The sequence below is a fragment of the Staphylococcus sp. OJ82 genome (assembly GCF_000294465.1).
GTDB classification, from domain to species: domain Bacteria; phylum Bacillota; class Bacilli; order Staphylococcales; family Staphylococcaceae; genus Staphylococcus; species Staphylococcus equorum.
The window spans coordinates 1-86,521 of record NZ_ALPU01000008.1 but is presented as its reverse complement, the minus strand read 5'-3'; the positions used below and the strand labels follow the sequence as shown (position 1 = coordinate 86,521).

The following is an 86,521-nucleotide window of genomic DNA, read 5'->3' as shown; positions in this document are numbered from 1 at the left end:
TAACTAACTAACGTAACGTAAGTAACGTAAGTAAGTAACTAATAACTAATAATAATAATAATAATAACTACTACTACTATAGTAGTAGTGTGATGNGATTTTTATCATTTTATTTACTTGAAATTTAGCAAAGATTATTTTTCGTCTTTGTTATCTTCACTGCCACCAGTGAATTTATCAATTTGTTCTGAAGCTTGTTGTGCTTTTTCATTGTCAGACCCTTTTAATGTTTCAGATACAGTTTTTGCAGTTTCTTTTGCTTTGTCTAAGAAATTTTCAGCCATAGTAATTACTCCTTTTAAATTAAATTATTTTTTGAATTTATCAATAGCGTCATTCGCTTTATCTTTTGCATTTTCTACGAATTCTTTAGCTTTACCAGAAGTTTTATCTTCCTTGCCTTCATTTTCTAAATCTTTATTGTCAGTTACATTACCGACTGTTTCTTTCACATTACCTTTTGCTTGTTCGAATTTATTTTCATCTGCCATGTAAATTACCTCCTTAGCAATGTATACAAATTAAATACCACTAATCATTCTGTCTAAACATGAAAAAGAAAATAAATCCAATATTTTCATTAAAAGAAATCATTCTGAACTATAAAATTATAAATTATATTACATTTTAAATATAAAACATATAACCATCTAAGTCATCAGTTTCTTTAAAATCGGCTAGATATTGTAAAGTTGTATTATCAAGTACTTCTCTAACAGCATCTCTCATTCTAATCCAAAGTTCTTTTTGCGCAGGTGGCTCTGATTCAATACTTTCTACAAACGTAATTGGACCTTCTAATAAACGTATAATATCACCAGCTGTAATTTCTTCCGCTGGTACTCTTAATTGGTAACCGCCTTTTGCACCACGAACACTTCGAATTAATCCAGCATTCCGTAAAGGACCGACTAATTGCTCTAGATATAGATCACTTAAATTATTTTCTTCTGCTATAGATTTTAATGATACGCACCCTTGTCCTTGTTTTTTAGCTAGGGAAATCATTAATGTTAACCCATATCTTCCTTTTGTTGAAATTTTCATTATATTACCTCACTTAATTCGAATACTATATATTAACATTCTATCATTTTTTACGTTAATATAGAATTAGAAAGGTGTGACAGATTGTGACGAACGAACCACTTGCATCTAGAATGCGTCCGAATAACATAGATGAAATTATTTCTCAAAAACATTTAGTAGGTCCAAAAGGAATTATTAGAAGAATGGTTGAAACAAAAAGATTATCTTCAATGATATTTTTTGGTCCTCCTGGTATAGGTAAAACAAGTATTGCAAAAGCGATATCTGGCAGTACACAATTCAAGTTTCGACAGCTCAATGCTGTAACGAATACAAAAAAAGATATGCAGTTAATTGTGGAAGAAGCTAAAATGTCTGGACAAGTAATTCTATTATTAGATGAAATACATCGTTTAGATAAAGCCAAACAAGATTTTTTATTACCGCACTTAGAAAATGGGAAAATTGTATTAATTGGCGCGACAACATCTAATCCTTACCATGCAATTAATCCTGCTATACGTTCAAGAGCTCAAATTTTCGAATTATATCCATTAGATGACAATGATGTCAGAGTCTCATTAGAGAGAGCAATTAATGATGCTGAACGTGGGCTCGCTACTTACAATCCAATTGTTGATGATGAAGCAATGACTTACTTTACCACACAAAGTCAAGGCGATGTTAGAAGTGCACTCAATGCTTTAGAATTGGCTGTATTAAGTTCTAAAGTGACTGATGGCAATAGGCATATCATACTAGAAGATGCAAAAGATTGTTTGCAAAAAGGTGCTTTTGTAAGTGATAAAGATGGAGACATGCACTACGATGTAATGAGTGCATTTCAAAAATCAATTAGAGGTAGCGATGTTAATGCTGCATTACATTACCTTGCACGTTTAATCGAAGCTGGAGATTTACCAACAATCGTTCGACGTTTATTAGTAATTAGTTTTGAAGATGTCGGTTTGGCGTCACCAGCAGCTGGTCAACGTACATTAGCAGCAATAGAGTCAGCTGAGCGTTTAGGTTTCCCCGAGGCTAGAATTCCTTTGAGCCAAGCTGTAATAGAACTTTGTTTATCACCAAAATCTAACTCAGGTATTTCAGCTATTGATGCTGCACTATCAGATATACGTAAGGGACATGTTGGTCAGATTCCTGACCACTTAAAAGATGGTCATTATGCAGGTGCTAAAGAATTAGGTCGGGCAATCGGTTATAAATATCCGCATAGTTATGAGAGCGGATTCGTTTCACAACAATATTTACCCGATAAACTTAAAAATAGAATTTATTATGAGCCCAAAACAACCTCTAAAAGTGAACAGCAATTTAAGTCTGTTTACGACAATATTAGTCATTCACAAAAAAAGAAATAAAATATAAATCAGTATAATCCATAAAAGGTAGCTTCCAAAAACAGGAAGCTACCTTTTTAAATAGTTATTAATGAATGAACATTTTTTATTTTTTGTCTTTAATACGCGTAACGGGAATGTCTTTTAGAATATCATTAATTACAAAACCTGCACTGATTAATCCAACTACACTAGGCACAAAAGCATTTGAAGATGGTGGCATTTGCCCTTTTCTTGTTGGTGCATTAGCATCACCCACTGTATCTTTAACATCTTCTCTAATTACAATTGGACTTTCATCTGAATATACAACAGGTATCCCTTTATGAATACCTAATTTTTTTAATTTACGTCTTATAATTTTAGCCATAGGATCTGTATGCGTTTTAGAAATATCTGCAACTTCAAAACGTGTTGGATCAATTTTATTGGCAGCACCCATGCTTGAAATCACGGAAATACCTCTATCTAAACACTCTTTCATTAAGTGTACTTTATAAATGATTGTGTCACTTGCATCTACAAAATAATCGATATCATACTCACTGAACAACGCTTCATAAGTTTCTTCTGTATAAAACATATGTAATGAAGTCACTTTACAATCAGGGTTAATTAATTTAATACGTTCCTCCATCAAAGTCACTTTACTCTGACCGATTGTAGTCGTAAGCGCATGCAATTGACGATTGACGTTAGTGATATCAACATCATCTTTATCAATAAGAATGATATGACCAATATTCGTTCGTGCCAAAGCTTCAGCGGCAAATGAACCAACCCCACCTACACCAAGCACAACAACTGTCTTTTCTTTTAATAATTCCAAGCCTTCTTGACCATAGGCTAATTCATTTCTAGAAAATTGATGTCTCATCTAAATACTCCTTATTATTATTAATATGCTATAACAAAACTATTATAACATTATCATATATTTATATTTACAAAATGCATTATTTATCTTACATTATTTGAAATCGTAGCATACACATTTTAAATTTCAGCAAAAAAAATACGCAAGACCGAAGTCTTGCGTACGATAGAGTCCGTTAGTGCCGTAGTTATAAAGTGCTTGATCATTCGGCCTGCTTATAACAGGTGGGTGCCCTGTTTCTTGTTTTGCAAGTCCTCCTTTGAGGCGTGTGCGCTGCAAGAAAACCCATTGGGCTCCCGGATCAAAGAGTGTTAGGCCCAAATATGAAGCAAACTTACGAACACTTCAGATGACTATCTTATGTGAACATCATAACACATAATTTCAAATTAGCAAGAATTAAAACTTTTTGCGCTAATTAATGACGAATACGTAATGAAAGTTCTTCTAATTGATTTTCTGATACTTCACTTGGTGCATCTGTTAATAGACATGTTGCAGATGCAGTTTTAGGAAAGGCAATTGTATCACGTAAGTTTGTGCGATTCGTTAATAACATAACTAAACGGTCTAATCCTAATGCTATGCCGCCATGTGGTGGTGCACCATATTTAAAGGCATCTAGTAAGAAACCAAATTGTTCTTTTGCTTGTTCGTCTGTGAAACCTAAAACTTCGAACATTTTAGCTTGTAAATCAGCATCATGAATTCTGATAGAGCCCCCGCCTAATTCATAACCATTCAAAACAATATCATATGCATTAGCTTGAACATTCTCAGGCTCAGTGCTTAATTTTTCAATATCTTCTTGTTTCGGTGAAGTGAATGGATGATGTGCTGCAGTATAGCGTTTAACATCTTCATCATATTCAAGTAAAGGCCAATCTGTAACCCATAAGAAATTCAATTTCGTTTCATCAATCATGTTTAATTCTTTCGCAAGTTTAAGACGTAAAGCGCCTAAACTTTGTGCAACAACACTTGGTTTATCTGCTACGAATAATACTAAGTCACCTGCTTGTGCTCCAGTTAGCGATTGTAACTTTTCAACATGATCATTTTCAAAGAATTTGGCGATTGGCCCATTTAAGCCATCTTCTACAACTTTTACCCAAGCTAAGCCTTTAGCACCATAGATGTTTACAAATTCAGTTAAAACATCTATATCTTTTCTTGTATATTTGTCAGAAGCGCCTTCAGCTACAATTGCCTTAACTTGACCATCTTTATTGATGGCATCTTTGAATACTTTAAAGTCCATGACTTCACCAAGTTCTGAAACATCGATTAACTCCATGCCAAAACGTGTATCTGGTTTATCTGAACCATAACGACTCATAGCTTCGTTATATGTCATTCTTGGGAATGGACGCGGTACTTCAACGTCTTTCACATCTTTAACAACATTTTGCAACATTTCTTCGCCCATATCCATCACATCTTCTTGATCCACGAAGCTCATCTCAATATCTACTTGAGTGAATTCTGGTTGACGATCAGCACGTAAATCTTCATCACGGAAACACTTAACAATTTGGTAGTATTTATCAAAACCACTAATCATTAATAATTGTTTGAATATTTGTGGTGACTGAGGTAAAGCATAAAATTCACCGCCATGTACACGTGATGGTACTAAATAGTCACGGGCACCCTCTGGCGTAGATTTATTTAATACAGGTGTTTCTATATCATAAAAACCTTCTTGATCTAAGTATTGTCTAATAGAACGTGTTGTTTGGTGTCTCATTTTAAATGTTTGTGCTAACTCTTGACGTCGTAAATCAAGATATCTATATTTTAATCTGATATTTTCATCTACATTTTGATTTTCTTCATTTAAAGCAAATGGAGGTGTCTCAGATTTATTGATAATTTGAATATCTGAAACTTGTACTTCAACTTGACCAGTTTCAATTTTTGGGTTTACTGTTTGAGGATCACGTTGCTTAACTATTCCTTTAACTTCTACCACATACTCTGATCTAACAGTTTCTGCAATTTGTAATGCTTCTGCTGAAAAATCTGGGTTAAATACGATTTGGACATAACCTTCACGGTCACGTAAATCAACAAAAATTAAGCCACCTAAATCTCTACGGTTGTGTACCCAACCTTTTAATGTTACTTCTTGGTCTAATAACGACTCAGTTACTAAACCACAGTATGTTGTGCGTTTACTCATGATATCTCTCCTTAATTTTTGAAATAATTAACCATTTCATCTAATTTAATAGTTTCAGTTTCGCCTGATTCCATATTTTTTACATTAATCTTATTTTCTTCTAGCTCTTGCTCGCCAACCACTATTGTATATCTCGCATTTAATCTATCTGCTTGCTTCATTTGGCCTTTAACTTTACGTTGTAAATAATCTTTATCTGCCTTCACACCATTTTTACGTAAATCATTTAATAGTTTAACAGCATAACGGTCCGCTTTATCGCCCATTGTTACAATAAATAAATCAAATTCATGATTGGCATTAAGTTCAATTTGTTCTTCCTCTAGTGCAAGCAACAATCTTTCAATACTTAACGCAAATCCTATACCAGTTTGACTTGGTCCATCTAATAATTCCAATAAGCCATTATATCGTCCGCCACCACATAATGTAGTAATCGCACCATCATAATTAGGGTTATCCATCATTAACTCGAAAGCAGTATGTGTATAGTAATCTAATCCTCTAACTAAGTTCGGATCTTCTACATACGGAATACCTAAATCATCTAAATGTTGTTTTACTTCTGAATAATAAGCTTTGGATGATTCATTTAAAAATTCTGTAATACTTGGAGCTGTTTTTATTTCTTCTTTATCTTTATCGATTTTACAATCTAAAATCCTCATCGGATTTGTGTGTAAACGTGATTGACAATCACTACAAAATTGATCGATTACAGGTTCAAAATGATTCACAAGTGCATCATTATATTCTTTACGAGAATTTATATCACCAATACTATTAATAACGAGTTTTAAGTGTTTCAATCCAAATGACTGATAGATATGCATTGCCATTGCTAATACTTCTGCATCAACACCTGGATTTTCAGCGCCAATAGCTTCTACACCAAACTGAGTGAATTGGCGATATCTACCTTTTTGTTTTCGTTCATAACGAAACATTGGTCCGTTATAGTATAGTTTAATAGGTTGGTTCGCAATACCTTGCATTTTATTTTCTATATATGAACGGACAACTGCTGCTGTGCCCTCTGGACGTAATGTGATATTTCGGTCACCTTTATCTTTAAAGGTATACATTTCTTTTTGAACAACATCCGTTGAACCACCTACACCACGTGCAAATAATTCAGTACTTTCAAAAATTGGTGTACGAATTTCTTCGTAATTATACAATTCCATGAGTTGATCTAACTTTGCTTCAATATAACGCCATTTCTTTGTTTCCTCTGGTAAAATATCTTGAGTCCCTCTAGGTATATTTATCATAGAACCTCTCCTTTTAAGCAATAAAAAAACCCTTGCATGACTAATAGTCATACAAGGGACGAATTTCCGTGTTGCCACCCTAATTGGTTATAAATATTTAAATTTATAACCCACTTCATACGAATAACGTTCGTTACACGGCTTTATTTTTAAAGCACCTCTTCTTGTGTTAAATTTCTAAATTACTAAGCATAATTTTTCAGCCAGGAATTATGTCTCTTCGCATTGTTTAAATGTTACCATTTCATTTAGAATTTTCAAGAATCATAGCGGTTTTAATATAGAATTCATATTTAATAATAACGAGTTTATGACTAATATGCAACCCTTTTATTCTGAGAAGTATGCACGTAGTCCATCAACTACTGCTTTTTCTACAATTTGTCGATGTAATTGATCTCTAATCATATCTTCATCTGTAGGATTACTAATATAACCTAACTCTAATAATACTGCTGGTACATCTGTTTGTCTCAATACTTGGAAGTTTTCTTGTCGTGCACCTTTATTTGTTAATAAAGCTTTCTTTTGTAAGCTTGCACTCAACGTCTCTGCTAATGCTTTTTGATTTTTCTTAAACCAATAAACGGTACTACCGTTTGCTTTAGCTGATTTTAATGAATCGTTATGTATACTAATATAAGCATCACCTTTAATATTTCTATCGCTAAGACTGACATATTCATCTGAACTACGTGTCATATTCACTGTTGCACCTTCTTTTTCTAAAAGTGCTTTGAGTTCTTTAGCGGTTTTTAAAGTGTATACTTTCTCTTTACTATGTTTGTTTGTATTACTTGATGCCCCCTGATCACGTCCACCGTGACCAGGGTCAAGTACAATTATTTTATCTTTCAAAGGTTTAGCATTCTTGTTAGTGTCTGCTTGAATATTTAAATTCGTATGCCAACCAGCCACCCAGCCTTTTTCATTGTTACCGGATTCTACTTCAATCCACTTACCAGATTCGCCAATTTTATGGAAGTTTTGTCCCTTTTTGATTGAATTAATTTCTGGATAAACAGCGTTAGGTCCAGTTCTTAATTCTGCATCTTCAGTAATATAAATCGTACTACTGTTTTCATCATTATGATTTAAGAAAGCAATAATCATAATAACGAAAATGACAAATGCTACTGCGACAATAAATGTGGGGATATTTCTAAGATTATGTTTTTCTAACCAAGTATCGAGTTTTTTCATACTATTTTGCCATCCTGACTTTCATAAATCACTGTTACAGGTCCATCATTAGCAATATTCACTAACATATCCGTACCAAATTCGCCTGTTAACACGTTTATTCCATAAGAACGTAATGCATCGTTAAACATTTCGTAATATTCATTTGCCTGTTCGGGAGGCATAGAATAAGAGAATCCTGGTCTGTTCCCTTTTCTAACGTCTGCATACAATGTGAATTGCGATATAGATAAAATTTCACCTTCAACTTGTTGAATATTTAAGTTAAGCTTTCCATCATTATCTTCAAATAACCGTGCATTCACAATTTTTTTTGCTAATGCCAAAATATCAGCCTCGGTAGATGTTTTACCAACACCAACAAATAAGCAATATCCTTTTTTTATTTTATTTTCAATATTTTCATTAGAAACCGAAGCTTCTTTTACTCTTTGTACGACTATTTTCATGTATGTTGCACCTCTAATTCCAAACTCTTGTGACAGTATATACATCGCCGAGTTGTTTAATCTTGTCTACAACTTGGTAAACTTCATTAACATTTTTTACCATAACACTAATATTAATTACAGCATTTTTATCGATATCTGACTTACCAGATACTTTCACTAAATTACTTTTAGTTGAATTTACCGCTTGTAACACTTCATTTAGAAGCCCATTTCTATCGTAAGCAGAAACTTCTAAATCTACCTGATAACGTTGAGTAGCGTCTTTAGAACGTACCCATTCTACATGAATCAAGCGGTCTTTTTCACTTTTAATATTAGGGCAATCTGTTCTATGTACTTTAATGCCATGCCCTTTAGTGATATAACCAACAATATCATCACCTGGGATTGGATTACAACATTTTGATAATTTGATTAAGACATTTTCAATACCTTCAACATATACGCCACTATCCGTTGTAATGTCTTCTTTAATAGGTACTGATTTAGAAATTTCTTGTGCTGAATTCAATGCTTTTTGTTTATCTTGAATACGCTGTTTTTCAGTCAATTTATTCACTATTTGTAAAGCTGTTACGCCACCAAAACCAACTGCAGCAAATAAGTCATCATCGTTAGCAAAATTATATTTATTATTTACTACGTCAATGTTTTCTTCATTTAATACTGTGTCTACTCTGAAACCTTGATCTTTTATTTCCGCTTCAATCATAAATTTACCCTTTTCAATGTTTGAAGAGCGATCTTGTTTTTTAAAGAAACTGCGAATTTTACTTTTCGCACTTGATGATTTTACAATTTTCAACCAATCTCTACTTGGACCGTAAGAATGCTTGCTTGTTCTAATTTCAACAATATCTCCAGTCTGCAATACATAGTCTATAGGTTCGATCTTACCATTTACTTTTGAACCTATCATTTTATTACCTACTTCACTATGAACTGCATATGCAAAATCAATAGGAACTGCACCGTAAGGCAATTCTACAACGTCACTTTCTGGTGTAAATGCATATACTTTGTCACTTTGTAAATCAAATTTAAGTGTTTCCATAAATTCTTCAGCATCCGAAGTAGTATTGTCTGTTTCTGCAAACTCTTTAATCCAATTTAATTTTTTATTAAAGTTTTGTGCTTTCTCAGTTACTTTTTTGCCTTCTTTATATGCCCAGTGTGCTGCTACACCATGTTCAGCGATTTCATGCATTTCAGAAGTTCTGATTTGTATTTCAAGCGGATCGCCGTTTGGACCAACAACAGTTGTATGCAGTGACTGATACATATTTTGTTTTGGCATCGCAATGTAATCCTTAAATCTACCAGGCATCGGTTTCCAAAGTGTGTGTACTAAGCCCAGTACAGCGTAACAATCATTGATAGAATTTACGATAATTCTAACAGCTAATAAATCGAAAATTTGATCAAACTGCTTCTTTTGTTTAACCATTTTTCTATATATACTATATATGTGTTTAGGTCGTCCATTGATTTCTCCAACAATATTCATGCTAGACATATCTGCTTGTATACGATTTATAGCATTTTGAATGTAATCTTCTCTTTCACTACGTTTTTTCTTCATTAAATTAACAATTCTGAAATATTGAACGCTATCTATGTATCTAAGCGCTGTATCTTCCAATTCCCATTTAATGGTATTAATACCTAATCTATGAGCCAAAGGTGCATAAATTTCGAGTGTCTCTTTAGAAATTCTAATTTGTTTTTCTCTTGGCATCGGTTTTATTGTTCTCATATTATGCAAACGATCTGCCAATTTAACTAAAATCACACGTACATCTTTAGCAATTGCGATAAATAGTTTTCGATGATTCTCCGCTTGTTGTTCTTCTTTCGAACGATATTTCACTTTTTTTAATTTTGTTACACCTTCTACAATAACTGCAATTTCTTCATTGAACATACCTTGAACATCATCAAATGTATATGGTGTATCCTCGATTACGTCATGTAAAAATCCCGCAACAATTGTTGGCCCATCTAAATGCATTTCAGTTAATATGCCAGCAACTTGAATTGGATGCATTATGTATGGTAAACCATTTTTTCGAAATTGACCTTCATGTGCCTCATAAGCAATATGATAACTTTTTAACACATATTCATAATCTTCTTTTGACAAATATGATTTGGCTTTGGATAGTACTTCATCAGCACTATATGGATATTCATTGTTCACTTAAGACACCCCTATACTAAATATTAATCGTTATTAGATACCCAGTATTATATTTCGTTAGCTTTATCTAATTTTATTTAACTACGATTGTAACGTATTTTCATTTTATTAGGTCAAATTTTGTATAATAGTTATATGATACTACATGTTATTAAATAAATAAATGAGTTCATGTGCGTATTGGGAAAATAAAGTTTATTTTTAAATATTATATAGTGTGTTCAAGTGTATGTCATTAATATGAAAGACTCAAATGTTTTAAAATTTCAAAAAAAATGAAATAGCTTAAGACAAAAGGTCTTAGGTAACTCACCGACGATTCGCTCTAATGTATACATTATATATATCTTAAATAAAAAAAGAAGCTAGAACATAAGTACATGTCTGAGCTTCTTTCGTTATCTTACTATTATATTTTATTCGTCGTATGAGATTAAACTCATTACGTCGTAATCTTCTATTTTTTCAATACCGTTAAGATATTTAAGTTCAATGATAAATGCAATACCTACAACGATGCCACCTAATTGTTCAACAAGTTTAATTGCCGCTTCAATCGTTCCACCCGTAGCTAATAAGTCATCGGTAATTAACACACGTTGACCTGGTTTAAGCGCATCTTTATGCATTGTTAGCACATTTGTCCCATATTCTAAATCGTATTCGTAGCGAATTACTTCTCTTGGTAATTTGCCTTCTTTTCTAACTGGCGCAAAACCAATACCCATTGAATAAGCTACTGGGCAACCTATGATAAAGCCACGCGCTTCTGGTCCAACTATCACATCTACATCACGGTCTTTAGCATAATGGACAATTTGATCTGTAGCATAACCAAATACTTCACCGTTATCCATAATTGTTGTAATATCTTTAAAGTTAACTCCAGGCTTTGGCCAATCTTCTACTTCCGACACATACTGTTTTAAATCCATTCAAACTTCCTCCTATTTATCTACCAGTTCAGACTTAATCCATTGCTTTAAATTAGTAAAATCTTCATAAAGCAACATTTTTTCAACTTCAATTCTTTCCAAACGACCTTGATAATACTTACTCGATTCAATTGCTTTCTTAGTGGAGTCGCTATTTATCTTAATTATACCATTTTCATCTTTGATAAACTCTAAATCAAGGAAAACTTTCAAGATGAATTTAAGCATACTAGACTGTATATTTAAGTATTGGCAAAGTTGCACACCATCTTTAGCTAAATTAGTTTCTTTTTTCGTAGCTAACGCTTTAAAGCATTGTTTGAATGTTTCCATTTTGGGCATGCCTTCGAAATAAATCGAGCGTTCATGATTTAAAACAAGGTAAATTTGGGAAACCTCCACAGTTTTCAAAGTATCTCTGATTTCTTGTATCGAAGCAGGCAAATCGCGGAACACATATTTATCATAATTTTGTTGAATTTCATCACCATAAAAGTAATAATTCTCGCCTAGTTTTTCACTTTTTTTATGAATAAGATAAGCTACATCCGTTGAATTTTGCTCAAAGCCACTCACTTTACTTTTACTTCGATAATCAAGAATTTGTAAGTTATTACTTGATAAGTCTTGTATCATGAATTGAGGAGATTGAAAACCATTCCATTCATTAATCTGCAACGTACCGATACAATTAATCGGTTGCTGTTCTCCTAATTCTTTAACAAGGTGCCCGTTTTGCCAAAAGATAGCCTGTAATTGACTTTCACCCATTACGAGTTTGAGATGTTTCTGTTCTTGGCCAATTCCTTTTACTTGATTGACATTAACATCTTGTAATTCAAAGCATGGACTAGAAAAGTCTGTGCCAAAAGGGCGTAGTCTTTGAATATCTTGAATATTTTTTATTGTTATATCAGCTTCTGAAATTTTAACATCTACTTTTTTACGTGGCTCAAGTGATGTTGTTTCAGCAAGTTGAGTCATCCAATCATTTAATCCTTGTCTCAGTGTTTCAATGTGTTCTATAGGCATCGTTACACCTGCAGCCATATGATGACCACCAAATTTCGAAATTAAATCACCATGTGCATTCAAAACTTCGAACATTGAGACTTGAGCTATGCTACGAGCTGAGCCTTTTGCATGGCCTTGCGCCTCATCGACATTTAATATAAGCGTTGGTAAACTATACGTTTCTACAACTTTAGAAGCCACTATGCCTAAAACACCTTCATGCCAATTAGGTTCAGCTAATAATAAAAATTTAGCGCCTTGTTGTACTTGTGCTTCAGCAACTTGTAATGCTTCTTCAGAAATTTGTGCAACGATATCTTTACGCTCTTGATTAAAGAATTCAACTTGTTCAGCTAAAAAATCAGCTTCTTCATCTGTTTCAGCCATTAATAATTCTGCAGCAAGCGCAGCATCTTCAAGTCTACCTACTGCGTTTAAACGAGGGCCGATGATAAAACCGATTGTTTCTTCATTAATTTCATCACTGTAACCAGCTTGTTTTAAAATCGCCCTTATAGATGGTGGACAATGATCATTAAGAACTTCTAATCCTTGTTGAACTAAAGTTCGATTTTCATCCGTTAAAGATACTAAATCAGCAATTGTTCCTATAGCAACTAAGCCAAGAAAATATGCAGGTGGCTCATCCAATAAATTCTGTGCTAATTTATAAGCTACGCCTGCACCACATAAATATTTGAATGGATAATCAAATTCCGGATGCATTGGATGTACAATTGCATAAGCATTAGGCATTGTTCTACCAATTTCGTGATGGTCTGTCACAATTACATCGACACCTAAATCTTGCACCATTTGTATTTCTTCATGGCCTTGTATGCCATTATCTACAGTAATAATGAGTGAAATCTCTTCTTCATAAGCATTTTTGAACGCCATTTCATTTGGACCATAACCTTCAGAGAAACGATTCGGTATATACCAACCTACATGTGCGCCCAACTCTTTTAACGTGTTTACGAGTATAGTTGTAGACGTTACACCATCTGCATCATAATCACCATACACTAAAATCTTTTGATTTTGATCTATCGCCAAATTAATACGTTCGACAGCTTTAGTCATATCGCTCATTAATAATGGATCATGTGTGACTTGAGTGCCTTTTAACAAAGCCTCAATTGATGGTTTATCAGTTAATCCTTTACTTTCTAAGATTTTCTTTACAATAGGAGTTAGCTTTAAGTCTGATGAAACTTCCTCTGTAATCTCAGTTTCTGGTGCGTTAACATCCCAAGTATACTTGGATTTAATCATACTATTCTCCCTCATTTCCACAAGCAATTATACAAAAGATATTCGAAAATAAAAAGTACTTACATTTAAATAAGACTTTCTATTATATTTATACAGCGAATACCATGGTTTTTTAAAAAATTCACAAATACATCTTAACATGAAATGCAATATACTTTAGCTTAATAACCATCATTCATATTTAAAATTACTATATTCGTTAATACCTTTTTAAACACATAAAAAAACAGCCCGAATTTTTAATTCGAGCTGTTTCACTTTCTTTAACATATTTTAGCTATAGTTTTCACTAGATTCAAAGTACTTACATCCTGTGCAACTTATACTAAGATTTTTTCATCATTTGATTTTTTCTCTTTATAAACGACAATCTTATGATCATCTGATTTTTTAAGTTGACGTTTCTTCATAATGCCCCATAACGGTACTGCGATAAACACAGATGAGAACACACCTGAAATCAGACCGATAAGTAAGGCTAATGAGAAGTTAAAGATACTTGGTGCACCAAATGCCAGTAACGAAATAACTACGATAACTACTGTTAAAACAGTATTGATAGAACGTGTCATTGTCTGACGAATCGATCTATTAACAATATCGTCTATTTGAGATTTCTTCGTAATTACTTTTACTTTGTGTAAGTTTTCCCGGACCCTATCAAATGTAACAATCGTATCATTGATAGAGTAACCAATAATCGTTAATACTGCAGCGATAAAGGTAATATCCACCTCTAATCTGAATAAACTAAATACAGCAACAATCATAAATGCATCATGTAGTAATGCAATTACGGATGATAGCCCCATACGCCACTCAAATCTAAATGTAGTATATATAATAATACCAATAGCAGCATATACAAGTGCAAACATAGCATTTTTAGCAAGTTCCCGACCAATCACAGGTGAAACCGTATTGACCGTTGGATCATTACCAAATTCATTATCTATAGTACTCTTAATTTTAGCAACTTCATCTTTAGACAAATCATTTTTAAATTGGACGGTTGCATTTTGTCCATTTTTACCTAATGAAACCTGAGAGGGTTTGAAATCTTTATCTTCAAGTGTTTGAGTTACTTTTTCCTCTGACACTTTATTTTCAGATTCAAAATCAACTCTCGTACCACTTGTGAAGTCAATACCTAAATTTAATTTGAAAATGAAGAGAATGATGGCACCAACAATGATAATAATGGCACTTAATGATAACAATGGTTTCGCTAATTTCATAAAGTCCCAACGCTCATATGGCGTTCTCAAATTATGAATATCTTTTTCTTCATTGATATTATGAATATCTTTCTTGTTTACACCAAATAACCAATATGATTTTTTGAAGTAATTAGATGACACAAGTAGTGATAATAGCAATCTTGATAGGAACACTGCTGTTACGAAGATCATTAAGATACCAATAAGTAACATAGTTGCGAAACCTTTAACTGAACTTTCACCAAAGAAGAACAACACTGCGGCTGCGATAACAGTTGTTAACTGTGCATCGAAAATGGTTAAGAAAGAACTCTTATTCGCCTTTTTATAAGCTTGTTTGAGCGTCCGTCCAATTTTGAGCTCATCTTTAATCCGCTCATACATTATAATGTTCGCATCGACAGCCATACCGACACCTAACACTAAAGCTGCTAAACCTGGTAATGTAAGTACACCAGATATAAAGTTAAATGCTACCATTGTTAGGTATATATACGCCGTTAGTGCAATAATTGCTACTAAACCTGGTAAACGGTAGAAACCTAACATGAATAGATAAATTACTGCGATACCAATTACAGCAGCAAATACTGTTTTATCTAATGCATCTTGACCAAATTGGGCGCCAACTGAATTAGAATAAATCTCATTTAAATCTACTGGTAAGGAACCTGCATTTAATAAATCAGCAATTTGTTTTGCCTCTTTAATGCCTTCTTCACCGTTAAATCCACCTGAAATTTCAACACTATCAGAGTTAATTGGTTTATCTACTGAAGCAGCTGAAACGAATTTCGGATCTTTTTTAGTCACTTCTTTATGGTAAGAATCGCCTTTTTCGTAATCTAACCAAACAACCATGACGTTTTCATCTTTTTTCGAAATTTCTTCAGTTACTTTTTTAAATTTATCACTATCTTTTAATTGGAAAGTAACTGCTGGTTGATTCGTATTCTCTTTGAATTCTTGTTTTGCTGAACCTTGTTGAATATCTTTACCAGTCAATTTGATATTATCATCTGCATCACGAATCGTTAAATTTGCTTGTGATGATAAAACATCCCGCGCTTCAGACTGGTTTTTAACACCAGCAAGTTGAACACGAATCCTATTTTTATCTTCGACTTGAATTTTCGGCTCGGAAACACCTAAGACGTTGACACGATTTTCAAGCGTTTTCGCTGTTGATTTAACCGCTTTATCGTCAATTTTATCATCTTTTTGTAAAGGATCTACTTGATATAAGACCTCAAATCCACCTTGTAAGTCTAAACCAAGACTAACGTCTTTAACTACACTCTTATAAGTAAATGCCATAGCGCCCAACAACAGAGCTACCAACACTATGAATGCAACTATTCTACTACTCTTCTTCACTTAAACACCTCATTGTAAGCTTATGTTATAAGAATACTTGATTAAATCATTTTAATGCAATTTTATACAATCTATACGTTTTTCTAAACGACCTTATTATCTTAACATATTACAACGTGTGTAAAAACTAACTCAACTATTTTGTATTCATAACTTAATTGTAAGCGTTATTAACTTTTTAAATTGTTACAAGAATATTACTCGTTTATACGTTAAGCTATGATGATTATATACTAGGTCATTTTAAATTATAACACTATATCAGCATATTGTTTAAGAAAGTATATATGATTTCCATTAATGTTTCAGTAGAATATGTCAATAAAAAAAGAACTGATATTTTCATATCAGTTCTTTACTTTATTATGAAGGATCAACTTGTTTTATAGCAGGTTTTTCTAAAGTGATTTCAGTACCGTTGCCATTTAAAGTTAATACTACTGTAGTTTCATCTACTGCACGAACAGTACCTTTGATACCACCGATTGTAGTTACATGTTGGCCAGAACTTACTTGGCTAATCATTTCACGATGCTCTTTCGCTCTTTTTTGTTGTGGTCTGATTAAGAAAAACCACATTAATGCTAATAATAAAATTGGTAATATTAATGAAGTAAATTGCATTATTTTATTTCTCCCTTGTTAAAAGTTTTTTGGGTTGTCTACATTAAGTCCATACTGTTCAAAGAATTCTTCTTTAAAATCAAGAAGACGATCTTCACGAATAGCTTGTCGTACATTTTCCATTAATTTTAGCAAGAAATGTAAATTATGATAAGTAGTAAGACGGATACCAAAAGTTTCTTCTGCTTTAATTAAATGTCTTATGTAAGCTCTACTATAATTTTTACAAGTATAGCAGTCACAATTTTCATCAAGTGGTCCTAAATCTTCTGCATATTTGGCATTTTTAATAGTCACTCGTCCATGTGAAGTCATACAAGTACCGTTACGTGCGATACGTGTTGGTAGTACACAGTCAAACATGTCTATACCTCGAATACTACATTCAATCAATGCATCTGGTGAACCCACACCCATTAAATAACGTGGTTTATCCTTCGGCATAAATTGTTCAGTATGCGTCACCATATCGTACATTACTGGCTTAGGCTCTCCTACAGACAAGCCACCAATTGCATATCCTGGAAAATCTAAAGCAACTAATTCCTCAGCGCTTTGTTTTCTAAGATCTTTATATTCTCCGCCTTGTATAATACCAAACAAAGCTTGATCTTCAGGTCTCTTATGTGCTTTCAAACATCTCTCAGCCCATCTAGTGGTTCTTTCAATAGAATCTTTCACATATTTATATTCGGCAGGCATTGGAGGACATTCGTCAAATGCCATCATAATATCTGAACCTAGATCATTTTGAATCTCTGTAGCTTTCTCAGGACTCAAAAATAGTTTCGATCCATTTTTGTGATGACGGAACTCTACGCCTTTTTCAGTAATGTTTCTCAAATTACTTAAGCTAAATACTTGGAAACCGCCAGAATCAGTCAGTATAGGACCATTCCAGTTCATGAACTGATGTAAGCCCCCACTCTTTTTGATAATATCATTTCCTGGCTGTAACCACAAATGATAAGTATTCCCTAAAATGATTTTCGCTTCCATCTGATGTAATTCTTCTGGACTCATTGTTTTAACAGTTGCTTTTGTTCCTACTGGCATAAACATCGGTGTTTCAAATGATCCATGAGGTGTGTGTACAATACCTAAACGCGCACCTGATTGCTTACAAGTTTTAATATGCTCATACGTTACTGCTGGCATATAAAATCTCCTTTCATTCCCTAAATAATTAACATTGCATCTCCGAAACTAAAGAATCTGTATTCTGATTTTACCGCTTGTTGATATGCATTTAAAATATAATCTCTACTACTGAAAGCAGATACTAGCATTACAAGCGTTGATTTTGGTAAATGAAAGTTTGTAATTAAACCATCAATTGCCTTAAATGTATAGCCTGGGAAGATAAAGATATCTGTCCAGCCGCTTTGAGCTTTAAATGCCTCATTTGTTTGCATAATCGTTTCTAATGTCCTAGTTGAAGTTGTACCTACAGAAATTACACGATGTCCTTTAGACTTGGTTTCATTTAACAACTTCGCTGTTTCTTGGTCCATTTGATAATATTCACTGTGCATTTCATGATCGTCAATATTATCTACACTTACAGGTCTAAATGTACCTAAACCAACATGTAGTGTAATGAATGCGATGTTAATACCTTTTGCTTTTATACGATTTAATAATTCATCAGTAAAATGTAACCCTGCTGTTGGTGCTGCTGCAGAACCAGATGCTTTGGCATAAACAGTTTGATAACGATCTTGATCATCTAAGCGTTCTTTAATATAAGGAGGTAACGGCATTTCACCAAGCTCATCTAAGCGCTCTTGTAATATGCCCTCGTAATGTAGTCTCATTATACGACCACCTTGATTTAACTCCTCAATACACTCAGCAACTATTTTGCCATCACCGAACGATAATTTGTTACCAACTTTGATTCTTTTTGCAGGTTTTAATAATACTTCCCAATCATTACCAGAGATTTGTGTCAGCATTAGCATCTCTACTTTTGCACCGGTTTCTTCTTTCAAACCAAACAAACGAGCTGGCATTACTCTTGTATCGTTTAATACAAGTGTGTCACCTTTATCTAAGTAATCAATGACATCTTTAAAATGTTTATGTTCAATATCACCAGTTTGTCTGCCAAGAACTAATAATTTACTCTCATCTCTGTTTTTCAGAGGTGTTTGTGCTATCAATGCTTCAGGCAAATGATAATCAAATGCTTCAATATCCAAGCTTATTCCCTCTTTCCATTCTTGCTAAAATGTTCAAATGCATAAGGTGTCGCTTTCCGTCCTCTTGGCGTACGCTCAATGAAACCTTTTTGAATTAAAAAGGGTTCATATACATCTTCAATTGTAATGCGTTCCTCACCAATAGAAACAGCTATCGTATCCAAACCAACAGGTCCGCCTTTATACTGCTGCAATATACAATTCATCATTTTATGATCAATGTAATCTAGCCCTTCATCATCTACTTGTAATAACTTCAGAGATTGCTTTGTAGTATCTATGCTAATTGATTCATCTTCCTTCACTTGTTGAAAATCACGTACACGTTTTAACAAACGATTGGCAACCCTTGGCGTACCTCGACTACGTTTAGCTAATTCCGTTGCACTTTCTTTATCAATAGACGTTCCCAATACTTCAGCAGTACGCACAATAATTTCTTCTAATTCAGGTTCTTCGTAATACTCTAATCTGAGATGAACACCGAATCTATCACGTAACGGAGCCGTTAAGCTACCTGCTCTTGTAGTAGCACCTATTAAAGTAAATGGTGGCAAGTCTATACGAATACTTCTCGCTTCTTCTCCTTTACCAATAACGATGTCCAAAAAGAAATCTTCCATTGCAGGATATAATACTTCTTCAACAACACTACTTAACCTGTGAATTTCATCAATAAATAAAACGTCTCCTGGTTGTAAACTAGAAAGAATCGCCGCTAAATCACCTGGCCGTTCTACAGATGGCCCAGAAATCGTTCTAATATTTACTTCCATTTCATTCGCAATGATGTTAGACAAAGTCGTTTTACCTAATCCAGGGGGGCCAAATAATAGGACATGATCTAACGGCTCTTGTCTCATTTTAGCTGCTTTAATAAACACTTCTAAATTCGATTTAATCGCTGATTGTCCAATATATTGACGTAACCTTGTTGGTCGTAAAGAAAGTTCAAATGAAGATTCCTCTTCATGTACTGATTGGTCTACCATTCTATCATCCATTACATTCCCCCCTTTTTAAATATAGTAATATTTATGATATAAGTAATTGTAATCCTCTTTTAACTGCATCATCGACAGATTCAAATGATTCTTTAGTTAATGTTTTTTCGACTTTAGTCAATTCACGTTTAGAATAACCTAATGCTTCTAATGCTAGCATTGCTTCTTTAACAATTGCAGTTGCGCCATTACTATCAATTCCCATGTTTAATAGCTGACTGCTATCTACTTCGTTAATCTGAACCTTACCTTTAAGATCCAAGACAATTTGGCGTGCAGTTTTTTTACCTATTCCAGGGAATTGTGTTAAATAAGCATCATTTTCATTCTCGATGGCAATTTTGACGTCATTCGGAGAACTACTTGCTAAAATAGCTAGTGCAGATTTCGGACCTATGCCAGTTACTTTTATCAAGCTTAAAAACATATCTTTTTCTTCTTGATTTATAAAGCCATAGAGCAACTGTGCATCTTCTCTTACGATAAGTGAAGTGTGAATCACAACTTCTTGATCCATTTGTTTTTGAAAACGATAAGAATTAGGTGTTTGAATCTCATATCCTACACCTGATGCTTCAACCACTACGTGTGTAGGATTCAATACTGTTAATGTGCCTTTAATATATGCGTACAAGTTTACACTTCCTTATATAGTCATACTAATTAATTCAACTTTAGAAATATGATCAATAATTTTTAAAGCTTCCATTACATCATCAATTTCCAAATCCGTACCCTTCGCATCTAATGAAAGTGTGATTGTTGCTCTTCCATCCATTGGAATACTTTGGTGAATGGTTAATACAGATAACTGTAAACTAGATAATGTATTTAATACATGTGCCAACATGCCTACGATATCATTGACATACAATATTAATGTAAACTCTCTCGTTGATTCCATTTTTTCATCAATCGGAAATATAGTATCTCGATATTTATAAAATGCACTTCTAGATAAATCAAACTGTTTGACTGCTTCAAATATGGACAATGACGGATCATTTTTTAATACATCTTTAATTTTTAAAGTTTTTACAACTGATTCTGGTAAAACATCTTCTCTAATTAAATAAAACTTTTTATAGTCTTTTTTGTCCAAATTAAGCACTCCTATTCAACAAATTCAAATTCTCCGCCAAGTATCCTTACAATATCACCATTTTCACAACCGCGTGCTCTCAACGCCTCATCAATGCCCATAGAGCGCATTTGACGTGCGAATCTACGTACTGCCGGGTCACTATTGAAGTCAGTCATCTTGAACATTCTTTCAATTGCTTTACCACTTACAACGTATGCAGCATCATCATCTCTAGTAATTGTGAAGTTATCTTGACTTGGCGTATGTTTGTACAACACTCTGTTAACACCCAAGTCTTCCTCTTCTTCTTTACTAAAGTCAATGTCTTTCACTTCTTCTAATTTATCTGCAATTGCATATAAGAGTTCGTCTATATGATCATGCATCACTGTAGATAAAGGAATAATGTGAATACTATCATCATTCAATTCTTCTTTAAAAATCTCTAAGTTATCTTCAGCATTTGGCATATCCATCTTATTTGCTACAACGATTTGAGGTCTCTCTTCTAGACGATGTTCATAAGCACTTAATTCTTCATTAATTACTTTATAATCTTCAAATGGATCGCGACCTTCAGAGCCACTCATATCAATCATATGAACAATAACTTTTGTTCTTTCAACGTGTTTTAAAAATTGATGGCCTAATCCTACACCTTCAGACGCACCTTCAATAAGACCAGGTAAATCTGCCATTACAAAACTTCTTTGATCTTTTGTGGAAACAACACCTAAGTTAGGTTTAATTGTAGTGAAATGATATGCACCAATTTTCGGTTTGGCTTTAGATACTATTGAGAGTAAGGTAGATTTACCCACACTCGGAAAACCTACTAATCCTACATCGGCTAGCAATTTTAATTCTAGCGTAACCTCTATTTCTTCACCTGGTTCTCCATTTTCACTAAAATCAGGTGCAGGGTTTCTTGGAGAAGCGAAACGAGAGTTACCTCGGCCTCCACGACCACCCTTAGCTACAGTTGCACGTTGACCATCTTCAACTAAATCTGCAACAACTTCATCTGTTTCAACATTTTTCACAATTGTGCCTGGCGGTACTTTTAGAACTAAGTGATCTGCATTTTTACCATGCATATTACTTGTTTGACCAGCGCCACCTCTATTAGCCTTGAAATGTGTTTGATATCTAAAGTCTAATAAAGTTCTTAACCCTTCATCAACTTCAAATATAATTGACGCACCATTACCACCGTCGCCACCAGCTGGGCCACCAAATGGAATATATTTCTCTCTACGATAGGCTGTTATACCGTTACCGCCATCACCTGCTTTGAGTGATATTTTAACTTGATCGACAAACATGATTTCACCTCTTTTTCTAAAAACTTAATTTCCATATCTTTTATATTATATCATTATCTTGCCTACTAGAAAATAAAGACAAAAAAATTAACACCAGAAGTCATAACTTCTGGTGTTAATGGTGACAAAAACTACTCAGCTGCTGCGTAAACAGAAACTTGTTTTTTGTCGCGACCTTTACGTTCAAATTTAACAACGCCGTCGATTTTAGCGAATAATGTATCGTCGCCACCACGACCAACATTTTCACCAGGATAGATTTTAGTACCACGTTGGCGGAATAAAATTGATCCACCTGTAACGTATTGACCATCAGCACGTTTAGCACCTAAACGTTTTGACTCAGAGTCACGTCCGTTTCTTGTAGAACTTACCCCTTTTTTAGATGCGAAGAATTGTAAGTTTAATTTTAACATTGGGTTGCACCTCACTTATAATTTAGTCTGATATTTTCTTTATATTCTTCTTCAATTGTTTGCAATGATACTAACATTGCCTGAAGAATTAATTGCGCTTTTTCATTTGTAGCATCGACACTTCTTACGTGGAAATGTCCACCGTCATCATTGTAATCAATGTCTGGCTTTTCGCTTGTTAATCCCATGATAGCATTAACGCTTCCGAAAATAACTGCGGATGCACCAGCACAAACTATATCATGCCCGTATTCGCCATGTTCTGCATGACCATCCATAATAACATCAGTTACTTGACCAGCTTCGTTCAATGTAACATCAACAGTAATCATGATTAAGCGTTGATTTTGTCGATAGTTAATTTAGTGTAAGGTTGACGATGACCTTTTTTACGTTTTGAGTCTTTACGACGTCTGTAAGTGAATACAGTGATTTTTTTACCGCGTCCTTCTTTATTAGCAGTAGCAGTAACAGTAGCACCCTCAACTGTTGGCGCACCAACTTTAACTGAGTCTCCACCTACAAATAATACTTTGTCAAAAGTGAATGTATCACCTTCGTTTAAATTTAATTTTTCAACGAAGATTTCTTGTCCTTCTTCAACTTTTAATTGTTTTCCACCTGTTTCGATAATAGCAAACATACTTTGCACCTCCTATAATTTTAAGTCACGCCAAATGCAGGTGACATAAATGTACTTGAACCTGAATCTGAGCGGTTGTATGTAGCTATGAACTACTCAACTACTGCATTTTAGCATTAGGATTTCTTACTGTCAATCTTCAATTGCACTTTTCTTAGGAATTTCATAATAATTGGGAATAAAATTGTAAGTAAAATTAAATTTAATATAAATGTAGGTATTAATCTAAATATAATAAAATCTATAAACACAAAATTAATAAGCCCTAAAATACTATACATAATTGCTACATAAATTTCTAAGAAGACTGTACTAAGTACAATAATGATAAACAGCATTGTATGATCTCTATAAAACGTTTTGAAGAAAAAGTCCATGATGACTACAAATAAAATATAGCCAAATAGATATAGACCATAAAAACTGCCGAAATATAAATCTGTAATTAGGCCTAATACTACTGATAAAACCATCGCTACACCAAAACTTCTATACACACTTAGCATCAAAATGTACATGATTGTTAAATGTGGCACGAAAATAATATCTTTATCTCCTATTTGCATTGGTATAACAAGTCCAATTGCAGTATCAATATAAAACAATACAATACCAATAAGAAAGTAGTATAATGCGCGCATTAATTATCCCCGCTTTCATTATCTGGTATTGTTTTAGGGTCTCTTTTAGCAACATAGACGTGATTTAAGTCTGCTAAACTTGCAGCTGTCTTCACTCTTACTTCTTTAGATAAACCGTACTCATCATTTTCAACTTTAGATACTTCACCTATGTAAATACTGCTAGGAAGTTGATCTGCTAAGCCGCTCGTAACAACTTTATCTCCTTTTTTAATACTATCTTTATTATTTATATCTGTAATTACAAGTTCTTCATTCTTAGCATCATAATGATCTATTAAACCAAAAACGTTTTCTCCATCATGTTGGATGTTTACAGACAATCGATTAGCACGAGTGTTCGTTGAGATTAAATCTACTTGAGACGAGAATTGATTCACTTTAGAGATGCGGCCAACTAATCCTTCTGAAGTCATCACAGCCATATTGTTTTCTATTCCATCTTTAGAACCTTGGTTTATAACCAATGTATTCATCCATTGATCAGGATTTCTAGATAGTACTGTGCTAGAAATCGGTTCATATTTTGAAATATCTTCAATATCTAATTCTTTTTTGTAAGTTTTATTTTCTGCTTTTAGTCTTTCATTTTCAGCTTCTAATTGCTTTACCTTACTACTTTGTTCTTCTGAACTTTCTTTTGCAAAGAGATTACCGATAGATCCTGTTACAAAATGTACAGGATAGCTGACTGCTTTTTGACCAAAAGCAACAGTATCTCCTACATACTGTTCTACTGGTGATTGCGTTTGTGAACGCAAAGATACACCAATTAAGGCTATAAACACAATGATTGCACACAGTATAACAATCAATTTGTTGTTTTTAAAAAACTTTGACAACCTGAACACCTCTATTAACCAACTATTTTATATTCTTATTATCATTTTATATCACTAGTGTTACGAAATAAAGCACGAACCCTAATATTCCACAACAAAATTCTTCCTACGTTGAATCACTAGTTTAACTAGATTAAGCGAATACACTTCATGTTTTGATTAAAATTAAATAAATTAAACGATACATTGTATTATAACAATACTTACAGTCAATAGTGTATTAAAAAGTTTTGATTTTCTGAATAGTAATTAATATATTATTTTTGTTAAAAAATTAAGTTTAAATACTTTTTGAGGCAAACACATGTATTTATGCCTTATACACTTAATCTTTATATATTTGCTCATATAAGAATTACAATTGCCTTTAAGTTTAAAAGCAAAAAAAAACGCCTCTACCATAAGAGACGTAAACTTACTTTAGTTATTTTCTTTTTCATCTGGATTGTTGTCGTCAGTTGATTTTTTAGCTTTTTTCTCATCTTCTTCATATAATGTTTCTTTTTTACGCCAACGTGCAAATAAATTTTGTGCTTTAGCTTGCTCAGCCATTTTCTTATCTTTAGACTGTTCACTCATAATTGGACACCAACCTTTAACGTTTTTACTTATTTAAGGCTAACGCATTTCACCCTATAATTCAAACGCATTACTCGTAGTTAGATTGTGGTTGTAGTTCAATATGCGCTCCTAATTGATTTAAATCTTGTTCCATTTCGATTTCTGTCTTATAAACACGAAGTGAATCTGAGCCAAATTTATAGATAATAAACTCATCGCCACGTTGACCAGCCAGGTATTCATCAGTATAACCCATTCTTTCTAAACCTGAAACTGACATAAACTCTTTTTTATTAATCCAATCAAACACATTTTTCGTTTGACTTAATGGTACATTATTAAGGATGTCATTATCTTCCACTGAATAGCGTTTGCCACCTGTCAAATTTTGTTGGGGTGCTTCATTATTCATAGATGGCTTATCGTCATGTACTGGGTTCCATTCTTGGTCTTTTAAAAAAGGTGCATATTTTAATGCGAAAAGTACAATTGCTACTATCGCTATGACAGCTATAATGTTTTTAACAATACTGAAAATAAACCGCATGAACCATCCTCCTATTAAGTCACTCTAAATTATAATTTTTTACGGTCGAATTATCATCAGTCTCTAGAAGTATTTAAAACTTAACTATAGACTGATGCATATGCCATATTTTCATAGTACAATGTTTTTAAAGGGAGTGAATACAGAATGAGTATTTTATCTATAATCCTGCTTGCACTCTTAGTCATACTACTATTTAGAGTAGGTTTATCAATTTTAAGATTTATAATATCTATTGGGATTATTGTGTTATGTATATATTTAGGTTACCAAGGTATTCTTTGGTTAATGGAGAATTTTAACACTTATTTCAATTTCATAAATTAAAATTTTAGCGCTTAAGGATTAAATTATCCATTAAGCGCATTTTTTGTACTATTAGGTTTAAAAATTTTAATACTTTTACTTCAAATATGTAAAAATTACAAATTACCACTTACAAAACTTAACATATACTATAAAAACTTGTCATTTACTTACTTTCCTACACCATTACTTAACACTTGATAAACATAATAACAGCCACTTAATAATAGTGCCCATATGATTGCTACCGCTATAGCGCTCAATAAATAAATCCATATCGAAGTTGATGTATGATTAAATACAACGAATAATATAGTTGTAATTACAACGCCGATAACTGAAACAACTATGGCAATACCTGTTCTTTTCAAATTAATTGCTTGGCGCTTTTTGGTGAGTTGCATAAGATACACTACAGGTAACAATAACCCGATTAATAAGATACTTCCCAATATATAATCCTCCTTATATAACATCTTGATTATACATTACCTTGACGCATACCGGAAGATTAATGTACTCCATAAAACAAATATGTCATATGCAAAAAAGACATCCCTTCATAAGCACAGGATGTCATTAATATATAATGTTAATTTAAATGCTTAAACAAACTCTTCATATTCACGCGGATTTTGACCTTCAACACGACCGCTTTCACCTTGATCTAAAGCATCAATCTTATCTAAGTCTTCTTGTTCTAATTCAAAGTCAAGATAATTATAATTTTCTTGTTGATGTACGTCATCACTCGATTTAACAATTGGAAATACATGGTTTTGATTAACCCAGTTAATAATCACTTGAGCGGGCGTACGATTATATTTATCAGCAATAGTTTTAATCGTATCATTTGTAAGAACATCATTAATTTCACGTCCTAAAGGACTCCATGCTTCTGATAAAATACCTCTTTTATCATTTTCTGCTATTAAATCTTTATTATTGAAATACGGTTGTATCTCTATTTGATTGGTAGCTGGTGTCACTCCTGTTGCTTCAATAATTTCATCTAAATGTTCAGGCATAAAATTAGAAACACCAATTGTTTTAATTAAACCATATTTCTGTGCATCGACTAATGCTTTCCAGGCCTCAACGAATTTACCTTGTTTAGGATTCGGCCAATGTATTAAGTATTTGTCAAAATAATCTAACCCAGTACGATAAAGTGACTCTTGAATAAGATTAATCGCTTTATCATATTCATGAGCAGCGCCTGGTAATTTAGCACTTACATAAATCTGTTCTCGAGGAATTGACGAACGACGAATTGCTTCGCCTACCATACCTTCATTGTTATAATTAGTTGAAGTATCTATTAAGCTATAGCCTAAATCAATTGCATTTATTACTTGATTAACGCCTTTTCCGCCTTGAATATTCACCGTTCCTAATCCTATATGAGGTAAAGTTGATCCATCATTTAAACGAAATTCATCATACATTGTCATTCATAATCCTTCCCTTCTTCCATGTATTTAAAAATCAGCATAAACAAGTTGATTTTATATTCGTTACTTTCTATTTCTACCCGTTTTAATAATTTAATAATCTGGGAAAATATTCAGACTATCAAAACCGATGGATGTTTTAATTTATATAATCGTTATATTATTTTTTCAACGACAAAAGACAAACTAAGTAATAACTGTATTAGTTTGTCTCCTTTTGATATAAAGTTAGTTTTTAGTACTCATTACTCTCTACTTCATACTTAATATTTAATTGTTTTAATAACTTATTTATTTCCAATTCCAATAACGGTTGTTCAATGTCTCTAACTAAATTTATATATAACTTATTATCATAACTTAACATACTGCAGTTGTATGGCGTTCGTGATCGAGTGTTAAGTATACAGTCTACTCTATCTATATATTTATCCATTTCCATTGGCATTCGAATTAATCCTAAATTCGACAGAGTTAAGCATGTTGTTTTTTCGCTAAATAAAAATGAACGCTTAAGAAAATATTGCTTGATAAATAATGGCATCATTTTAATGAATATACTATTCTGTATGCTCACATTTTTCTGAATCCTTGTTCGTAAATTATCTTCCGATAATCCTGACTTAAGTTGATTATCAATAATTTTAATAATTTCATTCAAAGTATAATCTTTAACTTTAGGATTAATTTGAGGTTTCATATAGAGGACAAAATTACGTAACGTATTTTTATGGAACACATTTCTTAAATCAATAGGCAAGAAGATTTTAATATCTTTCTGACTTTGTGTTTTCATTTCCTCTTTTTGCAAATTTATTAGCCCCATAATTATCATTGAAGCTACTAAAACAGTTAAACTTATATTCATGTCTTTAGCTATTTTCTTTATATCTACTATATCAATAATATATTTTTCTGTTTTTAATTTGTTTATTGTTTTCCCTTTTAATTGGTATACTTGGTTATTCTTAAAAGTAACTTTATTTTTTTGTTTTATTTTAATATCTTTGTAGTTGTCTGCTATTTCATCTTTACTAGGATGCTCATTAGTATCTAATATATCTTCTCTATCTTTTAAATGTAGGCCTTCTTTTCGTTTAAGATATTCATAAACTAATGATTTCAAAAATACCATGCCACCTTTACCATCAGTCAATGAATGAAATAATTCAACATGTATACTTTTTTCTGAATATAATACGCGAAAACTACTTTTATATAAATCCTTTTTCGACATATACTTTAATAGTTTTGTATCTTTTTCTATAATGGGTGCTTTATAAACTGGTTCTAGATAATACCAAAAAATACCTTTGGATATTCTAGCTGCAATTGTAGGGAATCTTTCTGTAACTACATTTAAAGCCTCTTGTAATATGGCTGGGTGTATTTCTTCTTTTAAAGTAATAGATAACCTAAATATATTTAACCAGCTTTTATTATGAGAAGCCATATGAATAATTGCTGTGTTATCAAGTTTTACTTTATACTTTTTTCGATTATGCATATATTACACTCCTCTTAATAGTTTAGATTACCTATAAATATTCTGTATATATGACATGAATGCTATATTAAAAAGCAATTTCATAACAAAATTCTAATTTTCTATAATAATCATTTTCTACAAAATCAGTAGGTTTAACCTTAGTATTATTTGCTTCAAAATACTCTAGATTAGCTATTTTCAAAATGCTGTACACAAATTGAGAACAGAACATAATATTAGGTCTAATAGATGCCTTAGTTACAAGTCCTACTAAATTATAAGCACTACCGGCGTTATTTATTTCATTAATTTTTTCAATTATACGTTTCTTTTGTTCTTTCGTAGCTTTTATTTTATATACCATTATACTAGCGTCACTTTTTTTATTAAAAGACTCTAATTGTTCTTGGTTTAAACCAGGTAGAGTTAGATTTTCTCCACCATTGTAACTAATTGTTGTTTTCAGTTCTTTATCCAAACTAAGAGAAACATGATTATAATTTTTTTGAGTGAAAAGTGAAATTAATTCACTTGCAGAACTGCCTGTGCTAGATAAAACAATATACAAGTTTTCATCATTTAAACTTTTTTCACATTCTGCGAAATAACTTTCACTCAGCGCATTTCTATTTAAATATTTAATATAACTATGCCTAGGAATATCATTCGCAATTTCATGAATATTTTCTTTAGATAAAGCAGTTTTACTTTTACTAACATTCTTTTTTAAACTGTTCCTTTTATTATTTATTTCTCTAATCATATCAAAACTAATTGATGTTTTACTGATCATTGAAAATTGATGTTCAAGTGTGTATATATAATGTAAGTACCTTACAAAGAACGGTACAAATATGATAATAATACCAATGATATTTTTTACTAAAAAGGCGAGCCAAATACTACTATTATTAAAAAATGTAGAAGCTATAAAAACTTCTTGTAGAATTAAGATTAAAGTATATATTGAAATGAACATGATTTTCACTTTCCACGAGTTCTTCGATACCAATATATGTATAATAAGAATTGAAGCTGATAAAGCAAATATGACTGCAAATATTGTAGTTGATTTAGTAAATAATAAAGATATTAATAAAATAATAATTAAAAATTGAATCAGTAATAAATATACTTTTTTGACTCTCATATAAATGTTCTCCTCCATAACTTTCTTTAATATAAAGTATATTTAAAAAATCAACAATCCAAAAGGTCTTTTAATTATCAAATTAATATGTTTTTAAAATATAGGATAAGTAATTTATGTTCTACTCATGTAAATGAATTAAACTTGGAAACAGAACTAAAATATTTCATTTACTCTAAAAGTCCTCAGTCAAAATAACCTTCTTCAACCATGCTTAAATAGGTATGATCACCTATAATAATATGATCTAATAAATCAATTCCTAGCACTTGACCACATTTTTTTAATCTTTCAGTGGTTTTAATATCTTCGTTTGAGGGCGTAACGTCACCTGAAGGATGATTATGTAGTACTATAATAGCATTACTCGCACATTTAATAGCTTCACTAAATATTTCGCGTGGATGCACAATTGAACTATTTAAAGTGCCGACAAATATGGTTTTTTGCTTAATAATTACGTTTTTAGAATTCAAAAATAACGCTATAAATTTCTCTTGTGTCAAATGCTCCATTTTACCCATCATAAAATCCGCAACATCTTTAGGACTTGAAATTTGAATCTTATCATCTACGCTACCTGAATGCATGCGTTCTCCTAACTCAAATGCTGCTTTCAAAATAAGCGCTTTATACAAACCTACACCTTTGATTTTATTTAAGTCGCTGATAGATAACATTTTTAATTCTTTTAAGTTATCAACTGACTTCAACAATTCGTTTGCAATATCTATACTCGAACTCCCTTTTCGACCAGTATTAATTAGTATGGCTAATAACTCAGCATGTGATAAATGTGAGGCACCATGACTTAACAAACGTTCTCTCGGCTTCTGGTTATCTGCAAGTTCATTTATTCTCAAATAAGACCCTCTCCTAAAGTTAAATATTGATGAAATATCATCGTTAAATTAAAAGCAACAAAAATAAAAGGTATCAGTGGTATTCTTTGTTTCAAATTACGAAAAAGTATCATACTAAATAAAGCAAAAATACCTCCACATATAAACGTAAAAAACATTATTAACACAAAATCTGAATATGGCAGTAAATAAGAAAGCAATGAAAAAAGAAGAATGTCTCCGTAACCAATGCCGTGACGTATTAAAAAATATAAAAAATGTAATACCATAGTCATGATTAAAAAATGGTATACATTTCCTTGTCCAATAAAGTAGGCACACAACGAAAATATAATAAACAGATGGATTGGTAATGCAAAAGTTTTGATGTCATACATAGTAAATACAAGTAGGAATATATAAATAAGTAAAAAAGTGGTGTGATCTAGAGGAAATGATAAATAAGAAAGAACAAATGCAGGAACAATCGATAAAAATTCTCCAATTAAATATAAAGAGCTCAACTTACTTTGACAACAATTACTTCTCCCTTTCAAACATAAAAAGCTTATAATTGGTATCATTTCAATAAATTTAAGTTCTCTATGACAATAATCACAACGAGACCGTAAACCAAAGTAATTTAACTTTAATTGATTCACATAGCTCAACTGATACAAATAACTAAATAGAACTGGGCATAATAAAAGTTGTTTGATCAATAATATACCTCCTTACAAAAATTATATCATGTCCGTTTTAATTTAATAACAAAAATATCACTTAGTTAAAAATTTTAATTGTAAGTTTGATAAAATAAATTTTTAGTACATAAAAAGCGCATAACCTCTACAATTTAAATGATTAATCAATTAAATAAAATAAAGATTACGCGCTTCTGTATAATAAACATATGTACATTTAACTATGGATACAGAAAAACACAATCAGCCATTCTGTATTCATAAATTAATATGCTATTTATTGTTGTTATTTTTAAAAATAACATAATTCATTATTTTCGATACTATTTTTTCTTAACTTCTTCTACAGTTTCTTCCACTTCTTTACGTGTTATTTTTTCACGGCCATTTTTCATAGCTTTTAAAGATTTATGTGCAAGTGCTAAAGGTAAACGTGCGAACAATATAATCGTTCTCTTATGGATTGAATCGATATATGCATCTGCTTTTGCTAAGTTTTCATCTGCATAATCAAACAGGTCTGCACGACTCCAACCATCCGGTACAAAACTTACACCACGTTCACCTAAATCTTCTTTCTCATTTCGTAAAATGTTAACAGCTTGAAGTCCACGTCCATAACCAATGGCTAAATCGCGGTCTGTTTTTTCACCAGCACACAATTCCCATAGTTCTGACAGCATGACACCAACACGTCCTGCAACGTAATATGTATATTCATCTAAATCTTCTCGTGTATGAACATCCCAGTTTGCTTTCGCCCATTTTGCCATACCGAATGCCATCTCGCTTGAACAATCTAAAACAATTGGCAAAGTTCTGTCAGGACATGCGTCTATCCACTCACTTAAACGGAGTGTAACTTCAGGCATGATATCTTTCACAGGACCCAGTATCTCTAGATATTTTTCTTCATCGAAAGGTTCTTTAAATAATTCACTCACTTGCATTAAAATTGTATATTTTAAATCATTATCTACTTCTTCATGATCCTCAATCTCATCAATTGCTCGTAGTATTAAATATGCAGATGCTACTGAATGTTTTAATTCTTTTTCTAAAAAGGTAATCGGAATATAAAACGTACGACTTGTTTCTTTCAGTACACGCATTGCATCCTTTGGAAATTTCTTTTCTGTCATGTTAATCTTTCCCTCCCTTTTGTAAATACTATCATATTATTACAAATTAAAATAGGAATTGCTAAATGGATAAAAAAAGCACTAATAATTATCTGGTTTAAACGACGTATAAATTAAAATTTATACAAAATATAAAAATATTCAACTTTTAAAATTTTCCATAAAACTACTATATAAAAAAGCTAGTTACTTTTACATTAAAGTTAGAATAAATCATTAATCCTGACTCAATAATGTAAAATAATAACTAGCTTTCTTATTGAAAAAATCTTTATTAAATTAATATCAGCACAGATTCACTGTTGTTAAATAATATTTAAAAATTAACTTTCGCTTTAACATCGCTAATGAAGTATAAACTTCCAGTTATGATTAATCCATCACCTTCATATGTTTCAATAAACTTCACATAATCATCAACAAGTTCTTTTTGATCAAATCGTATTTCTTCAAAAATAGCATCTTTAGTTAATGCTCGAGGAAAATCAAAATCAGTAACATAAAATGTTGAAGCAATTGTTTTAAGTTGGTCTACCATCGTATTAATTGGTTTTCCTTTCACTGCAGAAAACAATATATCCAGACTATCAATGTGATAATAATCTTTCATTGTACTAATCAAAGCCTCAACGCTTTCAACATTATGCGCACCATCAACAATCATTAAGGGCTTTACTTTAACTTGCTCAATTCTCCCAGTCCAGCTTACTGATTCAATACCATCTATCATCTTATTGAAATCTAAATCAACAATACCTGATTCGTTTAGTTCAATAAGTGCAGTTATTGCTAAAGCTGCGTTTTCTTTTTGATGCTCGCCCAACATATTTAATAGTAAGGTTTCTAATTCATAGTCTTTATAACGATAAGTAAATTCTTCTTCTTGTGAAACGATACTAATATCACGATCAAACTCTATGCCTTCAGTATTCTGTTGCTCAACGCAGCCACGAATTACTTTAAGCGCATCTTCATTTTTCACTGCATAGATAATTGGCGTATTAGGTTTAACGATTGCGCCTTTATCTTTTGCTATATCCGTATAAGTATCTCCTAGAATTTCAATGTGGTCTAGTCCTATACTTGTGAGAATTGTTAATATCGGTTTAAAAACGTTCGTTGAATCATTTTTAATCCCTAATCCCGCTTCAACTATTACAAAATCAACGGGGTGTAATTCACCAAAGTATAAAAACATCATCGTAGTAATGATTTCAAATTCAGTGGCTGTTCCAAGCTCTGTTTCAACTTCTAATGCTTCGCTTACTGGTTTTACTTTTTGAACTAATTCAACAATATTGTCATCACTAATCGGTATTCCATTTAAACTTATACGCTCATTAAAGGTTTCAATAAATGGCGAAGTGAAAGTACCCACTTCATATCCATTATCAACAAGCGCTGATCTTAAATATGCAACTGTGGATCCTTTTCCATTTGTGCCACCTACATGAATACCATTTATATTAAATTGAGGATTGTCTAATCGTTCCAACATCCATTCCATACGCTTAACGCCTGGTTTAATGCCAAATTTAGTTCTTTCATGTATCCAATATAAGCTATCTAGGTAATTCATGTTTAGGACTCCTATGCTTTTAATTGATTAATTCGTAATTTAACACCCTCGTATTTTTCTTGATACGTTTGTTTTTTCTCACGTTCTTCATTGATTACTTTTTCAGGTGCTTTATTAACGAAGTTATCGTTTGCTAATTTTTTATTAACACGATCCAATTCTTTTTCCCATTTCCCAAGTTCGTTTTCTAGTCTCTCAATCTCTTTATCCATATCGATTAAACCTTCAAGTGGTAAGACAACTTCACCAGCTGTAGTAATAGATGTCATTGCTTTTTCAGGTATTTCAACTGCTGTATCGATTGTAAGTTCACTAGGATGACAGAATCTATCTATATAATTCGAATTATTTAATAGTGTATTTTTAATATTTTCATCTTTTGCTTTAATGAAAATAGGTATTGCTTTAGATAATGGTGTGTTTACTTCCAAGCGTGATTGTCTAACAGATTTAATTATTTCAACAAGTTGTTGCATCGTTTCTTTACTTTCATCAAAAATCAATGCATCGTTCACTTTAGGCCAAGGTGCATTAACAATTGTTTCACCTTCATGTGGCAGATTTTGCCAAATTTGTTCAGTAACAAATGGCATGAATGGGTGTAACATTCTCATAGTATTATCTAACACATAAGTTAGTACAGAACGTGTTACTTGTTTCTGAGCTTCATCATCGCTATTCATTGGTATTTTACTCATTTCAATATACCAATCACAAAAATCATCCCAAATGAAATTATAAAGCGTACGACCAACTTCACCAAACTCATACTTGTCACTTAAATCCGTAACGTTAGCAATCGTTTCATTTAAACGCGTTAAAATCCACTTATCTGCTAATGATAAATTACCTGATAAGTCTACATCTTCAACTTTAAAGTCATCGCCAATATTCATTAAACTAAATCGAGCTGCATTCCAAATTTTATTGATAAAATTCCATACAGATTCAACTTTTTCAGTAGAGTAACGTAAATCATGACCTGGTGAAGATCCAGTTGCTAAGAAATATCTCAAACTATCTGCGCCATACTCATCGATAACATCCATTGGATCAACACCGTTACCTAGAGACTTACTCATTTTACGTCCATCTTCTGCACGGACCAATCCATGTAATAATACATCATTAAAAGGACGTTTTCCAGTAAATTCTAATCCTTGGAAGATCATTCTTGCAACCCAGAAGAAAATAATATCATAGCCAGTTACTAATGCATTCGTTGGGAAGTAGCGTTGGAAGTCTTCAGCTTCAACATCTGGCCAACCTAATGTTGAAAATGGCCATAATGCACTAGAGAACCAAGTGTCTAATACATCTTCGTCTTGCGTCCAATTTTCAATATCATCTGGTGCTGCTTCACCGACATAGATTTCTCCAGTTTCATTGTGATACCATGCTGGAATTTGATGTCCCCACCATAATTGGCGTGAAATTGTCCAATCTCTAATTTCTTCCATCCAACGGTTAAATGTTTTTTCGAATCTTGCAGGTACAAAGTCGATTCTATCATCAGTTTTTTGATTATCTAATGCTTGTTCTGCTAAAGGTTTCATTTTTACAAACCACTGTGTAGATAAATAAGGTTCTACAACTGCCCCAGAACGTTCAGAATGTCCAACAGAATGTTCATGCTCTTCTATTTTAATAACTAAACCTTCAGATTCTAAATCTTTTACAAGCTGTTCACGGCAGTCAAATCTATCCAAGCCTTCGTATTTACCAGCTTTGTCATTCATCTTACCAGATTCATCCATGACAATAATACGCTCTAAGTCATGACGATTACCGATTTCAAAGTCATTTGGATCATGCGCAGGTGTCACTTTCATTGCACCACTACCGAATTCAATATCCACATAATCGTCTGCTAAGATAGGCAATTCTCTACCAAGTATTGGTAATATAACTTTTTTACCAATGACATCTTTATAACGATCATCATTAGGATTCACAACAATCGCAGTATCACCAAGCATTGTTTCAGGGCGTGTCGTAGCGATTTCTAAATATCCTTCGCCATCTGCATAAGGGTATTTAAAATGATAAAATTTACCTTGTACATCTTCATGAATAACTTCAATATCTGATAATGCAGTACGAGCGATAGGATCCCAGTTTATAATATATTCTCCGCGATAGATTAAATCTTTATTATACATATCAACGAATACTTTATTAACTGCTTTACTCAAACCATCATCTAATGTAAATCTTTCTCTGCTGTAGTCTAAACCTAATCCTAGTTTAGCCCACTGTTTTCTAATAAATGTAGCGTATTCTTCTTTCCAGTCCCACGCTTGTTCAAGGAATTTTTCACGTCCTAAATCATGACGAGATAATCCTTGTTCATTTAATTTAGCTTCTACTTTTGCTTGTGTTGCTATACCAGCATGGTCCATACCTGGTAAATACAAAGTATCATAACCTTGCATACGTTTCATGCGTGTAAGTATATCTTGTAAGGTTGTATCCCAAGCGTGCCCTAGATGTAATTTACCAGTTACATTGGGTGGCGGAATAACAATTGTGTAAGTTTCTTTGGTATTATCTTCAGATGCTTTAAAATAGCCTTTATTAAGCCATTCTTCATAGCGCCCTGACTCAACTTCGTTCGGATTATATTTTGGTTTCATTTCCATTCGTTAAAATCCTCCTTAAAATAAAAAAATCCGCCCTATAAATATTATAGGACGGATTTCCCGTGGTACCACCTAAATTCAAGAAATTAGTTCACTAATTTCAAGCACTTAAAATTATGATTAACGCTCAAACACGCTTCAACCTAATTTACATACAATCACCTTGTAGTATTTCAGCTAAAGTTCAATGTGGGCTACCTTCAATAAGTTAAACTGTACATTTTCAGCAAACATGTACTCTCTGTTAAATCTAAGCCTATTTACTCTTCCCAGTAGACAATATTTCTTTACTTAATTATAGTATAATGGATGTTAAGATAAGTCAATGGAATGGAGTGAAAATATATGAATGAATGCGCATTTGGTACAAAAGATCCAACCTATCTCGAATATCATGATGAAGTGTGGGGCCAACCACTTTATGATAGTTTGAAATTATTTAAACTGATGGCTTTAGAATCACAACATGCTGGTCTTTCCTGGTTAACAATTTTAAAGAAAAAAGCATCTTATGAAGCAGCTTTTTATGACTTTGATCCAGAGCTTATCTCTAGAATGACAACAGATGATATAGATCGCTTGATGACATTTCCTAATATCGTGCATAATAGAAAAAAGATAGAAGCCATTGTAGGACAAGCAAAAGGATATTTTGAAATAGAAAAAGACTTCGGAAGTTTCAGCGATTTTCTTTGGTCATATGTAGATCACCAGCCCATCGATTGTGGATATACAAATCCAAGTGATCGTATAACTGTAGACACACGCGCTACGGAATTATCGAAATCATTAAAGCAGTATGGTTTTAAATTTTTAGGGCCAGTGACAGTTTATTCATTTTTAGAAGCTGCCGGTTTATATAATGCACACATACAAGCATGTCCTAATAATCCAAAGCATTATCAGGGTAAAGGCTTTAGTTAGCCATATATTAATTCCTTTCAAGGAAGGTTTGTTTTTCAATTTTTTTACTATAATCCAACAAAGTTCTACGACCAAACTAAGAATATTTCTCTAGAAAATTAAAAAATGCCAACAAATCCATAAGGTTTTGTTGGCATTTTTTAATTGTAAGTTCACAGAGTAACGATTCTACATTTTTTATTTTCAAATAAATAGTAAGGTCTTTAAAATTTCAAAACCTTTATAAATCTCGTTTTTTGTGACTATTTTTAACAATCTTTTTATTTTTATACAATCTAATTATAAGTAAACTCAATAATACTGCGACGATACCTTTAACACTATCGTAAGTCAGTATGACATTGACCCACAGAAGAATAATAGCCATGATATAAATAAATTTCATAATATATGTTAGAAATACTTTATTACTTGTGACTTTTGTTTCACCATATTCGCTCAAAAAGCAGAGTCACTTTAACTTTAAAAGTTATTTGATATGCCTATATCACATTTTCTAACACGGTCTCACCCTCTCTATATCATAGTATTGTGTATAAAAGTAGTAATATATAATTGTGCTGATATTGTTCAAATGTCTAATTAAAAATATCATCTGTTTAGTTAAGTTTTTTTTCACGATGTTTCAAGAACACGTTTATCGCTGGAGCAATTAAGAATAAAATAAAGAATATTCTAAAGATATGGTAACTAGAAATCAATGCGACATCCGCACCTGTTTCTAACGCTACAATAACAATTTGACTCATGCCACCTGGAGCAGCGCCCAAGAATAATTCATTTACTGAATGAGTCGAAAATGTAGAGATGATAAGCACCATTACGAAAGCTAATAATATGAGGAATGTATTTTGAAAAGCGATTGCGACGGCAATCCGTCCTTTCATCTGATCTAATAAGAGTGCAATTTGAACGCCAATTCTAATCATATATATGACTTGTGCAGCTGCAATAATATAATTATCTAATGTAAAGTTAGCACCTGTCAACAAATTCCAACATATTAAAACAAGAACTGGTGCAAGTATCTGTTTAGTTGGAAAATTAATTTTACCCATTATGACATAAACAATGATTACAGCTAGTGTCAAAAATATGATACTAGGAATTGATAAAGCTTCAGTCAATATTGCTGTTACTTCAGATCCACCAGTCGCTAATTCTTGTGCGTCTTTAAAAAAATATGAAATGAAAGGCACAAGAATAACCACAAATATAATTCTCGAAGTTTGGGTCAAACTTACTACCATAATATCTGCTTTTTTATTTTCTTCAGCCATAATCAACATTTGACTCAATGCGCCTGGAATGACACTAAGTATTGCTGTTTCAGTATTCACTTTTGCTATTTTTTTGAAAAAATAAGCAATGATTAATGCGAGACCAAGTAATAACACTGTAATTATCACAATGGTAAACCAATCATCTTTAATATCTAAAATAACTTCTTTAGTAAAAGTAGAGCCAATTTGAACACCTAATAACACTAAACCAATCTGACTTAGCCAAAATGGCCAATTTACTTCTAAATGTAAATATCTCACACAGATGATACTTGCAATAATAGGACCAAACATAAATGGTAATAATATGTGGGCGGCGTTAAGTATGAAACTTAAAAATAAGGCTAATGCTAAAACGATAATATTGTTTCTTAATTGCTTATTCATGTACTCACAACTTTCATAGGTATCATTATACTTCATTGTACTTTACATATAAAAGAGCCCGATCAACACATGGTTGTTCGGGCTAAAAATAAACTTTATACAATTCGACTTAGAGCAGTATCAAATGCTTGTATTGTTTGTTCAATATCAGCTTCTGTATGCGCTGTTGAAAGAAATGTTCCTTCAAATTGGGAAGGCGGTAAGAATACGCCTTCTTTTGCCATTTCTCTATACATTTGACTAAACAATTCTAAATCGCTCTTATTTGCTTGTTCAAAGTTTGTAACCGGCCCTGCATTTAAGAAATATCCTATCATAGAACCAGCACGATTTACAGTGATTGGCACATGATGTTTTGCAAAGACCTCTTTCAAACCTTCTTCTAATTTGTCTCCTAATTTATTAAAATAATCATATGACTCAGGAGTTAATTGACTTAGTGTTTCATAACCACTTGTCATAGCTAATGGATTCCCTGATAACGTACCAGCTTGATAAATATCACCAGCTGGCGCAATTTGATCCATAATTTCTTTCTTACCACCAATAGCACCAACAGGCAAGCCACCACCGATTACTTTACCTAAACAAGTTAAATCTGGTGTTACATTAAAGTAACCTTGCGCACAATTGTATCCAACTCTAAACCCTGTCATCACTTCATCAAAAATAAGCAATGAACCATATTCTGTAGTGATGTCTCTTAAGCCTTGTAAAAATCCTTCAACTGGAGGTACAACGCCCATATTACCAGCTACAGGTTCTACTATAACACCCGCAATATCGTCTCCAAATTCTTCAAATGCGACTTTTAGCGCATCTAAGTCATTATATGGGACTGTGATTGTATTTTTTGCAATACCTTCAGGCACACCTGGAGAATCAGGTAAACCAAGTGTTGCGACGCCAGACCCTGCTTTGATTAATAGTGAGTCACTATGACCATGATAACAACCGATAAATTTAATAATTTTATTACGACCAGTATAACCACGTGCTAAGCGTAATGTATCAAGTGTTGCTTCAGTACCAGATGACACCATACGTATTTTTTCAATAGATGGCACACGATTAATAACGAGTTCGGCTAATTTATTTTCTTGGAGTGTGGAAGCACCGAAACTTGTCCCTTTATCCACTGATTCATGAATTTTATCAATTACCTGCTTGTTTTTATGTCCTAAAATTAATGGTCCCCAACTTAGAACGTAATCGATGTATTCATTACCATCAATATCATATATTCTTGAACCTTCACCATGGTCCATAAATATTGCTGGTGTATCTACTGATTTGAAAGCTCTTACTGGACTATTGACACCGCCAGGCATCAATTGTTCAGCTTTTACCATCGCTTTTTCAGAATTTGTATAACGCATTCTAAATAACCTCCTTATTGTTCATCAATATATCTACAAATATCTTTTGAAAAATACGTAATAATTAAATCTGCGCCTGCACGCTTCATTGAAATCATTTGTTCCATAACTACCGCTTTTTCATCAATCCAGCCATTTAGCGCTGCTGCTTTTGTCATGCTATATTCTCCACTTACATTATAAGCGACTACAGGTATGTTTGTAGTATTTCGAACATCTCTAATGATATCTAAGAAACTTAGAGCAGGTTTAACAATCATCATGTCTGCTCCTTCGTTTAAATCACTATCAAGCTCTCTAAGTGCTTCTCTTCTATTTGCAGGATCCATTTGATATGTTTTGCGATCACCAAACTGTGGTGCAGATTCTGCTGCATCACGGAATGGACCGAAGAAGCTAGAAGAATATTTAATGCCATAACTCATAATTGGCACATTATAATAACCAGCTTCATCTAGACCCGCTCTAATTTCAGCAACGAATCCGTCCATCATGTTACTTGGCGCAATAATGTCAGCACCAGCTTCAACTTGAGAAATTGCAGTCTTAACAAGTAATGGTAGTGACTTATCATTATCAACATCTTTCGTCTCATGATTAATCACACCACAGTGACCATGGTCTGTATATTCACATAAACACGTATCCGCAATGATTAATAAGTCATTGTACATAGACTTCGCTTTTCTTGTTGCTTCTTGAATGATGCCGTTATGATCATAAGCACCTGTACCAACTTCATCTTTTTCATTTGGCACACCAAAAAACATGATGCCTCTTATACCTAATTCATACGCTTCTTTAATTTCTTCACCTAATAAATTTAAACTAATTTGGTAAATGCCAGGCATAGATTTAATTTCTGTTTTCACATTATCACGTTCAACTACAAAGATTGGATAAATTAAATCTTCTTTGCGAACGTGCGTTTCACTCACCATGTTTCTTAGTGATTTACTACTACGTAATCTTCTGTGTCTATCAAATTGCATTATCTTCCCAACTTTCTAAAGTTTTTTGAATTAATGATTCTAAGGTTTGAATTTCTGCCATCGTGCCCTGAACATTAAATGTATTTAATGTGTCCAATGTTTGTTGACCAATGACAAAATAATTATTAAAAGGTATATAGTGATGACTTTCAAAAAAATATCGCACAGCTGAGGAACTCGCAAAAGTAATAGCATCTACTTTATTTTCAGCTATGAGATTTAAGACTTCATTTATATTCTCAGTATGTGGAACAGGTTTATATAAGTCAATTTTTCTAACTAAATAACCTTGCTGTTTTAAACCATTTTGTAATAAAGTTCTTGCTGCTGCGCTTGATGGTAGTAAAATGCGACTGCCTTTTACCGCTTCAAACTCCTCAAGAAAACCTTCTTGTGAATAATCTGTGGGACAAAACGAAACATCTAGACCTAAAGTTTTGCAATAATCAGCAGTTTTTTCACCAATTACTGCAATTTTTTGTATATTTAACTTATGTAAATATGATTGAAAATGTTTCACAGCTTTTTTAGACGAAAAAATAAGCCAGTCATAGTTAACATCTAGCAAATTCAAATCAAAGGATAAAGGCTCTACATCTATGAAGGGCTTGTGTAGAATACATGTATCTTCTTTGTTAAATTCACTAGTTTGTGTCATTACTATCACTGGTCTCATTATTTTCACCTCAAACGATTATTGTTCTTCGTTTAGTGCCTTTATTATTTCATATGCACCTTGTGCATTTAAAACTTCAGTTACTTTTTCACCGATTTCAACTGGATTCTCTCCACGCTCAGTATGCTCATAACGTTCTTTACCGTCTGGAGACATAATTAAGCCTGTGAATTCGATGGTACCATCATTACTTTTCGTAGCATAGCCGCCGATTGGAACTTGGCAACTGCCGTTCATACGCTCTAAGAATGTTCTCTCAGCAGTAACACAATCCGCTACATCTTCATTGTGAACCTGCTTAAGTAATGCTAATAGCTCTTCATCATCCGCACGACATTCAATACCTAATGCGCCTTGTCCAATGGCTGGTATTAAAGTCTCTTTATCTAAATAAGTTGTCACGATATCATCTGACCAGCCCATACGTTTCAAACCGGCAGCTGCAAGTAAAATTGCATCAAAGTCTTCAGTTTCTAACTTACTTAAACGTGTATCAATGTTGCCTCGTATCCATTTTATTTGTAATTTAGGATATTTCGCAAGTATTTGAGCACCACGGCGTAAAGAACTTGTACCTACGATACTATTATCAGGAAGTTCATGTAAAGGGACATGATTCTTAGCAATGTACGCATCATATGGATTTTCACGATCTGGTATGCAACCTAGAGTTAATCCTTCCGGTATGACGCTAGGCACATCTTTTAAGGAATGTATCGCCATATCTATACCATGATCAAATAATTCATTTTGAATTTCTTTTACAAACAGCCCTTTACCGCCTACTTTAGATAATTGTTTATCTATAATACGGTCACCTTTTGTTACTATTTCTTTAATTTCAATATCTAATTCTGGATCAACAGCTTTTAATTTTTCAATAAATTGTTGGCTTTGTGTTATAGCTAACTTACTTCTACGTGAACCAACGATTAACTTACGCATCAGGCGCAACCTCCTAGAAATGACTATATTTAACAATTAACCTTTTCTATCTGTAATCATATTCCTGTCCATTGATGAAAATCGGATATATGAGAAGCAAAAATCAAATTAATCATACTTAAGCAAAATAAGCTGAGATTAAAATAAATCAAATTATGTTTGCTTAACGTATGTCTTACTCTAAAGATGATATATATACCATAAAGCAATGCAATAATTATAGACATCACTACTTTGGGATCATTCAATATGTGTAATCCTAAAGTATTTATACCCCATTGTGTACCTAATATGATACTTAATATGATAAATATAAAACCGATTAGACTACTATAAAACACAACTTGTTCTAGTGTAGCTACACTACCGATTCTAAAATATTTTTGATTAAATCTTTTTTGCTTTAAATTTTTATACTGTATTAAATATAATATACAATTAACAAATGCAAAAGCAAACAGGGCATAACTTATAATTGCAAAGGCAATATGTACTATTAACAATTCGTTTATAATACTTAATTTATCTCCTGCACTCTGATAATGCATAGGTTGAAACGTATTTATAGCAATTAATACAAAACCAATTAAATTAAATAAAAATATCGAAAAATTTATTTGCTTGATCACACTAATCACTATAGAAATAGAAATAATCAACCAAGCTAATGCAAAAAATACATCAAAAACATTACCTAATGGAATTTGTTTCGTTACATTAGCATAAATAGATAAAGAGATTGTTTGTAACACCCAAACAATCCCTAATGTAACAAAACCAATTTTTCTAACTTTATAATGCTTTTTCACAAAATCAAAAAAGTAACAAGCAATACTAAATAAATAAATTAATAATATAAGTTCATTTAATCTTATAAATGAAAATTCTTGCATATTATCACCATTTGCATATGCTTATTCAAAACTTAATATTTGACTAGTTGGCACTTCACTTCTTCTTTTTTTAGGTTCATAAGCTTGTTCAGCTTCAATGTCAAAAATGTTTTGAAACAGCTCTAATTTTTCGTTACTATTTCTATCATTACTCAATTCTTTTGCTTGTTTGATTGGATCTTTCAACATTTGATTTATGATACTTTTAGTATGTTTTGAAATGATTTTACGTTCTCTCTCACTGAGTGCAGGCAATTTTCTATCAATACTATTCATAGTATCTTCCTGTATATTCATAGCTTTTTCTCTTAAGGCACGAATAACAGGTACAACACCTAACATACTTACCCATTCGTTATGTGCTACAATCTCACCAGGGATACGTTGCATAATGTCATTTGCTGCTATTTGACGTTCTCTAAGATTAGCATCCACTAATCCTTTCAAGTCATCTACATCATAATTAAATACATCTTGAACTGTATTAATATTAGGTTCTATGTCTCTTGGAACAGCAATATCTATTAAAACAAGTGAACCACTTTTACGTTCTGTTGAAATAGAACGCATCATATCATTTGTCACAATATATTCGTCTGAACTTGTTGAACTGATAACAATGTCCACATTAGCTAAAAGTTTTGGTAATGATTCCATTGATTCAAATTTCACATGATGTTTCATTGCTAATTTTTGAGCTTTACTCAATGTTCTATTAACAACTGTAATATCTGTGACACCTGAACCAATTAAATTCAAGAGTGACAATTCACTCATATCCCCTGCACCAATAATCAAAGCTTGCTTGTTGTCAATTTTGCCAAATACTTTTTTGCTTAGTTCAACAGCCGCATAAGAAACACTTACTGCATTGTCTGCAATATCTGTTTCATTATGAGCTTTTTTCGCAAAAGTAATTGCTTGTTTGAAAAGATGATTAAATATAGTACCTGTTGTATCTTCTTCTTGAGCTAATAAGAATGCATCTCTAATTTGTCCAAGAATTTGAGTTTCACCAAGAACAACAGAATCTAAGCCTGAAGTAACATGCAATAAATGATTTACTGCGTCGTCCCCCACTTTTACTTCAGTCATTTCTTTAATATCTTCAACATCAAATCCAAAAGATCTCGCTAAAAATCGTTGTATATAATAACGACCTGTATGAATTTGATCCGCAACTGCGTATACTTCTGTGCGATTACAAGTTGATAATATAACATTTTCTAAAATAGATTTTGTTTCAAATAAATCAACATTGGCTGAACGTATGGCATCATCTTTAAAAGCAACTTTTTCTCTCAATGCTACATCTGCTGTACGATGATTTATGCTAACCGCAATTAAATGCATTTATAACGCCCTCCATACATATTACAATAAGTAAATTATAACACAATTACGACATGAGTTAACCATCTTGCTCGAGTAAATTATAATTCTTCTAATTTACATTCAAAATGTTGACATAATTATACTAAATTCAACCTATTTATAGCAAAACATATTTCTTCAATGTAATGATTACAAATAACTTTCAATCATATCCCATATTTTTTGTTGTTTATCTTTTTTAATTGAAGAATAGCTTATAATCTCGTCCTCAGCTTCCATTTCTAATTTTTGCTGAATCTTCGCTAAATGCTTCTGTACTTTACCCTTAGCAATTTTATCTTCTTTCGTAGCTACAACTAGTGTTGGAATTTCATAGTATTTAAGATAATTGTACATAATAATATCGTCTTCTGTTGGGTTATGTCGTAAATCAACAAGTTGAATTACAAGCTTCAATGATTCTCTTTGTGAAATATATCTTTCAATCATTTTACCAAATGCTTCACGTTGCGATTTGCTTACTTTCGCATAGCCATAACCAGGCACATCAACAAATACAAGTTGATTATCTATATTATAGAAATTAAGTGTTTGTGTCTTACCAGGTCGTTGGGATGTTCTTGCCATATTCTTTCGACCAATCATACTATTGATAAACGTTGACTTACCTACGTTAGATCTACCACTTAGGCCAACTTCACTTAAACCGGTTTCTGGATACTGTTCCGGTTTTACTGCACTAATTAATAATTCTATTTCATTAGGATTAACTTTCATTATCGTCCCTCTTTTCTTCTTAACTCATTGTTTATTATATTACACTATGACTTATATGAATATGTATTTTTATTTTACCTATACTTTATTTTTAAAAATAAATGCCCTAAGTTGCATATATACAACTTAGGGCATTCGATTCACCTAATTTAAGCAGAAGTTTGTTCCTTGTTTACAAGGTTGCCTTCTTTATCGTATAGTTCAGGATTTTTTTCTTCATTAATTGTTTCTTCTGTAATCACGACTTTTACAACACCTTCAGATGAAGGCACGTCATACATAATATCAATTAACGCTTCTTCTATAATTGAACGAAGACCACGTGCGCCTGTTTTACGTTCAATTGCTTTATCACTGATTGCAGATAATGCTTCGTCAGTAAATACCAACTCTACATCATCAAGCTCTAACATTTTAGTATATTGTTTCACTAAAGCATTTTTAGGCTGAGTTAGAATATTTTTCAGGGCGTCTACATCTAATGTTTCTAAGTTAGCAACAATAGGAACACGACCGATAAATTCTGGAATCAAACCGTAAGATTGTAAATCTTCAGGTCTGATTTGTTCAAGTATTGCATCTTCATCATATTTTGAAGCTTCACTACTTGCAAATCCGATCACTTTCTCACCTAATCTACGTTTAATTACTTCATCTATACCATCAAAGGCACCACCAAGAACAAATAAAATGTTAGTTGTGTCAATTTGAATTAACTCTTGGTTAGGATGCTTACGACCGCCTTGTGGTGGTACGCTTGCAGTTGTACCTTCTAATATTTTAAGCAGTGCTTGTTGTACACCTTCACCAGATACATCACGAGTAATAGATGTATTTTCTGATTTTCTAGCTATTTTGTCAATTTCATCGACATAAATAATACCCTTTTCAGCTTTATCAATATCAAAATCAGCTGCTTGCATTAAGCGTAGTAAGATGTTTTCAACATCGTCACCTACGTAACCAGCTTCAGTTAAACTTGTAGCATCAGCAATTGCAAAAGGTACATCTAATGTTCTAGCTAATGTTTGTGCTAAAAGTGTTTTACCACTACCAGTAGGTCCAATTAAAGCGATATTACTTTTTTGTAATTCAACTTCATCTTCATTTGGTCCTAAATTCTGTACACGTTTATAATGATTGTAAACAGCTACAGCTAATGATTTCTTAGCCTTTTCTTGACCGATTACATAATCATTCAATTGGTTCATAATTTCTTTTGGAGTTGGTAATTCAGTTAACCCTTCAGGTTCCGATTGAGCTAATTCTTCTTCTACAATTTCTGAACATAACTCAATACACTCATTACAAATATAAACGCCACTTCCTGCAACTAACTTTTTAACTTGATCTTGGTCTTTGCCACAGAAAGAACATTTTAAATTTTCTTCATCTTCGTTGAATTTGAACATTCTATTTACACCCCTATTCCCTAAAGACTATACTAAATAGCATTTTAATATGCAACTTACAACTTTCACAAGTTATTTGCTTTAAAAATAGTGTAGCAGATACATTATTTGAATGCATCTGCTACTGGTTTACTATATTAAACGACCAACATATAATTCACAAAATAATTTGCTCTTTTTATATTTAGTTACGCTTCAGTGTCATCTTTAGATGGTTCTACTAATTTTGCTTCTTTAACTAATAAATCGATAACATTTTGGATACGAACATCATTTTTTACGATATCAGTATTACCAAGTGTTTGTTTAATATCTTCTACTGACATATTAAATTGTCCACTCATTTTTTCTAATTCTTTATCGATATCAGCTTCAGTTACTTCAATTTCTTCTGCATCAGCAATAGCAGTTAATGTTAAGTTTGTTTTAACACGTTCTTCTGCATCATCTTTCATTTGTTCTCTTAATTGCGATTCATCTTGACCAGAAATTTGGTAATAAGTTTCTAAATTAAGACCTTGTTGTTGCATACGTTGTCCAAATTCTTGAACCATACGATCTAACTCAGTGTTAATCATAGCGTCTGGAATTTCAACCGAAGCATTATTTGATGCTTTGCTAATTGCTTCTTCTTTTTGATTATTCTCAGCGTCAGTTTCTTTTTGCTCAGTTAGTTTTTTACGTAAGTTTTCTTTGTATTCATCAACAGTGTTTGCTTCTGCGTCTAATTCATTCGCAATCTCATCTGTTAGTTCTGGAACGTCTTTATATTTAATTTCATTTACTTTAGCTTTGAAAGTAGCTTCTTTTCCAGCTAATTCTTCAGCATGGTATTCTTCTGGGAAAGTTACAGTAACATCTTTTTCTTCTCCAATTTTAACACCAACTAATTGTTCTTCGAATCCTGGAATAAATGAACCTGAACCAATTTCAAGGTCATAGCCTTCAGCTTGTCCACCTTCAAATTGTTCGCCGTCAACGTAACCATCAAAGTCGATGTTAACTGTGTCACCATCTTCAACAGCACCATCTTCTTTAACTACCATTTCAGCTAAGTGACCTAATTGGTGATCAATTGATTCTTGTAATTCTTCTTCAGTTAATTCAACATTTTGTTTTTCAATTTCAAGACCTTTATAGTCTCCTAACTCAATTTCAGGTTCAACTACTACACTCGCTTCGAATGTCATATCGCTACCTTTTTCCATTGTAGTTACATTGATTTCTGGTTGATCAACTGGTTTAATTCCAGTTTCGTCAATAGCTTCACCATAAGCTTCTGGTAATAAGATATCAACGGCATCTTGATATAGTGCTTCTACGCCAAAGCGTTGTTCAAAAATTTGGCGAGGTACTTTCCCTTTACGGAAACCTGGCACGTTTATTTGTTTAACTACTTTTTTGAAAGCTTGATCAATTGCTTTGTCTACTTTTTCTGCTGGAACTGTAACGGTTAATACTCCTTCGTTACCTTCCTTTTTTTCCCAAGTTGCTGTCATGTATAAAAACCTCCATGAATATCCTATTTTATTTTTTCAACTTCATTATTATATCATACGTCAATGCTCTACACAAACACTGAGTTTACAAATAATATTGAATGAATAATTGAAATTAATTTAATTATTATTTTACTACTATTATTAATTACCCAAAAATTTAAACATTAATTATTCATGCATATCAATTGAAGTAATTAAATTAACAATAGTATTAGTTGTGTCTAAGCTTTCTAAACCTAACATTGATTTGAAATAGTTTGTGTAAGCTTCAATCCATTCATTTTCAGATGCTATGCTCTCTATATCTAACGGGTAAAGTAAAATAGCATGGTTGTTCATAAGATGAAGTGCTTCTTCTACAATTTGTGCTGCATCATCTTCCATTTGCTTAATGACTTCTGGAATAATTTTAATCTTAAATAGCGTTTGTTCAAGACCAGAAAGATGATTTGGATTCACTTCAACTGTATAACCAAATTTCTGAACACGAATGTTTTGATTGTATCCGGCAAAACGTAAATATTCAAGCATTATACTCACAACATTCGGTTCAAGTTCAATTTCATTAATAATATTTACCACTGTTTCTTGATAACGATACTGATTATGATCTATTAAAGTTAAGATTGTACTAATTTGTTCACGCAATGACAACGACTCAAAATCACGGAGCATTTCTGCTGCATGCGCATTATGTTTATCAATTTGACTTAGGGCATATTCTTTTAATGGAAATAGTTCCATTCTCGTTTTATGATCATTGACTTCATCAATAATTTGATTAATGACGTCAACGACTTCAAAATATTGTCCTAACCCGTTTAAACTTTTTACATAATAAACCATAAGGTCATCATACTTAGTAATACCTTGTTTCAGTAAAATGATAGCTTCTTCACGCAGTTCAAGATAATGTCCCATTTTGTATAACATGGCACATTTCAATAGAGACATTTGCTCATCTAATTCAAATTGTTTTTCAAAATCTTCAAACAGGTCATACATTTGATCTAATTCATTATTGTTAAAAGATTGTTTGATTTCTCTTATTAGTTTATCTTTTGAACGTGGAAAGGGAATGATATCAGACATTTTTATGCACCTCTATTGTATTGACTGTAATATTAACGTACTCCATGTTTCAAAATCATCATAATTATCTATTTTACTTTGATTCACCCATTTTATTTTTAAGGTATCTGTTTCTTTAGCTTCAACATCATTACTATTCACTTTAATTTTGAACACTACACCTAAATGAACTTCGCCAACTTCATTTGTATCATCATTAATAAAACCTATGTATGCTAAATTTTGTGATTTACTATCTGACAGACCTACTTCTTCTTCAAGTTCTCTTTGTGCATTAATACGCAATACTTCATTAATAGATTCAGCACCTTTCACATCGTTCATATGTCCACCGACACCTATTGAAGATTGACCATGCAAACGTGATTCTCCACCACCTGCTAATCTCTCATACACTAAAATTTCATCGTTCTCATTTTCTAAAATACAATAAGATACCAATTGTTTATATGTCGGATCTTCCTCCATATCTCCACGACGCTTAATTTCATACTTTGAAAGTGCGTCAAAGATATCTTGACCCTTTTCAGAATTTTTATCAAGAAAACCGTTAAATTGATTCTTTTCACTATTAAATAAAATTGTTCTTGGTACTACCGTAATCATTTCATCAAATTTAGACATAAATTTCTCCTTCATATATGGCTTCTAAGCCATTTTATCAAATGATAGTTATTTATCAAAACGTTAATAGATACAAAAATAAAGAGATGTACGAATTGTACATCTCTTTATTTGAGAATTATTTTAAAGCGTCTTTAGCTTTAGCAACTAATTCACCGAAAGCTTTTTCATCTGAAATAGCAATTTCAGAAAGCATTTTACGGTTAACATCGATTCCAGCTTTTTTCAAACCGTTCATTAATCTTGAATAGCTCATGTCATGTTGACGTGCAGCTCCATTAATACGTGTAATCCATAATCTACGGAAATCACGTTTTCTTTGACGACGGTCGCGGAATGCGTACTGTCCTGATTTCATTACTTGTTGTTTTGCTACTTTATATAAAGTTCTTTTTGAACCAAAGTAACCTTTAGCTAATTTAATCGTCTTTTTACGACGAGCTCTTGTTACCGTTCCACCTTTAACACGTGGCATAATAAATTCCTCCTCAAAATATCTTCAATCTTTTTTTATCTGTCGTTACTTATTTTTTATAAGCTAATAATTGTTTAACGCGTTTCATATCTGATTTGCTCACTAATGAAGCTTTACGTAATTTACGTTTTTGTTTAGTTGTTTTGTTTGCAAACATATGTGAAGTGAAAGCTCTAGAACGTTTTAATTTACCTGAACCAGTTCTTTTAACACGTTTTGCTGCTCCACGGTGTGTTTTCATTTTAGGCATGATTCAATTCCTCCTGTAGTATCTTTTTATTTTTCGTTAAGTGGGTTGAGCATGATGAACATTTGGCGTCCATCCATTTTAGGTCTTTGCCCAATTGTAGCGATATCTTTACATTCTTCTGCAAATTTTTCTAATACGCGTTGACCAATTTCTTTATGCGTAATAGCACGCCCTCTGAAACGAATTGAAACTTTACATTTGTCGCCTTTTTCTAAGAATTTACGTCCGTTCTTCAATTTAGTTTGGAAATCATGTTCCTCAATTGTTGGACTTAAACGAATTTCTTTAAGGTTAATAACTTTTTGTTTCTTCTTCATTTCTTTTTCTTTTTTCTGTTGTTCGAATTTGTACTTACCATAATCCATGATTTTTGCAACAGGTGGTTTAGCGTTAGGCGACATAATAACTACATCGAGTTCTACGCGCTCTGCCATTTCTAAAGCTTCTGCTTTAGATTTAATACCGATCTGTTCTCCGTCATGTCCGATTAAACGTAATTCTTTTGCACGAATCTTTTCGTTAACTTGAGTCTGATCTTTTGCTATGGTTGACACCTCCAAGATTTTTACGAAATTATCCCAAGAAAAAGAGCGAGTATATAATATACCCGCTCTTCTTTACACACAACAATGTCGTATGTATATAGACCTGCCAACTACTATTAGTGTCGCAACAGGTGAGAAGCGGGAGCTTCTACTTGGTTCGTTTCGTATTCAACATTACCTATCTTAGCAACAATTCATTAGCAAGTCAACAGCTTTTCTATTTATTTATCATCCATTTTAACATTTTGTCTTAAATCCACTTGTTCTAATGGTATTATTTTTGTTTTATAACGTAGTTTATGATAAATGAAGAATGCTAAGAATACTGGAATACCCATATATGTGATAACAAATCTATTGAGATCAAAATCTCCTGATTGGATGAAATCAACATCTTGTCCAATAATTACAAGTACACACAAGATACCTGCAAAAATAGGCCCAAATGGGAATAATTTAGCTTTATATTTTAATTTTGATTTATCATAGTTTTGTTTATCAAAAGCTTTTCTAAATCTGTAATGACTGACTGCAATACCAACCCATGCAATAAAACCAGTCAGACCACTTGCAGCAACGATATATTCATAAGCGTCACCGCTTAAATGTTGTAATACAAAGATAATTACTACGATTACTGCTGTAGCGAGTAATGATACATACGGTACACCACTTCTATTTGTTTTACCAAATATAGGATATGCAAGCTTATCTTTACTCATTGAATATAGCATACGTGTTGAAGCATACATACCTGAGTTACCTGCTGATAATACCGAAGTCAGTATAACAGCATTCATGAATGAGGCTGCAAATGCTAGCCCTGCATTTTGGAATACAAGTGTAAATGGTGAAGTTGAAATATCATCTCCGCCACCCATAAGTGATGGACTATCGTATGGTATCAACATACCAATTACAAAGATTGCAAGAATATAGAATATCAATATTCTCCAGAATACTTGTTTAATTGCCTTAGGAACCGCGCGCTCTGGATTTTCAGACTCTCCTGCTGTAATACCAATAAGTTCAGTACCTTGGAATGAAAAGCCTGCTACCAAGAACACACCTAAAATCGCTAAGATACTTCCTCCAAAGCCATCACCTAAAATAGGACCACTACCTTGAGTGAACGTGTCAAAACCAACAAACTCTCCACCCATGATACCAACTATTGTCAATAAACCGATTGCAATAAAGATAATCACAGTAACTACTTTAATCAAAGCAAACCAATATTCACTTTCGCCAAATACTCTAACGGACAATGCATTCAGTCCAAATATAATAATTAAGAATAGACAGCTCCAACTCCAAGCTGGAATACCTGACATTGGTGTCCAATACTGTATTACTTGTGCAGCAATCGTTACATCGGCTGCAACAGTAATTACCCAGTTAAACCAATAGTTCCAACCTAATGCGAATCCTAGAGATGGATCAACAAAACGTGTAGCATATGTACTAAATGATCCTGACACTGGTAAATATGTTGCCATTTCTCCTAGAGAAGTCATGAGGAAGAATACCATCGCTCCAATGATTGCGAAGGCTAAGAGCGCACCTAAACCACCTGCATCATGTATTGCACCACCAGAAGTCATAAATAAACCAGTCCCAATACAACCTCCAATTGCAATCATGGATATATGGCGATCTTTCAGCCCCCTTTGAACACCATCATTTTGATTCACTTGTTTTGCCATAGACGCTTCCCTTCCTTAAATATAGAGGTTAACTTACTATATGATTAAGATTCATACTATTTATAGTTTGAGCAGTAGTTCATTGTAATTAACTATATGAATTACACAACAATTATAATTTTCGCTCTTTCCCGTTAACGTATTTATGATAATCATTTGACTAAAAATAAAATGGTTGCATACCTATTAGATATGCAACCATTTTAATAATAGCATTTATATAGGTAGCACATCACATATGTGACAGTCCAGTTTCTTTCGATAACTGGCCCAACCTGTATAGTTAATGGACAATACAAGTTTCGGCATCTTCACCTTTCTATTATTCAACATATGCCCCATTCGGCTTCTGAATAATTACTCATTGAAAATGCAACCTCTAACTCAAATTTAATTTTAATATGAATGTGAACTAACTTCACTATTCTGTAATATACATGATTTCTTCAAGAGTTTCAAGACTATCTTTGTTTTTTCAATCTAATCTCATCGAGTAAATTCCAAATGAATTCTTCTTTTTCTAACGTTTCTTGATCTTGGGAACCATATTTTCGTACATTTACTTCATTGTTTTCTACTTCTTTGTCCCCTACAACGAGTTGGTAAGGTATTTTTTGCATTTGTGCTTCTCTAATTTTATAACCCATTTTTTCATTTCGATCATCAATTTCAACTCTTACACCTTGAGATTTAAGCTCGTCTTGAATGTGTCTAGCATAATCATAATGTAAATCAACGTTAACAGGTATAATTTCTACTTGTTTTGGTGCTAACCATGCAGGAAATGCACCTTTTGTTTCTTCAGTTAAGAATGCGACGAAACGTTCCATAGTAGATACTACACCACGGTGAATGACTACTGGTCTATGTTGTTCTCCATCATTACCAATATAAGTTAAATCAAATTTCTCTGGTAACAAGAAGTCTAATTGGGCTGTAGATAATGTTTCTTCTTTGCCCATAGCAGTTTGAACTTGTACGTCAAGTTTCGGACCATAGAAGGCTGCTTCGCCTACTGCTTCTTCATAATCTAAACCAAGTTCATCTACCGCTTCTTTTAACATACTTTCTGCTTTATTCCACATGTCATCGTCATCGAAGTATTTTTCTTTATCTTCAGGATCTCTATAACTTACACGGAACTTATAATTTTCAAAGTTGAAATCTTTGTATACATCAACAATTAAATTTACAACACGTTTGAACTCTTCTTTAATTTGGTCCGGACGTACAAAAATATGCGCATCATTTAATGTCATTCCGCGGACACGTTGTAAACCAGAAACCGCACCACTCGCTTCATAACGATGCATAGTACCTAATTCAGCAATTCTAATAGGCAATTCACGATATGAATGTGGTTTATTTGCATAAATCATCATATGGTGCGGACAGTTCATTGGTCTTAAGACCATTTCTTCATGTTCATCTAATTTCATTGTTGGGAACATGTCTTCTTGATAATGGTCCCAATGACCTGATGTTTTATATAAATCAACGTTGGCCATTACAGGAGTATAAACATGGTCATAACCCATACTTACTTCTTTATCTACAATATAACGTTCAATTTCACGACGAATTGTAGCACCGTTAGGCAACCAAAGTGGCAAACCTGCACCTACTAAAGGGTTGTTAGCAAATAGTTCTAAATCTTTGCCAATTTTACGGTGATCACGCTCTTTGCGTTCCTCCAACATTTTCAAATGTGCTTTCAATTCTTTTTTATCGAAAAATGCTGTGCCGTATATACGTTGTAACATTTTATTATCACTATTTCCACGCCAATAAGCGCCAGCTGTTGATAATAATTTAAATTCTTTTATTTTAGAAGTAGATGGTACATGAACACCACGACATAAATCAGTGAACTCTCCTTGGGAATATAAAGTCACATTTTCATCTTCTGGAATAGCATCGATTAATTCTTGCTTATATGGGTCGTCTGAGAAAAATGATTTAGCTTCATTTCTAGAAACCACTTTACGTTCAATTGGATAGTTTTCATTAACAATTTGTTTCATTGTTTTTTCTATTTTTTCAAAATCATCTGATGAAATACTTTCTTCCATATCAAAGTCATAATAAAATCCACCATCAATTACCGGGCCAACACCAAAATGAACATTACCATAGAGGCGTTTTAAGGCTTGTGCCATAAGATGTGCAGTAGAATGACGTAATACTTCTAGCGCTTCATCAGAACCAGGTGTAACGATTTCAATTGAGCCATCTTCGTCAATTGGTCTAGTTAAATCAATGAGTTGTCCATTTAATTTACCAGCTACAGCTTTTTTTCTTAATCCTGGACTTATAGAATGTGCAATATCTTCTGTAGTTGTACCTTTATCAAACACTTTTGAATTGCCATCTGGAAATTTAATATTTATTTGCTCCATAAAAACCCTCCTATTTATTCAAGCACTTAAATCAAAATGAAATGATGTTTATACTGAATTAGACTCAAAAACAAAAAGACCCCATCCCTAAAAGGGACGAGGTCTTCGCGGTACCACCCTAAATTAAAGTTATGATGTAATAACTTTACTCTACGTAAGATAACGGTCTTGAGCCGGATGTTCATTACAACATCAATTATGAAGTAGTAATGAATAAACTTACTTACCAGCATCTCATCTTTTACTGGTTCTCTGTGAAGTAGTGGCTTATTCATCTCGTCTTCATTTCATTTGTTATGATTTAGATTTAATTATATTATACAACATTTATTTTAGATTTCAATCGTTCCTGTAATTTTTTCCTTCTAAGAAATATGGTGTTGATAATGTTTTGATTCTTTCCATGATTCTTGCAGACTTAGTTTTTTCTGTGCCGTCTCGCGTGACAGAGAGATGATATTCTAATTCTTCAAAACTTAAATTAGAACTGAAAAATGTAGGTAACTCTTGAACCATACGATAATGTAACAGTGGGCCAATCACTTCATCTCTTGCCCATGGTGTAATGTCTTCAGCACCTATATCATCTAACATTAATATATTTGCTTCTCTTACTCTAGAGAGTTTCGTTTCAAAAGTACCATCTTTAAATCCGCCTTTAAGTGAACGGATAAATTCTGGTAGATAAACAATTGTAGATGGGATTTTTTCAGTTTTTAATTGATTTGCAATTGCACCAAGGATAAATGATTTACCAGTACCAAATGGGCCATGTAAATACAAACCTTTAATTTGGGGCTCTTTATTTGTTATTTTTTCACAAATTTGGTTAGCAGCCATTGCGACATCTAATCGATCTCTTCTATCCATATATATATCTTCAAGTTTTGCGTCTAGTGTGTCACGTTGCATATGGTGCGATGTAATTAAATGTTTATTAAACCGTTCTTCATCGTGTTTAATTTTACAAGGACAAGGTAAATAGCGAATTTTTATATGATTATGTTCGATATATAATTCAGGAATATGACCTGTCACAAAATTGGGACAGTCTTTTAGTTTATGACCATCATAACGCTTTTCTTGATCTTTATATTCTTGTAAAATATTCAAATCTTCATCTATCATCGCATTTGTCAGTTCAGCTTTATGCGACTCTAAAAACTGTTTAACGTCTGGATCATTGATGACATCTTTTTTTATCTTGGCAATTTTTTTTGATAAATCATTTGAATCACCCATAATTTGATTAAATGGTTTCATCTACTTGTCCTCCTTCCATCTATCTTTAAGTTGATTTAAAAACTGTTCTCTATCATTCTTCAATTTTTCATCATCTTCATTATTATTTGAAGTGTCAGTTTCTGTTTTATTATCTCGTTCTTCTAACCATTTCGGTGTCATTTCTCTCGATGCTAATTGTTTTTGTTTATAATAAGACTTAGATGATTTGTTTTCCGTCTTAGGTTGATTCACTTTTATCGCATAATTATATGCTTGTTCAGCTGTTTTGATGCCTTTTTTCTTCCAATTTGATGCTATTTCAAAAATGTAAGTCTTAGGTAGCTTCATATCTTCTTTCAACATCACAAATTGTAACAGTATATTAATGACACCGAATGACAATTGTTCACGTTCTACTAATTCTTCAATCATATACTTTTGTTGTGTTGTTGGTTCAGATTCTGACCAAGACGCTAACATATCTATGGGACTTGTTTCTTCTAATTGTTTTAGCCAAGTAACAGATTTTTCCTCATCTTGCGTTCGGTTGTTATTCTGCACTTGAGTAGCTTGAGTTGTACTATCTGCATAATTGTTAGTTTTGATATTTAAAGATGGCATTTGTTGTTCATGCTCCATCAAATAATAGGTTCTTGCATGTTTTCTTAATTCTTCAAACGAAAGTTCTTGCGCGCTTGTTATCGATTTTAAAATGATACGTTTCATCGGCTCCGGCGTCAAACCATATAAAGTCGCGATTTGTGTAATTAAAGCTTTGGCTTCTTTATCAATAATTTTTGTGCTGATAAAGTGGTTTTGCAATAAATCATATAATGTTTCAAAATCAAAGTGCACTTGTGACAAGTTTAAACCTTCATATGCCGTTTCACTTTGGATTTCATTTGTATTGTCATCTAATGACTTGTTAGGTACTTTAAACACATCAGTGAAATTTCGTGTCACATCTTGATACTTGCTAAAGTCAATTTGCTTTTTATGTTCAAAATGGCGTTTCAATTGTTGATAGCGTTGTTTGCTTACTTCACTAAACAAATACACTGATAACATTGGATCACTGAAAAATTGTTTTGCTGATGGTGGTTGGACAAGCTGATAAACAAAAGACGAATGCTGCGCATCATGATTCACTAATGTTTTAACTAAACCAATTCCCTCTAATAAGTCCATATCTTTTCTAAATTCTAATAAATTAATCTTTAACTCACTCATAATTATATAATGCGTCAATACAGAATCCGTTTCATATTCAACAAACTGATTCAAATAATGATATAAACCAATTGCATTTGCACCAATCATTGGTGTAAACAATCTATTTAAAATTTCTAAATGCTTACTGTTCAAATAGAAATTGCGCACAACAGTAAAATTATCATGTGGTCTCAAACCATAATCATATGATTGTAACCCCATTTAAGAATCACTCCGTTTATTTCCAGCTAAAATACCTTGCATAGATTGTAATAGTTGATCTACATCCTTAAACTCTTTATATACAGATGCAAATCTTACATACGACACTTGGTCTACGTGCATAAGTAAATTCATCACATGCTCTCCAATTTCTCTTGAAGAAATTTCTGCATGTCCTTCATCACGTAACTTCCATTCAACATTATTCGTAATATCTTCTAATTGTTGATAACGGACTGGTCTTTTTTCACATGAACGCACCAATCCATTTAAAATCTTTTCACGTGAAAATTGTTCTCGCGTACCATCTTTTTTTACCACAATGAGTGGTCTTTTTTCTATATGTTCAAAAGTTGTGAATCTCGTACTACACTTTTCACATTCTCTTCTACGTCGAATCGCATTAACTTCATCTGCATGTCTAGAGTCTACAACACGAGAATGAGTCGAATTACATTTCGGGCATTTCATCGAATTATCACCCTCTCGTTTTGATTACTTATCATTATACTATAAATATGTATGTCACAAAAGAATCACTATGACACATGTAAAATACTTATTGCATTATGTAATTTTTATCACTAATATTCCAAATATTGATAGAATTTAACATGCTAATTGCGTCTCTATGATAGTAAGTTTAACATGCTAAGTAATTTCATCATTACTTTTTTCTACAATCATCTAGTATATAGGTTTAAACGACAAATTGAAAACTCCTTTCAAAGTAAGCACTAACAATGTGCATTACTTCAAAAGGAGTATATATAACACTTTCTATCATCATGTCGTACAGTCTAAACATTGTGGATTCTTAGCATTTAATCCATTAGTTAATTATTAAATGTTATAAATGTGTACTTTAATTTGTGACAGCTCCAACATCATTTTTGAGTAATTGACCTATTTGTTCAGCCACATCTACAACCCTATTTGAATAGCCCCATTCGTTATCATACCAAGCGATTACTTTGACTTTATTGTCACCCATAATCATTGTGCTTTGTGTATCAATAATTGCTGAATGTGGATTTGTATTAAAGTCCATAGATACTAAAGGTGCATCTTCTGTTGCAATCACACCGCCTAAGTTATTATCTTTAAATGCTTGATTGACTTGTTCAGCCGTTACATTCGTGTCTAAATCAACGACTAAATCTACTAATGAAACATTCTTCGTTGGCACTCTTAATGCCATACCATGTAATTTACCATCTAATTCAGGTAGTACTTCTGTTAATGCCTTTGCAGCACCTGTTGAAGTTGGAATAATACTTTCATTACAAGAACGCGCACGTCTTAAATCTTTATGCGGATTATCTATATTATTTTGATCATTCGTAATTGCATGAACCGTTGTCATCAAACCATTTTGTATACCAAATTGATCATTTAATACTTTAGCAACCGGGCCAATACAGTTAGTCGTACATGAAGCATTGCTAAATATGTCATACTGTTCGATATCTAATTGTTTATTATTAACACCTTTGACAATCATTTGGACTTTTCCACCTTTAGATGGACCCGTGAGCAATACTTTTTTAGCACCTGCATTAATATGTGCAACAGCTTTATCTCCACGATTGAATTTTCCGGTAGCCTCAATAACGATATCGATGTTTAGCGCTTCCCAAGGTAAGTGCTCAGGATTTCTTTCTGCTACAAGCTTAATCTCATGGTTATCGACTTTGACCCCATTTTCTATAGGCTCTACTTTTAAATCGTAAGCACCATGAGTTGTATCATAATTAATTAGGTGGGCAATCGTTTCAGGCGGGTAGCTCGCATTAATTGCTACTACATTTAAATCCTTATTTTTCAAAGCGATTCTTAATACCATTCTTCCTATTCTACCCATTCCATTAATTGCAATATTTGTCCTCATTCAAAGCACCCCTTGTTTTTGTGTTATACTTTATGGAAATAGTATAACATAAATAAAAGTACAAGAAAGCGTTTTCTAAAATAAAATCAAAAAAATTTGAATTCCGCTTACCTAAGAGCTTAAAGAGACCTTTTCGAGATAATTTCATCTGTATAATTTGAAATCATAGTAAAAAAGTACTACTCAAACTTAGATTATAAGTTGAGTAGTACTTCAAAATACACTTATTAAACCATACTAATGTATATTAAATCAAGCATACGATAATTATCATTTAAAAACTCACTTAAAAAGATGATTTACTGCGCTTCTTCTTCAGTATTGTTGTAAATATAGCCTTCTTCTACAAGCATTCTTTCTAAGTTCTGCTTCAATTCTAATTTCGTATCACGGTTATCAATTTCACGATCCGCCATTCTACGTTTTTTATCGATTGAAATTTGACTATAAACACGTGCTTTCGCATCTTCCATTGATAAATTATTACGTTCCATCAATCTATCAATTTGAATACTTTCAGAAGTGTATACTAACCAAACCTCATCCACTGTATCTTGTAAGTCATTTTCAAATAATAACGGAATATCCATAATGACATTATAGCCTTGCTCAAGATAAGCTTCTTTTTCATCTTCCATGATGTCTCTAACAATAGGATGAATAATTTCATTTAATTCCAATCTTTTCTCTGGATGATTAAATATGACATCTCCTACATATGATCGATTCATATTGCCATCTTCATCTATCGCTTCTTCTCCAAATGCTTCTTTAACTTGTTCTAGTCCTTTGGTACCTTTTTCTACTGCTTGGCGTGATGCAACATCTGCATCTACGACTTTAAAACCATGTATGGTTAATAATTCCGAAACACTGGATTTACCTGATGCGATACCACCTGTTAGTCCTATAACCTTTGGCATAATATCACTCTTCCTTTATTTTTGACATGTAGCGCAGAAATGACTATTTCTCGTTGCAATAACTTGAGTTTCAATATCACTTCCACACACTTTACATATATTTTGTTTATAAACATTAAGATGTAATTGCATCGTACCTGTACTACCGTCTGCATGACGATAATCAGATATGCTCGTTCCACCATATTTTATACCCGCTTCTAATACATCTCGAACATAATAAAATAATATTTCTCGTTCTTGATTATTCAACTCTTTTGATAGACGCGCTGGATGGATACCTGCTCTAAAAAGCGCTTCACACGCATAAATGTTACCACAGCCGGAAATGACCCGATGATCTAAAATCATTTGCTTAATAGGCTTGTTTTGGTAAAGTTTTTTATTAAACCATGATAAATAATGTGGCATTGCTTCTTCATCAAATGGCTCTGGAGCAATTTCTAAAAATGAGGGATACGCCTCAAATGATGGCACATTTCTAATTTCACCGAAGCGGCGAATATCAGAATAGACAAGCAACTTATCATTATTTAATTTAAATATAACATGCCAATGTTTACGATAATTTGGAACACTAATATCCTCTATCTTATCGACCACAAAGAAACCACCAGCCATACCTAGATGGCTAATAAGTATTCTTTCTTCACCGTTTTTCTCTAAGTAGAAAACGATATACTTACTTCGTCTATCTATATCACTAATTGTAAAATGCTCAGTAAAGCGTCTGAACGTATCTAATTCTAAACCTTTAATTATCGTCTCACGTTGGTTTGCTTTACCTTCATGCACTTTGTCAGAAAAAGTAACTGATTCAATTGTTTGTCCTTTAACAAAAGGTTTAATACCTCTTTTTACATGTTCTACTTCTGGTAATTCAGGCAATATAATACCTTCTTTCTATTTTGCATCGTACCATGTTTGACCATAGCTAGATTCAACTTTTAATGGCACATCTAACTCTATCGCATTATCCATAATCTTTTCAATGAATTTTCCAAACGCTTCTACTTCTTCTTTAGGTACTTCAAAAATCAATTCATCGTGCACTTGTAATAATAGTTGTGCATGGAAATCTGTTTCTTTAACTTCATTTGCAAAATTAACCATGGCTAATTTAATAATATCTGCAGCTGTACCTTGAATTGGTGTATTCATCGCAGTTCTTTCTGCAAAACCTCTCAAATTAAAGTTTCTACTTGTGATATCTGGTATATATCTGCGACGATGTAATAAAGTTTCAACATAGCCTTGAGCTTTGCAGTCTTTAACAATATCTTCCATATATTGTTTAACTCCAGGGAAACTATCTAAATAATCATCAATAAATTGTTTCGCTTGTTTTCTTGTTATGCCTAAACTTTGGCTTAGACCATAATCACTTATGCCATAAACAATTCCGAAATTTACTGCCTTCGCTTGTCTACGCATCGTGCTATCAACTTCATCTGGTTGTACATTGAATACTTTCATAGCTGTAGCTGTGTGAATATCTTCATCATTAATAAATGCTTGTTTCATACTTTCATCTTGCGTGATGTGCGCCAATACTCTTAATTCAATCTGCGAGTAATCGGCTGCAAATATGACATTGTTTTCGTCTGTAGATTTAAAAGCTTTTCTAATTTTTCTACCTTCTTCTAAACGAATAGGTATATTTTGTAGGTTAGGATCAATAGATGACAATCTACCAGTTTGTGCAAGTGTTTGGTTAAAGCGTGTATGGATACGATTATCCTCAGCGATTACTTTTTGCAATCCTTCTACATACGTAGACTGTAATTTAGCAAGTTGTCTATACTCAAGGATATGCTCAATAATAGAATGTTCACCTTGTAATTGTTCTAACACATCTACTGCTGTGGAATAACCTGTCTTCGTTTTTTTAATTACAGGTAACTCTAATGTTTCAAATAATACAACACCTAACTGTTTTGGTGAATTGATATTAAATGGCTCTCCTGCAGCTTCATGTATATTTTTTATTAACACATCTAGTTTACTTTGAATCTCTTTTTCCATTTCTTTTAAATCATTAGCGACTGTATAAATACCTGTTTCTTCCATTTCACTTAAAATACGTGCCAATGGTAATTCTAAATCATTTAGTAAATCTGTTTGATTATATTCATCTAGTTGTTCTGCCATTTTAGGCTTAATTGCACTAATTGCTTCTATAATGGTTGCTACATGGTGATTCAGAACATCATCTTCAGGCAATTGTCTTTTTTTGCCTTTACCATAAATAGCAATGGTTTGTTGTACATAATATTGACCATAATTCGTAACAACTGAATTGACATCATCTATTGTACGTGATGGGTCAATAATATAACTGGCTAACATCACATCAAATACAATGTGTTTAATCGCAATATCTAATCTATGTGCAACAACATATGATTTTTTAGCATCATATACATTCTTTTCAGTAGTACTATCTTCTAACCATGCAATAAGTGCTGGATAATCATGCATCTTATGTGCATCAATAACAACATGGTGCTTGCCATCATATAAAGCAAACTTTAATATGTCATCTTTTAAGTAATTAGAACCATCTAATTCAAAATGTATAGATGCAGCGTCTAAATTGTTAAAATCAACCTGTGCAAAATCACTTGCTATATTGATTTCCATTTCTTCCACACTTGAGCTACTGCCATCAACGTCTATATGGTCTAACAATTGTTTAAACTCTAATTTTTTAAACAATTCAATTTTATCATTTGTATCTGGGTTTTCTTGTAATTTAGTCTCGTTTAGGGATACTTCAATTGGACTTTCACAATTAATTGTCGCAAGTTCCTTACTCATTAAGGCATCATCTTTGCTATTTTCAAGTTTCTCTTTTAATTTCTTCCCAGAGACTTCATCTAGATGTTCGTAGACATTTTCCACATTTGAAAATTGTTTCAATAATTTAATCGCTGTTTTTTCACCAACACCTGCAACACCTGGAATATTGTCTGAAGTGTCACCCATTAAGCCTTTCATATCAATAATTTGTTCAGGTACCAAACCATCATATTTTTCTGCAATAAATTCCGGTGTGTAATGATCAACATCTGTCACACCTTTTTTAGTGTAATAGATTGTAACGTCATCTGTAGCAAGTTGTGTTAAATCTCGGTCACCAGTTACAATAATTGTTTGGAATTTTTCTTCATTTGCTTGTTTACTTAGCGTACCGATAATATCATCCGCTTCATAATTCTCTAACTCATAACGTTTAATTTGATAAGCATCTAATAATTGTCTGATATAAGGAAATTGTTCACTTAATTCAGGCGGTGTTTTTTGACGTCCACCTTTATACTCACTATATTGTGAGTGTCTGAACGTTGTCTTTCCAGCATCGAATGCAACTAAGAAATGTGTAGGCTGTTCTTCTTTTATAATTTTTTCAAGCAACATCGCAAAACCATACACGGCATTGGTATGAATACCTGCCTTATTTTGTAACAATGGCAAAGCGTAAAAAGCTCTAAAGCTAAGACTGTTACCATCAACTAAGATTAATTTATTCAATGTTTTAACCTCCAACACATATTTACTATCCATTTTATCACAAATTATAACTCTACCCGTATTGATACGACATATCTTCTGGTTTTCATTGCAATATAAAAAATCGACCTAACAACATAAAGTTAATTAGATCGACTATTATTTTAAATTTGTATAAAATCACACAACAATTATAAATTTAAAGTATACTTATTCCGTTTCAAAAAATGTAATTCTAAATGTTGAGCCTTCATTCGGACTACTAATTACATTAGTTCTACCATTATGGGCTTCCATAATATGTTTTGTAATAGACAATCCTAAGCCTGTGCCACCTGAATCTCTACTACGTGCTTTATCTACTCTATAAAAGCGTTCAAAAATATGTTTTTGGTCTTCTTCACTTATACCCATACCGAAATCTTCTACTTCTAGTATACGCTTATTGCCCTCTTTATATACACGCACAATAACTTCATCCGATTCCTTAGAGTAACTAATTGCATTTGATAGTAAATTGATAACAACTTGTGAAACTTTATCATTATTTGCATCAATGACAATATCAGGTGTCACTTCATTTACAATTGTTATATCTTTACTTTCAGCAATCGTCTGCATATTTTTAATCGTTAGTTCCGCAATGTCAGACAAACTAATATATTCAGTTTCTATTTCAGATTGTTGTTCGACATGAGATAAATCTAGTAAATCAAAAACTAAGGTTTCTATGCGATTAGATTCTTTAGAAATTATTTGTAAAAAATCATCTAATGCCTGTTCATCATTTTTTGCCCCATCTAGTAATGTTTCAGCAAATCCTTTTATTGAAGTAATAGGTGTTTTTAATTCGTGTGATACATTTGCTACAAATTCACGACGTAAATTTTCAAGCTTTTTAAGGTTTGTGATGTCATGCATAACAATAACCATGCCATATAAATTTTTCTTAGTTTTTGACAAAATTGGTACGCAAGCAGTATCAAAATATTTCTGATGCACTTGATCTATGGTTAATTCTACTTGATCATAAATAGGTTTTTCTACTTTAAACGCATCAACAATAAGTTTTTGGATTTTAACATCGATAAACTCAACATAACTTTTATGCTCTACTGCTTCTTCAGGCGTAAATAACTCATAATATGCTTTATTTGCTACAACAATTTCACCATATTTATCAATCATTAATATAGAACTCGGAATACTTTCTACAGTTGTTTTTAATCTATTGGATTGTAGCTTTTGCTTATGATTTAAACGTTGTAAACGTCTAGCTAATTCATTTGTAGTAACGAACAACTCTCTCGTCTCTTTTACGTTGCTCTCTGGCACCCTCACATGATAATACCCCTCAGCCAAAAGGTTCGTGGCATACGTTACTTCATTAATAGGTCTTATATACGTTCTATTGATACTTCGAACGACAAAGAAAATAATCACTAAAACAATTAAACCAATTAAAGCCGTGTATTTCCACAGTTCAATTTGTAATTCTAAGATTTCATTATTTACACCACTAATCAAAACATCTTTATCTTTGATTGAAGTCTTGAATGTATATCTTCGATCATCAGCTACTTTATCATAAATTAGGTTCGAAGGAATAGCATCATTTCTTATATCTTCATTTATCTCAGTTCCTTGTTTTGTGGACAACAAGACATCGTTACCTTTTTCAATAACTACAGTATATTTTTCACTTTCAGCAATATCTTTGATTTCAGCTATTTTATCATGGTTGTACAAACTAACGAAATGCTCTGAACGATGCTCTAGGTCCCCTTCTTGACCCGTAGTAACCGTGTTATAAATAACATGTGTTATGATTGCGCCTAGCATAATAAAGCTAATGATAACGATGGTACATAATAAAAATAAGAGGCGGTGATGAAACTTCAGCATTAAACCTTAGGTCTCTCCAACTTATATCCCAAACCTCGTACTGTTTTGATAAGTTTAGGTTGTTTTGGGTTTTCTTCTAATTTATCTCTTAAATGACTAATATGTACATCCACAATTCTAGAGTCACCCGCGAATTCATAATTCCATACTGAATTTAACATATGTTCACGTGTGATCACTCTACCCTGTCTTTCGATAAGATATAATAACAGTTCAAATTCTTTTGGTGTTAATTCTAATAATTCATCTTCTCTATACACTTCAAAATATTCTGGTCTAATTCTGATTGAACCAATAAGTATGTCATCTTCATCATTTTCAATTTGAGCTGCTTCTGTAACCATCGCAGATCTTCTTAAAATAGCTTTGACTCTTGCTACTACTTCTCTTGGTGAAAATGGTTTAGTCATGTAATCATCTGCACCAAGTTCTAGTCCTAGTACACGATCAAATTCATCATCTTTAGCTGTCAGCATTAAGATGGGTACAAGATTTTTATCAGAACGAATCGTTTTACAAACTTCTATTCCATCTTTTTTTGGAAGCATGACATCTAACACAACTAATTCGGGATTTGTAGCATTGACCTTCTCCAGTGCTTCTTCTCCATCATAAGCTACATCCACTATATACCCAGCTTGTTCTAAATTATATTTTAATAAGGTTACGATTGATTGCTCATCATCTACTACAAGTACTTTTTGTGACATAGTATACCTCCATATTTGTGTTTACAAATTAATTATAACTTATATTTAAATAAAAATAACATACTTTAAATTCTTTTCACATAAACTTTACAATACCTAGAATAAAGGATCAAATTAAGTATTCATGAATTTAATGTAATTGTGATGTTAACAATCTGTTGCGCTGTTGATTTCATTTCACTGATTTTTTTAAAAACCATACGTTAACAAAATCTTAACATTTAATTAACAACATGAACACTTATATCATTGAAAATATGCAATTCAGAGAAATTGTTCGAGTTAATATACATCAAACAACGTTCTTAAATTTACAATTTACATTAAAAAATGCGGATTAAATGCTATTTGTGAGGCACTTTTTACTAACTTATGAAAATCACAAAAAAATACCAACAAAATCCTAAGATATTGTTGGTATTTTTAAAATCAATTCGTATTGAATCTTTAAAGACTCAATACGAATTTGTATTATTTGATGTTTTTAATAAGTTCATCTGCAAACTCAGAAGTAGAAACTTCTTTAGCACCGTCCATTAAACGAGCAAAGTCGTAAGTTACCACTTTAGAAGCAATTGTTTTCTCAATTGATTCAGTAATCTTATCTGCAGCTTCTTGCCATCCTAAGTGTTCTAACATTAATGTTGCACTTAAAATTTCAGATGATGGGTTAACTTTATTTAATCCTGCATATTTTGGAGCTGTACCATGTGTAGCTTCAAAAATAGCATGACCAGTTTCATAGTTAATGTTTGCACCAGGTGCAATACCAATGCCGCCAACTTGTGCTGCTAACGCATCAGATACATAGTCACCATTTAAGTTCATTGTAGCTACTACATCATGATCTGATGGACGTGTTAAAATTTGTTGTAAGAAAATGTCAGCAATTGAATCTTTAACGATAATTTTGCCTTCTTTTTCTGCTTTTTCTTGCGCTTCGTTTGCTTTGTCTTTACCTTCTTTTTCAACAATTTCATCATATTGCTGCCAAGTAAATACTTTATCACCAAATTCGTTATGTGCTAAGTCATAACCCCATTGTTTAAATGCGCCTTCAGTAAATTTCATGATATTACCTTTGTGCACTAATGTTAATGATTTACGATTATTTTCTAAAGCGTATTTTATAGAAGCACGTACTAAACGCTCTGTACCTTCTTTAGAAACTGGTTTCACGCCAATACCTGATGTTTCTGGGAATCTAATATTTTTAGCGCCCATTTCATTTTGTAAGAATTCAATTAATTTCTTAACTTCAGGTGTGCCTTCTTGGAATTCGATACCAGCATAAATGTCTTCAGTATTTTCACGGAAAATAACCATATCAGTGTCTTCAGGACGTTTAACTGGTGATGGAACGCCTTGGAACCAACGTACTGGACGTAGACATGTAAATAAATCTAATTCTTGACGTAAAGCAACGTTAAGTGAACGGATGCCGCCACCAATTGGTGTTGTTAAAGGACCTTTAATAGCAATTAAATATTCATTAATCGTATCAAGTGTTTCTTTAGGTAACCACTCGCCAGTTTCATCGTAAGCTTTTTGTCCAGCTAATACTTCTTTCCATTCGATTTTCTTTTCACCGTTATAAGCTTCTTCAACCGCTGCATCGATTACTCTGCTAGCCGCATTCCAGATATCTGGTCCAATACCATCACCAATAATAAATGGGATGATTGGATTATTTGGAACTGTTAAACCTTCTTGTGATTTTACTATTTTTTCTCCTGACATGTAAAAAAACCTCCGTGTTTTGTTTTTGATTAAATATTTTCTAAAAATATTGTTTGTACATTCATTATTACAATAAATATTTTAAAAATGAATGATTAAACTTATTATCTTTTTTCTATGGGTTCATATTTTCTATCTGTTTCACCAATATACTCAGCTCTTGGACGCATAATTCTATTATCTCTATATTGTTCTAAGATATGTGCAATCCAACCAGAAGTTCTACTTACTGCAAAAATTGGAGTGAATAAATCATGTTCGATATTCATACTATGATAAACGGTCGCACTAAAGAAATCCACATTGGCTATTAAGCCTTTTTCTTCTTTCATCTTATCAGCAATTTTAACGGAAATATCAAACAATTGACTTTGACCTGTTTCTGCTGTAATTTTTCTACTCATCTCTTTTAAGTATTTCGCTCTTGGATCACCATCTTTATATACGCGGTGTCCGAAGCCCATAATCTTTTCTTTATTTTCAATTTTTTCATCGATGTAATTATCAACTTCATCAATTGATTTCACTTCAGATAACATGCTCATGACACGTTCATTTGCCCCACCGTGAAGTGGACCTTTCAATGAACCAACTGCAGCAACAATACCTGAATACATATCGGATAATGATGAAACAGCACATCTTGCTGTAAATGTTGAGGCATTTAACTCATGGTCTGCGTGTAATACAAGCGCTTTGTTAAACGCTTCGACTTCGATATCTGTAGGCAATTCTCCTCTTAACATATATAAGAAGTTACCAGCATAATTTAAATCGTTATTTGGTTTTACAACATCTTTACCTTCTCTAACTCTTGCATATGCTGTAACAAGAGAAGCTATTTTAGCTTGAATACGTATCGCACGCTCCATTGTTTGTTCATCGCTTTCAGTTTCAGCATGTTCATCAAAATGGGCAATATAAGACACAGATGTTCTTAACGCTGTCATTGGATGCACGTTACTAGTAGCGTATTCTTTAAAGTGGCTATACACTCTAGGATTTAATGTCATGTATCCAAAAAGTTTTTCTTTTAATTCTTTTAATTCTTCTTCATTAGGTAATCGGTAGTGCCATAACAAGAAGACAACTTCTTCAAACTCAGCATTTTGAGCTAAATCATCAATATCATAACCTGCATATGTTAATTGACTATCAATGATAGAACTTACTTTAGTTTGAGATGCAATTACCCCTTCTAAACCTTTTTGTAACTCTGCCATATATAAATTCCCCTTTTCTATTTCGTTATGAAATGGCTTTCATTAACCATTATATCCAATTTCGTCCCTTTTGTGAATATTTAAAGTTTAATCCTCTTGCCAGAACACTAAGAAATAAGTATTTGTTTATATACCCTTAAAACACATCATGATATTAAATGGTGTTATAAACTCATTCTAGTATGTAAAGCCTTACAGTTCAATTTTAATTACTTTTCATTTGGTTATCATTATTAATAACTAATTATTAATGTAGTTTTATCCTTAATTTTTTTATGGTTCAGTTAAAAAACAGTTGTAATATTTTAAAGACAGTTGCATAATAATAAAACGACAAAATGAAGGAGTAGCAGATTATGTCAAACAATGAATTACAGAGAGAACTAAGCAACCGGCACATCCAGCTGATTGCAATTGGTGGCGCAATTGGTACAGGTCTGTTTTTAGGAGCTGGTCAAACAATCGCGTTAACTGGCCCTTCTATTTTACTTACATATATCATCATTGGTTTTATGCTATTTATGTTTATGCGTGGCTTAGGAGAAATGCTTGTAACAAATACTAATTTTAAGTCTTTCGCAGATGTCACGAATAAGTACATTGGTTCTTTTGCAGGTTTTGTGACTGGTTGGACTTATTGGTTATGTTGGATTATTACTGGTATGGCTGAGGTAACTGCAGTTGCTAAATATGTAAGTTTTTGGTTTCCTCACATTCCAAATTGGATCAGTGCATTATTCTGTGTACTTGTACTTATGTCACTTAATTTATTAAGTGCTAAACTATTTGGTGAATTAGAATTTTGGTTTGCAATCATTAAAATAGTAACAATTCTTGCTTTGATTGTTGTTGGTGCAATTATGATTATTATGGCCTATGATACACAATTTGGACATGCTTCATTATCTAATTTATACAATAATGGCATATTTCCTAAAGGTGTTAATGGATTTTTAATGTCATTCCAAATGGCTGTATTCTCATTTGTGGGTATCGAATTAATAGGTGTTACTGCAGGCGAAACTAAAGATCCAACTAAGACTCTACCGAAAGCAATTAATAGCGTTCCTTTACGTATATTAGTCTTTTATGTTGGTGCATTAGCTGTAATCATGTCAATCATCCCATGGAATGCTATAAATCCTGACGATAGTCCATTTGTTAGATTGTTCGCACTAATTGGTATTCCATTTGCAGCAGGCATTATTAATTTTGTTGTTCTAACTGCAGCGGCGTCTTCTTGTAACAGCGGCATTTTTTCTAACAGTCGTATGCTCTTTGGTCTTTCTAATCAAAAACAAGCACCACCTTATTTTGCATCAACGAATAAAAATGGCGTTCCGCACATTGCAATATTTGTCTCATGTGCATTACTGATGATTGCTGCTTTATTAAATTATATTGTCCCGAATGCGACACTCGTCTTCACTTATATCACCACTGTATCTACAGTGTTGTTTTTAGCTGTTTGGGCATTAATCATTGTTGCTTATATTAATTATACTAAACGTAACCCAGAAGCTCACAAACAGGCTAATTTTAAATTAGTAGGCGGTAAATATATGGGGTATATCATCTTAATATTCTTCTTGTTAGTATTTTGTTTATTGTTCGTAAATGAGGTTACAAGAACAGCGGTATTTTTAACACCAATATGGTTCGTTATGCTAAGTTTAATGTACTTAAGATATAAAAAAGTAGCACATACTCAAGATAAATAAAAAAAGATATTTTCAAAATGAACTATCTATACACATTGCTTGCGAACCAATGTGTATAGATAGTTTTTATTATAATTAAAATCAAGAATACTTTGTTATTTCATATAAAGTTGAGTGAAAATTAAAAAGAGAGTTAATTGAATTTAAAATTCAATTAACTCTCAACTTCTTATATTATTTCAAACAGGAATTTACAACTACCTATTAGTTTATATTCGTAAATCTATTATAAAACGTTAGCATAACCTTCAAAGATTTTACCTTGATTTGCATCAATAGTAACTAAAACATCATTTTGTATTTCTTTAGTTGCGTTTTCAACACCAACAACTGTAGGAATACCTTTTTCTAAACCAATGATTGCACTTGGTGAAGTGATGCCATTTTCCTCTGTGATTAAACCAATTGCATTTTCAATATAAGGTACAAGTGTTTCGTCTACTGAAGACGTTACAATAATTGTTTCAGATAGATCTTTACCTTCTAACTCATTTGCATTATTAACAACAAGTGTTTGGCCAACAACTGAATTTCTACCAATACCTTGTCCTTTTGCAAGTTCATCTCCTACTAAATGTAATTTCATCATGTTAGTAGTACCTTTTTCACCTGTTGGAACACCAGCAGTGATAATAATTAAATCACCATTTTGAACTTTTTCAGTTTCAACTGCAGTTGCTACAGCATTATTTAATAATGCATCTGTAGTTTTACGTCCTTCTTTGATTACTGGATGAATTCCCCATACTAGAGCACATTGGCGTGCAGTTTCTGGATTAGGTGTTACTGCGATAATGTCTGATTGTGGACGATATTTAGAAATCGTACGAGCAGTTGAACCACTTTCTGTAGCAGCAACAATTGCTTTTACATTTAAGTTTAATGCTGTATGTGCAACTGAAACACCAATTGCGTTAACAAGTGACGTTTCTACTAATTTAGTGCGATCTGACAATAATTTTTTATAATCTTGTGCACCCTCAGCAGAAACTGCAATATTACGCATTGTTTTAACTGCTTCTTCAGGATAAAGTCCAGCAGCTGTTTCACCAGAAAGCATTACTGCGTCTGTACCATCATAGATTGCGTTGGCAACATCACTTGCTTCGGCACGTGTAGCACGTGGGTTTCTTTGCATAGAATCAAGCATTTGTGTCGCAGTGATAACAGGTTTGCCTAATTTATTACATTGTCTGATTAAATCTTTTTGCACCATAGGTACTGATTCTGGTGGAATTTCAACACCCATATCACCACGTGCAACCATTAAACCGTCTGAAACTTCAAGAATATCTTTGATGTTGTCAATACCTTCTTGGTTTTCAATTTTAGGTATAATGCTGATTGTTGTATTTTTTTGTGCTTCAAGTAATTTACGGATATCAAGTACATCACTTGGACGACGTACGAAACTAGCTGCGATGAAATCAACGCCTTCGCTAATACCAAAATTAATATCTTCAGCATCTTTATCAGTAATACCAGGTAAACTTACTTTAACGCCTGGTAAGTTTACGCCTTTTTTATTTTTTAATTCGCCAGTGTTTAATACATCACAAACAACTTCGCCATTATCTTTGTCGATACGTTTAACTTGTAATTCAATTAAACCATCATCTAATAAAATATATGAACCTTCTTCTACATCATTGATTAAATTATCATAAGTTACTGAGAATTTTTCAGGTGTACCTTCTACTTCTGTCATGCTTACGATGACTTCAGTATCTCTTTCAAGTTCAATACCGCCATCTTTCATACTGTGTGTACGAATTTCAGGTCCTTTAGTATCAAGTAAGATTGCAACAGTTTTACCTAATTTTTTAGATACTTTACGAATCGAGTCAATTCTTGCTTTATGTTCTGCATGATCACCATGTGAAAAGTTTAAACGTGCAACATTCATTCCGGCTTTCATTAATTTCTCAAGCATTTCTTCCGATTCTGACGCTGGTCCAATAGTACAAACAATTTTAGTTTTTCTCATTAATAATGCCTCCAAGTATTTTATATAGATAATTCATTTGTTAATTCATAAGTTTCAAAATCGAACTCATGTTGATCCGATCTAAATATTTCTTCAAATGGTGTATCAGTTAATTCATTATTACGGATTCCCACACCAATAGCAGTTTTCCCTTGTAATAATAAATCTACTGCATGACCACCTAAACGTGACGCTAACACACGATCTGCTCCACTTGGGCTACCACCACGTTGGATGTGACCCAATACAGAAACACGTGCATCAACATTAATATACTTAGTTAACTCTTGAGCGCAAGCCTCTCCAGACATACAACCTTCTGCTACCATGACGATTGAATGTTTTTTGCCTCTTTTAATACCATTATCGATTTTTTCAGCTACATCTTTGATGTCTGTTTCTACCTCTGGAACGATAATTGTTTCTGCACCTACAGACATGCCTGCCCACAATGCTAAGTCTCCACAATCACGTCCCATAACTTCTATAATAAAGGTTCTAGCATGACTCGATGCTGTATCACGGATTTTATCAACACAATCAATAATAGTGTTTAATGCTGTATCAAATCCAATTGTAAAATCTGAACCATTAATATCATTATCAATCGTACCAGGTATTCCAATTGTCTGGATTTCTTCACATTCTTCACTTATACGTTGCGCGCCTCTGTAACTACCATCTCCACCGATAACTACAAGGCCTTCGATTCCTCTTTTACGTAAGTTTTCTATACCTTTCTTACGCATTTCTACTTCTTTAAATTCAGGACACCTTGCTGAATATAAAAAAGTGCCTCCGCGTTGAATTGTATCCCCAACAGAACCGAGTTCAAGCTTTTCGATATCATCGTTTAATAAACCTTGATAGCCTTGGTAAACACCATAGACTTCAATGTTATTAAAAATCGCTTTTCTAACTACAGCTCTTATAGCTGCGTTCATGCCTGGAGAATCTCCACCACTTGTCAACACTGCAATTTTTTTCATGACGACAAACCTTTCTAACATGTATTTCTTATTCTAAAAATACCATAAATAATACAATGGTGCCATTAAAATAAGGCTTTGTGCCAAATGTAAACGTTTTAAAGTAATCTAAACTATTAATTTATAAATAGTAAGCGTTTACTATAATTTTCGGCAAAAATGAAATGAGCGCTCTTATGTATTTACCTTTAAATTATATTTCTTAAACAATATATTTATTTTTTAAATAAAATAAATATTTGTGTTTACTCAATCTACTTCTCTACAACTATAAAAATGGCTGTGAAAAAATCTATCGTCATAGATTTTTTCACAGCTCATCTCAATATGTTTGATATTATTCGTGAAATGCTCCAATATTTCTAAATTTTGCATAACGGTCATCAACAAGTTGTTGTTTACTTAGCTGACTTAATTCTGCTAAATGATATTCAAAACCTTTCTTGATGTTTTGTGCTTGAATTTCAACATCATGGTGTGCACCACCTAATGGTTCTTTAATTACATCATCAGCTATATTGAGTTCACGTAAATCTTCAGCAGTAATCTTCATTGTTTCTGCAGCAATTTTTGCAAGATTACTGTCTTTCCATAACAGTGCAGAAGCACCTTCAGGTGAAATAACAGAATACGTACTATTTTCAAGCATCAATATACGATTTGTAATACCTAAACCTAAAGCTCCTCCACTACCACCTTCACCAATCACAATAGAAATGACTGGCACTGTTAACGAAGCCATTTCAACTAAGTTTCTAGCGATAGATTCACTTTGTCCACGTTCTTCTGCTGCTTTACCTGGATACGCACCTTTAGTATCGATAAAAGTAATAATAGGTCGATTGAATTTTTCCGCCTGTTTCATCAATCTAATTGCTTTTCTATAACCTTCTGGATGTGCCATCCCAAAATTACGATAAATATTATCTTTGGTATCTTTACCACGTTGTTGTCCAACTACAGTAACAGCTTGGCCATTCAAATAACCAATGCCACCAATCATTGCAGGATCATCTCTATAATTTCTATCACCATGAAGTTCCATGAATGAATCAAATATATAAGGTATGTAATCTAAAGATGTAGGTCTTTCTTGTAAACGTGCTAATTGCACACGATCCCATGGTTTAAGGTTTGTATATACCTTTTCAGTCTCTCTCTCTAAAGAAGCTTCGAGCATATCAATTTCTTCTTGAAGATCTACATCATTCTTTTCTTGAGATTCTTTTAATGATTCAATTTTATTTTTTATTTCAAAAAGCGGCTTTTCAAAATCAAGCATTTGTTTTCACCTCTTGGTGCATTTTTAAGATATTAGATAACGTTGTTTTCATTTCTTTTCTATGTACTACTTTATCTAATTGACCATGTTCTAATAGAAATTCTGCAGTTTGGAAATCATCTGGTAATTTTTCATTAATAGTTTGTTCAATGACACGTCTTCCAGCAAATCCAATTAACGCTTTTGGTTCACTAAGATTAATATCACCTACAGAAGCAAAGCTTGCAGAAACACCACCTGTAGTTGGATTAGTGATGTAAGAAATATACAATAACCCCGCATCCGCGTGTTTCTTCAGTGTCACACTCGTTTTACCCATTTGCATTAACGATATAATACCTTCTTGCATTCTAGCTCCACCGCTTGCTGAAAATAAAATAAATGGCAAACGATTTTCAATACAATGCTCAATAATTCTACAAATTTTCTCGCCTACTACAGAACCCATGCTGCCCATTCTGAATCTAGCATCCATAACAGCAACACCATAACTTATACCTTCTAAATTTGCAGTTCCAGTCACTACTGCTTCGTTCAGCTCAGTTTTTTGTCGATCTTTTTGGATTTTTTCTTCATAACTTGGGAAGTCCAATGGGTTTGCCGAAGTCATGCCTCTATCAAATTCTTTAAATGTACCTTCGTCGGAAATAGCTTCAATACGTTTATAAGCTGTAAGTGCAATGTGATGATCACAGTTAAAACAAACGTTTAAGTTTTCAGCTAATTCTTTCGTATACATAATTTTTTTACATTTAGGACATTTCGTCATAATACCTGCAGGAACATCGCTTTGTTTTGAATCCGATACGGTCACGTACTTTTTCTTTTTACTACTTCTATTGAAAAAATCTTTAAACATTGGTAAACCTCCACATAAATATCGCAATCTTTCTCTACACTTAACTGTAAGTCACGTATTGAGTTCAGGATTAACGAATATTATTTATCTAAGTCTGTTAATTTCATTGTCTTTTCATAAATTTCCTCTGGATCCATATCATTTCTAGCAACGCCAGACTCCATTGCTGCTTTTGCAACTTCTCTAGCGACTGATGGTGCTACACGCTTATCAAACGGACCAGGAATACAATAATCAGGATTCAATTCTTCTTGATTAATTAAATTAGCAATTGCTTCAACCGCAGCCTGTTTCATTGCTTCATTAATTTGTGTTGCTTCTACATCTAAAGCACCTCTGAATATACCCGGAAATGCTAAGACATTATTAATTTGATTTGGAAAATCTGAACGGCCTGTTCCTATTACTTTTGCACCTGCTGCTTTTGCAACATCTGGCTGAATTTCTGGGTTAGGGTTTGCCATAGCAAAGATAATTGGATCATCAGCCATAGATTCGACCATCTCTTTTGTTAATAAATCTGCAACAGAAACGCCTATAAACACGTCAGCATCTCTGATGACATCATTTAAGCTACCCTCAATTTTCTCTCTATTAGTCCACTTAGCTACGTATGCTTTCGTATCATTCATACCGAAAGCACGATCTTCAAAAATAGCACCTTTAGAATCACACATAATCATATCTCTAACACCATAAGAATATAATAATTTAACAATAGCCATACCAGCTGCACCGGCACCATTAAGAACGACCTTAATGTCTGACAAATCTTTATCCACTATTCTTAAGGCATTGATCATACCTGCTACTGTAACGATTGCTGTACCATGTTGATCATCGTGAAATACTGGTATTTTAGTTTCTTTTTTCAAACGCTCTTCTATTTCAAAACAGCGCGGCGCTGAAATATCTTCTAAGTTAATGCCACCATAATTCGGTTCTAATAATTTCACAGTATTCACTATATCATCTGTATCTGTAGTATTTAATGCAATAGGCACACCATCGATACCAGAAAAACTTTTAAATAACACTGCTTTCCCTTCCATTACTGGGATACTCGCTTCTGCACCAATATTTCCTAATCCTAAAACAGCTGTACCATCTGTTACAACAGCTACAGTATTGCCTTTCATGGTATACTCAAAAACTTTTCGAGAATCTTCATGTATTTCTTTACAAGGCTCTGCGACACCTGGTGAATAAGCTAAACTTAATTCTTCTTTATTAGTAACTTGTACCTTAGGTGTTACTTCCAACTTTCCTTGATTTCGTCTATGCATTTCTAATGCTTCGTCTCTCAATGTCATGTAAATCTACCCCTTTACATTCAACTAGTATAAAAATCAGTTCATATATATTTTTATTACAATCTAACTTAAATTACAAATGATATTGCTAACAAGATGTCGATTTCACTCATACAGTTAATATTTGTAATAAAAATATATAGATTGATTTGACATTAAATAATTATTATCTTTAATTTAGTTAGAATTAAAACTGACGGCAAGTTTATGCTTAACCATCAGTTTACTATACCATAGTTCATAGAGCTATTAAAGTTAAATAATTCTTATATCCCAAGGGGAAAACCGTTGTATAAATGTATTTAATACGTCGTTATCACGTGTGATATAACCTATGATTTTGAACTTATTTTGCTCCTCTTGGAAATACTTAACAGGAATATAGTTACTATTTTCTGTTTGTGTTAAAAATTGCTTTAATTCTGTTTCATCGCTTAGGTTTCTAATTACAATTTGTTTCGCTTGTTCAAATGAACTCACTTCAAAAGCTTCAACCGTCTCTATCTGATTAATAATAAGCTGCTTCTTATTATTCCTATTTTCAAACTTACCTTTTAGGATAAATGTCTCATCCGTTTTCAAATCTGTTTCATATTTTTTGAATGTATCTGGAAAAACGACCCCATCCAAACTATTAACTCCATCATTTAGTGTTACAAAAGCCATATTTTGACCGTTTTTGGTACGTATACGTTTAATATTATCAATTTGAACAAAAATCGGTTGATTATCTCGTGCATTAGTAAGTTTATATATACCGAGATATTGCTTTTGTTCAAAAGCTTTTTCGACAGGGTGTGTTGAAACATAAAAGCCTAAATATTCTTTTTCATAATCACTCAATACTTTATCCGGCAATTCCTCTTTGTCTTCATATGTCGCTTTAGGCGTTAATACATCAAATATAAAGCCGTCTTGTTCAATATCAGATGAACTATCAAGTACTTGATCAATTGACTGTAGTAGTGTCGCACGATTTTTGCCAAAGGTGTCGAAAGCGCCTACTAATATGAGCGCTTCAAGTAATTTTCTAGATTTAATCCTTTTAGGAATACGTCTTGTAAAATCAAAAAAGTCTTTAAAATGCCCATTTGTTATGCGTTCATCAACAATTAACTTAACGCTTTGATAACCTACTCCTTTAATCGCACCAATTGACAAGTAGATACCCTGTTTAGTTGCTTTATAGAACCAGTGACTTTGATTAATATTCGGCGTTAAAATATTGATTGATTGATGCTTTGCTTCATCAATAATTTGCGCTGTCTTCTTCTCGCTTCCGATAGTATTGCTCAAAATATTAGCGTAAAAATAATTAGGATAATGTACTTTTAAATAGCTCATAATATAAGCGATTTTAGAATAGCTTACAGCATGGGCACGTGCAAAGCCATAGTCTGCAAATTTTAGAATCAAATCAAATATTTGTTTACTTAAACTTTCATCGTAGCCATTTTTCAAAGCACCATCCACAAAATGTTGACGTTCACTTTCTAATACAGCACGGTTCTTTTTACTCATCGCACGTCTTAAAATATCCGCTTCTCCATAACTAAAGTTTGCGAACTTACTGGCAATTTGCATGATTTGTTCTTGATAAATGATAACGCCATAAGTGTTACTTAATATCGGTTGTAAATCACTATGCAAATATTGCACTTTAGATGGATTATGCCTTCTCGTAATATAAGTAGGTATTTCCTCCATAGGACCTGGTCTGTATAAAGACGTTACGGCTACAATATCTTCAAAATGTTCAGGTTGTAATTTTTTCAATACATTTCTAATACCATCTGATTCAAGTTGGAAAATACCTGTAGTATCCCCTTGAGATAATAATTGAAAGACTTTGCTATCATCAAAAGGTATTTGCTCTATATCAATATGTGTATTCGTGTCTTTTTTAACTTGTTTCACAATTTGATGAATAATGGATAAATTTCGTAACCCTAAGAAGTCGATCTTCAACAAGCCTATTCTCTCTGCTTCCGTCATCGTCCATTGTGTTAATAATCCAGTATCACCTAACGTCAATGGTGCATATTCGTATAATGGGTGATCATTAATAATGATACCTGCAGCATGTGTTGATGTATGGCGAGGTAACCCTTCTAATTTTTTACTAATTTCAAACCATCGTTCATGCCTATGGTTTCGGTGTACAAACTGTTTAAAATCATTTTGTTCGTAAGCTTGATCTAAAGTTATACCTAGCTTGTGTGGTATTAATTTTGAAATTTCATTCAAAGTAACCTCATCAAATCCCATAATTCTACCAACATCTCTAGCTACTGCTCTAGCTAACAAATGACCGAACGTTACAATACCTGCAACGTGATTATCACCATATTTTTCCTGGACATATTGAATAACTTTATCTCTATGCGTATCTTCAAAATCAATATCAATATCCGGCATTGTTACACGTTCCGGATTAAGAAAACGTTCAAACAATAAATTATATTGTATAGGATCAATCGTAGTAATATTTAAAAGATAACTTACCAATGACCCTGCCGAAGAACCACGACCAGGTCCTACTAATACATCATGCGTTTTCGCATAATGTATTAAATCACTTACTATAAGAAAGTAATCTTCAAATCCCATGCGAGTAATGACTTGATACTCATGGACAAGTCTTTCTCTATAAGTGTCGAATTGGTTATGATTTAAATTAAGTTGATTTAAGTTTTCTTGTAATACTTGCCATAAATAATCTTTTGATTGCTGATTATCCGGCGTTTTAAATTTAGGTAATAAAGACTGATGATATATCATTTCAGCCTGACATATTGTTGCAAGTTGATTTGTGTTATCTAGCACTTCCTTACTTAAATGAAGTGTAGCCAAATCGCTATAATCGTATAAATGTGCATCATAATCAGGTTGTTCACTCACTAAATCTAATTTAGCGTTATCCCTGATGGCAGCGAGCGCAGTAAGCGTATCAGCATCTTGTTGGTTAAGATAACGTGTACTTTGAGCCCAAACCATTGGTAATTCCAATGTTACTTCACTCGTATGATTTACATAAATATGTGTATCATCAGTAAAATCAGCTACAATAGCTTCATTTGATGATGATACATCTTTAAAAATAACAACAATATGCTGTAGATATTTTTTCAGCCACTCTATAGGTGTTTCAGTTTTTTCTTTCATTTTTATAGCAGACGACAGCTTAAACATATCTTTTAGTCCTTGCTCATTTTGCGCTAGCACTATCGTTTCCACTGACTCTAAACCATCTGTCACAAAAATCGTCATACCGAAAATAGGATGAATATTTGCTGCAATACACGCGTCATAAAATTGTGGGTAACCGTATAAGACATTTGTGTCTGTAATCGCTAACGCGGTGTACCCTTCTTTAGCGGCCTTAGCAACAACATCTTTTATTCTCAAACTAGAATGTAATAAGTCGTATGTTGTATGAATATTTAAATGCGTAACCATCAGCAAACACCTCCTATATACTTACAACTTATTATTTAAAGCTTCGGCTAATGAATTAAATTCGTTCCAGTTTGCAACAGAAACACCTGATGCATTTGGATGACCTCCACCACCAAATTCACTTGCAATATCATTAATCACAATGCCTTTTGAGCGGATGCGACATCTTATTTCAGTGCCTTCATCAACAGCAAAGACCCATATCTTCAAGCCTTGAATATCTGCAATCGCATTTACAAATAAAGAAGCTTCGTTAGCCGCAATATTAAACTGCTTAAGCACATCTTGTGTAATAATTATTTTACAAAATCCATTTTCATCTAACTCAAAGTTCTGTAATACATATCCTTGGAAGGGTAAGAGTTTCGGGTCTTTTTCGCCCATTTGATTAAGCTCTTCATTATGATTAAATGGATATTTGAGTAACTGGCTCGCAACTTCCATCGTATGGGGCGTTGTATTATTAAATAAGAAACGCCCTGTATCACCAACAATTCCTAAATATAGTACGCGTGCAACAGAGGCATCTATCACTGTTGTGTCATTAAAATGCGTAATAAAGTCAAAGATAATTTCACTTGTAGAAGAAGCCTGTGCATTCACATAATTAATATCACCATATTGATCCACTGCTGGGTGATGGTCGATTTTAATTAGGGAACGACCTTTATTAAAGCGCTCATCACTAATCCTTGGTGAATTAGCCGTATCACAAACAATCACTAATGCATCTTTATATTGTTCATCTGTAATTTCGTCAAAAGTTCCAATAAAATCTAACGAAGGCTCTGATTCCCCAACTGCAAATATGTTTTTTTCTGGAAACTTTAATGTTAAATAGTGTTTCAAACCAAGCTGTGAACCATAAGCATCTGGATCAGGTCTGACATGTCTATGTATAATAACTGTTTCAGCTTCGTTAATTTCACTCATAATTTGATTGAATTCTTTAGTCATTTATATCTTCCTTTTCATTAGTTATATAAAATTTGTTTAATCTATCATCTGGCAGATAATCATTGCTTTCGCTACATGATGCTCATCAGTAGACATTGTCACTTCTAGTTTAGCAAAGTTTCTTCCTACATCTAACATATCATAATGCACATCGATTTCTGATTCGATTTGTACTGTCTTAATATATATGATGTTCAAACTTTCTATCATGACTTCAAGTTTTTTTAACTTTCTCATTTCATAGCGAACTGTTTCTTCAATTATAGCGACAAATACAGCTTTACTTAAAGTACCATATTGATTCGTTAATAGCGGGGTAGTTTGTACTTGAATACCATTATTTGTAATGTTGATATGTTTTGCAATTTGATCATTAATAGTTTCTCCCACTTGAGGTTGTCGACTTAATAATTGCATCGTTGTTAATACATCTTTTCTCGTTATAACACCTATAAGTTTTTTGCTACTTGTAGTCACTGGTAACAGTTCTATACCTTCCCAAATCATCATATGGGCACAGTTTGCTACTGTGGTAGTTAATTGGACATTTATAGGTGCCTTCGTCATAAACTGAGCTATCGTGTCATAATCATCCATTTTAATAATTTCTTTGCTCGTAATAATACCTACTAATTTCCATTGTTCATCAATAACTGGAAATCTTGAATATCCTGTAGCTCTTGCTTTTTCTTTATAATCAATCAACTTCATATTTTCAAAGATTACTGTGCTCTCTTTCACTGATTTTACAATATCTTCAACGACCAATATTTCTTTACGAATCATTTGGTTATACATTGCTCTATTAATGATGTTAGCTACTAGATATGTGTCATAATTAGAAGAAAGTATTGGTAGATCATGTTCATCCGCATACTTTATAATTTCATCAGAAGTTCTAAAACCACCTGTAATCAGCACCGCACTTCCTCTTTTTAAGGCTGCTAATTGTACATCTTTACGATTACCTACAATCAATAATGTATGCGTACTTAAATATTTTACTACATCGTCTATCTCCATCGCACCTATGGCAAACTTGGTTAGTGTTTTAATTAAACCGTTTCTGCCGCCTAACACTTGACCGTCTATAATTTTTACAATTTCACCAAATGTAAGTTGTTCAATTTGTTTGCGCGTTTTCTTTTCTATGCGAACAGTACCTACGCGGTCAATTGTTGCTACCAAGCCAATTTGACCGGCATCTTTAATCGCTCGGTAAGCTGTACCTTCAGATACACTTAAATCCTTCGCTACTTTTCTAACAGAAATTTTTTGTCCTACTGCTAGAGATTCTATATATGATAAAATTTGCTCATGCTTTGTCATTTAAATAACCTCATTTTTATTGAACAGTTTCTATGCCATTATAACTTCTTATATCTAAAATTGCGATGTCACAATTCAAATTATGGTAGATTATAACTTTATAATGTTGAACTGCACCTTTTAAATAATATAAATAATTCTTTTTAAGAAATTAATATGTAAGATTTTATATTATAATTGGATTTATCAAGGAATTTTGATTAGAATGATATCAAGGAGGGATGAACAATGTTCAAAAATATTTTACTTGGTGTAGATACAACACTTACTAACGAAAAAGCACTTAAAGAAGTATCAAAATTAGCAGGTGAAGGAACGACGGTCACTATTTTAAATTCAATTAGTGAACAAGATGCACAATCATCAATTAAATCTGGTATTCATTTAGATAAACTAGTTGAAAAGCGCAGCAAAGGACTTGAGCCAACACGTAAGGCTTTAGATGAATATGGCATCAAATATGATGAAATTATTGTTCGTGGCAGTGCCAAAGAACAACTAGTTAAACAAGCAAATAGTGGCAAATATGAAATCGTCGTACTCAGTAACCGCAAAGCTGAGGAAAAGAAAAAATTTGTCCTTGGTAGCGTCAGCCATAAGGTGGCGAAAAGAGCAAACATCCCTGTTCTTATTGTAAAATAATATAAAACTCAAACACCTTTGTATTAATTTGAGTTTATCATCTAAACAAACCTAGCGCACAAAGGCACTGAACCCTTAAAATGGGAACTTAATAAAAACACTATTTTCTAGGATGCTAATTTCCTGAACTCTATAGGAGATAAGTAGCCTAGTTTTTGTTGAATTCTTACTTTATTATAGTTTTCAATGTAATTTTCGACAATATCTATTACAATGTTAT

At 32.7% G+C, this 86,521-nt stretch carries 77 protein-coding genes, 1 other RNA gene, 1 riboswitch and 3 other annotated features; of the genes, 5 read left to right on the top strand and 73 right to left on the bottom strand.

Annotated elements, in window-relative coordinates; all coding sequences use genetic code 11:
* Window positions 1-134 precede the first annotated feature (134 nt).
* The 3 genes from SOJ_RS14570 to cymR form a co-directional block, all read right to left on the bottom strand.
* Window positions 135-284, bottom strand: a complete 150-nt coding sequence (locus SOJ_RS14570) for a hypothetical protein (RefSeq protein ID WP_002507429.1) — start codon at window positions 282-284, stop codon at window positions 135-137.
* A gap of 24 nt (window positions 285-308) precedes the next feature.
* The gene (locus tag SOJ_RS07310) at window positions 309-491 is read right to left on the bottom strand and encodes a CsbD family protein (RefSeq protein WP_002507428.1); all 183 of its coding nucleotides are present in this window, start codon (window positions 489-491) and stop codon (window positions 309-311) included.
* Between the two features lie 136 nt (window positions 492-627).
* On the bottom strand, window positions 628-1,047 hold the full coding sequence (gene cymR / locus SOJ_RS07305; protein ID WP_002507427.1) for a cysteine metabolism transcriptional regulator CymR: 420 nt from the start codon (window positions 1,045-1,047) through the stop codon (window positions 628-630).
* A gap of 86 nt (window positions 1,048-1,133) precedes the next feature.
* On the opposite strand from cymR, the gene SOJ_RS07300 reads away from it, so the two are divergent.
* Window positions 1,134-2,411, top strand: a complete 1,278-nt coding sequence (locus tag SOJ_RS07300; protein ID WP_002507426.1) for a replication-associated recombination protein A — start codon at window positions 1,134-1,136, stop codon at window positions 2,409-2,411.
* A gap of 85 nt (window positions 2,412-2,496) precedes the next feature.
* On the opposite strand, the gene SOJ_RS07295 is transcribed toward SOJ_RS07300, so the two are convergent.
* From SOJ_RS07295 to SOJ_RS07190, 24 genes are all read right to left on the bottom strand, one after another.
* A complete protein-coding gene (locus SOJ_RS07295; protein WP_002507425.1) occupies window positions 2,497-3,267 on the bottom strand; it encodes a tRNA threonylcarbamoyladenosine dehydratase in 771 nt (256 codons plus the stop codon).
* A gap of 165 nt (window positions 3,268-3,432) precedes the next feature.
* Window positions 3,433-3,622: non-coding RNA, 6S RNA (ssrS, locus tag SOJ_RS14195), on the bottom strand.
* Between the two features lie 63 nt (window positions 3,623-3,685).
* Window positions 3,686-5,452 carry an aspartate--tRNA ligase gene (gene aspS, locus SOJ_RS07290; protein WP_002507424.1) on the bottom strand — a complete coding sequence of 589 codons (1,767 nt, stop codon included), beginning with the start codon at window positions 5,450-5,452 and terminating at the stop codon, window positions 3,686-3,688.
* An 11-nt stretch (window positions 5,453-5,463) separates the two neighbouring features.
* Window positions 5,464-6,726, bottom strand: a complete 1,263-nt coding sequence (gene hisS, locus SOJ_RS07285; protein ID WP_002507423.1) for a histidine--tRNA ligase — start codon at window positions 6,724-6,726, stop codon at window positions 5,464-5,466.
* A gap of 330 nt (window positions 6,727-7,056) precedes the next feature.
* On the bottom strand, window positions 7,057-7,929 hold the full coding sequence (locus SOJ_RS07280) for an N-acetylmuramoyl-L-alanine amidase (protein ID WP_002507422.1): 873 nt from the start codon (window positions 7,927-7,929) through the stop codon (window positions 7,057-7,059).
* Window positions 7,926-8,378: a D-aminoacyl-tRNA deacylase gene (gene dtd, locus SOJ_RS07275; RefSeq protein ID WP_002507421.1), complete on the bottom strand. Its 453-nt coding sequence runs from the start codon at window positions 8,376-8,378 to the stop codon at window positions 7,926-7,928. Before dtd ends, SOJ_RS07280 begins: the two co-directional genes overlap by 4 nt.
* Window positions 8,379-8,391: 13 nt before the next feature.
* The gene (locus tag SOJ_RS07270) at window positions 8,392-10,581 is read right to left on the bottom strand and encodes a RelA/SpoT family protein (RefSeq protein ID WP_002507420.1); all 2,190 of its coding nucleotides are present in this window, start codon (window positions 10,579-10,581) and stop codon (window positions 8,392-8,394) included.
* Window positions 10,582-10,997: 416 nt separating this feature from the next.
* Window positions 10,998-11,516: an adenine phosphoribosyltransferase gene (locus SOJ_RS07265; protein WP_002507419.1), complete on the bottom strand. Its 519-nt coding sequence runs from the start codon at window positions 11,514-11,516 to the stop codon at window positions 10,998-11,000.
* A gap of 12 nt (window positions 11,517-11,528) precedes the next feature.
* On the bottom strand, window positions 11,529-13,808 hold the full coding sequence (gene recJ / locus SOJ_RS07260; protein ID WP_002507418.1) for a single-stranded-DNA-specific exonuclease RecJ: 2,280 nt from the start codon (window positions 13,806-13,808) through the stop codon (window positions 11,529-11,531).
* A gap of 320 nt (window positions 13,809-14,128) precedes the next feature.
* Complete coding sequence (gene secDF / locus SOJ_RS07255; protein ID WP_037539505.1) at window positions 14,129-16,405, bottom strand: protein translocase subunit SecDF; 2,277 nt, start codon at window positions 16,403-16,405, stop codon at window positions 14,129-14,131.
* Between the two features lie 363 nt (window positions 16,406-16,768).
* Window positions 16,769-17,029 (bottom strand): preprotein translocase subunit YajC, encoded by a 261-nt coding sequence (yajC, locus tag SOJ_RS07250; RefSeq protein ID WP_002507416.1) that lies wholly within the window; start codon window positions 17,027-17,029, stop codon window positions 16,769-16,771.
* Window positions 17,030-17,047: 18 nt separating this feature from the next.
* Window positions 17,048-18,187 (bottom strand): tRNA guanosine(34) transglycosylase Tgt, encoded by a 1,140-nt coding sequence (gene tgt / locus SOJ_RS07245; protein WP_002507415.1) that lies wholly within the window; start codon window positions 18,185-18,187, stop codon window positions 17,048-17,050.
* A 20-nt stretch (window positions 18,188-18,207) separates the two neighbouring features.
* The gene (queA, locus tag SOJ_RS07240) at window positions 18,208-19,233 is read right to left on the bottom strand and encodes a tRNA preQ1(34) S-adenosylmethionine ribosyltransferase-isomerase QueA (protein ID WP_002507414.1); all 1,026 of its coding nucleotides are present in this window, start codon (window positions 19,231-19,233) and stop codon (window positions 18,208-18,210) included.
* A gap of 2 nt (window positions 19,234-19,235) precedes the next feature.
* On the bottom strand, window positions 19,236-20,237 hold the full coding sequence (gene ruvB, locus SOJ_RS07235; RefSeq protein WP_002507413.1) for a Holliday junction branch migration DNA helicase RuvB: 1,002 nt from the start codon (window positions 20,235-20,237) through the stop codon (window positions 19,236-19,238).
* Between the two features lie 31 nt (window positions 20,238-20,268).
* The gene (gene ruvA / locus SOJ_RS07230; RefSeq protein WP_002507412.1) at window positions 20,269-20,871 is read right to left on the bottom strand and encodes a Holliday junction branch migration protein RuvA; all 603 of its coding nucleotides are present in this window, start codon (window positions 20,869-20,871) and stop codon (window positions 20,269-20,271) included.
* A 12-nt stretch (window positions 20,872-20,883) separates the two neighbouring features.
* Complete coding sequence (locus SOJ_RS07225; RefSeq protein WP_002507411.1) at window positions 20,884-21,339, bottom strand: ACT domain-containing protein; 456 nt, start codon at window positions 21,337-21,339, stop codon at window positions 20,884-20,886.
* An 11-nt stretch (window positions 21,340-21,350) separates the two neighbouring features.
* The gene (gene obgE, locus SOJ_RS07220; RefSeq protein WP_002507410.1) at window positions 21,351-22,646 is read right to left on the bottom strand and encodes a GTPase ObgE; all 1,296 of its coding nucleotides are present in this window, start codon (window positions 22,644-22,646) and stop codon (window positions 21,351-21,353) included.
* Window positions 22,647-22,777: 131 nt separating this feature from the next.
* A complete protein-coding gene (gene rpmA / locus SOJ_RS07215; RefSeq protein WP_002507409.1) occupies window positions 22,778-23,062 on the bottom strand; it encodes a 50S ribosomal protein L27 in 285 nt (94 codons plus the stop codon).
* An 11-nt stretch (window positions 23,063-23,073) separates the two neighbouring features.
* Complete coding sequence (locus SOJ_RS07210; protein WP_002507408.1) at window positions 23,074-23,394, bottom strand: ribosomal-processing cysteine protease Prp; 321 nt, start codon at window positions 23,392-23,394, stop codon at window positions 23,074-23,076.
* 2 nt (window positions 23,395-23,396) lie between these two features.
* On the bottom strand, window positions 23,397-23,705 hold the full coding sequence (rplU, locus tag SOJ_RS07205; RefSeq protein WP_002507407.1) for a 50S ribosomal protein L21: 309 nt from the start codon (window positions 23,703-23,705) through the stop codon (window positions 23,397-23,399).
* Window positions 23,706-23,718: 13 nt separating this feature from the next.
* Window positions 23,719-23,792 (bottom strand) — a sequence feature (ribosomal protein L21 leader region).
* 29 nt (window positions 23,793-23,821) lie between these two features.
* Window positions 23,822-24,346: a rod shape-determining protein MreD gene (mreD, locus tag SOJ_RS07200; RefSeq protein ID WP_002507406.1), complete on the bottom strand. Its 525-nt coding sequence runs from the start codon at window positions 24,344-24,346 to the stop codon at window positions 23,822-23,824.
* Window positions 24,346-25,188 (bottom strand): rod shape-determining protein MreC, encoded by an 843-nt coding sequence (mreC, locus tag SOJ_RS07195; protein WP_002507405.1) that lies wholly within the window; start codon window positions 25,186-25,188, stop codon window positions 24,346-24,348. The genes mreD and mreC overlap by 1 nt, the downstream gene beginning before the upstream one ends.
* A gap of 420 nt (window positions 25,189-25,608) precedes the next feature.
* Window positions 25,609-25,767, bottom strand: coding sequence for a hypothetical protein (locus tag SOJ_RS14565; RefSeq protein WP_002507404.1), 159 nt, complete (start codon window positions 25,765-25,767; stop codon window positions 25,609-25,611).
* Window positions 25,768-25,837: 70 nt separating this feature from the next.
* Window positions 25,838-26,296: a DUF4930 family protein gene (locus SOJ_RS07190; RefSeq protein ID WP_002507403.1), complete on the bottom strand. Its 459-nt coding sequence runs from the start codon at window positions 26,294-26,296 to the stop codon at window positions 25,838-25,840.
* 147 nt (window positions 26,297-26,443) lie between these two features.
* On the opposite strand from SOJ_RS07190, the gene SOJ_RS14190 reads away from it, so the two are divergent.
* Entirely contained in the window at window positions 26,444-26,623 is a 180-nt protein-coding gene (locus tag SOJ_RS14190; protein WP_002512479.1) for a hypothetical protein, read from the top strand.
* A gap of 149 nt (window positions 26,624-26,772) precedes the next feature.
* Here SOJ_RS14190 and SOJ_RS07185 read toward each other — a convergent pair whose 3' ends face one another.
* The 9 genes from SOJ_RS07185 to SOJ_RS07145 all read right to left on the bottom strand — a co-directional run bounded on the left by SOJ_RS07185 (window position 26,773) and on the right by SOJ_RS07145 (window position 37,604).
* Window positions 26,773-27,054, bottom strand: coding sequence for a hypothetical protein (locus SOJ_RS07185; protein ID WP_002507402.1), 282 nt, complete (start codon window positions 27,052-27,054; stop codon window positions 26,773-26,775).
* A gap of 153 nt (window positions 27,055-27,207) precedes the next feature.
* On the bottom strand, window positions 27,208-28,056 hold the full coding sequence (locus tag SOJ_RS07180) for an aldo/keto reductase (protein ID WP_002507401.1): 849 nt from the start codon (window positions 28,054-28,056) through the stop codon (window positions 27,208-27,210).
* A gap of 235 nt (window positions 28,057-28,291) precedes the next feature.
* A complete protein-coding gene (locus SOJ_RS07175) occupies window positions 28,292-29,563 on the bottom strand; it encodes a hypothetical protein (RefSeq protein WP_002507400.1) in 1,272 nt (423 codons plus the stop codon).
* Between the two features lie 67 nt (window positions 29,564-29,630).
* Window positions 29,631-30,695, bottom strand: coding sequence for a hypothetical protein (locus SOJ_RS07170; RefSeq protein WP_002507399.1), 1,065 nt, complete (start codon window positions 30,693-30,695; stop codon window positions 29,631-29,633).
* A 185-nt stretch (window positions 30,696-30,880) separates the two neighbouring features.
* On the bottom strand, window positions 30,881-31,558 hold the full coding sequence (gene radC / locus SOJ_RS07165) for a RadC family protein (RefSeq protein WP_002507398.1): 678 nt from the start codon (window positions 31,556-31,558) through the stop codon (window positions 30,881-30,883).
* A complete protein-coding gene (locus SOJ_RS07160; RefSeq protein ID WP_002507397.1) occupies window positions 31,555-32,259 on the bottom strand; it encodes a prepilin peptidase in 705 nt (234 codons plus the stop codon). Before SOJ_RS07160 ends, radC begins: the two co-directional genes overlap by 4 nt.
* A 305-nt stretch (window positions 32,260-32,564) precedes the next feature.
* Complete coding sequence (locus tag SOJ_RS07155) at window positions 32,565-33,383, bottom strand: squalene/phytoene synthase family protein (RefSeq protein WP_002507396.1); 819 nt, start codon at window positions 33,381-33,383, stop codon at window positions 32,565-32,567.
* 316 nt (window positions 33,384-33,699) lie between these two features.
* Complete coding sequence (locus SOJ_RS07150; protein WP_002507395.1) at window positions 33,700-34,962, bottom strand: bifunctional folylpolyglutamate synthase/dihydrofolate synthase; 1,263 nt, start codon at window positions 34,960-34,962, stop codon at window positions 33,700-33,702.
* An 11-nt stretch (window positions 34,963-34,973) separates the two neighbouring features.
* Window positions 34,974-37,604, bottom strand: a complete 2,631-nt coding sequence (locus SOJ_RS07145; protein WP_002507394.1) for a valine--tRNA ligase — start codon at window positions 37,602-37,604, stop codon at window positions 34,974-34,976.
* 44 nt (window positions 37,605-37,648) lie between these two features.
* Window positions 37,649-37,890 (bottom strand) — a binding site (T-box leader).
* A 59-nt stretch (window positions 37,891-37,949) separates the two neighbouring features.
* Between SOJ_RS07145 and SOJ_RS07140 the strand changes: the two genes are divergently transcribed.
* Window positions 37,950-38,528, top strand: coding sequence for a DNA-3-methyladenine glycosylase I (locus SOJ_RS07140; RefSeq protein WP_002507393.1), 579 nt, complete (start codon window positions 37,950-37,952; stop codon window positions 38,526-38,528).
* Between the two features lie 599 nt (window positions 38,529-39,127).
* Here SOJ_RS07140 and SOJ_RS07130 read toward each other — a convergent pair.
* From SOJ_RS07130 to SOJ_RS06995, 28 genes are all read right to left on the bottom strand, one after another.
* On the bottom strand, window positions 39,128-40,198 hold the full coding sequence (locus tag SOJ_RS07130) for an AbrB family transcriptional regulator (protein ID WP_002507391.1): 1,071 nt from the start codon (window positions 40,196-40,198) through the stop codon (window positions 39,128-39,130).
* A 95-nt stretch (window positions 40,199-40,293) separates the two neighbouring features.
* Window positions 40,294-41,577, bottom strand: a complete 1,284-nt coding sequence (gene hemL / locus SOJ_RS07125; protein ID WP_002507390.1) for a glutamate-1-semialdehyde 2,1-aminomutase — start codon at window positions 41,575-41,577, stop codon at window positions 40,294-40,296.
* Window positions 41,578-41,591: 14 nt separating this feature from the next.
* Complete coding sequence (gene hemB, locus SOJ_RS07120; protein ID WP_002507389.1) at window positions 41,592-42,569, bottom strand: porphobilinogen synthase; 978 nt, start codon at window positions 42,567-42,569, stop codon at window positions 41,592-41,594.
* Entirely contained in the window at window positions 42,559-43,245 is a 687-nt protein-coding gene (locus tag SOJ_RS07115; RefSeq protein WP_002507388.1) for a uroporphyrinogen-III synthase, read from the bottom strand. Before SOJ_RS07115 ends, hemB begins: the two co-directional genes overlap by 11 nt.
* 18 nt (window positions 43,246-43,263) lie before the next feature.
* Window positions 43,264-44,190, bottom strand: coding sequence for a hydroxymethylbilane synthase (gene hemC / locus SOJ_RS07110; protein WP_002507387.1), 927 nt, complete (start codon window positions 44,188-44,190; stop codon window positions 43,264-43,266).
* A 56-nt stretch (window positions 44,191-44,246) separates the two neighbouring features.
* Window positions 44,247-45,083, bottom strand: coding sequence for a cytochrome c biogenesis protein (gene ccsA, locus SOJ_RS07105; protein WP_002507386.1), 837 nt, complete (start codon window positions 45,081-45,083; stop codon window positions 44,247-44,249).
* Between the two features lie 21 nt (window positions 45,084-45,104).
* A complete protein-coding gene (gene hemA / locus SOJ_RS07100) occupies window positions 45,105-46,436 on the bottom strand; it encodes a glutamyl-tRNA reductase (protein ID WP_002507385.1) in 1,332 nt (443 codons plus the stop codon).
* Window positions 46,437-46,607: 171 nt separating this feature from the next.
* The gene (gene yihA, locus SOJ_RS07095) at window positions 46,608-47,195 is read right to left on the bottom strand and encodes a ribosome biogenesis GTP-binding protein YihA/YsxC (protein WP_002507384.1); all 588 of its coding nucleotides are present in this window, start codon (window positions 47,193-47,195) and stop codon (window positions 46,608-46,610) included.
* A 149-nt stretch (window positions 47,196-47,344) separates the two neighbouring features.
* Window positions 47,345-48,607 (bottom strand): ATP-dependent Clp protease ATP-binding subunit ClpX, encoded by a 1,263-nt coding sequence (gene clpX / locus SOJ_RS07090; protein ID WP_002507383.1) that lies wholly within the window; start codon window positions 48,605-48,607, stop codon window positions 47,345-47,347.
* Between the two features lie 188 nt (window positions 48,608-48,795).
* On the bottom strand, window positions 48,796-50,106 hold the full coding sequence (tig, locus tag SOJ_RS07085; RefSeq protein ID WP_002507382.1) for a trigger factor: 1,311 nt from the start codon (window positions 50,104-50,106) through the stop codon (window positions 48,796-48,798).
* A gap of 171 nt (window positions 50,107-50,277) precedes the next feature.
* A complete protein-coding gene (locus tag SOJ_RS07080; RefSeq protein ID WP_002507381.1) occupies window positions 50,278-51,201 on the bottom strand; it encodes a hypothetical protein in 924 nt (307 codons plus the stop codon).
* Between the two features lie 12 nt (window positions 51,202-51,213).
* Entirely contained in the window at window positions 51,214-51,825 is a 612-nt protein-coding gene (locus SOJ_RS07075) for an NUDIX domain-containing protein (protein ID WP_002507380.1), read from the bottom strand.
* A gap of 118 nt (window positions 51,826-51,943) precedes the next feature.
* Window positions 51,944-52,300, bottom strand: coding sequence for a 50S ribosomal protein L20 (gene rplT, locus SOJ_RS07070; protein ID WP_002507379.1), 357 nt, complete (start codon window positions 52,298-52,300; stop codon window positions 51,944-51,946).
* Between the two features lie 49 nt (window positions 52,301-52,349).
* A complete protein-coding gene (rpmI, locus tag SOJ_RS07065) occupies window positions 52,350-52,550 on the bottom strand; it encodes a 50S ribosomal protein L35 (protein ID WP_002507378.1) in 201 nt (66 codons plus the stop codon).
* A gap of 26 nt (window positions 52,551-52,576) precedes the next feature.
* A complete protein-coding gene (infC, locus tag SOJ_RS07060) occupies window positions 52,577-53,104 on the bottom strand; it encodes a translation initiation factor IF-3 (RefSeq protein WP_002507377.1) in 528 nt (175 codons plus the stop codon).
* Between the two features lie 22 nt (window positions 53,105-53,126).
* Window positions 53,127-53,255 (bottom strand) — a sequence feature (ribosomal protein L20 leader region).
* A 61-nt stretch (window positions 53,256-53,316) separates the two neighbouring features.
* Window positions 53,317-54,801, bottom strand: coding sequence for an amino acid permease (locus tag SOJ_RS07055; protein ID WP_002507376.1), 1,485 nt, complete (start codon window positions 54,799-54,801; stop codon window positions 53,317-53,319).
* 217 nt (window positions 54,802-55,018) lie between these two features.
* Window positions 55,019-55,191: riboswitch (Lysine riboswitch) on the bottom strand.
* 71 nt (window positions 55,192-55,262) lie between these two features.
* Window positions 55,263-57,200, bottom strand: coding sequence for a threonine--tRNA ligase (gene thrS, locus SOJ_RS07050; protein WP_002507375.1), 1,938 nt, complete (start codon window positions 57,198-57,200; stop codon window positions 55,263-55,265).
* A gap of 339 nt (window positions 57,201-57,539) precedes the next feature.
* Entirely contained in the window at window positions 57,540-58,463 is a 924-nt protein-coding gene (gene dnaI / locus SOJ_RS07045; protein WP_002507374.1) for a primosomal protein DnaI, read from the bottom strand.
* Window positions 58,464-59,858, bottom strand: a complete 1,395-nt coding sequence (locus tag SOJ_RS07040) for a replication initiation and membrane attachment family protein (RefSeq protein WP_002507373.1) — start codon at window positions 59,856-59,858, stop codon at window positions 58,464-58,466.
* Window positions 59,859-60,329 carry a transcriptional regulator NrdR gene (gene nrdR, locus SOJ_RS07035; RefSeq protein WP_002507372.1) on the bottom strand — a complete coding sequence of 157 codons (471 nt, stop codon included), beginning with the start codon at window positions 60,327-60,329 and terminating at the stop codon, window positions 59,859-59,861.
* Between the two features lie 394 nt (window positions 60,330-60,723).
* Complete coding sequence (gap, locus tag SOJ_RS07030; RefSeq protein WP_002507371.1) at window positions 60,724-61,749, bottom strand: type I glyceraldehyde-3-phosphate dehydrogenase; 1,026 nt, start codon at window positions 61,747-61,749, stop codon at window positions 60,724-60,726.
* Between the two features lie 299 nt (window positions 61,750-62,048).
* Window positions 62,049-62,672, bottom strand: coding sequence for a dephospho-CoA kinase (coaE, locus tag SOJ_RS07025; RefSeq protein ID WP_002507370.1), 624 nt, complete (start codon window positions 62,670-62,672; stop codon window positions 62,049-62,051).
* Between the two features lie 15 nt (window positions 62,673-62,687).
* Window positions 62,688-63,560, bottom strand: coding sequence for a bifunctional DNA-formamidopyrimidine glycosylase/DNA-(apurinic or apyrimidinic site) lyase (gene mutM, locus SOJ_RS07020; RefSeq protein WP_002507369.1), 873 nt, complete (start codon window positions 63,558-63,560; stop codon window positions 62,688-62,690).
* Window positions 63,561-63,575: 15 nt separating this feature from the next.
* Window positions 63,576-66,206, bottom strand: a complete 2,631-nt coding sequence (gene polA / locus SOJ_RS07015) for a DNA polymerase I (RefSeq protein WP_002507368.1) — start codon at window positions 66,204-66,206, stop codon at window positions 63,576-63,578.
* Between the two features lie 189 nt (window positions 66,207-66,395).
* Window positions 66,396-68,090 (bottom strand): two-component system histidine kinase PnpS, encoded by a 1,695-nt coding sequence (gene pnpS / locus SOJ_RS07010; protein WP_037539504.1) that lies wholly within the window; start codon window positions 68,088-68,090, stop codon window positions 66,396-66,398.
* Complete coding sequence (locus SOJ_RS07005; RefSeq protein ID WP_002507366.1) at window positions 68,090-68,800, bottom strand: response regulator transcription factor; 711 nt, start codon at window positions 68,798-68,800, stop codon at window positions 68,090-68,092. The genes pnpS and SOJ_RS07005 overlap by 1 nt, the downstream gene beginning before the upstream one ends.
* Window positions 68,801-69,271: 471 nt before the next feature.
* The gene (gene icd / locus SOJ_RS07000) at window positions 69,272-70,540 is read right to left on the bottom strand and encodes an NADP-dependent isocitrate dehydrogenase (protein WP_002507365.1); all 1,269 of its coding nucleotides are present in this window, start codon (window positions 70,538-70,540) and stop codon (window positions 69,272-69,274) included.
* A gap of 104 nt (window positions 70,541-70,644) precedes the next feature.
* A complete protein-coding gene (locus SOJ_RS06995; protein ID WP_002507364.1) occupies window positions 70,645-71,763 on the bottom strand; it encodes a citrate synthase in 1,119 nt (372 codons plus the stop codon).
* Between the two features lie 356 nt (window positions 71,764-72,119).
* Between SOJ_RS06995 and SOJ_RS06990 the strand changes: the two genes are divergently transcribed.
* Window positions 72,120-73,484 carry an amino acid permease gene (locus SOJ_RS06990; protein ID WP_002507363.1) on the top strand — a complete coding sequence of 455 codons (1,365 nt, stop codon included), beginning with the start codon at window positions 72,120-72,122 and terminating at the stop codon, window positions 73,482-73,484.
* 226 nt (window positions 73,485-73,710) lie between these two features.
* Here SOJ_RS06990 and pyk read toward each other — a convergent pair whose 3' ends face one another.
* From pyk to SOJ_RS06950, 8 genes are all read right to left on the bottom strand, one after another.
* A complete protein-coding gene (gene pyk, locus SOJ_RS06985; RefSeq protein WP_002507362.1) occupies window positions 73,711-75,471 on the bottom strand; it encodes a pyruvate kinase in 1,761 nt (586 codons plus the stop codon).
* A gap of 20 nt (window positions 75,472-75,491) precedes the next feature.
* A complete protein-coding gene (gene pfkA / locus SOJ_RS06980) occupies window positions 75,492-76,460 on the bottom strand; it encodes a 6-phosphofructokinase (protein ID WP_002507361.1) in 969 nt (322 codons plus the stop codon).
* Window positions 76,461-76,797: 337 nt separating this feature from the next.
* Complete coding sequence (locus SOJ_RS06975) at window positions 76,798-77,742, bottom strand: acetyl-CoA carboxylase carboxyltransferase subunit alpha (RefSeq protein ID WP_002507360.1); 945 nt, start codon at window positions 77,740-77,742, stop codon at window positions 76,798-76,800.
* Entirely contained in the window at window positions 77,735-78,601 is an 867-nt protein-coding gene (gene accD / locus SOJ_RS06970; protein WP_002507359.1) for an acetyl-CoA carboxylase, carboxyltransferase subunit beta, read from the bottom strand. Before accD ends, SOJ_RS06975 begins: the two co-directional genes overlap by 8 nt.
* 80 nt (window positions 78,602-78,681) lie before the next feature.
* Window positions 78,682-79,914, bottom strand: coding sequence for an NAD(P)-dependent malic enzyme (locus SOJ_RS06965; protein ID WP_002507358.1), 1,233 nt, complete (start codon window positions 79,912-79,914; stop codon window positions 78,682-78,684).
* A gap of 255 nt (window positions 79,915-80,169) precedes the next feature.
* Window positions 80,170-83,373 (bottom strand): DNA polymerase III subunit alpha, encoded by a 3,204-nt coding sequence (locus SOJ_RS06960; protein WP_002507357.1) that lies wholly within the window; start codon window positions 83,371-83,373, stop codon window positions 80,170-80,172.
* A gap of 21 nt (window positions 83,374-83,394) precedes the next feature.
* Complete coding sequence (locus SOJ_RS06955) at window positions 83,395-84,330, bottom strand: DHH family phosphoesterase (RefSeq protein ID WP_002507356.1); 936 nt, start codon at window positions 84,328-84,330, stop codon at window positions 83,395-83,397.
* 36 nt (window positions 84,331-84,366) lie between these two features.
* Window positions 84,367-85,659, bottom strand: a complete 1,293-nt coding sequence (locus SOJ_RS06950; protein WP_002507355.1) for a DRTGG domain-containing protein — start codon at window positions 85,657-85,659, stop codon at window positions 84,367-84,369.
* A gap of 228 nt (window positions 85,660-85,887) precedes the next feature.
* Here SOJ_RS06950 and SOJ_RS06945 point away from each other — a divergent pair, with 228 nt between their 5' ends.
* Window positions 85,888-86,301, top strand: a complete 414-nt coding sequence (locus SOJ_RS06945) for a universal stress protein (protein ID WP_002507354.1) — start codon at window positions 85,888-85,890, stop codon at window positions 86,299-86,301.
* A 107-nt stretch (window positions 86,302-86,408) separates the two neighbouring features.
* Here the strand turns inward: SOJ_RS06945 and SOJ_RS06940 are convergent.
* The coding region (locus SOJ_RS06940) for an IS3 family transposase (protein WP_037539502.1) at window positions 86,409-86,521 on the bottom strand (113 nt) is incomplete at its 5' end.

What these genes read in the sequence shown, in the direction of transcription:
- SOJ_RS14570 (WP_002507429.1), bottom strand. Translation starts at nt 284, where the DNA reads ATGGCTGAAAATTTCTTAGACAAAGCAAAAGAAACTGCAAAAACTGTA.
- SOJ_RS07310 (WP_002507428.1), bottom strand. Translation starts at nt 491, where the DNA reads ATGGCAGATGAAAATAAATTCGAACAAGCAAAAGGTAATGTGAAAGAA.
- cymR (WP_002507427.1), bottom strand. Translation starts at nt 1,047, where the DNA reads ATGAAAATTTCAACAAAAGGAAGATATGGGTTAACATTAATGATTTCC.
- SOJ_RS07295 (WP_002507425.1), bottom strand. Translation starts at nt 3,267, where the DNA reads ATGAGACATCAATTTTCTAGAAATGAATTAGCCTATGGTCAAGAAGGC.
- aspS (WP_002507424.1), bottom strand. Translation starts at nt 5,452, where the DNA reads ATGAGTAAACGCACAACATACTGTGGTTTAGTAACTGAGTCGTTATTA.
- hisS (WP_002507423.1), bottom strand. Translation starts at nt 6,726, where the DNA reads ATGATAAATATACCTAGAGGGACTCAAGATATTTTACCAGAGGAAACA.
- SOJ_RS07280 (WP_002507422.1), bottom strand. Translation starts at nt 7,929, where the DNA reads ATGAAAAAACTCGATACTTGGTTAGAAAAACATAATCTTAGAAATATC.
- dtd (WP_002507421.1), bottom strand. Translation starts at nt 8,378, where the DNA reads ATGAAAATAGTCGTACAAAGAGTAAAAGAAGCTTCGGTTTCTAATGAA.
- SOJ_RS07265 (WP_002507419.1), bottom strand. Translation starts at nt 11,516, where the DNA reads ATGGATTTAAAACAGTATGTGTCGGAAGTAGAAGATTGGCCAAAGCCT.
- recJ (WP_002507418.1), bottom strand. Translation starts at nt 13,808, where the DNA reads ATGATTAAATCCAAGTATACTTGGGATGTTAACGCACCAGAAACTGAG.
- yajC (WP_002507416.1), bottom strand. Translation starts at nt 17,029, where the DNA reads ATGCAATTTACTTCATTAATATTACCAATTTTATTATTAGCATTAATG.
- tgt (WP_002507415.1), bottom strand. Translation starts at nt 18,187, where the DNA reads ATGCCAGCAGTAACGTATGAGCATATTAAAACTTGTAAGCAATCAGGT.
- ruvB (WP_002507413.1), bottom strand. Translation starts at nt 20,237, where the DNA reads ATGGATGATAGAATGGTAGACCAATCAGTACATGAAGAGGAATCTTCA.
- obgE (WP_002507410.1), bottom strand. Translation starts at nt 22,646, where the DNA reads ATGTTTGTCGATCAAGTTAAAATATCACTCAAAGCAGGTGATGGCGGT.
- rpmA (WP_002507409.1), bottom strand. Translation starts at nt 23,062, where the DNA reads ATGTTAAAATTAAACTTACAATTCTTCGCATCTAAAAAAGGGGTAAGT.
- SOJ_RS07210 (WP_002507408.1), bottom strand. Translation starts at nt 23,394, where the DNA reads ATGATTACTGTTGATGTTACATTGAACGAAGCTGGTCAAGTAACTGAT.
- rplU (WP_002507407.1), bottom strand. Translation starts at nt 23,705, where the DNA reads ATGTTTGCTATTATCGAAACAGGTGGAAAACAATTAAAAGTTGAAGAA.
- mreD (WP_002507406.1), bottom strand. Translation starts at nt 24,346, where the DNA reads ATGCGCGCATTATACTACTTTCTTATTGGTATTGTATTGTTTTATATT.
- SOJ_RS14565 (WP_002507404.1), bottom strand. Translation starts at nt 25,767, where the DNA reads ATGAGTGAACAGTCTAAAGATAAGAAAATGGCTGAGCAAGCTAAAGCA.
- SOJ_RS07190 (WP_002507403.1), bottom strand. Translation starts at nt 26,296, where the DNA reads ATGCGGTTTATTTTCAGTATTGTTAAAAACATTATAGCTGTCATAGCG.
- SOJ_RS14190 (WP_002512479.1), top strand. Translation starts at nt 26,444, where the DNA reads ATGAGTATTTTATCTATAATCCTGCTTGCACTCTTAGTCATACTACTA.
- SOJ_RS07180 (WP_002507401.1), bottom strand. Translation starts at nt 28,056, where the DNA reads ATGACAATGTATGATGAATTTCGTTTAAATGATGGATCAACTTTACCT.
- SOJ_RS07175 (WP_002507400.1), bottom strand. Translation starts at nt 29,563, where the DNA reads ATGCATAATCGAAAAAAGTATAAAGTAAAACTTGATAACACAGCAATT.
- SOJ_RS07170 (WP_002507399.1), bottom strand. Translation starts at nt 30,695, where the DNA reads ATGAGAGTCAAAAAAGTATATTTATTACTGATTCAATTTTTAATTATT.
- SOJ_RS07155 (WP_002507396.1), bottom strand. Translation starts at nt 33,383, where the DNA reads ATGACAGAAAAGAAATTTCCAAAGGATGCAATGCGTGTACTGAAAGAA.
- SOJ_RS07150 (WP_002507395.1), bottom strand. Translation starts at nt 34,962, where the DNA reads ATGAATTACCTAGATAGCTTATATTGGATACATGAAAGAACTAAATTT.
- SOJ_RS07145 (WP_002507394.1), bottom strand. Translation starts at nt 37,604, where the DNA reads ATGGAAATGAAACCAAAATATAATCCGAACGAAGTTGAGTCAGGGCGC.
- SOJ_RS07140 (WP_002507393.1), top strand. Translation starts at nt 37,950, where the DNA reads ATGAATGAATGCGCATTTGGTACAAAAGATCCAACCTATCTCGAATAT.
- SOJ_RS07130 (WP_002507391.1), bottom strand. Translation starts at nt 40,198, where the DNA reads ATGAATAAGCAATTAAGAAACAATATTATCGTTTTAGCATTAGCCTTA.
- hemL (WP_002507390.1), bottom strand. Translation starts at nt 41,577, where the DNA reads ATGCGTTATACAAATTCTGAAAAAGCGATGGTAAAAGCTGAACAATTG.
- hemB (WP_002507389.1), bottom strand. Translation starts at nt 42,569, where the DNA reads ATGCAATTTGATAGACACAGAAGATTACGTAGTAGTAAATCACTAAGA.
- SOJ_RS07115 (WP_002507388.1), bottom strand. Translation starts at nt 43,245, where the DNA reads ATGAGACCAGTGATAGTAATGACACAAACTAGTGAATTTAACAAAGAA.
- hemC (WP_002507387.1), bottom strand. Translation starts at nt 44,190, where the DNA reads ATGCGTAAGTTAATCGTTGGTTCACGTAGAAGTAAGTTAGCTATAACA.
- ccsA (WP_002507386.1), bottom strand. Translation starts at nt 45,083, where the DNA reads ATGCAAGAATTTTCATTTATAAGATTAAATGAACTTATATTATTAATT.
- hemA (WP_002507385.1), bottom strand. Translation starts at nt 46,436, where the DNA reads ATGCATTTAATTGCGGTTAGCATAAATCATCGTACAGCAGATGTAGCA.
- yihA (WP_002507384.1), bottom strand. Translation starts at nt 47,195, where the DNA reads ATGAAAGTTAATCCTAATGAAATAGAATTATTAATTAGTGCAGTAAAA.
- clpX (WP_002507383.1), bottom strand. Translation starts at nt 48,607, where the DNA reads ATGTTCAAATTCAACGAAGATGAAGAAAATTTAAAATGTTCTTTCTGT.
- tig (WP_002507382.1), bottom strand. Translation starts at nt 50,106, where the DNA reads ATGACAGCAACTTGGGAAAAAAAGGAAGGTAACGAAGGAGTATTAACC.
- SOJ_RS07080 (WP_002507381.1), bottom strand. Translation starts at nt 51,201, where the DNA reads ATGTCTGATATCATTCCCTTTCCACGTTCAAAAGATAAACTAATAAGA.
- SOJ_RS07075 (WP_002507380.1), bottom strand. Translation starts at nt 51,825, where the DNA reads ATGTCTAAATTTGATGAAATGATTACGGTAGTACCAAGAACAATTTTA.
- rplT (WP_002507379.1), bottom strand. Translation starts at nt 52,300, where the DNA reads ATGCCACGTGTTAAAGGTGGAACGGTAACAAGAGCTCGTCGTAAAAAG.
- rpmI (WP_002507378.1), bottom strand. Translation starts at nt 52,550, where the DNA reads ATGCCTAAAATGAAAACACACCGTGGAGCAGCAAAACGTGTTAAAAGA.
- SOJ_RS07055 (WP_002507376.1), bottom strand. Translation starts at nt 54,801, where the DNA reads ATGGCAAAACAAGTGAATCAAAATGATGGTGTTCAAAGGGGGCTGAAA.
- thrS (WP_002507375.1), bottom strand. Translation starts at nt 57,200, where the DNA reads ATGGAGCAAATAAATATTAAATTTCCAGATGGCAATTCAAAAGTGTTT.
- dnaI (WP_002507374.1), bottom strand. Translation starts at nt 58,463, where the DNA reads ATGAAACCATTTAATCAAATTATGGGTGATTCAAATGATTTATCAAAA.
- SOJ_RS07040 (WP_002507373.1), bottom strand. Translation starts at nt 59,858, where the DNA reads ATGGGGTTACAATCATATGATTATGGTTTGAGACCACATGATAATTTT.
- nrdR (WP_002507372.1), bottom strand. Translation starts at nt 60,329, where the DNA reads ATGAAATGCCCGAAATGTAATTCGACTCATTCTCGTGTTGTAGACTCT.
- gap (WP_002507371.1), bottom strand. Translation starts at nt 61,749, where the DNA reads ATGAGGACAAATATTGCAATTAATGGAATGGGTAGAATAGGAAGAATG.
- coaE (WP_002507370.1), bottom strand. Translation starts at nt 62,672, where the DNA reads ATGCCAAAGGTTATAGGACTAACAGGTGGTATCGCATCAGGTAAATCC.
- pnpS (WP_037539504.1), bottom strand. Translation starts at nt 68,090, where the DNA reads ATGCTGAAGTTTCATCACCGCCTCTTATTTTTATTATGTACCATCGTT.
- SOJ_RS07005 (WP_002507366.1), bottom strand. Translation starts at nt 68,800, where the DNA reads ATGTCACAAAAAGTACTTGTAGTAGATGATGAGCAATCAATCGTAACC.
- icd (WP_002507365.1), bottom strand. Translation starts at nt 70,540, where the DNA reads ATGTCAGGAGAAAAAATAGTAAAATCACAAGAAGGTTTAACAGTTCCA.
- SOJ_RS06995 (WP_002507364.1), bottom strand. Translation starts at nt 71,763, where the DNA reads ATGGCAGAGTTACAAAAAGGTTTAGAAGGGGTAATTGCATCTCAAACT.
- SOJ_RS06990 (WP_002507363.1), top strand. Translation starts at nt 72,120, where the DNA reads ATGTCAAACAATGAATTACAGAGAGAACTAAGCAACCGGCACATCCAG.
- pyk (WP_002507362.1), bottom strand. Translation starts at nt 75,471, where the DNA reads ATGAGAAAAACTAAAATTGTTTGTACTATTGGACCAGCGTCAGAATCG.
- pfkA (WP_002507361.1), bottom strand. Translation starts at nt 76,460, where the DNA reads ATGAAAAAAATTGCAGTGTTGACAAGTGGTGGAGATTCTCCAGGCATG.
- SOJ_RS06975 (WP_002507360.1), bottom strand. Translation starts at nt 77,742, where the DNA reads ATGCTTGATTTTGAAAAGCCGCTTTTTGAAATAAAAAATAAAATTGAA.
- accD (WP_002507359.1), bottom strand. Translation starts at nt 78,601, where the DNA reads ATGTTTAAAGATTTTTTCAATAGAAGTAGTAAAAAGAAAAAGTACGTG.
- SOJ_RS06965 (WP_002507358.1), bottom strand. Translation starts at nt 79,914, where the DNA reads ATGACATTGAGAGACGAAGCATTAGAAATGCATAGACGAAATCAAGGA.
- SOJ_RS06960 (WP_002507357.1), bottom strand. Translation starts at nt 83,373, where the DNA reads ATGGTTACGCATTTAAATATTCATACAACATACGACTTATTACATTCT.
- SOJ_RS06955 (WP_002507356.1), bottom strand. Translation starts at nt 84,330, where the DNA reads ATGACTAAAGAATTCAATCAAATTATGAGTGAAATTAACGAAGCTGAA.
- SOJ_RS06950 (WP_002507355.1), bottom strand. Translation starts at nt 85,659, where the DNA reads ATGACAAAGCATGAGCAAATTTTATCATATATAGAATCTCTAGCAGTA.
- SOJ_RS06945 (WP_002507354.1), top strand. Translation starts at nt 85,888, where the DNA reads ATGTTCAAAAATATTTTACTTGGTGTAGATACAACACTTACTAACGAA.